Below are 111669 nucleotides of genomic sequence, written 5' to 3' on the forward strand. Positions count from 1 at the left end.
GGCCAGCTCCCGGCACACCGGCGCGCCCTCCTGCGAGATGTCCAGCCGGGAGGCCGCGGCCCCCGCCAGTCTCAACACCCCGGGCCCCAGGTAGTACTTGCCGCGATCCTGCTCCTGGGAGACCAGGCCCCTGGCCTCCAGCACCCCCAACAGCCGGAACGCCGTGGACTTGTGGACGCCCAGCTCCTCGGCGATCTCGGTCACTCCCGCGTCGGTGTGCCGGGCGAGAATCTCCAGCACGCTCACCGCGCGGTCGACCGACTGGACAGAGGCAGCCGCTCCTCTGGACTGCCTGCCCGACCCTGTGTCCTCCGTCTTTTCGCTCATCTGCTCAACGTCACCGCCTGGTGGCCTGGTTGGTGGTACACGGTTGCCGGCGCGCGTCCGCGCCGCCTCCTCCGTCACGTCCCGACGGAGGTCGTCGGCGGGTGCTTGACGTGAAGCCTTCCCGCTTGGATTCTGTTGCGCATCACGCTCCATCGTGCGCGATACGGAACTCGGATAGTAGCGAAGTGCATGCCAGCACCACCCCGGCCCTCCACGACCGGGGGCCGCAGACCCCGCTCGCGAGGTGAATCACAGTGATACCCGTCTGTCGCCTTGAGGACCTGCCCGCCGGTGAGTCCGTCCGCCTCGACCTCGAACCTCCCATCGCCGTCTTCAACGCCGACGGCGAGCTGTACGCCGTCGACGACACCTGCACCCACCAGGACGCGTCCCTCTCCCAAGGCTGGCTCGAGGGCTGTCTGGTCGAATGCCCGCTGCACGCGGCTTCATTCGACCTGCGCACCGGACGCCCCACCTGCCTCCCCGCCCGCAAGCCGGTGCGCACCCACCTTGTGAGCGTGCTCGACGGCACCGTGTGGGTACACGTCGAGACCGACCAGGCCGCACCGCGACCGCAGACCGCAACGGCCACCCAAGGGAGCGCCGCATGAGGACCATCACCGTGATCGGCGCATCCCTCGCCGGACTCCACACCGCGCTCGCGCTGCGCGCGGAAGGCTACGAAGGACGCCTGGTGATCGTAGGGGAGGAACACCACAGGCCCTACGACCGCCCTCCGCTCTCCAAGGAATTCCTGACCGGAGCCCTGACCGCGGAGAAACTCTCCCTCGCCGACGCGGAGGAGACCGCCGAACTCGACGCCGACTGGCTGCTGGGCACCCGCGCCGAGGGCCTCGACCCACCGGCCGGCAGCGTCACGCTGTCCGGCGGGCGCACCCTGGCCACCGACGGCGTGGTGATCGCCACGGGGGCTACCCCCCGCACGCTGCCGGGGGAGCCACTGGAGGGTGTCCACACCCTGCGCACTCTCGACGACGCCGCCGCACTCCGCGAGGACCTGAGCCGCGGGCAGGCGAGGGTGGTCGTCATCGGAGCCGGCTTCATCGGCGCCGAGGTCGCCTCCTCCTGCGCCACGCTCGGGCACAACGTCACCGTCGTCGAGGCGGCGGACGCGCCGCTGCTACCGCAACTTGGCGCACGCATGGCCGCGTTCTGCGCCGACCTGCACACCGACCACGGCGTCACCCTGCTGACCGGCACCGGCGTGCGCGCACTGCACGCCGGCGGCGTGCCGGGCAGTGGACAGGGCGGTCAGGTCGGTCAGGTCGGCCGGGTCGGCCGGGTCGGATGGGTCGAGCTGGCCGACGGCCGGTTCCTGCCCGCCGACGTCGTCCTCGTCGGAATCGGCGCACGCCCGGCCACCGACTGGCTGACAGGCTCGGGCCTCGCGCTGGACGACGGCGTCGTGTGCGACGCGGGCGGAGTCACCGCACTGCCCGGTGTGGTCGCCGTCGGCGACGTGGCCCGCACGGCAGGGCGGCGCGCCGAACACTGGACCAGCGCCATGGAGTCGGCAGCCGTCGCGGCCCGCAACCTGCTGGCCGGCGCGACGGTTGAGACCTACACAGCGCTGCCCTACTTCTGGTCCGACCAGTACGGCATCCGCCTCCAACTCGCGGGCCACCGCGGCCCGCACGACACCGTACGCCTCGTGGAGGGCGCCCCCGAGGACCGCAGCTTCCTCGCCGTCTACGAACGCGACGGCACCACCACCGCGGTCCTCGCCGCCAACCGCCCCCGCCCCTTCACCCGAGCCCGCCGCGAGCTCGCGCGCGAGGGAGGACTGGCCGCGGTGTGAGGACCTCCACGCCACGCCCCACGAGCCGGCCGGCTCGTGGGGCGTGCGCCCGGCTGCGCGGGTGACGCTCCGCTGCCGTGTGAAGCGAGCGCACACGGTGCCGCCGGATGTCTCGCGGAATGCGTCCTGCCGCCGTGCGGCGCCGCCCCGCCGCCCTGCGAGAGGGCAGAGCCGCGGCGCGCACGGTGCCGGCCGGCCGGGCCAGGCGGCACGCGGGCGGCCGGTCCCGGGCGACACCCCTCGCACGCTCCCGCGCCCGAGGCCGCGCGCCCGAGCGGTCCGTGACCGCGTGCTCACGCGGTCCCGTGTCCGAGCAGGCCCCGAGCCCGGGCGGACGCGCCGGCGCGGCCCCGCGTCCGAACGGGCCTGCGGGCGCGTCGGCTCCGCCTGGTGAGGCGTCGGTGCTGGTCTGGGCCGGTTGCGCGCCCTGCCGCACGCAGAGTCCCCGCGTCTCCGCGTCCCCGCGCCGGCGTGGCTTCGCGGCTGAGCGGCTGAATGCTCGCGCCTCGGCACGCTCCTGCATCGTGGCCATGTTGTCGGCCAGCTTCCGCAGCCGGGGCGGTCACGCGGTGCGCTCCCGCAGTCGGAAGGCGCTCCGCCAGCGCGTCCGCTTTCCCTCCTCTTCGCGCACGCGGGCGGTCTCGGCCGCCTGCCGTGCCTCGGCGGCGGCGTCGGCGAGTTCACCGAGGCGGCCCTCGGGACAGCCCACGTGCTCGTGCGGCTCCGCGCCCGGCGGCCCCGTGTGCGCGTTGCCTCATACCCGAGCGCCCCCGCGACCGGATGGTCTTGCGTCCGAGCGGGCCTGCGGGCGCGTCGGCTGCGCCTGGTGGGGCGTCGGTGCCGGGCTGGGCCGGTACGCGCCCGCATGGTGCCGCACGCGGTGCCCGTGCGTCCCCGCAGCCGCGCGCCGGCGTGGCTTCGCGGCCGGGCGGCTGATGCCCGCGTGCTCGTGCGGCTCCGCGCCCGGTGGCCCCGTGTGCGCGTTGCTCCGGGCCCGAGCTTCCCGTCGCGGCCGCATGGCCCCGCGTCCGTGCGGGGGCGCGGGGTTCCGTCCGCCGGGCGTCAGTTGCTGCTCTGCACCAGTTGGGCGCCCATATGACGCCGGCCGTGCCCGCGCGCCCGCGCGGCCGGCCCCGCGCCCAGCGGCCCCGTACCGCGGGCGGATGCATGCGCGAGGAGAAGCGTGGACACGCGCGCGGACACGCGCGAACGTGCGGGTGCGTGGGTCCGCCCGGCAGGGCGTCAGTTGCTCGTCTGGGCCGGTTGCTTCTCGCTCGGGCGGACGATGACGAAGCCCTCACCGTCCAGCCTCAGTTGTACGGCCTCTCCCGAGCCGCCGCGGATCATCGATCCGAAACTCTGCGAGCGGTGCAGCGAGGTGTGCAGCTGGGCGCTCCAGCCCACCACCGCGTCGGTGTCCACGAACACCGGCGCCTGCTGGGACACCGGAATCACGATCGGCGTGCCCTCGCAGATCACTCCGAGCCTGCCCTGGCCGGAGAAGACGCTGTTGAACAGGCCGCCGCCGGTCATCCCCGCGCCTTTGACGACGCCGATCTCGTAGTGCAGGCCGGCGTCGAAACACAGCACGTTGCGGCCGTTGACGGTCAGCGAGTCACCGGGAGCTATGTCGACGACGAAGCAGTTCTCCGCCTCGTGCGCGAACCACGCCTCACCCTGCCCGCTGATCGACATCAGCGCGAGCCCCTCGCCGGTCACCTGCCGCTTGAGGAAGTTGCCGACGCCCTGCCCCTTCTTCTCGAACTTGAGGTTCCCCCGGAAGGCCACCATCGAGCCCTGCCGCGCGTAGCACTCGCCGTTGACCGTGTACTTCACACACTTGTCGTTCTGCAGCTCCATCCCCGGTGCGGAGGGCGGCTGCGCCATGTTCTTCGAAGCGAAGAGATCACTCTGCATGGCTGTATGTTTCCCCGGAACGCGCCGCTGAGCCAGTCCCGCAGGGCGGGCTGCGTGCCGGCCCCCTTCTCCGCCTTCCGCGCGCCGCCACGGCCTGCAGCGGTCCCCACCCCGCGGCGGCCGGGTCACGACGGCACCGTCACCCGACCATCCCTGTCTCACCCCAGTTGAGACCTGGCCTCCTCACGCTCCCCGGTTTGCGGGCTGTCGTCGCCGCGAAGTCCCCAAAAGCAGTTCAATGAAAAAATGGAAGGTGAAGGTCGCGGGGCTCCAGCCCCACGGCACGGACGCGCACGTGCGGGCACACGTACGGGCGCGCGTACGGGAAGGGGACAAGAGTGAAGTTCGTACTCGAGGTCGACATGGCACACATGCACGGCAAGGACGAGGCCGTGGCCGAGTTGGGGCGCGTGCTGCGGTACTGGGGTGGAAATCTGCGCCACTACGCGCTGGAGCAGGGGGATGCCGCCGAAGTGTACGACTCGGACTACCGTGAGGTCGGCAGCTGGCGTGTGACCGCGGCCTGACGGCGCGGACGAGGCGAGAAGGTGGACGGATGACGACTGCGGGCGCTGACCCCTTGCGGATCGGACACGAGCTCGACGGCGCGGTCGTCACCGTCGACCCCGCTCTTCCCGAGCGGGTGCACGAGGGCGTCGAGCGGATCGTCGGACGTCCTGTGGGGACCGGCCGAGGGCCCCGGGTGCACATCGGTCCCCACTTCCCCGAGCTGGCCGAAGGGGAGCGGCTCTTGTGGGTGCACAGCTCCAACGCGGGCGTCGACGCGCTGCTGAAGGCGCGTACGCCGTGGCCGCGTGAGGTGCTGCTGACCCGCACCGTCGGACGCATGGGGGAGCGGATCGGGCAGTACGTCCTGGCGTGGGTGCTCGCCGAACTCCAGAACGTGCCCGGATTCCTGGAGCAGCACGCCCGCCGCACCTGGCACCGGCTGCCCACCGAACTGGCCGACGGGGCGCTCGCGGTCGTCCTCGGGGCCGGCCGCATCGGCACCGCCATCGGGACCGCATTGCAACAGTGCGGTGTCCACACGGTCGGGGTGGCGCGGAGCCCGCGCGAGATGCCCGGCTTCGACAGCGTCGTTCCGCTGGGCGTGCCCGAAGAGCCCGGGGGCGGCCCCGCGCAGGAACTGGCCGACGTGCTCGCGAAGGCCCGCTGGGTGGTCAACGCGCTGCCCCTCACGCCGCAGACCCGCGGTCTCGTCGGCGCCGGTCTCCTCGGGGCGTTGCGCGGTGCCACGTTCATCAACGTCGGCCGTGGGGAGACCGTCCTGACCGACGCGCTCGCCAGGGCCCTCGACGACGGAACGGTCGGGCACGCCGTCCTCGACGTCCTTCCGGAGGAGCCCGCGGCACCCGCCGACCCGGCCTGGGACCTCCCGCGCACCACCCTCACCTGCCACTCCGCGGGGCCGACGACCCACGAGGACGTCACCGCCGATTTCCGCGCCGCGTGGCAGGCCCTGCGCGCGGGTGAACTCCCCACGCTCACCGTACGGGTGTCGGCCGGGTACTGACCTTCGCCGGCCGGCACGCCGGGGCTCCCCCGAGCCCGGCGCCCCCCCCGCACTGACGAAAGTCAGGGAAACGGCCTGCCGATCGTCGATGCCCGGCACCCCCGCGGCCTTCCTACGCTCCCGCACATGCTCTTCAACTCGCCTCGCGGGACGGCGCTCGCCGTCCTCCTCTCCGTCAGTCTGCTCACCCCGGCCGCCGTGGCCTGCGCCCCCGCGGGAGCCTCTCAGCGGGCGGCCGGCTCCGACCTGTCCGCGCCCGGCTCCGGCGAACACCGGGACACCCGCCTGTCTCTTCCCCGCCCCACCGGACGGTACGGGATCGGCGGCGCGACGCTGCATCTGACCGACACCGCGCGCCGCGACCCCTGGGTGGACTCGGCGGGGGACCGCCAGGTCATGGTCTCCCTCCGCTACCCGGCGCGGCACGTGAGCGGTCACGGCGAGCGGATGCCGTACATGTCGGCCAAGGAGGCGGGGCTGCTCCTCGAAGGGCAGAAGCTGGACAAGCGCCTGAAGGCCGAGCAGCTCGCCTCCGCGCGCACCCACACGCGTGAGGGCGCACGTCCGGCCGCCGGCAGGCACCCGCTGATCCTGCTCTCACCCGGCTTCACCCTGCACCGCGCCACTCTCACCGTGCTGGCGGAGGAACTGGCCTCGCGCGGTTACGTGGTCGCGCTCGTCGACCACGCGTACGAGTCGTTCGGCTCGACGTTCCCGGACGGCGACACCACGCGCACCCTCACCTGTGTCGCCTGTGAGACGGTCGAGAAGGCGCCCGACGACGACGGGGAGAAGAAGATCCTGGCCCGGGCCGCCCGCACCAGGGCAGCCGACCTCTCCTTCGTCGTCGATGAACTGACTCGGAAGCCGGGCCGGGGCGAGACCGCCCACCACGACTTCAGCCGTCTCATCGACCCCCGCCGCATCGGGGCCGCCGGACATTCGCTGGGCGGCAACGCGGCGGCCGTGGCAGCCGGTACGGATCACCGCGTCCGCGCCGCGGCGAACCTCGACGGCAGCTTCTTCGCCCCCGTACCCCGTGCCGGAACGGGCCGCCCCGTCCTGATGCTCGGCACCCGTAAGGGTCACACCCCGCAGGCCGACGACCGCACCTGGCCGCGCCAGTGGACCCGCCTCCACGGCTGGAAGCGCTGGCTGACGGTCGCCGACGCCGGACACTTCTCCTTCAACGACCTCCCCGTCCTGGGCGGCCTGCTGGGCATGAGCGACCCGTCGGCCCCGCTGCCGGGCGAGCGCTGCCGCCAGATCACCACCGACTACGTCACCGCGTTCTTCGACCGCCATCTCCGCGGTCAGCACCGCCCCCTGCTGAACGCCCCGACAAAAACCAACCCGGAAGTCACCTTCCACACCCCGTGACCGACCACCGCGTCGCTACGTTCCCTCCGTCAGCCCCTGGATGCGGCGGGCGTGGTGGGCGTGGGTGGTGAGCATGTCGTGGGTTCGGGTGTGGGGGAGGGTGAGAGCGCCGTCCTCGACGAGGGGGTGGCCCTGGACGAGGGTGTGGCGGGGGCGGACGGGGCCGCAGCGGAGCCAGGCCTCGACGGGGTCGGTGTGGGCGCCGGCGAAGGCGAACTCGTCCAGGTCCCAGACCACGACGTCCGCGGGGGCGCCTGGCGCGAGGCTGCCCAGGCCGTCCTCGCGGCCCAGGCAGGCCGCCGCGTCGACGGTCGCGGCGCGCAGGATGTCGCGGGCGGTGGCCGCCCCGGCGCCGCCGCGCTCCCGTGCGCCGGTCAGCGCCGTGCGCGCCTCCAGCCAGAGCGAGGCGTGGTCGGTGGAGGCCGAACCGTCGCAGCCCAGGCCGACGGTGACGCCCGCGTCACGCAGAGCGGGCAGGCTCGCGGCCCCCGCGCCCAGCATCATCGTCGATCCCGGGCAGTGGGCGACGACGGTGCCCCAGCGTCCCAGCCGCTCCCTTTCCTGCGGCTCGGTGAAGATGAAGTGCGCGACCCAGGCACGGTCGCTGCCCCAGCCCACGTGCTCGAACTGCTCGACGGGGCGGCGGCCGAAGGTCTCGCGGCAGTACTCCTCCTCACCGAGGGACTCGGCCAGGTGCGTGTGCAGTCGTACGTCGAGCCGTTCGGCGAGGCGGGCCGTCTCCACCATCAGGCGTTCGGTCACGGCGGCCTGGGTGGAGGGGGCCAGTGCGATACGGAGCATCGAGCCCGGCGCCGGATCGTGGTAGGTGTGCACGAGGCGTTCGCTGTCGGCCAGGATCTCCTCGACGCTCTCGGTGAGCTGTTCGGGGGCCGGGCCGCCGTCCTTCTCGGACAGGTCGAGGGCGCCCCTGGCGGGGTGAAACCTGAGCCCCACGTCGCGGGCCGCGCGGATCTGGGCGTCGATGAGGCGGGGGCGCGGGTGCGCGTAGAGCATGTCGGTGGTGGTGGTGCAGCCGCCCAGCGCGAGCTCCGCCAGTCCGACCCAGGTGGAGACCTCGACGGCTTCCTCGTCCACGGCGGCCCAGAGGGGGTAGAGCGCCTTCAGCCAGTCGAACAGTTCGTAGCCGGTGGCGGGGGCGTAGGCGCGGGTGAGGTTCTGGAAGATGTGGTGGTGGGTGTTGATCAGCCCCGGCGTGACCAGTGCGCCGCGCGCGGACAGCGTGCGGGTCGCCGCGGGTTCCTCGCCGGCGCGTCCGGTGGCCGCCACCGTGCCGCCGCTGAGGGCGACCCAGCCGCCGGGGATCTCGTCCCCCGCCATGGTGACGACCGTTTCCGCGTCACGGATGAGTGTGTCGGTCCGGTGGTCCACGGACAGCTCCTCGTCGGTTGTGCGGGCATGCGTGCGGGGTGGTGCCGGGGGGAACTCGCGAACGGTCGGGCCTGACGGCGCCGAGTGAGACGGAAAGAGCCGGAAAGAGCTGGGAAAGAGCCAGAAGGAGGGGCGTCATGCACTGCTACGACTGCTTCAAGGAAGGCACCGAGAACACGGCCGTCGCCGTCTGTGTCGAATGCGGCGCGGGCGTGTGCACGCGCCACCTGCACGACGAGCCGGAGCCCGTCCGCCGCTCCAGCGCGACCGGCCGGGTCTGGTCGCCGCACGACGCGCGCCGCATGGTCTGCCTCGTCTGCCACGAGTCGCTGCGGCAGAACCCCCGCTGAGCTTCCCGTGCGGCGTGCGGCGCTGCGTTTCCGGGTGACTGACCGTCCGTCCGACCCCGCCCGTCTGATCGTTCGTTCGGCTGCCCTTCGGAGTCGTTCGTCCGCCCTTCGGGGATCAGCGCCGCACCGTCCGTGCCACCGCGGCCGCCCCCGCGGCGGCGGCCGCCGCCGTACCGAGTGCGGCGAGCAGACCGTGGTGGTGTGAGGCCCACAGCTGGTAGCTGCGCTTGGTCGCCTCGTCGTCGAACTCGCCGTGCGCACCGTAGTCGTGCTGCTGGTCGGCGGGCTTCCACAGGTTGTCGGGCTGGGAGGGGGCGCGGTCGTGGTCGGCCTGCTGCCCCTTGAACGCGGTCCTGGCGAGGTAGCGGTCGAGGAGACCGGGCGCGAACTTGTCGCCCAGCAGGGTGCCCACGGTGGAGCCGCCGACCCAGTACTCGCGGCGCCGCGGGTGGTCGGCCGCGTACAGGACGCCGCGCCCGGCGACCTCGGGCTGGTAGACGGGCGCGACCGGGCGGGGATTGTGCGGCAGGCGTGACTTGACCCAGGTGAACTGCGGGGTGTTGAGCCCGGGCAACTGCACCATCGTCACGCTGACGCCGCTCTTGGCGTGCAGCAGCTCGCAGCGCAGCGACTCGTGGAACCCCTGGATGGCGTGCTTGGCCGCGCAGTAGGCGGCCTGCAGCGGGATGCCGCGGTAGGCCAGCGCGGAGCCGACCTGGACGATGGTCCCCGCGTCGCGGGGCTCCATGTGGCGCAGGGCCGCCAGCGTCCCGTGGACGAAGCCGAGGTAGGTGACCTCCGTCGCCCGGCGGAACTCCTCGGCGCGCACTTCGTTGACGGGTGCGAAGACGGTGGAGAACGCCACGTTCACCCACACCGCGATCGGCCCGAGTTCCCGCTCGATCCGTTCGGCTGCGGCGTCGACGGCCGTGTGGTCGCTGACGTCGATGTCCAGCGGGAGCGCGGTGCCGCCCGCGTCGCGTACGTCGTCGGCGGCGCGCGTCAGGCCCTCCTCGCCGCGGGCGACGAGAGCGACACGGGCTCCGCGCGCTCCGAAGGCCCTGGCAGTCGCGCGGCCCACCCCGCCGCTGGCGCCGGTGACCACGACGACCTGACCGTCCGCTCCCGCCGGACTCGACTGCGCTCGGCTCATCGGCACACCCTCCTCGTCTCCGCGTGTCCACGCGTGTCGTCGTCGCGTACGGGCGGCCCCCTCGGTGCGGGGGCCGCCGCGTGCTGCCGTGTGCGGCGGCCCACCGGGTACCCGCGTACGCGGCCCCGCTCACACGTCTACGGGAGCTCTTCAGGGGCCGAGGAGGGAGAACAGGCCGCCGTCCGGGTCGCGTACGGTCGCGAAGCGGCCGTGGGAGGCGTGCTGGACGGGTGAGACCACCGTGCCGCCCGTCTTCTCGACCGCGGCCAGCGCGGCGTCGATGTCGGTGGCGCGGAAGTAGACGTCCCAGCGGGTGCGCCGCTGCGGGTCGGGTGCCGCCTCGACGCCGCCGCCGCGCAGCCCGGCGACGGTCTCGCCGTCCACCAGGATGTGCACCTCGTCCTGCTGTTCCTCGTAGCTGACGCCATGGCTGGGGTTCTTCGTCCAGTCGAGCACCTCGCCGTAGAAGAGCGCCGCGGCGAAGGCGTCGCTGGTGTGCAGTTGCAGCCAGGCCGGCGCGTGTCCCGCGCCCACCTCCCAGCCGCGCGGCAACTCGCCCTGCCACAGGCCGAACGCCGCGCCGTGCGGGTCGGCGGCCATCACGGCGCGGCCTTCTCCCACGCGCAGCGGGCCGACGGCGACGGTGGCGCCGCGTTCGCTGATGCGCTCGCATGCCCGGTCGGCGTCGTCGACGGAGAAGAAGACGGTCCAGCGGACGGGCAGCTGCCAGGAGACGGCGGCTTCGTTGAAGCCGGCCACCGGCGCCCCTTCCCTGGTGGCGGTGCGAAACCCCGGGCCGAGGGTGCTGTCGACGAAGGACCATCCCAGTACGGCGCTGTAGAACTCCTCGGTGGCCCGCCGGTCGCGGACGGTGAGGCTGACCCAGCATGGCACTCCGGGTACGGAATCCATCACGACACCTCTAGCCTCCTGGGCGTTCCTCTCTCGCGTCTCGTCGTGCGTTGCGGTCGCGTTTACCTGTCCGACTTCTTCCTTCCTTCCCGGGCCCCGGGCTGCCCCCAGCCGCGTCCTGCTGCGCGCTTCCTGTGCGCCGTGGTGCCCCTCGTCCGCGGAGGTGAAACAAGGACGGGAATGTACGTTTTTGTGAGTTTTACTCTTTCTGCTGTCGGGTACTGGGCGGGATGCGCCGAATCCGCGGCGACCCCGCCGCGGCCGGCCGGTCTTCACCCCTACGCGTCGAGCGCCGTCGCGCGCCCCCTGGAGGAAACCGTCATGATGGCCCACCCCGACACCCTGCGAGAGCTGCTCGACCGCTACGAGAAGCTCCGCGCCCGCCCCGGCCATCCTCAGGAACTGGACGACGTCTCGTACACGCTGTGCGTCTCGACGAACACCCGCGACATCCACGACGCGCTGCGCGCCGCGCGCGAGCACATCGCGGGCGCCGCTCAGGCGGCCTGAGCATCCGGCCGAACTCGTGCCGACCTCGCCCGCCTGGGGCGCCACGTGGCCACCACCGCGCCCGCCAGCAGCAGTTCGGCGATGTCGCCGCCGTAGTACATGAGTTCCGCGCCTCCCCGCACCTGTCCGACGGGTGCGGGGATGTCGATGAGGAAGCCTCCGTACATCAGCTGGGACAGTACGGCGTGTCCGGCGATCGCGAAGCCCAGCAGCACCAGCCGCGCGGGCACTCCGGGGCGGGCGGGCGCCGGGTCGGGGCCCGCGACCACCCAGGCGAACAGGCAGCCGGCCGCCAGGAAGTGGAGGTGCAGCAGCCAGTGGCCCCAGGGCTGCGCCGTGGCCGCCCCGTACAGCGGTGTGCAGTAGAGGACCGCGAGGGAGCCGGTGTTCAGCAGCAGGGCCGTGACCGGATGAGTGAGCAGGCGTACCGGGCGGCTGCGCAGCAGTGCGGTGAGGGTCCGCGCGCGTGCGCCGGGCAGGGTGCGCAGCAAGAGGGTGACCGGTGCTCCCAGTACCAGTGCCACAGGCGCGTACATCCCGATCAGCAGATGTTGCGCCATGTGACCGCGGAAGTCGCCGTGCGCCCACGGGGCCAGCGGCGGCAGCACGGCGGCTGCCGCCAGCCCGCACCCGGCCAGGAAGCTCGCGGACCGCCAGGCGCTCCACTCGTGCCGGGGGCCGCGGCGGTGCGCGCGGCGTACCAGCAGCAGGTAGCCGAGCGCGGGGACGAGGGCCGCCAGTGCGGGCAGCAGTACGCCGAGCGGCTCCCAGCCACCGGCACTGCCGCCACCGCCGTGTCCGTGGCCGGTGCCGGGGTGCGTGTGGGCGAGGGCCGCCGGGCCCACCGGGTGCGCGGGCGGCGGCGCCGTGCCGTCCGTCATGCGAGCCTGCCATCCGTGTCCAGGGAGCGTCCGCTGCGCTGGACCAGGTGGCCGACGACCAGCAGTACGGCGCCCAGCACCAGGAAGCCGATATCCCACCACAGCTGGTAGGGGCCGCCGTGCACGTGGTGGATGCCCAGGATCTGGTGGTCCAGCAGCCCCTCCACCAGGTTGAACAGGCCCCAGCCCGCCAGGATCCAGCCCCACAGCACCCGCGAGGTCCACACCCGGCGCCGCCCGTGGGTGACTCGCGCGTACAGGACGGCGAGACCGGTCAGCACCGCGAGCCAGCAGACGGTGTGGAAGACGCCGTCCCACACGGTGTTCATCTCCAGCCCCGAGACCGTCCGGGGCGAGTAGTACTTCACCCCGATGCGGTCGTCGTCGGTACTGGTCAGCATGTGGTGCCACTGGAGGATCTGGTGCAGCAGGATGCCGTCGACGAAACCGCCGAGGCCCACCCCCAGCACGATCCCCGGAAGCCGCAGGCTCACCGGCTCCCTTCCGTCCCGGATTCCGTCCGTCACGGCCATCGCTCGCCTCCGCCTCCGCCTTCCGTGGCACGTCGCGCCGCCCGCCACGCGTCGCCGTGGCACGCCGCGCGGCGTCACGGCGCCGCGCGACGTGACGCCGGTCGCCACGGGTTTCCCGCCTCCGGCGGGGCCAGTCACTCCCGTCGGCGGTTTCCACCGACCGGCCCAGCGTTTCTGCGGCGTGGGGCGTGGGAACAGCGGAGCGCGAGCGGTCGGCGGCGCGGCCGAGCGACGGTGACCGCTGTCGATGCGAGCGAGGTGAGCGCAGTGCCGGAACCCGGCAGCAAGAGCTACGACAAGCACCGTGCGCGGGGCCGGAAGGACCAGGAGAGGAGCGGCCACACCGACGCCCGGGAAGCGAACGAGGCGGCCAAGCGGGAGATGGAACGCGATCCGCGCTGGCGGCCCTCGGGCCCGCGTACGGAGCGCGGCCGCGGGCCCAAGAGCGAGCGCCCCGGGAACGAGTGAACCGACCGTAACGAGCCGGGACGGCCGGTGGCCCGGCCCCGTCCCGGACCGATCCCGGCCCGGCTCCGGCCCTATGCTGGCTCGGGCAGTGCGTGTCCCGTGGTGGCGTCGACGTGGGCGGGCACCTCGTCGTGCCGGTCGCCGACCGACGAGGTGCCCGTCGGCTCGAACAGCAGGATCGCGGCGCCCCCGGGCGCGCTGGGCTTGTGTTCGGTGCCCCGGGGCACGGTGAAGACGGCTCCGGTGGGCAGGGTGACCGTTCGCTCCCCGCCGTCCTCGCGCAGCGCGATGTGCAACTCCCCGTCCAGGACCAGGAAGAACTCGTCCGTGTCCTCGTGGACGTGCCAGACGTGCTCGCCCTTCACCTTGGCGACGCGGGCGTCGTAGTCGTTGACGCGGGTGACGATGCGGGGGCTCCACAGGGCGTCGAAGGAGGACAGCGCCTGGGCCAGTGTGATCGGTTCGTTGCTCATGGACAGCATCCTGAGCCGTGACGGTCGCACCCCACGAGTGCTAGAAAACGCATATGGCGCAAGAATCCTCGCAGGCTGCCGGGGCGGGGCTCCACCGAGTCGTCGTGCTCGTCGACGAGAACTCCAACCCGTTCGAGCTGGGCTGCGCGACGGAGGTCTTCGGGCTGCGCAGGCCGGAGATCGGCCGGGACCTGTACGCGTTCACGCTCTGTTCCCCCGAGCCGCGCACGGTGCTGCGGGACGGGTTCTTCACGCTCACCGGCGTCGCGGACCTGGCGGCGGCCGAGCGCGCGGACACGCTGATCGTGCCCAACCGCCCCGACATCGAGACCCCGCGGCGTCCGGCCGTGCTGGAGGCCATCCGCCGCGCCCACGCGCGGGGCGCCCGCCTCCTCGGCTTCTGCAGCGGTGCCTTCACGCTCGCCGAGGCGGGTGTCCTGGCCGGACGGCGGGCGACGGCCCACTGGCAGTGGGCCGACCGGTTCCGTGCCCGGTTCCCGGACGTCCGGCTCGAACCCGACGTGCTGTTCGTCGACGACGGCGACATCCTCACCGCGGCGGGCAGCGCCGCCGCGCTCGACCTGGGCCTGTACGTGGTGCACCGGGATCACGGCGCGGAGGTGGCCAACGCGGTCAGCAGGCGCCTGGTCTTCGCGGCGCACCGGGACGGCGGGCAGCGGCAGTTCGTGGAGCGGCCGCTGCCGCCCGTTCCCCAGGAGTCGCTGGCGCCGTTGCTGGCCTGGGCCGCGGAGCGGCTGGCCGAGCCGCTGACGGTCGCCGACCTCGCCACCAGGGCCGCGGTGAGCCAGGCCACGCTCCACCGCAGGTTCCGTGGGCAGTTGGGCACCACGCCGCTGGCCTGGCTGACCGGTGAACGCGTCACCCTGGCCTGCCGGCTGATCGAGCGCGGTGAGGAACGGCTCGACGTGGTCGCCCGCGACAGCGGCCTGGGCACGGCAGCCAACCTCCGCGCCAGGCTGCGCCGCGAGACGGGACTGAGCCCGACGGCGTACCGCCAGCGCTTCGGCCGGGTCGAGCTGCCGGAGTCCGCGTCCACAGCGCCACAGAGCCGGGCGGCGCCGTAGCGGCACGGACGTGGGCCGGGGGAACGCAAGAGGTGTGTGCGTCGAGAGTGGCCGGGAGATTCCCGCGGCTTTTCCGCGCCCGTCGCCGAGCGGGTCTGCGAGAGTGTCACTCGGACGGAACCGAGCTGCTCACCGCGCCGGAAGGACCTTCGTGGGCGAGAACAAGAAGCGCATGCTGGCGGGGGAGTGGTACCTCCCCGACGACGAGGAGCTGCAAGCGGCGAGCGAGCGGCGTGCCGAGCTGTGCGCCGCCTACAACGCCGCGGACACCGCGCCGGCCGCCGAGCGCCGCAGAATACTCGGCGAACTGGTCGGCGAGCTCGGTGAGGGCGTGACCATCCGGCCGCCGTTCCGCTGCGACTTCGGCACCCACCTGTCCATCGGTGCCCACACCTTCATCAACTTCGGCGCCGTCTTCCTGGACGCCGCGCCCATCACCATCGGGCGCAACGGGCAGATCGGCCCCAACGTGCAGCTGCTGACGCCCACCCACGAGCTGGACGCCGAGCGGCGCAGGGCAGGCTGGGAGAAGGCGGTGCCCCTCACCCTCGGCGACAACGTGTGGCTCGGCGGCGGGGTCATCGTCTGCCCCGGGGTCACGATCGGCTCGGACACCGTCGTCGGGGCCGGCTCCGTGGTCGTGGGAGACCTGCCGGCAGGCGTCCTGGCCGTCGGAAACCCGGCCCGGGTGGTGCGCGAGCTGTGAGGGCCGCCTTCCCGCGCTGAGGCCCCCGCCCCGTCCCCGGACCGGCCGCCCCGCTCAGGGGCGGCGCCAGGAGTCGTCGGGCAGGTGCGAGCCCGCCTGCGGGCCCATCCGCAGCATGCCGCCGTCCACCGCCCACGACGCGCCGGTCACGTACGCCGCCTCCTTCCCGGCCAGGAAGGCGACCACGCCGGCGACCTCGCGGGCGTCGCCGGGGCGCCTCAGCGGAATCCCGGGACGCTGTGCCCCTCGCACGTCCGCGTCCTCCTGGCCGGTCATGGGCGTGGCGATCTCGCCGGGCGCCACGGCGTTCACACGGATGCCGTGCTCGGCCAGCTCCAGCGCCATCACCTGCGTGAGCAGCCCCAGCCCACCCTTGGCGGCGCAGTACGGCGCCGCACCGACCCTGGGCTGGTGCTCGTGCACGCTGGTGACGTTCACGACGGCGCCGCCCTCGCCCTGGCCGATCATGCGGCGGGCGGCGCGCTGCGAGCACAGGAAAGGACCGAGCAGGTCCACCTCCAGCACCTCGCGCACCGAGCCGAAGTCCAGGTCGAGGAACGGAGTGGAGGTGCCGGTCCCGGCGTTGTTGACGAGCACGTCGATCCGGCCGAGCTCGTCCGCGAGCTGGTCCACGACCTCGGCCGCGTCCGGCAGGTTCGTCAGATCCAGGTGCCGCACCGCCGCACGGCGGCCCGTCCGGCGGACCTTCTGGGCCGTCTCCTGCGCGCCGTTCCTGTCGGTGTTCCAGGTGATGCCGACATCCAGCCCCTCCTGCGCCAGGCGCAGCGCGCTCGCCCGTCCGATGCCCGAGTCGGAGCCGGTGACGACCGCGACCCGGGCGCGATCGCCCTCCCCTGCGTGTGCCGCGGAATCTTCGGTGGTCACGTGCGCTCTCCTTCCCCAGCGGACCGCGGCCCGGCGGTGCGCGGCCCAGCGGTGCGCGGCGTGCCGGGCGCCACGCCGTCGGGTCACCCCCGCCGTGCTGACGTAAACGGCCGCACGGCCACGCGTGAGGGCCGCGGCCGGAGGACCCGCAGCCGATGTGCGACCCGTGCGAGCGGCGCGCATGCTGGAAAGCGACGCGCGTTGGACCGCTTGAGTGATGTGAGCGAGGTGAACGGCTATGCAGCACGACGAGTTCATCGGTCAGATGCAGGCACGGGCCCACCTGAACAGCAGAGGAGCGGCGGAAGCCGGAACGCGGGCCACCTTGGAGACGCTGGCCGAGCGCATCCCGGCGCCGATGGCGGAGAAGCTCGCCGCGCAGCTCCCCACCGAGCTGGGAGAGCACCTGCGGAGAGTGGAGTTCGCCCCCGACGAACCCGTCACCGGCGTGCGGATGGACCGCCACGAGTTCTTCGACCGCGTGGCGCGGCGTGCCAGGACCGACCCGCCCAAGGCCGTCCACGAAGCCCGCACGGTCGTCGAACTGCTGGAGGAGGCCACGCAGGGCGCGTTGACCGAACGCATCCGCCAGTCACTCGACGAGGAACTCGCCTCCGTCCTGTTCTCGGGCAGCACCGGCACGGCCGGAAGCTGAGCCGAGCCGTGCGGACGGCAGGCCAAGGCGTCGGCTCAGAAAGGCAGCGAGCAGCATGAGCACTGCGCACACCACCGTCGACGAGGTGCTGGCCGCACTCGGCGACGTGGATTTTCCGGCGGACAAGGACGAGCTGATGCGGGCGGCGGCGGACTCCGGCGCCTCGGGCGAGGTCCGCGTCGCACTGCGCGGTATCCCACCCGAGGAGTACGCCAACCGCGATGAGGTGGCGCGCTCCGTCCGCGTGGACCCCGACTCGGACCTCGACCTCAGCCCCGCACAACGCGCCGAGCAGGCCAGACAGGGCGGCAGACACGGGCAGTCGCAGCACCTGCGCGAGGCGCCCAAACCGCCGGTCGAGGACGAACTCGACCGCTGAACCAGGAGAGCCTGAGCAGGACCCGCACACCGTACGCGACACGGCAGCCCAGCCCGGCACCCACCAGGAACGCGAGGGAGGACCCTCATGGTGCGCAAGAAGGTCGAAGGCGACGAGGAACAGCGGCGCGCCGCGGCACACAAGGCCCACCGCGACGAGGAGCCGCCCAGCGCCCGCAGCGTGACGACGGGAGCGTCCAAGCAGCGCGCCCACCGCGCGGGTCCGTCCGCGCGGCAGGACGAGGAGACGCCGGCCCAGCGGCAGGGCAAGCAGGGCCACAGCGCGGAGGCCCCCAGCCCCGCGCCGCGCGGCGGGGCCGGCCCGGCGGAGCCGCGCAGCCCGTACCAGGGGCGGGGCAGGCCCGGCTACTCACAGGAGCACGAACGGGTCTTCCGCGCCCTGGTCACAGCCGAGCAGCGGCACGGTGGCGAGGCGGTCAGCCTGGAGGACGTCTCGCGGGAGGCGGAGCTGCCAAGGGACCGCACCCGCACGATGATGCACGACCTGGTGACCGTGCATCACCTCGCCACCGAACTCCAGAGCGCCGACACCCGGGACGTCGACGCGCGCTACGAGAGCAAGCCGGGACGCTGAGCGGGCGACCGCCCCGACCGCCCCGACCCGCCCCGACTGGATGGCGGTTCGGTCGGGGCCGCCCGTTCACTCCGCCCGGCCGCCGCCCTTCCGTGCGTCCACCGCCTCCGGCGCGTCCTTCGCCCCGCTGACCGGCGCGGGCAGCCGCCCCGTGCCGTCCCCTGAGGCGCTCGGGGCCTCGGCAGCGGGCCGGGTGTGGCGCTGGCCGCCGAGCGGACCCCGCGCCACCTGCTGCTCCGGTTCCCGTGCGCCGGGTGAGGCCGGCACGCCCGTGACGGCCGTCGCCGTCGTCGCCTGGGACCTGTGCCGCAGCACCCCCTCCAGCAGCCGTGGCGCCGTGAAGGATGCCCCGTGCACGAAACGCATCGCGGGTCCGAACGAGGGAGCCGTCAGCAGCCCGGCGAAGAAGAGCCCCGGGCACGAGGACTGGAAGCGCGCGTCCAGCCAGGGCGCGTCGCCCGTGCCGACCCGGCGCAGCCCCTCGCGCAGCGAGGAGTCGAGCATGCCGAGCCGGGACAGGTCGGGGGTGAACCCGGTGGCGGCCACCACGTGGTCGGTCTCCAGGGTGGAGGCCGTCCCGTCCGCCGCCGCCAGCCACAGCCGTACCCGTTCGCCCAGCACGCCGCCGACCCGGCGGACACCCGGCGCTGTACGGTCGGCAGCCGTGATCGTGTGGCCCAGGAGCGTCGGCACGGCCGTCTCGAAGCGCTCCCGCAGCCACCAGGCGCCCGCGGGGCCCAGTGCGTGGCGGGCGATGTGCAGCCGTGTGGAAGCGGGCAGCCGCCGCACCGCGGACGGCAGCCGGGACCACACCCAGCTGGGCCAGCCGGTGCCCAGCGCGCTGTGCGGGTCGCGCAGAGCCGTGAGCCGCCCGCGCGCCAGCGGCTGCGGAGGCGCGTTCCAGTCGATGCGGGGCGCCCGCGCGACGACCCGCACGCGTGCTCCCTGCTCCGCCAGCAGCGCCGACGTCTCCAAGGCGGCCTGCCCGGCGCCCACCACGGTCACGTCCTTGCCCGCGAAGCGGCTCAGGTCGCGGTGGTGGGTGCTGTGGGTGACCAGTTCGGTGGGGAGGCCGCCGAGCGCGGGTGGCCGCTGGGCGAACGGCAGCACGCCGACGGCCAGGACGACGGCGCGCGCCATCATCCGCTCACCGTCTGCCGTCTCCAGCAGGAACCCCTCGACGCGGGGGGAGACCCGTGTCACCGTCTGTTCGTCGGCGGGCGGCGCCGCGTTCCGGCCGAACCAGGTGCCGTACTCGGTGAAGGTGTCCAGCGGCAGCGGGTTTCCGTGCGCGACCTCGATACCGCGTTCGGCACAGTAGCCGGCGAGGGTGTGGGCGCCCGCGGGGTCGGACAGCGTGGAGGCGTCGGGCTCCGACTTGAGGAACATGCCGCGCGGCATGTGGTCCCGCCAGGACGCCATCGGTCTGCCCAGCAGCCGCAGGTTGAGCCCGGCGGCTGCGGCGTGCGAGGCGACGGACAGTCCGTAGGGGCCGGCGCCCACCACGACGAGGTCGTACATGGGTTTCCTTCTCTCTGTGCGGCGTTGCGGGGTCTGGAGCTGGAGGCTGAGTGCTGGGGGGCGGCGGGCTGCGCGGGCGCTGCCGGTGGATGGGGCGCGGCGAGCGGTCCGGCGGGAAGGCGGCGTCAGGAGTCGGCGGCCAGGAAGCCCGGGTCCGGTTCGGGCGGCGGCCGGTGCGGTGGAGCCGGCGCGGCGGGAGCGGCGGGGGCGGCCCGCGCGGCGCGGACCGGATGCGCGGCACAGGCCGCGGGCCGCGGCACCACCGCCCGGCTCGCGCGCAGCCCCCGCAGTCGCTGCTTCCCCCGGTGCCGGGGGCCGAGGCGCGGGCCAGCGAGGCGCAGCCCTTCGCGCAAGCAGCGTCCCAGCCAGCCCGCCGCCATGGCGGCGAAGGGCAGCGGGTCGTCGGCGGCGAACCAGGCGCGTTCCACGGGACCGCGCCCCCGCCGTGCGCGGCCCGTACGACCCAAGGCCGCATCCTGGGCCCGGCCCAGCAGCGTGGAGAGGACCGCGTAGTTCTCCACGACGTACGTGCGCCCGGTACCGGCGCGCGCCGCCGGCACCGGGCGGCCGGTCAGGTGCAGGTGCTGGGCGCGGACCACGTCCACGCCGTTCTCGTCGGTGAACAGGCGGAACTGGGCGCCGGGCCGCGGATTGAAGTCCACCAGGTGGTGGACGCCGGTGTGCGGGTCGAGCCGGAAGTCCAGGTCGAGGATGCCGCGGTAGTCCAACCGGGCCGCCAGCCGCGCCGCCGCCGCTTCGACGGCCGGGTTGGGCAGCCAGGTGCCGACCGCCGTCAGGCCGGTGTGCGGGGGCCAGGAGCGCTCCTTGCGTCCCGCGCCGCAGGCCAGGAGCCGCCCGCCCTCGGCCGCGTACCCGTGGAAGAACCAGTCGGCCCCCGGGCCGTCGGGCAGCCTGCGCTGCAGCAGCAGCGCGCTGCCGGCCTCGGCGCTCCGCGCGAACAGCCGCGCGGCCTCCCCGGGTGTGCGGACCAGCGCGGTGCTGCGCAGCCCTGGCGGCAGCAGCCAGGGGCGGCTCCACTTGGCCACCGCGGGCAGGCCCAGGGCCGCCGCCTCGCGGGCCGCCTCCGCCGCGCTGCCGGGCAGCACGGTGCGCGGGTGGGGAACGCCGGCACGGTCGCAGAGGGCGGCCAACTCCGCCTTGTCGGCCAGCTGGGCGGGCAGCCGGGGCGCGACGGGCGGCAGCAGATAGTGTCCGGCGAGCCGGGGCGCGAGGCGGGCGACGGCGATGGCCCCGTGGTCGTCGAGCGGGACGAGGACGGCGGGCCTGCCGATCGCACGGGCCGCTCCCAGCAGCGCCCGCTCCAGCTCGCCGTCCGGCGGCGTCCCCGCGGCGCCGGCGGCCGACCACCGCACCGGCGTGTGGAGCCGGTGCAGATAGCGGGTGGTGCCCACCGGGCCCGGGTCCGTACCGAGCAGCGCGTGCACCTCGACGCCGGCGCGCCCCAGCGATCTGGCGGCGCCCAGGGTGCCGTGGTGGTACGGGTTCGGGTCGAGTCTCAGCAGCAGCGCTGGCACGTCCGTGGCGAACGACGGCATGAGGGGCATGTCCTTCAGACGCGGGGCGGGTGGGCGGGGTGAGAATTCCGCTGACAGATCATCAGGAATGTCGACCGGTGGACGAGCGGACACGCGCCGGGGGCCACAGGCGGCCAGGAGGAGCCATGCGCAGCGATGGACGCGGGCGGGTCAGGGCGGTGCTGCGCGCAGGTGTCGCCGCCGCGGGGCTGCTGACCTCCTGCACGGTGCTGCTGGCCTCCTGCGCGGTGTTGCCGGTCGTCGAACGGGAGTCCGGACTCCGTCCGGGTGAACGTCCAGAGCGCGAGCCGGCGCCCTCGCCCTCCGCCCGGCCGTCCGGGTCTGCCGCCGCGTCCACGCCGTCGGGCCGCGCGCTCGGCGCGTTCCTCGGCTCCGGGCCCGAGGGCGTGCGCCGCATGGCGGAGATGGAGCAGTGGCTCGGCGGTACGAAGCTGCGGGTGGGCCACACCTACCTGCCGGGCCGGCTGTGGTCCGACATCGAGGGGCAGCCGGCGTTCCTCGCGCCCTGGGCGCGTTGGCGGCGTGCGGATCCCACCGGGCTGTTCGTGCTGAACGTCCCCATGCAGGCGCGCAACGAGGCGCGGCTGGACGACAACCGGGTGCGCGCCCTGCTGCGCGAGGGCGCGGCGGGCGGGTTCGACGCGCACTTCCGCACGCTGGCCCGGCACCTCGTGCGGGCCGGGCTCGCCGACACCGTCGTGGTGCTCGGGTGGGAGATGAACGGCACGACCTACACCCATCGCTGCGCGCCGGACCCGCGCGCCTGGAAGGCGTACTGGCGGCGCATCGTGACCACCATGCGGGCGGTGGACGGGCAGCGGTTCCGCTTCGACTTCGCGCCCAGCCGAGGCCGCGACGCGATCCCCTGGACCGCGTGCTACCCGGGCGACGACGTCGTCGACGTGCTCGGCATGGACGCCTACGACCAGCCGAAGGGCATGAGCTTCGACGAACAGGTGCGCGAGCCGTACGGGCTCCAGGCACACGTCGACTTCGCCGCCCGCCACGGCAAGCCCCTCTCCTACCCGGAGTGGGGGCTGTTCCGCAACGGCGACAACGCCGCGTACGTGCGCTCCATGCTCGCCTGGATGGACCGGCACAAGCCGCTCTACCAGACCATCAGCGACTACTGCCCGCACGGCGTGTGGCGGTGCCGCGCCAACCCGACGTCCGCCAAGACGTTCAGGATGGCGCTGTTCGCGCAGCCGGAACCGCCCCTGCCGCCCTGGCACAGCGGCTCGCCCACCGCCCCGCCCCCGGGCACCCGGCCTCCGGGCACCCGGCCTCCGGGGACCGAGCCGCCGCGCCAGACCGGGCAGTCGAGGCCCTCCCGCCCCGCCGCCACGGGCACGGCGCCCCCGGCACCGGCCCACCCGTGGTGGGAGCGGTGCTGGGCAGTAGGCCAGTACTGCGTCCGCTTCGACTGGCTGCGCGCCCTGGCGGGCTAGCCCGCACCGGAACGCAGCCCGCCACCGCGCCGCCGTCATGCCGTCACGTGCGCGGCCTGAGCGCGGCCGCGCGGTCGAGCAGCGTGCGGACCCGCGCCGCCGCGCCGCGCTCGTGCACCAGGCGGGCCGCTGCCTCGCGGGCCGCCGCCTTCGCCGCGAGCAGTTCCAGCGCGGGCGCCAGCTGCGGGCGGGCCAGCAGGTAGCGCCGGTTGGCGGCGGTCACCGGCTGCCAGCGCAGCTTGTACGGCTCGGTGCCGCGCAGCAGGCTCAGGGTGCCGCGCCCGGTGGCCGACGCGAAGTGGGCGTCGTGCCGCAGCAGCATGGTCGCGATGTCCACCCGCTGGTCGCGCAGCGCGGGATCCGCGCCGTACAGGTAGCCGCACACCAGGTCGGCGGAGACGAGGGCGACGTCGCACGCGGCCACCCGGCCACCGAGCCGGTACTCCGTCACCGCCGCGTCCCCACTGGCCACCAGCTGTTCCACGGCGCCCACCAGGTGGGCGCCGAAGCGGGGCCGCAGGTGTTCGGGGGTCACGCCGCGGCCCCGCCACTGGTGCTCGTGCAGCCGCAGCATGGTGCTCACCGACTCCGGAACCCGGTCCCCCGTCACGTCGTGGGCCTCGATGCCGAGTTCGTCGATGCGGCGCAGCTTGCGCCGGGTGCGCTTGGCGCTGGCGGGGGCGAGCCGCTGGAGCATCTCGTCCATGGGAACGCCGGGCAACTCCAGGCAGACCGAGTCGGTCAGCCGCCGTCGCACCCCGGGCCAGGCGGCGTACAGGCGTTCGGCGGCCCCTCCGGGACGCACTTCGCGCAGATCGACGACCGCGGTACGCGACGCCGCGTACAGCGCGCGGGCGAGCGCGTCGGCCGCACGGGGGCAGCTGTCGTCGAGCAGCACGTCCTGGTAGTCGGAGATCTGGCCGCCGAGCGTGACCAGCGCGGGCAGGGGCCGGTGGACGAGCATCAGCGGCGCGGCGGCCACCAGACGGCCGTTCTCCCGCACCAGGACGACCCGCAGCCTGCCCCGCCGGCCGTAGGCACGCCACCAGGAGGCCAGCCAGGCGTGGCTGAGGAACGGGGTGGCCGAGCGGTTGCGTGCCCGCAGCCCGTCCCACTCCTCGGCCAGCTCAGCGAACTCGTCCTCGGCCCGGCACAGGGTGGCGGTCAGCCGCACGGGCGGCCGCCCCGACGCCTCACCGCGCCCGCCCCGCCAGGGGGAGAGAACGGGCCCCGCCAACTTGCGGCGCGCGTAGGGGAACCTGCGGCGCGTGGGCGGAGAGGAGGGAGAATTCACCGCTCGGCCTCCGTTTTCTCCGCCGCGTGCGGGGTCGCCCGCGTCGTGTGCCTACCTTCGGCGTCGCCCGCGCCGGTGGCCCCCGGCGCCGCTTCCGGCGAGCCGGCGGTCCCCGGCGTCACGCGTGCGGTCTCGGACGCGGATGCCGTACGGGCGGTCTCGTGCCCGTCGCTCACCCTGGCGTCCTGGCCCTCCACCGCGTCGGCGCCCCGCGCGGGGGCGGGGACGAGCGCAGGTCCCTCGGCGTCGCGGCGCCGGGGCCGGGCCAGCAGTACCAGGCCACCGAGCAGCCCGCCCGCGCTCGCGCCCACGGCCACGGCCAGCGGCGCCCTGGGGGAGACGGGTTCGGCCGTGGCGGTGGCGTGGGAGACGACCGTCAGCCGCACGCCGGTCTTGCCCGCCGCCTTCTTCGCGGTGCGGGCCAGGGCGGCGGCGGTCGCGTCGGCGTAGTCGGCGGCGTCACCGGCCGAGGGCGCGCTGCCAGTGATCTCCACCATGGGCGCGTCGGGCGAGGTACCGGCCCGCACGTGCGAGCGCAGCTCGCCGCGCGGCAGCTCGAAGGCGGCCTCGGCCCTGGTGAGGACCACGGCGTCCGTGGCGATCTTGCCGTACGCCTGTGCGTAGCCGAGCGCTGATGTCGCCTCGGCGTGCTCGCCGGGGGAGACGAGCACGTAACTGGACGCCTCGTAGCGCGGTTCCGCCACCGCGGCGTACGTGGCGCCCGCCAGCGCGCCCAGCACGGCGCACACCGGCAGCGGCCACCAGCCGGGTACCCGGCGCGACGGGCGTGCGCCGTTGCGGTCGGCTACTCGCGGACGCGCCGGCAGGCCCGCACGCGGCGGCGCGGCGTCTCCTGCGGGCTGTCCCGGTGCGGTCGTGGACATGCGGTCACCTCGTTATCGGGGGGCGGGCTCGGGTGCGGGTGCGGACGCGGGGGCCGCCGCGGATGCCGTGCGGTGCGGGGACGAGGGGCGGCGTCGCCCGGCCTCGCCACCGGCGGCGGGGGCGGGCGGCAGGCCGAGCGCGGTCCGGTAGACGTCGGCCAGGCGTGCGGCGCAGCGGTCGATGCCGTACTCCCGGACGACATCGGGCACGGGGAGCCTGCGCGGGTCGGCCAGGTGCGCCGCCCGCGCCTCGCGCAGGGCGGCGGTCAGTTCACCCGGCGCGTGCGTGAACCTGCGGGCCCCCGGCGCCCGTTCGGGCGGCTGGTCCTGCACGGCCGGGCATGCCGCGTACCGCACGGGCAGCCCCGCTGCGAGACCTTCCAGGACGGCCAGTCCGAACGACTCCTCGTCGGAAGGGGAGACGAGCAGGTCCGCTGCCGCCAGCACGCCGGGCACGTCCGGGACGCCGTCCCGCCCGGTGCCGTTGCCCTGCCCTGTGCCGTCACGGGGCCCGGTGCCGTCGTGCGGGCCGCCGGCGCACTCTCCCAGCAGCCGCACACGGGCGGCCGCGCCCGCCGCCTCGGCGCGGGCCCGCAGCGCCGCCGCCTGCGGTCCGTCGCCCGCGAGCAGCAGCCGCGTCCCCGGTACCGCCGCCACCGCGTCCACCAGCGCGTCGAAGCGCTTCCCGTGGACCAGCCGGCCCACACCGGCGACCACGAAGGCGTCGGGCGCCAGGCCCAGCAGTCCCCGTACGCGGGTGCGCCGGGCCGCGTCGAAACGGAAGCGGTCGGCGTCGATGCCGCCCGGCACCGTGCACAGCCGTGCCGCGGGGACGCCCCAGCGCCGCAGCCGCGCGGCGACCGTGGCGGAGACGGCGACGGTCGTGGTGCCCAGCCGCTCGGTCGCCAGGTACAGGGCGCGGACGGCGGGGGTGAGCGGACGGCCCTCCAGCACGCCCTCGCCGAGCGAGTGTTCGGTCGCCACGACGGTGCGCACCCCGGCCAGGCGCGCCGCGATCCGCCCGTACACGCAGGCCCGGTACAGGTGGGTGTGCACCACGTCGTACCGCCCCGCCCGCACCAGCCTCACCAGTCGGGGCAGCGCGGCGAGGTCGCGGTTGCCGCCCATGCCCAGGTGCGTCACCCTGGTGCCGTCGGCGCGGATGCCCTCGGCGACGCTGCCGGGCTCCGTGAGCGTGACGACGTCGCAGTCGACCCCGTGCGCGGGCAACCTGCGCAGCAGCAGCCGCAGTTGTTCCTCGGCGCCGCCCACCCCGAGCCCCGTGATGAGGTGCAGCACTCTCATGGGCGGGCACCGCTCGCACTCGGCGCCCCGGCACCCTGTGCCGGCAGCGGACGGCGGCGCAGCGGGTGCAGCACCTTCTTCAGGTAGAGCCGCGCCGGGGTGTCACGGGACCCGATGTGGACGCGGGGCAGCGCGTGCACACTGGTCAACGGCCCCGGGTCGATGGCGCAGGCGTACGCGTATCCGGCGGCCCGCACGGCCTCGACGGCGCGCGTGTCGAGCGTGCCGTACGGGTAGCAGAAACCGTCGGGTGCCGTCCCGGTGAGCTCGGCCAGCAGGCTGCGGCTGTGCGCGGTCTCCCGCTCCAGGGTGGCGGCCTGCGCCATCGTCAGATCCGTGTGGACCAGCCCGTGCGAGCCGACCTCCATGCCCGCGGCGGCCACGGCCCGCACACCCTCCGCGTCCAGCAGCGGCTTGCGCGGGCCCTCCGCGTCCCAGGCGTTCTCCCCGCCGAGCCGCCCCGGCAGCACGAAGGCCGTCGCCGTGCACTCGTGGCGGCGCAGCAGCGGCAGCGCGTCGGTGAGGAAGTCGGCGTAACCGTCGTCGAAGGTCAGCCCCACCAGACCACTGCCCCGCCCGCAGGCGCGCGCCCGCAGCAGCCGTCCGACGCTCACCCCCCTCAGCCCCCGCTCGCGCAGCCAGCGCAACTGCCGCTCCAGGCGGGCGGGGGAGACGGTGACCTGGTACGGGTCCTCGTCGCAGTCGGAGACCGAGTGGTACATCAGCACCCAGGGCGCTCGTGGACCGGTGTCAGCGGACATGGGCGATCCTCCGTGTGACGGTGGCGAACAGGTACGGCAACTCCGGCGCTCCCACCAGCCGGCCGACCGCCGCGAAGGCGGCCAGCACGGTGGCGCCGCCGACGGCCGCGGCGGCGAGCGGCGCGGAGAACAGGCCGGCGGCGAGCCGGCCCGCGGCGGCGGCCGCGCCCGCGGCCACCAGCAGCCGCAGCAGCCCGGCCGCCACCCGGGGCACGTCGATGGCCACCACGCGGGCACCGAGGCCGCGCAGCAGCAGCGCGGCCGTGGTGGTGATGCCCAGCGCGTTCGCGGCGGCGATGCCGTACACGCCCCAGGGACCCGCCGCCGCCACGCCCGCCACCGCGGTGACCGCGAGCCCGGCGCCCATGGCGGCGGCCGGGAACCAGGGCGGGCGGCTGCCGGAGAAGAACGGGCGCACCAGCGCGCCCACCATGCTGTGGCCCAGCAGCCCGCAGGTGTAGACCCGCATCACCGCGGCGGTCGCGGCCGTGTCCCGCGCGTCGAAGGCACCCCGCTCGAAGAGCAGCCCGATCAGCTGCGGCGCGCAGGCGACCACGTACGCGGCACCCAGCAGCACCACGATCCCGGCCAGCGCGAGATCCCTCTCGACCCGCCGCCTGGCCACCTCCGCCTCACCGTCGGCCATCGCGCGGGCGACGACGGGGAACGTCACCGTGCACACCATCAGCGAGAGCACCATCGGCAACTGGGCGACCTTCTGCGCGTAGTTGAGGTGCGAGATGGCACCCGCCGGCAGCGAAGAGGCCATGAAGCGCTCGAAGAGGACCTGCGCCTGGCGGCTGACGGCGAACGTGACGACAGGCGCCACGACTCCGAGACCGACCCCCATGGCACCGCCGTCGGGCATGGCGACGGCGCGCTGCCGGAACGCGCGGCGGGCGCGGGCGCGCGCGCGGCGCGCGGGGAGCCGGGAGAGGAAGGCCGGGAGCTGCACGAGGACCATCAGCGCCCCGCCGACGGCGACTCCGAGCGCCGCCGCCCGCACGCCCCACAGAGCGTGCCCGGCGTACATCACGGCGATGATGCCCGCGTTGTACGTGACGTAGATCGCCGCGGGCGCCACGAAGTGCCGGTGGGCGCGCAGCGCGGCGCTGAAGTAGCCGGCCAGGCCGAAGGTGAGGACGGTCAGCGCGGTCAGCCGCAGACAGGCGGCGGCCGTACCGGCGTCGGGCAGCCCGGGTGCGAGCACCCGCACCACCTGGGGCGCTGCCAGCACCAGGAGCCCGGCCGCGCCGGCCAGCACCAGCGACAGGCGGGGCAGCGTCGCGGCCACCAGCGCACGCACGGGGTCATCGGTGCGCGCGCCGTCCGTCCCCGGGGCGTCCAGCAGCGCGCCGTCCGCCCGCGCTTCTCCCGCCGCCCGGCGGGAGAGCGCCAGGCTGAAGGCGGGCACCAGGACCAGCGCCATGGCGTCCTCGATCAGCAGGGTGGAGGCCAACTCCGGTACCGTCCACGCGACCAGGAACGCGTCGGTGTCGGCGTCAGCGCCGAACAGCCGGGCGATGGACTGGTCCCGCAGCAGCCCGAACAGCGATCCCGCGGCGGTGAGCACCGCCGTGACGGCGGCCGCCCGCGCCAGAAACCGCCCGAGCGCCGGGGCCTCGCCGGGCGGGCGCCCCCGCGACGTCGCCGGCGCGTCCCGCGAGCCCGCCGACGCGTGCTGTGTGTCGCCCCGCGAGTCCGCCGACGCGTGCCGTGTGTCGCCCCGCGAGCCCGCCGACGTCCTCCCGGTTCCCGCGGAAGGGGCGGGGGAGGCGGAGGGGGAGACAGCGGGAGGGGAAGTGGTGGGGTGGCGGGGGGCGGTGTCGGTCATCGAGTGGAGCCCCCGTCGACGACCTCTTCCGCGGCGGGAGAGAGCGCCCACCAGGCGGCCAGGCCCAGCACGAGGGCGGTCAGCACGGTGGAGGGGCCGCCGATGTCTCCGTAGAGGAAGTCGATGCCCTGCCAGGCGAGGAGACCGACGGCGACCATGCCGCAGTCGGCGGCCCCGGAGCCCGCACCACCGCGGCGGGCGGTGCGCAGCCGCCGCAGGCCGCACACCAGCAGCGCCGCCCAGGAGCCGACGAGGGCGACGATGCCCACGAGCCCCTGCTCGCTCAGGACGAGAAGGTACATGTTGTGCGGCGACAGCAGCGGCTCGCGCTGGAAGCGCACCCCGGCGCCCGCCGTGTCGCTGCCGGAGGAGAGCGCGAGGGAGGCGTGCGCGTCGCGGTGCGCGGGAAACCCCTTGGGGCCGACGCCCGTCGCGGGCGCCTCACGCCACATGCCGACCGCGGCGCTCCACAGGCTGTAGCGGTCGGTCACCGACTGGTCGGGGGAGGAGGAGACCTCGGTGATGCTGCGGGCGCGTTCGGTCAGCTGCTCCGAGCCCACCGACAGGCCGCCGACCAGCACCACCCCGGCGGCCGCCAGCGCGGCGAGGACGGGCACCGCCGTCCGCGCGCCCCGCAGGGCGAGCAGCAGCAGACACGCCGCGGCGGTCGCGATCCACGCGCCCCGGCTGTAGGAGAGGGCCAGCGGCGCCAGCAGCAGCACCGCGCAGCCCAGCGCGCACGGCCGCAGCCATCGGGGCGCGGCGGCGGGCGGGGCGAGGGCCAGCGCGAGTGTGGTCACCAGCCCGTAGGAGACGACCGTCGCCATGCCCATCACGTCGAGCGCGCCGAAGGTCCCCACGGCCCGAACGTTCTCGCCCCTGTAGGAGGCGCCGGTCCCGGTGGCGGACTGGAGGACACCGACCGTGCCCTGCGTGAGTGCCAGCAGCACCACCGCCGCGCACACCAGCCGCGCGTCGCGCGCGTCCCGCAGCGACAACAGCACCGCCCCCGGGACGAGGACGAACAACTGGAGGTAGCGCACGAACCCGGGCAGCCCGGCGGCGGGGTCGGCGGCGGCGATCGTCGCGACGGCGAACGCCGCGGCCGGAGCGCCGAGCACGAGCGCGGCTTGCCAGGTCAGCACCGGACCCGGGGCCGCGCGCCCGCCCCCTCGCACCAGCCTGAGCACGCACCAGACCACGAGCGCACCCGAGGCGGCGTCCGCGAGCGTGACACCGCCCTGTCCGTCCAGGCTCGTACGGTCGGCCGGGGCGCACAGGAGCAGGACCGTCCCCACGAGAGGCAGCACGGGGCCGTACCGCCCGAGCCGGGGAAACGGCGGGAGGGGAACCGTGCTGCCCGCCCCCGCGGGCAGCACCCTCACCGGCCCTCCAGGCGGAAGAACGAGGTGGCGGTGCGGCACATGATGCGTACGTCCTGCCACAGCGACCAGGTCTCGATGTAGTGGTTGTCGAACCGGGCGCGGTCCTCGATGGAGGTGTCCCCGCGCAGCCCGTGGACCTGCGCCAGCCCGGTGATGCCGACAGGCGTGCGGTGCCGCTGCGCGTAGCCGGGGTGGAGCTGGCTGAACTGCCGTACGAAGAAGGGGCGTTCGGGGCGGGGTCCGACGAGGCTCATGTCGCCGCGCACGACGTTCCACAGCTGCGGCAGTTCATCGAGCGAGGAGCGGCGCAGCAGCCTGCCGATCCGGCTGGTGCGCGTGTCACCGGCGACCGTCCACCGGGTCGCTGCCTCGTGCTGGTCCGAGGGCCGCACCGTACGGAACTTCAGCAGGGTGAAAGGCCGCCCGCCCTGGCCGATCCGCTCCTGCCGGAAGAGCACGCCGGGCCCGTCCAGCAGCCGTACGGCCAGCGCGCAGGCGGCCAGCACCGGGGCCGCCGCCACCAACGCGGGGACCACCAGCGCGAGGTCGAGCACCCGTTTGCGCAGACCGGTGCGCGGGCGCGGGCAGTCCAGCACCAGGCGCCGGCAGCTGAAGCCCCACAGGTGGGCGTCGGGGGTGGGGCCGCCGCCGGGAGAGGCGTGCGGGCCGTGCGCTCCCAGCGCGCAGCCGGGCCGTACCAGCCAGCCGGTCACCCCGTACCGTCCCAGCAGCCCGGCGAGCGCGGCGGTGTCCGCCTCCTCCCAGGGAGAGCGGACGAAGACGACGTCCTGGACCGCGCTGCGCGCGACCTGCCGCGCCACCTCCTCCAGGGTGGCGACGACCGGCAGCGGGCACGGATTTGTGCAGGCGTCCGCGCCGGACGGCGGGCCCGGCGCGTCCTCGGCCGCCGGCTCCACCAGCGCCACCGGGCGCAGCCCGTACTGTGACCGCTCCAGCAGGGCGGCTGTGACCGCACGTGCCGTCCCGCCGCGCCCCACGATCAGGGCGGCACGCGGACTGCGGCGGCCCCGCCGGCGGCGCAGCCCGTGCACCAGGGCGCGCGCCGCGCAGGCCAGTGCGGTGGTGAGGGCGACCCCGGCGAGCATGCCGGCCAGGCTGAGCGCGTCGGAGCCGCCGCACACCGCCAGCACGGTCACCCCCACGCACCAGGCCGCGGCCACCCGCGCGCCGAGCGCGGGCAGTTCGTCCAGCGCCTGCGGGTCGAGGCACGGGCGGTACAGGCCCGCCCGCGTGCACAGCGCCAGCACACTCGCGCCGGTGGAAGCCAGCAGGAGCGGCGCGGCCTGGCCGCCCGCGCAGACCAGCACGGCGGTGACGGTTCCCACCGCGTCGCAGGCGGCCAGTGGCACGGCCGCGGCGCGGCGCCGCCGGGCCGCGGAGCGGGGCGGTCCCACCGCGACGGGACCGCGCGCGGACGGCACCGCGAACACGTTGACGGACGGCGCGGAGGGCGCGGAGGGCGCCGCGGGCACGGGGGGCACGGGGGGCACGCGCCCTGGTGGCGCCGGGGGTGCGGGGTCTGACGGCTCCGCCGCCTCGTCCTCGGGGCCCGTGCCCGACACCGGGTGGGGTACGACGGGAGCGGTTCGGACCGGCGCGGACGCGGCCTCGTCCGGCTCGGCCGTTCCCCGCGGGGCCGGGGTGCCGTCCGGGAGGTCCACGCCCCGGCCGGGGAGGCCCGTGGCGTCCGTGCCGCTGTCCGTGGTGGCCCGCCGGGCCGGCGCGCTGCCCGCGCTGTCGGTGGTCATCGGACCTCCGAGAGGCCGGCGGGGACGCCGGGCGCACACCGCTCCCCGAGTACCTCCCGGTACAGCTCCAGCACGGCGGCGGCCGTCTCGCGCACGTCGAACTCGGCGTGTACGTGCTTGGCGGCGGCCTGCCCCAACTCCTCGCGCAGCCGCGCGTCGAGGCACAGCGCCGCGACGGTGTCGGCCAGCGCCGCCGCGTCACCCGGCGGTACGAGGCAGGTGGTCTCCTGACCCGGTGGCAGCAGCTCGCGCGAGCCGTCCACGTCGGTAACGACGACGGGACGCCCGCAGGCCATCGCCTCCAGCGGGGTGAGGGCCATGCCCTCCCACAGGGACGGCAGTACCACCAGGTCGGCGACCGCGTACCAGTCCTCCACCCGCTCCCGCGCGCCCGCGAACACGACGCCGCCCGGCGCCGAACGCCTCAGCCGTTCACGGTCGGGTCCGTCGCCGACGAGCACCAGCCGGGCCCCGGGGACCCGGGCGGCGATACGGGGCCAGGCCGCCAAGAGGTGGCGCTGTCCCTTCTGTTCGCACAGCCGGCCCACGCACATCACCAGCGGTGCCGCCCCGGCCCTCTCCCGCAGCGCGGCGGGTCCGGCGGGCTGGGGAAGCGCGCCGGGTGGCGGCGGGCCCGAGGGGGCGGCGGTGAACTTCTCGAAGTCGACCCCGTTGCGCACGACCGACCAGCGGGCGTCGAGACCGGCCTCGCGGCCGGTTTCCCGCTCGGCCGCGCTCACGCACAGCACCCGGTCAGCCCACCGCGTCGCGTACCGTTCCCAGGCGCGGGCCTGCCGCGCGGTACGGCCCCGCGCGGCCTCGAACGACCAGGCGTGCGGCTGGTGGATCGTGGGGACGCGGGCGCGCAGCGCCAGCCGTGCCGCGAGCCCCGCCTTCGCGCTGTGTGCGTGCACCAGGTCGGGGCGGAACCGGCGGACCAGCCGCCGTACGCCGTGCATCTCCAGGGCGAGGCGTGCGCCGGGTTCGCGGACCGCGGGCCAGTGCGCGGTCAGTGCGCCCGCGGCGGCCGCGTCCCGCTCCAGCGTGCCGCCACGGGGACAGGCGACCACGACACGCAGCCCCGCACGGACCTGTGCCCGTGCCAGAGCGGTGACGACGCGTGCCACGCCGCCCTCGACGGGCTGAGCGAGATGCAGGACGGTCATCCGCCCCCGTGGCTCGCTGCCGCGCCATTCAGTGCACTGTGCCAGCAGTTTCGGCATGGACGACTCCGCCTCCCGAGATGAAGCAGAGTGACCTTGACAAAATCCGACTGTCGAACCCGTGCGGCACGCCGGTCATGTCCCGCTTTTTCCTGACTGGTCCCACGCGTGGCGGTGCAGACGCCCGCACATCCTCCTGAGCGTGCGGGCCATGGGACCGCGCGCCTCCGTCCGGTTGGCTGGAGCCGTACCCGCACCTCGCTGTGCGGGGCACCGGAACGTCAACGAAAAGATCAGTGAAGAGAGGGGAAGGGCGTGCGGGCACTGCAAGGGGTCTCACTCCTGGGGGCCGTCCTGCTCACCGGGGTGAGCGCGGGCCTCTACTACGGATTCGCCGTCGCCGTCATGCCGGGGCTGCGGCGGGCCGCGGACCGGACGTTCGTGGAGGGCATGCAGCGGATCAACGCCGCCATCCTGAACGGCTGGTTCCTGCTGGTGTTCGTCGGGTCGCTGGTGCTGATCCTCGCCGCGGGAGCGCTGCGGCTGTGGGGCGGCGGCAGCACGGGCACGCTGCCGTGGATCGCGGCGGCGGCCGTGCTGTACCTCGCCGTCCTCGTGATCACCATGGGATTCAACGTCCCGCTCAACGACGCGCTCGACGCCGGCGGCCTGCCGGGGGACCCCGAGCGGCTGGCAGAGCTGCGCGAGCGGTTCGAGGGCGCGTGGATCCGCTGGAACGTCGTGCGGACCGTCTGCAACACGGCCGCCTTCGGCTGCCTGGCGTGGGCACTGATCCGGCACGGGAACGGAAGCTGAGCTCTCTCCCCGCAGGCGTCCCGCACGCCCCGCAGGCCTCCCCGGGTGGCGGCACGCCCCGGGCCACCGTGGCCCCGGGTGGCGGCACGCACCGGGCCACCGTGGCCCGGGGCGGCCGCGGGTGGCCCGCCCGCCCGGCTGCCCCTGTTCTCTCCGGCGGTGCTACTTCCCCTTGCGGCCGAACCACAGGGCGCGGCCCAGGACGTCCAGCGCCTCGTCGGCCCAGCCGAGGATCCGCAGGCCCGAGGTGACGTTGGCGGGCGGGCGGTTGATGAGCGTGTCCCGGCGCACCAGGCGCTGGAAGTCCACCCGCACCGGGTCGGTCCTGGGCTCGCCCCCGTAGGGGGTGCGGAACTCCACGCCCGCGGTGCGCATCACCCCGATCAGCTCCTGGGCGAGAATCCCGTAGGCCACGGTCGTGGGGTGCACGCCGTCCAGCGAGAAGAGCCCGCCGTCGCTGCGCCGCTCGCCGTCGCTGAGCAGGAACCGCGAGTTGGGCACCGGGTCGAGCGCGCGCAGCTCGCGGGGCAGCGGATACGGCGACCACCAGTCGGGCCGCGCCGCCTCGTCCTCGAAGTAGCGGCGGCACGCCAGCCGGTCCAGCAGGCCGGCCGTGTCGAGCAGGTACCAGTCGCGCCCCGCCCGGCGCGCCGCCCGCACGACCTCGGCCATCGCGTCGTTGTACTGGTCGATCGCCGCGTCCACGTCGTGTGCCTGCTCGCCCGTCAGATGCGGGTCGCGCCGCACGTCGAAGTCGCCGTCGGCGATCCAGGGCCGCGTGTAGTACGGGAAGTAGCGCGAGCCGGGCTCCGCCTTGCCGTGCACGCCCCGCGCGATCGGTGCGATCGTCACGTGCGGGACGGCGCACCAGATGACGTGCCGTGCGCGGACCTGTCCGATCTCGTCCGCGAGTTGCCGCAGCTCGGAGGCGAAGTGCTCGGGCCGCCAGACCGTGTACCTGCCCTTCTCGCGCAGGTCGTCGTAGCCGGGGCCGCTCCAGGCGACGTCGAGCTCGATGACCGAGGAGAGGGCGTTGTTGGCGCCGAGGAAGACGATGAGGGTCTCGATCCCGTGGTCGGGGTCGGGGTCTCGCCCGTCTCGCCCCTCCCGCGTGTCCTCGGCACAACCCGCGCGGTCCGCAGGCTCGCCCGTCTGCTCGCCCAGCAGCCGCGCGGCGCCCACCTGGGTGAGCGCTCCCGCGGCGGGTGGGCGGGTGGGCAGGGCACGCAGCGCGGCGCGCTCGCCCGGGTTGCCGACCATCTGCCGCACCAGGTCGTCGCGTGGGGCGCCGATCATCTTGCGGCACACGTCGGCCGACTTCTCCAGCGCGTCCCGCAGATCCCAGCCGAAGACCGCCAGGTTGTGGTTGACGGCCGTGGTGGTGGCCGGAGCGCAGCCGGCGCCGCGCTCCCAGTAGTCCTCCACCTTGTCCATGAACCGGCGCGCCCGGAAGAGCGCCGCCGGCGTGTCCCACCAGTCGAGATCCTTGCCGCAGTGCTCCTCCAGGTCGCGCAGCAGCATCTCCAGGTTGAGCGGGAGCCCGCCGCACCCCTCGTAGCTGGGGTGGCGGAACTGCGCTGACCAGCCCAGCTCGTGGGCGATGATCGCCGGGTAGGACAGGTCGGTGCGGAAGACGGCGCAGCTTTGGAACCCCTCGGTGAGGGAGTCGCCGAGGGCCACCAGCCGGTTGCGGGGCTCGCCGCGCCACGAGGTGGACACCGGGATGCCGAGGGTGGGGTCGGTGTAGGGCGCGCCCGGTGCGGCGCGCCCCGTTCCGGCGTGAGACGCGGCGCGCCGGGGTCCGGCGCCCGGTGCCGCGGGCTCGCGCGTCGGGGAGGGGATCGAGGGGGACGTGGGGGGAGGTGTGGTCGCGGGTCGCGGTGCGGAGGCAGGTGGTGGTGCCGTCATGTCACGCCCCGATCTGCCGGTGCCGGGCGCCGCCGCGGAGGTCCGCGCTGCCCGGTACGGCCGTGTTGGGTGAGTACGGTGTCCTTCCTGCGTCTTACCCACTGCGGTGCGTGATCCGTCCACGGGCCGGAAGAGGGACGGGCGGCGGCGGTGCTTTCACCCCTTCGGCGCCGTCCGCACGGCCCGGGAGGCCACCGCCGCGTTGATCTCGTCTTCGTCGAGCCCGGCCTCCCGCAGCACTTCCACGGTGTCGGCGCCCGGCGGGCGGGGCGCCGAGGGCCGCTGGGAAGGGGTGCGGGTGAGCGAGACGGGGGTGGCGATGCCGCGGTAGCCGCCGTGCTCGACGACCATGCCCCGGTGCCGCACCTGCGGGGAGGTGAGCGCCTCGGCCACGTCGTGCACGGGGGAGGCGGGCACGCCCTCGTGAAGGAGCTTCGCCGCCAGCTCGGCGCGGTGCCACCGGGCGAACCGCGGCGCCAGCAGGGCGCGTAGCGCTGTCACGTTCCGCACCCGGTCGGGGTTGGAGGCGAAGCGCGGGTCGCGGGCCAGTCCGCGCTCGCCCAGCAGCCGGGCGAGCGCGGCGAACTGCCGGTCGTTGCCGACGCCGACGAAGAGCGGCCCGTCGGCCGCCGCGAAGGAGTCGTACGGTGCGATCGTCGGATGAGCCGAACCGGTGCGCGGCCGCACCTGGCCGTCCGCGAGCCAGGTGGCCGAGTGCGGGTGCAGCAGGCCGACGGCGGTGTCCAGCAAGGCGCAGTCCACCAGCTGTCCGAGGCCCGAGCTGTTGCGCTCGTGCAGGGCGAGCAGTACCCCGGAGAACGCGAGGACGCCGGTGACCATGTCCACCACCGGCACGCCGACCCGCAGCGGGTCGCCGCCCGCTTCGCCGTTGACGCTCATCAGCCCGCCGTAGGCTTGCAGCACCGCGTCGTATCCGGGCAGTCCGCCCATCGGCCCGTGTGTGCCGAAGCCGGTGACCCGGCAGTGCACGAGCGCCGGGAAGCGGGCCCTCAGCCGCTCGTCCGGGTAGCCCCAGTTGGCCAGGGTGCCCGCCTTGAAGTTCTCCACCAGTACGTCGGTGGACCGCAGCAGCCGCCCGAGGAGGGCGCGCCCCTCCGCGCGCGAGAGGTCGAGGACGATGTTGCGCTTGGTGCGGTTGAGGTTGTGGTAATACGCGCTTGTGCGAGCCGCCCTCTCGGGCTCCTCGGCACCCTCTCCCGCCTCAGCTGCCTCATGGACGAAGGGCGGTCCCCAGCCGCGGGTCTCGTCGCCACCCGGCGGCTCGGCCTTGACGACCTCGGCACCGTGGTCGGCCAGCATCTGCGTGCACAGCGGACCCGCCAGCACCCGCGAGAGGTCCAGCACCCGCAGTCCGGCCAGCGCTCCCGGCCCGCCGGTTTCCCGTGCCGCTTCCCGGTCCCCGCCCAGCTGGAAGTCCACGACGCGGCTGCCCGCCCTTCGTCTGCCGGTGCCGGTGTCCTCGTGCCGGTTCCGCTTCCTGTTCCGCTTGTCGTTTCCTGTTCCGAGTGTGCGCACGTACGGCCCGCACGAGGGGCCGCCACGGATGCTAGGAGTGTGACGGGAGAGGCGCAACGGGGCGATCGGCGAAGTGGAGCACGGGGCCCTCTCCGGACGGCGCGACAGCCACCTCCCGCCTCGGCCCTCACTCGGTCAACTCGCTTCCCTGGGGCGGGAGTCTGCGAGATCATCACTCGCGGCAAGCAGCGCCGGACCACACCCGCGACGGCGGAGGTGGGCCTACACGGGGATTGGGTGAGCCGCATGACCGAGACGCAGGCAACGCCGGGCACCGACGAGCGCACCGAGGTCCGGCTGGCCGTCGCCGTACACGTCGAAGCCGAGCTCCTCCGCCTGGGGCTCCAGGCGATGCTCCCCGGCCTCGGATGTGTCGAGCGCGCCGAGGAGTTCGGCCATACCGACGCGCTCGACAGGGCGCTGGCCGAGCACAGGTTCCACGTGCTGATCCTCTCCAGCTCCAACTCGGGGCACACCACGGCGGGGCGGCTGCGCCACACCCAGCCGGGGCTGCGCACCCTCGTGGTGCTGGACCCCGCCGACGCCGAGTCGCACGGCGCGCTCGCCCGCCTCCCCGCCGACGGTTACCTGCTGCGCGAGGAGCTGACCGCCGCGGCGCTCGACCGCGCGCTGCGGCAGCTCGCCGCCGACGAGATGCCGATGCCGCTGCGCCTGGGGCGCCGCCTGCTGAGCCACGCGGGGGAGTCGGCACACCTGTTGCCGGCCCGCACCGTGCGGCTGACCGCCCGTGAGCACCAGGTGCTCGACCTGCTCGTCGCGGGTCTGAGCAACAAGCAGATCGCCCGCCGGCTGCGGATCTCGGAGCATGGCGTCAAGCGGCTGGTCAGCAGTGTCCTGCTGAAGCTCGGCGCCGCCAACCGCACCGCCGCGGTCGTCACCGCCATCAAACTCGGCCTCATCGACTGACACCGCCGGGGCCCGCGGACACGCCACCGGCCGATCCGGCTGGTGGGGTGCGACGGGTGCCGGGGGCTGCCCCAGCCTCCGGCCGGGAGGGTACCCCCACGGCCACAACGGCGGCCGCAGCCCGCGCACGGCGGCCACTGGCAGCCTCAACGGAGCACGAGCCGCGAGGAAGGCACCCTAGCCGAACGGCTACCCCCATCCGCACAGCTCGATGCGGGCGGTCATCCGGGGCTATCAGCGGCTGCGGGGCCGGGCCCACGATGAGCCCAGCCCCTGCCGAGAGGACCCGTCAGATGAGCTGGAGGCACCAGGACCCGGCGACCCTCGCCGACGCCGCGGTCAGCAGCGTCGCCCTCGTCGCCGACCCGTTCGCCCAGTCCGCCGCCCCCGGCTTCTGGGTATGGTCGCGCGAGGCGCACCAGGCGGTCACCGACGCGGTCCTCGCCCTGCCCGACGCCGACCTGCGCACGCTGGCCCGTACGGTCGGCAAGAACCCCGGTGACGTCACCGCGTGCCGGGGGCTGACCGTGTCGCTGGCCGACCGGTTCAGGCGCCACGCGGACGCGCCCGAGGTCGCGCGCCTGGCGGAACTGGTGTGGGAAGCGGAGTGCCGCTCGCGGCTGCGCATGCAGACCGGGAGCGAGCGGCCCGCCCGGCTCGCCACCCCCGGAGCGCGCGAGATCCTGCGCACCTCACGGCCACCGGCCGCCCCCCGCGGGCCGGTCGACGCGGCCGTGGTCATCCCGTTCAGGGAGCGCGGGGGCGACAGCGACCGAACCCGCAACCTGGCGGCCGTGCTGCACGCGCTCAACGACCAGAGCCACCCGCGCGAGCGCTACCGCGTCGTCGTCGTGGAGGCGGACAGCGAGCCCCGCTGGGAGAGCGTGTACGCGCCCTGGTGCGACACCTACCTCTTCGCCGAGAACCCCGGCCCCTTCAACTACGCCTGGACGCTGAACGCGGGCGTCGTGCACGGGGCCCGCCCCGCCGAGCTGGTCTGCGTGCTGGAGGCGGACATCCTCGTCGACCGCGGCTTCGTCGCGCGTGCCGTCGAACGGTTTTGTGCGCCCGGCACCCAGGCGCACTGGCCGTTCGTGGACATGCTGTACCTGGACGAGGCCTCCAGCCACCAAGCCGTCGACGAGCGGTGTGCGCAGGGGCGGCCCACCGTGGACAGGGACGCGCTGCGGGGCGTCTTCCTGCGCCGTACGCCGGGGGCCTGCGTGTGGCTGCGCGAGAGCCTCTTCACCAGGATCGGCGGCTACGACGAGCGGTTCACCGCCGGGTGGGGCGGCGCGGACAACGACTTCGCCTGGCGTGCCGACCTGCACGGCGGGCTCGACCGCCACTCCGACCGGATGGTGCACCTGCACCACGCGCGGGCCACCGACTGGTTCGACGCCGAGGGCGCGGGGGCCACGGCCTACGAGACGTTCCCCTGGTGCACCTGGCCACCCGACTCCCGTATCGGGGACCTGAGCGCGTTCCGCTCCGGATAGCCGCCCGCGCGCCGCAGCCCGCCCCCGCCGGTCGCGCGGCGTACGGGGCCCAGCCGGCTGCGCGGCGCACGAGGCTCAGCCGGCCGTATGCCGCACGAGGCCCCGGCCGGCCGTATGCCGCACAACGTCCCAGGAACTCCGGGCCCCGCGATCAGGGCCCCCACGAACAGGGGAAGACATCCATGGAACCAGTGGTCGGCATCGGCCCGGTCTCTCGCACGACCGTCGACGCGGCGCTCGCCGTCGCCCGGCGCACCCGCACGCCGCTCATGCTCATCCCCAGCCGCCGCCAGGTGGACGCGGCCGAGTTCGGCGGCGGCTACCTGGGCTGGACGACCGAGGAGTTCGCCGCGTACGTACGCGCCCGCGACCCGCAAGGGCTGACGACGCTGTGCCGGGACCACGGCGGCCCCTGGATGCACACGGCCGAGGCGCGGCTGGCCGACCCGGCCGAGGCGCTCGACTCCTGTGTGCGCTCGTTCACCGCCGACCTGGACGCCGGGTTCGGGCTGCTGCACATCGACACCTCCGAGGGGCGGCCCGGCACGGGCCCGGTCTCCGCGCGGACGGCCGCCGCCCGGCTGGTGGAGCTGTACGCGCGCTGCCACGCGGAGGCCACCGCGCGGGGCAGGGAAGTGGCGTACGAGATCGGCTTCGAGCCGCAGGACGTCTCCACCAACGACCCCGACGAGTTCAAGGCGGCGCTCCGCCTCGTCCTGGAGGGTGTGGAGGCGGCGGGTGCTCCCCTGCCCCGCTACGTCGTGGCGCAGACGGGCACCAAGGTCGCCGAACTGCGCAACGTGGGGCGCTTCCACGACCCGCAGGCGCGCTGCGAGACGCTGCGCCAGGTCTCCACGCTGGCCGCCATCTGCCACCAGGAGGGCGTGCGGCTCAAGGCGCACAACTGCGACTACCTCACCACCGAGGAGACCGCCTCGTTGCTGCGCGCGGGCGTGGACGCGTTCAACGTCGCGCCGGAGTACGGCGTCACGGAGACCCGCGCCCTGCTGCGCGTCCTGGAGGAGATGGAACTGGGCGCGGCGAAGGAGGACTTCCTGCGGCTCGCCCACGACAGCGGCAAGTGGCGCAAGTGGATGCTGGAGGCGACCGACGCCACCGACGTCGAGCGCGCCGTCATCGCGGGGCACTACGTCTTTTCCACCCCGGAAGGGCTGCGGATCCGTGACGAGGCCGCCCGGGCGCTCGCGCGCAGGGGCAGGCCGCCGCTGGAGACGGTGCTGCGCGAGGCGGTGAGCGAGCGCATCGAGGCGGCGCTGCACGCCGTGGCCGCGGTGCCGAAGGCCGCAGGGGCGGTGAAGGCACCGGAGGAGACCGGGGCCGCCGGCGCGGCGAGGGACGCGGGTGCTGCCGGGGCCGCCGGGGCGCGGCGGTGAGCGCCCCGGTGGCCGACGTGTTCGCGCCCGAGACGCTCAGGCAGGCCGTCGACCGGATCCTGCGGGTCCCCGACGCGCACCGCACCTTCGCCAAGGACGCCGCCTTCGCGCAGGAGTTCTGGGCCATCGGGCCCGACCTCCTCGACGCTCTCCTCGACCACGGACTCCCGCACCGCGGTGCGGGCGGTCAGCGGCGTTTCGAGCGCACCGACCTGCACAACATCAGCACCTACCTGCACCTGCCCTCGCCCTACTTCCGCGCGCTCAGGCACAAGGCGTCGGACATGGACGCCGCCGCGCGGAAGGGCGAGCCGCACCACTACGAGCTTCGGCTGGCCGCCGAGTGCGCGGGCCAGAGCCACCGGGGCGCCTGCGCGTTCACGCCGGTGCCGGGGCTGGAGCGGCACGGCGAGCCCGGCAGCCTGCGCGAGACCTCGCCGGGGATGTTCACCGTGGGAGCGCGACTGCCGTCCGACACCCACGTGTTCGACGCGGACCGCTCCGAGCTGCTCTCCCTCGTCGCCGACTGGGAGCTGTACGTGCTGCCCGACGGTGTCATCGAGGACGAGGGCTTCTCGCGCGCCACCCGCCTGGCCAACTGCCTCATCCCCACCCGGCTCCTGCTGCGGGAGGCCGAGCGGCGCGGTATCAGGGCCAGGCACGGGGCCGGGCTGCTGGTGGCGCCGCCGTTCACCACCCTGCACCACTGGGTGGAGTTCGACATCGACGGCGCGTGGGTGCCGGCCGACCCCGTACTGCTGACCGCCTTCGCCCGCTGGGGCATGACGGAACCCGCCGCCTGGCCGTACAACCGCTCGGTCGCGGGCGCCGTCTGGCACCTGCTCACCTGGCCGCCCGAGGTCTTCTTCCCCGTCGTCCACGACCACGGACGCCAGGCACCCCTGCACATCTCCGCACGCTAGCCAGCCCCGGGCCCCGGAAAACCTCCCCGGGGGCCGGCCCGGAAAACCGCCACGGAAGGACCGCCATGGGCAGCCCCGCGACCGACGCCGTCTTCACCGCCATCAGCGAGCCGGCGGACGACACCGACGCGCACCCCTCCCGCACGCCCCGCGAGGTGGCGCCGGGCGTACGGGTCATCGAGTTCGCCGACACCAAGAAGGTCGTCAAGCTGTGGGGCCAGGAGCGCTGGCTGCACGAGGAGGAGCCGGACGGCCCCTACGGGTTCAAGTTCATCCGGATCAGGGCGGGGCACCGCACCTCCCTCCAGTACCACGAGCACAAGAGGGAGAGCTACTTCATCCTGGAGGGCGAGGCGGTGATGCACTACCGGGCCACGCGTGACGGCGAGACGCTGCGGCTGCCCATGCCCGCCGGAACGCTCGCCCACGTCGACCCGGGCGCCGTGCACCGCGTGGAGGGCGTCACCGACATCGTGCTGGTGGAGGTGTCCACCTACGACGACGGGTCGGACAACGTGCGCCTGGAGGACGACTACGGGCGCGGTGACGGCCGGATCGCGGAAGAGCACTGAGCGTGGGCGGCTACACCGTTCCGGGCGAGGGGCACGCCTCCACGTACCGCCACGTTCCCAAGTACCGCTATTCCGCGCAGTTCGAGGGCGCGGAGAAGGAGTTGCTGGCGCGGATCGAAGAGCTGCTGCTGCGTGGCGGCTACGTGCTGGGGGAGGAGGTGGCCGAGTTCGAGCAGCGCCTTGCCGGCTACCTGGGTGCCGCGCACACCGTCGGCGTCAACTCCGGTACCGACGCGCTGATCCTCACCCTGGACGCGCTCGGTGTCGGACCCGGCGACGAGGTGGTCACCGTGGCCAACTCCTTCCACGCCACGGCCCAGGCCATCGCCAGGCGCGGCGCCACACCCGTGTACGTGGACTGCCGCGACGACGACTTCCTGATGGACCTGGACCGGCTGCCCGAGGCGCTGACCGAGCGCACCCGCGCCGTGATCCTCGTCCACATGTTCGGCAAGGCGGCCGACGTGCCGCGCGCCGCACGCCTGTGCCGCGACGCCGGGGTCGCGCTCGTCGAGGACTGCGCACAGGCCATCGGGGCGCGCAGCCACGGCGTCCGCGTCGGCACGGCCTCGGCGGCCGGCTGCTGGAGCTTCGCCCCCTCCAAGAACCTCGCCGCCGCCGGGGACGCCGGAGCCGTCAGCGTCCGCGACGACGAACTGGCCGAACGGCTGCGCCTGCTGCGCCACTTCGGGCAGCCGCACCAGAACGACCACCGCCTCCTGGGCTACAACTCGCGCCTCGACACCCTCCAGGCGCTCGTACTGCTGCACAAACTCGACCGACTGGACGCCTGGAACGCCCGCCGCACCGCCCTCGCCGCCACCTACCGCGAACGGCTCGCGCCCCTCCCGCTGCGCTTCCAGCAGCCGGGGGAGGAGGGGGAGCACGTCTACCACCTCTTCCAGGTGCGCACCGAGACCGAAGCGGCGCGCGACGGGCTGCTGGGCCACCTGACCGCCTCCGGTGTGGACGCCGTGGTCCGCTACCCCGTACCCCTGCCGCACCAGCCGGCGCTGGAGGGGCCCGCCGCCCGGCGCCACGACTGCCCGGTCGCCGAGGAACTGTCCCGGCAGACCCTGTGCCTGCCCATACGGCCCGACCTCGACGCCGCCGAGATCGCTCACGTATGCGACACGGCCGCCGGGTACTTCACCACGGGGGCGCCCTGATGGAGACCCGCGTGGGCACGGCCGCCGACGCCGCCGAGACCGAGGGCTACCTCGCACTGGCCCGGCAGGCCTTCGGCAAGACGCCCTACGACCCTCCCACCCTGCTCGCCCACGGCACCGGCATGGTCGCGGTGCGCGGGTCCCAGGTGCTCGGCGGCGGGCTCTTCCTGCCGTTCGCGCAGCACTTCGGCGGACGCCCCGTGCCCTCCGGCGGCGTGGCCTGGCTCGCGGTCGCCCCGTGGGAGCGCGGCGCCGGACTCGCCCGCCGCCTCACCGAAGAGGGCACCGACCGGCTCCGCCACGAACACGGAGCGCACCTCGCCGCCGCCTGGACCCCGGCGCCAGGACTCTACCGCCGCTGGGGCTGGGAGTCGGCCGCCGTCGCCTCGGAGTACGTGCTGCACCCGGCCGAACTCCCCCCTGACCCGGGCGGTTTCACGGTCTCCGTACCCGACGAGGCCGCCTGCGCCCGGCTGCGCGAGCGGCTCGCCGCCGGCTGGAACGGCCCCGTCCGCCGCCCCGCCTGGTGGCACGGCTGGAAGCGGCGCGTCACCGAGGGAGCGCTGACACTCGGCGTCATGCGCGAGGACGACCTCGCCGGATACGCGACCGTCACGGTGCAGCCGTGCGCCCCCTGGGGTGTCGCCGCCGTCGTGCACGACTTCTGGCACGACGGACTGGCCGCGCTGCCCGCCCTGCTCGGCGCGGTCGCCGCCCGCTCCCCCCAGGTGCGCGAGATCCGCTTCCGCCGCTCCGTCCTGCCGCGCCCCAGCCCCCTGCAGTGGGCGCTCGACCAGTACGCGGTACGCGAGGAGGGCCGCTACCCGTGGGTGCTGACGCTGCTCGACGTACGGCGCGCCCTCGAGGCCCGTGGCTGGGACCCGCACCCGCGCGGAGGCGTCGGTCTCGAGGTCGTCTCCCCCCAGGGCAAGAGCGCCCGCTACGCGCTGACGTTCGAGGAAGGGCTGCTGCACGCCCAGCGCGGCGGCCCCGCGGCAGGCCTCCCCTCGTCGCGCGCCGTGCGCCTGCCCGCGGGCACGCTGGCCGCCTGGTACGCGGGGGCCCTCACGCTGCGGCACGCCGCCCGGCTGGGCCTCGCGGAAGGGCACGCACGCGACCTCGCCCTGCTCGACGCGCTGGCCGCAGGACCCACGCCGTGGCTCCCGGACAGCTTCTGACACCGGCCGCGGCCGGCCGTCCACGCACCTCAGCTCCACCCCGGCAGCGACCCGAGGAGGGACCGACGCATGCGTCCGAGGGAGAAGACCGTATGACGCGCCGGACCCCGCCTCCGCCCGCTCAGGTCGCCCTCGGGCCGTGCGCCCCCGCGCGCCGGGCCGCGGGCGCCCCGCCCGCACGGGGCGAGGTTCGGTGATGCGGGCGCCCACCACGCTGCTGGTCATCGCCAAGGAGCCGCGTCCTGGGCGGGCCAAGACCCGGCTCGGCCCGGTCTTCACCCCGCACGGTGCGGCCACGCTGGCCTCGGCTGCGCTCACCGACACGCTGCGCGCCGTGCTGGCGGCCCCGGCCCGGCGCCGCGTCCTCGTCCTGGACGGCAGACCGGGGCCCTGGCTGCCGGGGCCCGAGGAGGGCGGCGGGCGGCTCGAGATCGTGCCGCAGAGCGAGGGCGGCCTCGACGAGCGGCTCGCCGCCGCCTTCGCCCTGTGCGACGGGCCCGCGCTGCTCGTCGGCATGGACACGCCGCAGCTGACCCCCGCGCTCCTGGCGCCCGCGACGCGACCGCACGCCTGGCGGGAGCACGACGCCTTCTTCGGGCCCGCGGCGGACGGCGGTTTCTGGGCGCTCGGACTGGCCGCCCCCGACCCCGCTCTGCTGCGCGGTGTCCCCATGTCCACCCCCACCACGGGACGTGCCCAGCGGGCCAGGCTGGTGGCGGCCGGGCTGCGCGTCCGCGACCTGCCAGAACTGCGGGACGTGGACGTGCCGGACGACGCCGCGGCGGTCGCCGCCGCGGCCCCCGGCACGTGCTTCGCCGCCGCCCACGACCGGCTGGTACGCCTGCTGGACCCCGACGCCTCGGGCGTGCGGACCGCGGGGCCCCACCGCCCCCGCCTCCCCGGCGGCCGGGGAAAGGCGCGGCCATGACAGGGCGGGCCGGGGCCTGGACGGAGGACCCCTACACCGAGGCCATCGGCAACGGCCGCGGGCCGCTCCACCTGCGGGCCCGCGACGGCTGGTCGCTCGCGCTGGACGTGGAGCGCTGGTGCGCGGCGGCCGACGCCGCCGACCTGAGCGTGCTCGACCGCTGCCGCGGCACCGTTCTCGACATCGGCTGCGGCCCGGGCCGCCTCGTCACCGCACTCCACGCGGACGGACACCCCTCGCTCGGCATCGACCTCAACCCGGCCGCCGTCGCCCGCACCCGCGCACGCGGCGGCAGCGCCCTGCGCCGCTCCGTCTTCGAACCCCTGCCCGCGCCCGGCACCTGGGACACGGCGCTCCTCATGGACGGCAACATCGGCATCGGCGGAGACCCGGCGCTGCTGCTGCGCCGGGTCGCCCGGCTGGTGCCGCCCGGCGGCCTGCTGCTCGCGGAGGTCGCCACCGAGGACGTCGACCAGCGGCTGCACGTCTGGATGGAGAGCGCGGGCGGCGCCGCCGGCACCCCCTTCCCCTGGGCCCGCGTGGGGGCGGCGGCCCTGCACCGCGTCGCGACGCTCTCCGGCTGGCTGGCCGAGGACAGCTGGTCCAAGGACGCCCACGAGTTCGTCGCGCTCCGCCGCGCCTGACCACCGGCCACCGCGCCCGCCACCAGCGGGCTCCCCTGGGCGCCCCGCATACCCGGGCGGTGCGCCGAGGCGGCCCCGTGCCATGATCCACCGGAGAGCGAGCGGCGCGCGTGCACGGCGTGCCGCACGCCCCGCGTCGTGAGCAGCCCGAAAGGACGTCCGTTGAAGGGGAACTGGCCCGGCGGCACCATGCGTGCCGCGCGCATCACCGGCCTGCGGCAGACCGACCTGGCCGAGGTTCCGGTGCCCGCGCCCGAACCCGGCACGGTGCTGGTCCGCACCCGGCAGGTGGGTATCTGCGGCACCGACCTGGAGATCCTGCACGGCACCTCGGCGTTCCTCCAGGACGGGCGGACGACGTTCCCGCACGTCTTCGGGCACGAGTGGTACGGCGAGGTGGCCGCCTACGCCGACGACCCGCCCGAGGGGGCACCCGCCGTCGGCTCTCCCGTGGTCGGCCGGACGATGGTGCCGTGTGAAAGGTGCGCCGCCTGCCACGCGGGGCGACCCCAAAGGTGCGCGGCCCTGCGGGAGACCGGTCTGTACGGCCTTCAGGGCGCCGCCGCCGACTATGTGCGCGTGCCCACCCACGCCCTCACGCCGCTGCCCAGCGGGCTGCCGGAGGGAACGGGGGCGCTGATCGAACCGGCCGTCTCCGTCGTGGAGGCGTACAGCCGCGCCCAGCTCGGCTTCGACGACCGGGTGGCCGTCATCGGGACCGGCACCATGGGCCTGCTGGCGGTGCAGTTCGCGCACCACTACGCCGCCGGCGTCGACGCGGTCGGCATCGACCCGGCCGGACTCGACCTCGCACTGGGCTGCGGCGCGGACGCCGCCCACCATGCCGACGAGGCACCCGAGGGGGCCTACTCACTGATCGTGGAGGCGTCAGGCGCCGCCTCGGCGTTCACGGCCGCGCTGCGCATGGCACGGCGCGGCGGCCGCGTGGCGCTGGTCGGGGTGGCCAGGGAGCCGGTCTCCTTCGTCCCCGGCGAACTCTCACTCCAGGGCGTCGACGTTCTCGGCATCCAGCACGGCATCAGCCACTACGACCGCACGGTCGCCCTCTTCGAGCGGGGCGTGCTGGAGGCCGGGCCGCTGGTGGCCGAGGCCGTCGCGGCCGAGTCGGCGGACGCGGTGCGGCACGCTTTCGCACTCCTGGAGCGCGGACGAAGCGGCCCGCCGAAGGTCCTGCTGGACTTCGGCGGGCCACTGGTCACCCGGTCCTGAGGGCCGGCCGTTCATACCCGGCGGCGGCGCGCCGAGTGGGACGCCCCACCGAGCAGCCGGGCGACGGCCCGGAAGGGGAGCGTGACGACGGTGGCGATGGCGCCACCGATCGAGCGCAGCACATCAGCGAGGGCGCGGAGCATCGTGTCCTCCTCGAACGACGGAGTCTGTGACGCCGCACGGGTGGCCGCTGACGCGCCGGGCAAACCGGCGTTTCACCACAGCGTGCCGTCACCCCGCGGTGCGGGCGCACCGCGCTCGAAGTCCAGCAGGTGGCGTTTGCGCTCGAGTCCGCCGCCGTACCCGGTCAGCTGCCCCGTCGAGCCGATGACGCGGTGGCAGGGGACGACGATGCTGATCGGGTTCCTCCCGTTGGCCAGCCCGACGGCCCGTGCCGCGCCCGGCCTGCCGATCCGCTCGGCGAGCTGCCCGTAGGAGAGGGTCTCGCCGTAGGGGATCTCTTCCAGGGCCGCCCACACGGTGCGCTGGAAGCCGGTGCCCTCCGGCGCGAGGGGAAGCGAGAACGCGGTGCGTTCCTGCGCGAAGTACTCACCGAGTTGCTCCGTCGCCGCGCCGAAGGCGCTCGCGTCGCTGTCGCCGAACGTCTCGGGAGCGGGACGGTGCCGGTGAGGATCCATGTAGATGCCGGACAGCGTCCCCTCGGTCGCGACCAGGGTCAGGGGGCCCAGGGGGCTGTCTATGACGGTGTGCGTGCGGTGCATGGCGCGTCCCTTCTCGTTCCCCTCCAGTCTTACGGGTCACGCCGGATGGGGACTGGCGGAAAAGCGACAAGGCCGTGCGCCGAGGCCGGGGGCTCAGGCCGTGCGTCGCGCGCTCAGCCCTCCCAGCGGGTCCTGGCGGCCTCGACGCGTGCCCGGTAGTCCGCGTACCCCTGTTCGTACAGCGCCCTGACCTCCTCGTCGGGCTCCACGAGGCGGTATCCCGCGTGCCAGCGCTCCTCGTCCACGGGATCACCCAGCGCGGCGCGCGCGACGACGGCCGCGCCCCGCGCGCCCACCTCCGCCTCCAGGGGAACCCGGACCGGCCGGCCCAGGATTCCGGCGAACGTGCGCATCCAGCCCGCCGACCTGGTGCCGCCGCCGCAGGCCGCCGGCGTCCGCGAGAGCCCCGCGGTCTCCAGGCAGTGACGTGCCGCGTAGCCGACCGCCTCGCACATGGCGCGGATCAGGTCGGCGCGGTCGTGCGCGAGGGACATGCCCTCGAAGGAGGCGCGGGCGCCGGGGGAGACGAACGGGGCGCGTTCCCCCGCCTCGGACAGGAACGGCAGCGCCGTCACCCCGCGCGCACCCGCGGGGCTGCGCTCCAGCAGCGCCTCCAGCTCCTGCGTGGAAGCGCCGACGACACCGAGCGCCCAGTCGATTCCCGCCGTACCCACCATGGCGGGCAGCGCCCGCAGCCAGCGGTCGGTGCGCGGGGTGCACAGCCACATCCCGGCCGGCTCGCCGTCCCACTCGGCGCCGTCCCGCCCGGCACGGTCGGTGAGGACCTGGCAGGCCAGCGTGGTGCCGACCGTCAGCAGCCCGTCTCCCGGCTCCCGCACGCCGCTCCCGAGGGCGCAGGCCGGCAGGTCGTAGGGGCCGGAGGTGACCGGCAGTCCCTCGGGCAGCCCCAGCAGGGCCGCGCCGTGCTCGTCGAGTTCCAGCACGGCGTGCGGGGCGGCGGGCTCGGGCAGCAGGTGGGCCAGCTCTTCGATACCGCAGGCGGCCAGCGCGGCGGGGGAGTAGCGGCGGGTGACGGGGTCGAGGAAGGGCAGGGTGGCGTCGGAGGCGTCCACGCTGACCGTGCCGGTCAACCGCTGCGCTATCGCGTCCACGCAGTACCCGGCGACCGCCGCACGCTCCAGCGTGCCGGGCTCGTGCTCGGCCAGCCAGGCCAGCAGCGGTCCGTGACAGCCGGGAAAGGTGCCCGAACCGGTGTCGCGGAAGATCTCCCCGACCGTTCCGTCCCGCCGCCAGCGGTCGACGAGCGGGGCGGCGCGGCCGTCCATCCACGAGATCATGCGCCGTACCGCGCGCCCCTCGGCGTCACGCAGCCACAGCCCGTCGCCCTGACCGGTCAGGGCGAGCGCCGCGGGCGGGCCGGGCAGCGCGGCAGCGGCCTGCGCGACCACCTCGGCGACGCCGGCCAGCACCTCTTCCAGATCCTGCTCGACGACGCCCCCGGGCCCGCGCAGCAGCGTGGAGCGCCGCGCTGCGGTGTGCAGGGAGCGGCCGTCGCGGTCGAAGGCGACGGCCTTGGTGACGGAGGTGCCGATGTCGACACCGATGATCGTCCCTGCCGTTGCCCCGGCGGTCTCAGTCATGGCCGTACGCCCTCCAGACGGCGGTCGCGCAGTGGTCCCGCTTCTCCACAAGAAGATTGTTATATTTATAGCGCTCCGCGTGAAGAAACCCAATGGCCGCACCGCTCCGACGCCCTGGAGGACGCATGACCGCCCGGCTCCTGCTCGTGAGGCACGGCCAGACCGTCTGGCACGCCGAGAACCGCTACGCCGGCATCTCGGACGTCGCGTTGACCGACACAGGGCTGCGGCAGGCCGAGGAGCTGGCCGGGTGGGCGCACCAGCGGTCGCTCGGCGCGCCGGTCCACGCGGTCGTCAGCTCACCGCTGGAGCGGGCGCGGCGCACGGCCGCCCCCGCCGCACGTGCGCTCGGGGTCACCCCGGCCGTCCACGAGGGCCTGCGGGAGGCCGACTTCGGCTGGGGAGAGGGCCGCACCCTCGCCGAGATGAGAGCCGAGGACGCCGGCCTCGTCGAGGCGTTCCAGCAGGACGCGGAGACCGGCGCCTTCCCCGGCTCCGAACCGCCCACCGCCGTCGCCGCCCGGGTGTGCGAGGCGCTGCGTGCGGTGGCGGCGGCGCACGACGGGCACACCGCGTTGGTCGTCGCGCACAACACCGCCTTCCGGATCGCGCTGTGCGCCATGCTCGGCATCCCCCTGGGCCGCTACCGGCTGGTGCTGCCCCGGCTGGAGAACGCGGCCGTCACCGAGATCGAGGTGACCGGGGCCCGCACAGCGCTGCGCGCGCTGAACGTGCCGACCGCACCCGGCGCCGGGGCCGCCCCGCACGCGTCCCCCGCGACGCCCGCGGCCGCGGACTGAGCGGGCGCGTGGCCATGCCGCACTCCGCGACGCCGCCCACCGGCACCGCCCGCTCGCGCGAACGGCGCAGGGAGCGCATCACCGAATTCGTCCTGGCACACGGCACGGTCACCGTCACCTGGCTCGCCGAGGCCGTGGGTGTCAGCGTGATGACCATCCACCGCGATCTGGACGCGCTGGCCGTGCGCGGCGTGCTGCGCCGCTTCCGCGGCGGCGTCTCCGCGCAGCCCACCAGCGTCTTCGAGAGCAACCTCGACTACCGCCTGGGCGTCCACGTCCCGCAGAAGGAGGCCGTCGCCCGCACCGCCGCCGCACTGGTCGAGCCGGGTATGTCGGTGATGCTGGACGACTCCACCACCGTGCTGGCGCTCGGCCCGCTGCTGCGGGACAAGGCGCCGCTGACCGTGCTGACCAACGCCCGCCGGATCGTCGACGTCTTCGCCGGGTGCGAGGGGATACGGCTCCTCGCGCTGGGCGGCGCCTACTCGCCCACCCACGACTCCTTCCTCGGCGTCCCCTGCGTGGAGGCCATCGAGGCGACGGCCGTCGACCTCGTGCTGGTCAGCACCTCGGCCATGGACGCGCACACGACCTTCCACCAGGAGCAGGACGTCGTCCTCGTCAAGCGCGCCATGCTCGCCTCCGGTACCCGCAAGGCGCTGCTGATGGACCACTCCAAGGTGGCCCGCACCGGGCTGCACCGGCTGTGTCCTGTCGCCGACTTCGACCACGTCGTGGTGGACGACGGGGTCCCCGGAGGACTCGTGGCCGACCTGCGGGAGCACACCGAGGTGCGGGTCGCGCCGGTGGGGGAGTGACCCCGGGCCCCGTTCTTCACACAACACATGTGAATTTCACGCACGGAAAGGGAAGCCCGTCATGCACAGCACCACCCCGGCCGCCGGAGCACGCCCCGGCGCCGCCCCGGCGCCGTCGCCCGTCGTCGCCGGGATCGACGTCGCCACGGCCGCCGTCCGCGTCCTGTGCGTCGACGCCCACGGCACCGTACGGGCCGAAGGCAGGGCCGAACTGCCCCGGCCCGTCCGCGGCGGCGAAGGACGCAGCGAGCAGGACGCCACCCGCTGGTGGCCGGCGACGGCCCTGGCACTGCGCCGGGCCACCGCGATGCTGCCCGCACGCGGCGCCGAGGTGAGAGCCGTCGCGGTCTGCGCCACCTCCGGCACCCTCGTCCTCACCGGCACCGACGGCACACCGCTGGCACCCGCCTCCATGTACGACGACCGCAGGGCGGCCGGCCTCAACGCCCGCGCGCAGGAAGCCGGCGCCGCCAGATGGCGAGCCCTCGGACTGACCGTTGGACCCACGGCCGCGCTGGGCCGCGTCGCCTGGTACGCGCGCCACGCGCCCTGCGACCCGCGCGCCGCGCGCATCGCCCACACCCCCGACCTGCTCGGCCGCGCACTGACCGGCGCACCCGTCGCCACCGACTGGAGCCACGCGCTCAAGACCGGGTACGACCCCCGCGCCGGTGAGTGGCCCGCCGACGTCCTGGACGCGCTGGCCATACCCGCGCACTGGCTCCCGCCCGTCCAGCCGCCCGGCACCCCGGCAGGTACCGTCTGCGCCCGGGCCGCAGCCGAGACGGGGCTGCCCCAGGGGTGCGAGGTGCGGCTCGGCATGACCGACGGCTGCGCGGGACAGCTCGCCACCGGCGCCGTGTCGCCGGGACAGTTCGTGGGCGTCCTCGGCACCACGTACGTCCTCAAGGGCGTCACCCGCGACCTGGTCACCGACCCCTCGGGCGCCCTCTACAGCCACCGGCACCCGGACGGCTGGTGGCTGCCGGGCGGCGCCTCCAGCACCGGCGGCGAAGCCCTCGCCCACCGCGCCCCCGAGCAGCTGGCCGCGCTCGACGCCGCGGCCGAGCGCTCCCCCGCCACCTGCGTGAGCTATCCCCTGCGCCGGGCGGGCGAACGCTTCCCCTTCGTCAGCGGCGCCGCGCACGGCTTCACCCTCGGCACCCCGGCCGACGACGCCGACCTGCACCGCGCCGACCTGGAGGGCGTCGCCTTCCTCGAACGGCTCGCCCTGGAGCGGATCCGCGCGCTCGGCGTCTGCGTCTCCGCCCCGCTCCACACCGCGGGTGGCGGCAGCCGCAGCCGCCTGTGGACGCGCATCCGGGCCACCACGCTCGGCATCCCGCTGCGGGTCGCGCCGCACGCGGAGACCGCCCTCGGCGCAGCGCTGCTGGCCGCCACGGGCACGCTGCACCCCTCGCTGGAGGAGGCGGCCCGCCACATGACCGCAGCCGGGCACACCGTCGACCCGGTGCCCGAGGAGCAGCCTGCCCTGGACGAGAGCTACGCCCGCTTCGTCACCGAACTGACCCGCCGGGGCTGGCTGCCCGCGGCTCCTCCCGGGTGAGACCCGCGGCTGTTCCTCCGCGGGACCGCGGCCCGGGATGGCGACACGCGTCCGGCGTAGCGCGCCAGGGGGAGCGCCGCCCGGCTCAGCGCAGCGGTTTCGCCATGAGGTGTTCCCGCGCGCCCGAGGGCACCGGGTCCCCGGTCCGGCCGGCCCGGACGAAGCCGTGGCGCTCGTAGAGGGCGAGCGCGTGGACGTTCCCCGGGAGCACCGCGAGTGACAGCGCGCGAACCCCCGACCGCTGTGCCCATCCCGTCACGAGGGAGAGCAAGCGGTCGCCCAGCCCCTGGCCGCGCACGGTCGAACAGACCCACAGCGACCGCACCTGGGCGACCTCCGCGCCCTGCGGTACGCCCCGCACCAGCCCCACGGGCCGCTCGTCCTGAGCCCCCACGGCGACGACGTTGAACGTGCCGGTCATCTCCAGCCGTGCCATCCACTCCTCCTCCCCGCCCCGGTACCAGTCCGCGAGCCCCCTCTTGTAGGCGTCGGGAGCGTCGGTGAGGGCCGCGAGCCGGGCCGCGCGCCACAGCGTCCGGTCAGGTGCGGTGCGGATGCGGGGTCTGGTCATGGTGGGGAGTCTGCCCCGTGGGCTGGTGGGGCAGGCCGTCGCGGTGTCCAGGCGGGAACCAGAGGGCGACGGCGAGGGCCGTCAGGGCGATGAGGGCGGCCAGCGTCCACATGGCGGTGTGCATGCCGTCGGTGAAGGCGTGCACGACCGCCTCCAGCCGGCCGGGGTCCGAGGTGCGGGTGCGGGCCTCGGCGACGGTGCTCGGCGCTTCGGGGCCCCGCAGCGGTGCGGGGAGCCGCGCGGTGAAGACCGCGGTCACCAGGGTGCCGCTGACGGCGATGCCGAGGGCGCTGCCCAGTTCACGGGCCAGGCTCTGGAGCCCGGATCCCGTGCCGGCGCGTTCGGGAGGGAGCGCGGACATCATGGCGTGCGAGAGCAGCGGGGTGGCGATGCCGCAGCCGAGCGCCGTGAGGGTGGCGCCCAGCCCGTAGACGGCGTACGGAGTGTCCGCGGACACGGTGGTGACCACGCACAGCCCCGAGGCCAGGACGAGCATGCCCCCCGCGGCCGTGGCCCGCCGCCCGGCCCACCTCTCCAGCAGGAGCCCGCAGCGCGGACCCGCCAGCAGCCCCGCGGCCATGGGCAGGAGCCGGACGCCGGCGCCCAGCGGGCTGTACCCCTTCGCGTACTGGAGGTACTGGCCGTTGACGTACATCAGCCCGAACATGCCGAGGAACAGCGCGGCCATCCCCAGCGCTCCGGCGCGCACGGCGGGCCGTAGGAAGAGCCGGGGGTCCAAAAGCGGGTGCCCGGAGCGCAGTTCGTGCCGCACCCACCAGGACAGCAGCAGGGCCGAGGCCGCCGCGGCGAGCAGGACGGGACGGCTCGTCCAGCCGGACTGCGGACCCGCGACGATGCCGTACAGCAGGGCGAGGAAGCCGGCCGTCAGCAGCGCGGTGCTGCCGGGCGCCAGCGGCCGGGGATGGCGGCCTGTGACGGGCGCCGCGACGGCCGCCAGCGCCAGCGCGAGCAGCGCGAGCGGCAGCAGGCACCAGAACAGGCTGCGCCAGGTGCCGTACTGGATCGCGGCTCCGCCGCCGAGGTTGCCGAGGACGGCGGCGAGCCCGGTCATGGAGGCCCAGACGGCGACGGCGCGCTGGCGCCGGGCCTCGGGGACGCCGTCCACGAGCAGGGCCAGCGTCGTCGGCAGTACGGCGGCGGCGCCCGCTCCGCTGAGGGCGCGCCCGGCGATGAGCACCCCGACGTGCGGTGCCAGCGCGCACAGCAGGGAGCCGAGCGTGAAGACGCCCATGCCGCTCAGCAGCGTGCCCTTGCGCCCGGCGCGGTCGGCCAGCGCCCCGGCGGGGATCAGCAGGCAGGCGAAGACGACGACGTAACCGTCGACGACCCACACCACCTGCGCGGCGGACGGCCGCAGGGCGCTCGCCGAGAGCGCGGGGATGGCGAGGTTGATGGCGGAGACCATGCCGACGACGAGCGTCACGCACAGGCACATCGCGGCCGTCAGCAGCCGTGGCGCCCCCCTCCGCGTCGTGGGGGCGCTCACCGCGTCCGCTCCCGGCCCGGCCCGCGGCCCGGGGGAGCGGCCACCTGGGCGTGCAGGACGAGCCGGTCGCCGCGCAGGTGGATGAACTCCAGGTCGGCGGGGCGCCCGTCGGCGAGGCTGGTCAGCCGTTCGACGGTCAGCACCGCGCCGCCGCTCTCGGGCATCCGCAGGACGGCACGGGTCGCGGCGTCGGCCGTCACCGCCTGGACGCGGACCTCGGCGCCGCCCAGCGGCGTGCCCGCCACGGACTCGATGAGGTCGAAGACGTCCCGGTGCTCCAGTGCCTCCCTCTCCAGCGCCAGCAGCGGCTTCCCGATCCACGGCAGCAGGTACGTCGAGTCGAGCGAGAGCGGCACCCCGTCCAGGCTGCGCAGCCGCTCCAGATGGACGGCCTCCTCCCCGTCGCCCAGCTCCAGGCGCCGGGCCACGGCGCGGGGCGGCCGCACAAGCCGGGCCTCCCGCACCTGGTTGACGACGCTGCCGTGGTGGTGGAGGACCTCGGCGAGGCCCGCCAGCTCGCCGAGCGGGTGTGCGTAGGCACGGCCCACGACGACGGTGCCCACACCCCGCCGGCGCTCCACCAGCCCCTCGTCGCGCAGCAGTGCGAGCGCCTCGCGCACCGTGTTGCGGCTGACCGAGAACTCCGCGACGAGCGCGCGCTCGTCCGGCAGCACCCCGCCGCCGAAACCGCCGCCGAAGCCGCCGTCGAGCACCTGGCGGCGCAGCACGTTCGCCACGCGCCGCGCACGGTCGGCCCGAGAGGAGCCGGCCTCGTCCGCTTCCGTGTCCATGGGCACGACGCTAGGTCAGCGGTGTTGCGGCAGCGTTACGCCACCCCGTCTGACCTGGGCCGACGCTCTGAGCAGCGGTTTCGTGGCGGAGTCGGCGCACTCCGCCACCCGCGCCCGCGGCATGGGGCCCGCGCGGCTCAGAACGGGTGCCAGCGCACGGTGGGGTCCGCCTCGCGCAGCGAGGCCACCCGCCGCCGGAACTCCGCGAGCGCCGCCGGGTTGCCCGGCGCGTGCTGGGAGACCCAGGCGCAGCTGGCCGTCTCCCGCGCCCCGCGCAGGACGGCGCACCCCTCCCACTCGCGTACGTCCCAGCCGTAGGTCGTGCAGAACGCCTCGTACTCCGCCTCGGGCAGGCCGTAGCGGTCGTGGCTGAGCGCCATCACCACCAGGTCGTGTTCGCGCAGGTCGCCGGCGAAGGTCTCCAGGTCGACCAGGAGGGGGCCCTCGGCGGTGACGTGCACGTTGCGGGGCAGCGCGTCGCCGTGCACCGGGCCGGGCGGCAGGTGCGGGACGAGCCCGGGGAGCGAGGCGATGATGTCGTCCCTGCGGGCGCGCAGAAACGCCGCGTCCTCCCTGGGCACCGCGTCCCCGGCCAGGCGCAGCCACCGCTCGATCCCGCCCAGCAGCTCGCGCGGTGGCAGGGCGAAGGGCGGCTCGGGCAGCGCGTGGACGAGCCGCAGCAAACCGGCCAGATCCGCGGCACCGGCGGGGCGTACGGCGGCGGGCAGCCGCTGCCAGCAGGTGACGGGGTGGTCCCCGACGAGCCGCGCCTCGGGCTCCACCGCGCGGACCGCCGGAACCCCCTCTTCCTCCAGCCAGGTCGCCACCCGCAACTCGTGCTCCGCGCGGGCCAGCAGTTCGGGGGTGCGGCCGATCCGTACGACGGTCTCGTCCAGCGCGAAGACGGCGTTCTCGCCGAGCGACAGCAGCCGCGCGCTGCCGCCGGGGCCGCCGGTCGCCGCCGCCAGCACCTGACGGGCCAGGTCCTCGGTGAATGTCGCGCTGCTCGCCATCGCCTGTGCTCTCCTAGCTGTCGGTCGGTTCGTCCTCAGGCTGCCAGGTGCCCACGCCTGCGCAGGTGCCGCCCCGGCTCGAATGCGGCGTATCTCTCATCTCCGGGGCGCAACCGTGGTTCTGCCCAAGTGGTCTGCATCATTGACAAGCACGGGCAAAAACGGGCAGTTGGGAGCAGGAGTTGCACAGCAAGCGGGGCAGCAGGCCGTCGGTCGTGGCGATGGCCGCCGCGGCGGGAACGGTGGCGGTGGGTCTGCTGACGGCGTTCGTCCAGGCGAGCACCCAGGACTCGGGGGCCGGCGCGCACCCGGGGTGGGACCGGAGTCTGCGGGCCACACGGGTGCCCCAGCAGGCCGCCGCCCCGCACGGCAAGCCGAAGGCCAAGCCGCACAGCGGCGCCCGGGCGCCGCGGAAGGTGAGCCGCGGGATAAGCCATCACACCGAGAAGGGCGGCCGTACGGTGGCGCTCACCCTGGACGACGGCCCGCACCCGGAGTGGACCCCCAAGACGCTGGATCTCCTGCGCGAGTACCACGTCAAGGCGACGTTCTGTCTGATAGGCCCGAACGCCGAGCGCTATCCGAAGCTCGTGCAGCGGATCGTGGCCGAGGGGCACCGGCTGTGCGACCACTCGGTCGACCACGACACGGGGATGGACCACGAGCCGGTCGCCTACCAGGAGCGGCAGATACTCGACGCCAAGAAGATGATCGACAAGGCGTCGGGCGGTGCGCCGGTGTACTACTACCGGGCGCCGGGCGGTGCGTTCACGCCCGACAGCCGGCGGATAGCGGCGGGGCACGGCATGCGTCCGCTGGGCTGGATCGTCGATCCCGGCGACTGGCAGCGCCCTGGCGCCGACGTGATACTCCGGCACGCCGAGGAGCAGACCGGCGACGGCGCGGTGATCCTCTTCCACGACGGCGGCGGTGACCGCTCGGAGTCGTACGAGGCGCTGCGGCAGTTCCTGCCCTGGCTGAAGGAACAGGGCTACGGCTTCGGGTTCCCGAAGGCCTGAGCCCCGAAGGCCTGAGTCCCGAAGGCCTGAGCCCCGAAGAGCTGAGCACCGAAGACCTGAGCCCCGAAAAGCTGAGCGCCCGGAGGCTTGACCGGGACAGGTCAGCCGCTAAAGTCTAGACCAATCCCCGATGTGTGCTCTCCGTCTCACCGAAGGAGCTGAGATGCACAAGAAGCCGTCCATCCAACGGAAGTTAGCGGCACTGGCAGGTGTCGGGCTCGCGCCCGTGCTGGTGCTCGGGCTCACCGCGACCCCGGCCGGCGCGCACGGCTGGGTCACCAACCCGGCGAGCCGCCAGGACCAGTGCGCCCGCGGCGTCGTCCAGTGCGGCCAGATCAAGTGGGAACCGCAGAGCGTCGAGGGCCCCAAGGGGCTCAAGGACTGTGCGGGCGGCAACTCCCGCTTCGCCGATCTGCGCGACGACAGCAAGGGCTGGCACGTCACCGACGTGGGCAGCTCGACCACCTTCACGTGGAACGTGCCCGTCAAGCACGCCACCAGCACCTGGCAGTACTTCATCGGCAACACGAAGCTCGCCGAGTTCAACGACGGTGGAGCCATACCCCCCGACCAGGTCTCGCACCACGTCGACTTCCAGGGCTTCACCGGCAAGCAGAAGGTGCTGGCCGTGTGGAACATCGCCGACACGGCCAACGCCTTCTACGCCTGCGTCGACGTCAACATCGGCGGCTGACGCCCGCCATCCGGCCCCGCGCCGGAAGCACCCCCCACGTCCGTCCGCTGCTCAACCCTCAGTGCGACGGGCATCCCTCGGCCACCCCCTCCCCGGGGTGGCCGAGGCCGTTGTGCGCGTACCGGCCCTGGCGGCGCCCGAGGAAGGCGCCGTGTGGAATTCGCGGTTTGCGACTCGCCCTCGCGCGGAAGTTATGCGTGAGCAACGGATTTCGCGGCCACAGTGGTCGCACGCGTCACGGGCAACTCTCTTTTCCCGTGGGCCAGTCGAGGCCCGCGATGGCGACACGCCGAATCCGGCTGTGCCGCGGGACGGCTTCGCGGAAGTTTTTCGGCCCGACTGCCTTGATTCCAGGGCGAGTTCACGAGAGGCGCCGAATCCTATTATGGGCAGCCTTATCGGGAAACCGTTTGCTCTAATCCCGGATTGCGGCACGCTTCATTGCAAGAACGGCCCGCCGTGGCGAGCCGGGAAACCCCAACGTCCCACTCCTGCAAGGAGGTCCCGTTGCCCCTTGCCCTCCTGGCTTTGGCCATTGCGACATTCGGTGCCGGTACGGCCGAGTTCGTGATGATAGGTCTACTGCCCGAGGCCGCATCCGACATGGGAGTCAGCATCTCCGATGCGGGCGGCTACGTCTCTTTCTACTCACTCGGTGTCGTCATCGGCGCACCCCTGCTCACCGTCGCCGGTATGCGGGTCGGCCGTAAGACGATATTGCTCGCGATGACGTGTCTGTTCATTTTCGGAAACATCGCGTCAGCTCTGGCACCGAACCATGAACTCCTGTTGGCAGCACGGCTGACCGCCGGATTGCCGCACGGCGTGTTCTTCGGAATCGGTGCGGTCGTCGCCGCGGGACTCGTGCGGCCCGAAAGACGGGGCCGCGCGCTGTCGGTGGTGCTCGTCGGCGTGCCGATGGCCAACATCGTCGGCTCTCCGCTGGGCACCCTGCTGGGCCAGACGGTCGGCTGGCGGTGGACGTTCATCGTCGTCGCGGGGATCGGCGTGTTCGGCCTCATCTCCCTCGCGGCCCTGATCCCCGCGCAGCAGGAGCCCACCCGGGGCAGCGTGCGCGGTGAACTCGGCCTCTTCAGGAGACCGCAGGTCTGGCTCGCCTACGCCGTGGTGGTGTTCGGCTTCGCCGGCACCTCGTCCTTCTACACCTACATCCAGCCACTGGTGACCGAGGTCAGCGGCTACACCCCCACCGCGGCGACGGCGCTGCTCGCGCTGGCCGGGGCGGGGATGACCGTGGGGACGCTCCTGGGCGGCCGCCTCACCGACTGGCCGGTGCGGACCATCTGCGGCGCGCTGCTGACGCTGTCGCTGTCACTCGCGATGATCATGGTCACGGCGCAGAACACCGTACTGGTGGCCGTGAACGTGTTCCTCACCGGTATCGCGGGCATGGCCGCCATCCCCAGCGTGCAGGCACGCATCCTCGACCACGGAAGAGACGCACCCGAACTGGGTTCGGCCAGCGTCCAGTCGGCGTTCAACATCGCCAACTCGCTGGGGGCCTCCCTCGGCGGCATGGTGATCGCCGCGGGCTTCGGCCTGACCTCGCCCAGCTGGCTGGGCGCGCTGCTGGCGCTGACCGGTGCCTGTTTCGGACTGCTGTCCGGCTGGCTCGACCGCAGCACCCGCTCGTGGGAGGTCCCGGCCTCCGCACCCTCCTTCAAGAGCGTCAAGTCGGAAGCGTTATGCAACCGAGCAGGTGCAGAACCCCGTGGCGCGGGACGGTTCGTCCGTTCCGCGCCACGGCGCTGTCCGCAGCCACGGCGGCCGGCCCGTGCCGGAGCTCACGGGTTCGACGGTTTCCACGGCCGTCACGGCGAGGCGGGCGCGGGGCCCTCCGCGTGGGTCCACCGCAGCACCGCGCCCATACCGCCGACCGGCAGGTCGTCCTCCTCCGACGCCACCAGCACCTCCGCGTCCGTCGCCGCCGCGCTCCGCAGCAGCGCGTCGTCGGCGCGGGCCGGCACCGGCTCGGTGGCGCCCAGGTACTGCAACTCGGAGCGGCGCACCGCGACCTGGTCGCAGCTGTCACCGACCCACACCTCCCGCTCCCGGTCGAAGCCGCCGGGCCGCACCACCAAGGTGCCCACCCGGTGCTCCCGCGCCGCCTCGACGAGCGAGGGAACGCCCTCGGCGACGGCGGCCTCCGCGGAGCCCGCTGGGCCAGGGGACCCCGGTGTGTGGGCAGCGCGCAGCCGGGAGAGGGCGTCGTCGGTGTGCCGCTGGACGAACTCCTGGCGGGCCCGTTCGGTCTCCCGGTCGAGCAACTCGGTCGCGGAACCCGCCGCACGGCCGCCGTGCGAGGTCTCCACCGCGATGCCCCGCAGGTGCTCGGGCAGCTTCTCGTGGACGGCGCGCCGCTCTCGGGGGTCACCGCTGAGTACCAGCACGTCGGCACCCGACTCCTGGAAGCGGGAGGCGATGGCGTCGGCGATCACGCCCGCGTTGCTCTCCCAGGTGTTCTCCACCTTCAGCTGGAAGTGCCTCTCCGACGGCTCACCCGTGGAGGTGCGGTGCACCGGCCAGTCCTCGCCGCGCGCCTGCCCGGCCTCCCGGGTGCCCCGCGCGTCGGCCAGTTCGAAGTCGGCGCCCGTGCGGTCGATCCGCGCCGTCAGGCACAGCGGGTTCTCGCCGGTCAGCTCCGGCAGCGGTGCCAGGTGGGGCAGTGCGGACCAGCACACCTGGGTGCGGTCGGGCGCCCGTGTCAGCGGCAGGTCCAGCACGACCTCGCCGTCCGCCGCGAACACCACGCTGCCCTGCGGCTGGGTGCGGGGCGACAGCGTCTCCAGGTACTCCGTGACGGCGTCCACGGTGGCCGCCCCGGCCCCCTGCCGCGCCAGCTCGTCGCCCGCCGCGCGGGCCGTCAGGCGGCGCTCGTCCCCGGCGGTCTCGGTGGCCCGTGCCGTGCCCACGTAGGCGGTGGCCCACGGTCCCTTCCGCTCGAGGAGGGGGGCGAGGGAATCGAGGCGCATGGTTCCTCCCTGCGTCGTCGAGGGGGCGATGTGCACATGTGTGTCAGGGGCGTGGCCGCCCCGAGGCGCCGGTGCCTGTATCGGCCCTGGCACGCCCGTCCGCGGCCACCGGCACGTCCGGTCGCCCCGCACGCCCGGTGGTCCCGCGCGTCCCGGGCGTCCCGTGGGCTCCACGGCCACCCGCGGTTCCTGCGGGTACCCCTCGCCTCGGGTCCCGACACGATCCCCCGCACCCCGGCACGATCCGCGTCTCGCACCCCGGCACGATCCGCGTCTCGCACCCCGGCACGACCCCGCGCCGGCCGTGCCGGCGAGCGGGGGCCGCCCCACCGCTGTGCGCCGGGGCGGGTACATGCCAATATCCGGGGATGGCGTCACTGAGCGAACTCCTGCCCACCGAGGCGATCCGGCTGGACGCGCCCGCAGCCGACTGGCGCGCCGCCCTCCGCACGGCCGGTGACCTGCTGGTCGCGACGGGCAGCGGTACCGACGCCTACACCGACGAGATGATCGGCAACGTCGAGGAGCACGGGCCCTACATCGTCCTCGCCCCCGGCTTCGCCTTCGCGCACGCCCGGCCTTCCCCCGCGGTTCGCCGCACCGGCATGGCGTGGGTGCGGCTGGCCGAGCCCGTGCGCTTCGGGCACGAGTCCAACGACCCCGTCACCCTCGTCGTCGCGCTCGCCGCCGAGGACTCAGGGGCGCACACGGCGGCCATGGCGGCCCTCGCCCGGCTGCTGGGCGACCCGGCCACCGAAGCCGCGCTGCGGTCGGCGCCAGGACCCGAGGCGCTGCGCCGGGTACTGGAAGGCGAGGAGCCGGACGAGCACGGCGCCCGCGAGGCGCCTTCCGCCCGGCCGCACGCCCAGCCGGTGCACAAGATCCTCACCGTGTGCGGCAACGGGCTCGGCACCAGCCTCTTCCTCAAGAACACCCTGGAGCGGGTCGTGGAGCGCTGGGGCTGGACGCGGCACCTCACCGTCGAGGCCACCGACACGATCTCCGCCAAGGGCAAGGCGTCGGAGGCGGTGGCCGTCCTCACCTCGCGGGAGATCGCCCAGGCCCTCGGGGACATCGGCGTCCCCGTGCGGGTCGTGGCGGACTTCACCAGCGGCAAGCAGGTCGACGCGGCGCTCCGCGACATCTACGACGTCTGAGTGCCGAGGGCGGGCGCCCAGGCCGGCGCCCGCCCCGGCACTCCCCACCGCACCACCCACGGCACGAGGCGGAAGGCTCCATGGACTGGCTGGTCACGATCGCGACGTTCCTCGTCAACGAGGTGCTGAGCGTCCCCGCGTTCCTCATCGGTCTCATCACCGCGGCCGGACTCCTCGCACTGCGGAAGCCCGCGGGGCAGGTCGCCGGCGGTGCGATCAAGGCGACGCTGGGCTTCCTGCTCATCAACGCGGGCGCCGGACTCGTCGTCAGCTCGCTCGCCCCGCTGGGCGAGATGATCCAGGGCGCCACCGGAGCGCACGGGGTGATCCCCACCAACGAGGCCATCGTCGGTATCGCGCAGGAGCGGTTCGGCGCCCGTGTCGCCTGGCTGATGATCGTCGGCTTCGGGCTCGGGCTGCTGCTGGCCCGCTTCACCCCGCTGCGCTACGTCTTCCTGACGGGCCACCACATGCTGTTCATGGCGACCCTGCTGACCATGGTGCTGGCGACCGCCGGGCTGAAGGCGTGGGCCGTCGTCGTGGTCGGCGGCGTGCTGCTGGGGATCCTCCTGGTGTCGGTACCCGCCTTCGCCCACCCGTGGACCAAGCGCATCACCGGCAACAGCAGCGTCGCCCTCGGCCACTTCGGCACGGCCGGCTACGTGACGGCGGGCGCCGTCGGGCAGCTCGTCGGCAGGCGCAGCCGCAGCACCGAGGACATGAAGCTGCCCGAGGGGCTGCGCTTCCTGCGTGACTCGATGGTCGCCACGGCGCTGTCCATGCTGCTCATCTACGTGACGATGGCGGTGGTGTACGTCGTCGAGGCGGGGCGGCACACCGCCTTCCAGGCGTTCGCCACCGGTGGCGGCGCGCCCGCCGAAGACCTCGGCGACTACCTGATGCGGGCCGTCATGCAGGGCCTGCAGTTCGGCATCTCCGTCGCGGTCATCCTCTTCGGCGTCCGCACGATCCTCGGCGAACTCGTCCCCGCCTTCCAGGGCATCGCGCAGAAGGTGGTGCCGGGCGCCGTCCCCGCGCTGGACGCGCCGATCGTCTTCCCTTACGCGCCCAACGCAGTGCTCGTCGGATTCCTGGCCAGCTTCACCGGCGGACTGTGCACCCTGGCGCTGCTGGCCTGGCTGCTGGGACCGGCCTTCGGGCTGGCCCTCGTGCTGCCGGGGCTGGTGCCGCACTTCTTCACCGGCGGCGCCGCCGGTGTCTTCGGCAACGCGACCGGTGGCCGGCGGGGCGCGGTACTGGGCGCGTTCTGCAACGGGGTACTGATCACGCTGCTGCCCGCCGTCCTGCTGAAGGTGCTGGGCGCCTTCGGGGACGAGAACACGACGTTCGGAGACGCCGACTTCGGCTGGTTCGGCTCCCTCGTCGGCTTCGCCGCCAAGGCGGGCGGTGCGGGCGGCATCGCCCTGATGCTCGTCGTCGGCGGCGCCGTGCTGGCGGGGGCCGTCGTGGTACAGAAGCGCGTCGTCGACGCCGGCTGGGACCCGGGCGCGCACCGGGACGCGCCACCGCCCGAAGCGGCCGTCCCGGATGCTGCTCCCTCCGGTGCGTCCGGCGGCGCCGCCCTGGGCGCGGTGGAGTCCGGCGCGGGAATCGGCGTTCCGGCGCAGGGCTCGGGCACGACCGCCGGGCCCGGCGAGGCGGGACCGCGCCGCTATTCCCGAGTCCCGCCACCCGTCGGCGCCCCGGCCCCACCCCCGCCGCCCGAGGAGTGAACGGGCCCCGCACCGGGGCGAACCGCGCTCCCGCAGCCGGCCGCCTTCCGCCCCGTTGTCAGTCCCCGCTGATAGAACTCGGCACAAGGACACCATCCAGGGAGGGACCGACATGAGCGCACGGAGCGTCACTTCGGCCGACGGCACCACTCTCGTCCACGAACGGTTCGGGGACGGGCCGCCGGTCGTGCTGGTCGGCGGGGCGATGAGCGCGCGCGGGGCGGGCGAACCGCTGGCCCGGCAGTTGGCCGTGCTCGGCATGTCCGGCGTGGTCTACGACCGCAGAGGCAGAGGCGACAGCGGGGACACCCCGCCCTACGCGCCCGAGCGGGAGGCGGAGGACCTGGCGGCGGTCGTCGGCGCGCTCGTCGCGGAGGAGGGCGGGGGAGCGGTGCACGTGTTCGGGATGTCGTCCGGCGGCATCGTCGCGCTGAACGCCGCGGCCCGTGCGGACCGGGCGTTCGAGCGGCTGGTCCTGTTCGAGCCGCCGTTCACGGGAGCCGCGGGGCAGCCGCAGGCCGCCTCGCACGCCGCGCGTCTGGCCGAGCTCGTCAGCGAGGGCCGCCGCGGGGAGGCGGTCGCCTACTTCATGGCTCAGATCGTGGGTCTGCCGCCGCAGGCCGTCGAGGGCGCGCGGCAGTCGCCCGCGTGGGGCGAGATGCAAGAGCTCGCCCACACGCTCGTCTACGACACGACGCTGCTGGGAGACGCGGACCTGCCGGCCGAGGCGCTGGCCGCGGCGGACCTGCCCGCGCTGGTGCTCAGCAGCGACGCGAGCACGCCCGTACTGAGGGAAGCGGCCCGCCTCACGGCCCAAGCGCTGCCGCACGGCGGCCATCGCGCGCTGGCCGGCGCGTTCCACCACGTGCCACCGGAGCAACTCGCTCCGGTCATGCGGGACTTCCTGCTCGCCTGACGCGCACGCCGTGGGGCGCGCCCGGCGGACGCGGAACCGCAGGCCCCGGGTGGCGCCCCTTCGTCCTACACTTTCCGATCATGTCAATCGACGCCGGGAACCCCGCCCCCTCGCAGCCCCCGCTCTTCGACACCATGGCGACCATGCGCGCCATGCGGCGGCTCAAGCCCGACCCCGTGCCGGACGCCTTGCTGGAGCAGCTCATACAGGCAGCCGTCTGGGGCCCCAGCGGGGGCAACATGCAGCGCTACGAGTACGTCCTGGTCACCGACCGCGCCGTCATGCAACGGCTGGCCCCCCTGTGGAAGCGCTGCGTGGACGCCTACCTGGCCACCACGGGCAAGCACGGCCCCGAGGGCATGGACGAGGCCGCGTACGGGCGGATGGTCGCCGCCATCGAGTACCAGCGCGACCACTTCGCCCAGACCCCGGCGCTCGTCATCCCCTGCTACCGCATGCCCGCCCAGGCGCCGGACGAGGATGGGCTGCGCCGCTCCGCCGAGGCGCTCGGCGAGAGCGCCAGCGCACAACTCGCCCGCATCCAGGAGCGCTTCGCGGCGCTCGCGGAGGGCTCGTGCGTCTACCCCGGGGTGCAGAACCTGCTGCTGGCGGCGCGCGGGCTGGGTCTCGCCGCCAACATCACCATCTGGCACCTGATGCTGGAGGCGGAGTGGAAGCAGGCGCTGTCCATCCCCGAGGACATGCACACCTTCGCCGCGATCCCCGTGGGCTGGCCCCGGGGCACCTTCGGACCGGTGCGCCGGCGCCCCGTCGCCGAGGTGCTCCACCGCGACGGCTGGTGAGCGGTGGCGGGGTCCCACGGTGAGTGACGCACCGGCGGTGCCGCAGGCCGCGCTGACGTGGGCGGCCCGCGCCGTGGGCCCGCGGGCCCGGGTACGCCACGTGCGGCGGTTGCCCGGCGGCACCCACGCGGCGACGCACCTGCTGCGCATCGCGCCGCCGAAGACCGAGGTGGTGCTGCGCCGCTTCCCGCCCCGGGACCCCGCCCCCGCCCGGGAGGCGGCGGTGCTGCGCGCCCTCGACGGGCTCGACGCCCGTGCGCCACGACTGCTGGCCGTCGACCCCGCGGGGCGGCACTGTGGTGCACCGGCCGTGCTGACCTCGCGGGTCCCGGGCGGTGCCGACATCAGGCCCGCTGACCCCGAGGCCGCCGCGCGCCGTCTGGGCGCCGCGCTCGCCCTCGTCCACGCGGTGCCCCGCGCCAGGCTGTCCGGGCTCCGCGACTGCATGGCGGCGGCCCGTTTCTCCGCACAGCGCGCGGGGGAGCGTACGGACGAGGGACCTGCCGCACCGGTGGTCGCCGCGCACGAGGAACGGCTGGCCCGCCAGCCCCGCGTGCTGACGCACTTCGACTACTGGTCGGGCAACGTCCTGTGGGAGGGAAGCGCACTGTCGGGGGTGGTCGACTGGTCCGGTGCCGGGTCGGCACCGCGCGGCCTCGACGTGAGCTGGTGCCGGCTCGATCTCGTCCTGCTGCACGGGCCCGTCCTGGGCCACGCCGTGGCGGACGCGTTCCATGCGGCCTACGAGAGCGCCGCGCGCACCGAGGTGTCCGACCTGGTGCTGTGGGACCTGTTCGCGCTCCGGAACGCGTACCGTTCCGTCACCACCTGGCTGCCCAACTACCACGGTCTGGGCCGCACCGACCTGACCGGGGAGGATCTGCGGGCGCGTCACACGGCGTGGACGGCGGCCCGGCTGCATGCCTGGCGGAAGGGGCGGAGCTGAGCGGCGCGGCCGGTCGTGACGTGCGGGTATCACCGGGCGTATCACCGGGCCTCCGCGTCGGTACTCGGTATGGACAGCACCCTGGTGATGGGATGCCGTCAACGCGGGGAGACCCGCAGCCCGATTCTGAGGAGGAACCGGTATGAGCAGCCCTGCCACCGGCGAAGGCGCCGGGAACACCGAGTACGGCCGCAAGGCGTTCAAACGGTCCAAGAGCCACTTCGCCGACCGCATCACCGCCGACGGCCGCGACGGCTGGCCCGTGGAGCCGGGCCGCTACCGGCTGGTCGTCAGCCGCGCCTGCCCGTGGGCCAGCCGCGCCCTGGTCTCACGGCGGCTGCTGGGACTGGAGGACGCGCTCTCGCTCGGCGTCACCGACCCCATCCAGGACGACCGCAGCTGGCGCTTCACCCTCGACGCCGACGACCGCGACCCGGTGCTGGGCATCCGCTTCCTGCACGAGGCGTACGACAAGCGGGAGACGGACTATCCGGGCGGGGTGAGCGTCCCGGCCATCGTGGACGTTCCCAGCGGCAAGCTGGTCACCAACGATTTCCAGCAGATCACCCTGGACCTGGCCACCGAGTGGCGGGACCTGCACAGGCCGGGCGCGCCCGACCTGTACCCCGAGGCGTTGCGCGACGAGATCGACGAGGTGGCCGAGGGGATCTACCGCGACGTCAACAACGGGGTCTACCGTGCGGGGTTCGCCACCTCGCAGGAGGAGTACGAGGCCGCCTACAGGGACGTCTTCCGCCGTCTCGACCAGGTGTCCGAGCGGCTGCGTGACCAGCGCTACCTGGTGGGCGACACCCTCACCGAGGCGGACATCCGGCTCTTCACCACGCTGGTGCGGTTCGACGCCGTCTACCACGGCCACTTCAAGTGCAACCGCAACAAACTGGAGCAGGACCCGGTCCTGTGGGGCTACGTGCGCGACCTGTACCAGACACCCGGCTTCGGCGACACGGTCGACTTCGACCACATCAAGCGCCATTACTACGTCGTCCACACGGGCGTCAACCCGACCTCCATCGTGCCCGTGGGCCCCGACCTGTCGGGCTGGCTGACCCCGCACCACCGCGAACAGCTCGGCGGGCGCCCCTTCGGCGACGGCACCCCGCCCGGCCCCGTGCCCACCGGAGAGGAGATCCCGGCCGACCACCGGCCCTGAGCGGCCGGCCGCGCGCTGCCCCAGCCCGGCCACACGCTGCCCCTGCCCGGCCACCGCTCTGGCCGGCCGGGCACCCTCACCGCCCCAGCGGGAAGTCGAGCCAGGGCAGCCAGCGGCCCTCCTCGTGGACGACCAGGTCGACGGAGTCCACCCGCGCCGTCACCGGAAGACGCGCGCGCAGGTGGGCTTCGGCGCGCGTGTGCACGTCCTCGCCGCCGCTGTTGGCCACCGTCAGGTGCGGTGCGAGCTCGCCGAAGAGTCCGCCGTACGGAGGGTGGGAGGGCCACCGCCGGGCCACCTCGGCGGTCAGGGCGCGCAGGGGCGCGGCGGGTTCGGGCACCAGGTACAGGACGCCGGGGAAGCGGCCGCAGTCCGCGAAGGTGAGCGTGAAAGCGGACTGCGCCGCGAACAGGTCGCGCAGCGCCGCGCGTTCGGCTGCTGTGATCAGGTCGCGGGGCAGGAAGGGGAAGAGCACGGTCACGTGGGCGACGCCCCCGTGCCGTGCCGCCGTGTCGTAGCGTGCCCGCCAGCCGCGCACCACCGCGTCCACCTCGGGTACGGCCACGCTCAGCGCCGTCGTACCCGAGGCGACCGGCCAGCCCTCCTCCGCGCCGCCGTCCGCGGGCCCGGCCGCCGAGCGCGTCGCCGGGGCGTCCCGCCCGATCTGAGTACCGTCCACGGACGGCACGCTAGCGGGCGCCCCGCACCGGCCGGGCGGGCGGGTGTCCGGCGCCCGGAACGCGCCCGCACAACGCCGCGGTTGACGCGCTCGTGGCCTGCCGGAAGAGTCGCGGGCGTGGAGAGCGAAGAGCTGACGGATGCTGAGCGGCGGATCGAAGAGGCGTTCCCCCGCGGGGGGACGGTGGATCTGACCGGCGCCGACGACCGGAACGTACGCGCCCGCATGCTGCGCTCACTGCTGCTGCGGGCGCCGTCGGAGGACGGCGAGATACCCGCGTTGCGGCTGCGGGGTGCACGGGTCACCGGAGCGCTCGACCTGCACTCGGCGGTGGTCTCGTGCCCCGTCTCGCTGACGGACTGCTTCTTCGACGAGCCCGTCATCTTCTACGGCGCCGAGTGCCGGGGGCTGTCCCTGCGCGGCTGCCGGATGCCGGAACTGTGGGCGACCACGGTGCGGGTGGGCGGGGCGCTGCGGCTGAGCGACTGCCGGGTGGCCCGGCAGGTGCGGCTGGGCGGAGCGCGCGTCGAGGGCGCGCTGTTCCCGGAGCGCGCCGTGCTGGGAGCCGAGCCGGACGCCGAGGGGCGCGGCCCCGCGCAGGCGAGGGCGCTGGGGCTCGACCACGCCACCATCGGCGAGGACCTGCGCGCCACCCACCTGACCTGCTATGGGCAGGCACGTCTGGACGGCCTGTCCGTCACGGGCCACATCGGCTTCGACGACGCGCGCTTCCTGCACCCGGCGGGCACCGCGCTCCAGGCGGAGACCGTCACGGTCGGCACCGACCTGCACGCCATGCGGGTCCACGTCGTGGGCCGGGTCAACCTGCGCGGCTCCACCGTCCCGGGCCAGCTCAACCTCGCCTACGCCCGGCTGTCCAACCCCGGCGGCGTCGCGCTGCGAGCCAGCAGCTGCACGGCGGGGGAGCTGTGGCTGCGCGAGGCCCGGCGCATCGAGGGCACCGTCAACCTGCGCCGAACCAGATGCGACCTGCTGCACGTCAGCCCCGAGGTCTGGCCGGCCTCCGTCCGTCTGGACGGCCTCACCTACACCACCCTGGCCCCCACCCTCCCCGCCGCGCGGCGCCTGGAGACGCTCACCCGGGACGGGGACGGGTACGTGCCCTTCGCGTACGAACAGCTGACCGCGGCCTACCGGCACATCGGCGACGACGCGGCGGCGCGCTCGGTGCAATTGGCCAAGCAGCGCAGACACCGCACGACCCTGCCGCTGTACGCGCGGCTGTGGGGCCATCTCCAGGACGCGACGGTCGGCTACGGCTTCCGGCCCATGCGGGCCGCCGGATGGCTGGCCGGGCTGCTCCTGGTGGGGACGCTCGCCTACGGGCTGCACCCGCCGCGCCCCCTCAAGGCGGACGAGGCCCCCGGGTTCAACGCCCTGGCCTACGCCCTCGATCTGCTGCTGCCGATCGTCGACTTCGGGCAGGAGAAGGCGTACGCACCGCAGGGCGGCTACCAGTGGCTGGCGTATCTGCTGATCGTCGCGGGCTGGGTGCTGGCCACCACCTTCGTGGCGGGCGTCAACCGCACGGTGAGCAGGAACTGAGCGCGCACGGCACGCTCAGGAGGCACGCCAGACCGTGGTGGCGTTGCAGAACTCGCGGATGCCGTGGCCCGCGAGTTCGCGCCCGTATCCGGAGCGCTTGACGCCGCCGAAGGGGAGCGCGGGGTGGGAGGCGGTCATGCCGTTGAAGTAGATGCCGCCCGCCTCGACGTCCCGCACGAAGCGCTCGGTCTCGGCCTCGTCCCGCGTCCAGACGTTCGAACTGAGACCGAACGAGGTGTCGTTGGCGACCTCGATCGCCTCGTCGATGTCGCGCACGCGGTAGAGCGTGGCGACCGGGCCGAACGTCTCCTCGCGGTGGATGCGCATCCGGTCGGTGATGCCGGTCAGCACGGTCGGCTCGTAGTAGAAGCCGCGCTCCAGCCCCTCCGGGCGACGGCCCCCGCACAGGGCCTGCGCGCCCTGCGCGAGCGCGTCGGTGACCAGTTCTTCCAGGTCCTCGCGGCCCTGCGCGCTGGAGAGCGGGCCGACGTCCGTGCCGGGTTCCATGGGGTCGCCGACCGTGAGGTCGCGCATCCCCGCGGTGAACCGTTTTGCGAACGCGTCGTAGACGTCCGTGTGGACGATGAAACGCTTGGCCGCGATGCACGACTGACCGGCGTTTTGCACCCGCGCGGTCACCGCCGTGCGGGCCGCGGCGTCGATGTCGGCCGAGGGCATCACCACGTAGGGGTCGCTGCCGCCCAGTTCCAGTACGGTCTTCTTGATCTCGTCCCCGGCGATCGAGGCCACCGAGCGGCCCGCTCCCTCGCTCCCGGTCAGGGTCGCGGCGGCCACCCTGCGGTCCCGCAGCACCGACTCGATCGCGCTGGAGGGCACCAGCAGCGTCTGGAAGCACCCGGGCGCGAAACCCGCCCGGTGGAAGAGGTCGCCCAGGTAGAGCGCGGTCTGCGGCACGTTCGAGGCGTGCTTGAGCAGCCCGACGTTGCCCGCCATGAGCGCGGGCGCGGCGAACCTGATGACCTGCCACAGCGGGAAGTTCCACGGCATGACGGCGAGCACGGGGCCCAGCGGCCGGTAGCAGACCTTGGCCCGTACGGCGCCCGCGTCCTGGACGTCGTCCGCTGCCGGGTACTCGTTGGCCAGCAGCGCCTCGGCGTGCGCGGCGTACCAGCGCATCGCCTTCACGCACTTGGCGGCCTCCGCCTCGGCGGCGGTCAGCGGCTTGCCCATCTCGGTGGTGATGACGCGTGCGACGCCGCTCGCCTCCCGCTCCAGCAGGTCCGCCGCCGCGTTCAGCAGCCGGGCACGCTCCTCGAACGTGGTGGTGCGGTAGGTGCGGAAGGCCGCGTCGGCCTCCGCGAGGCGCCGTTCGATCTCCTCGTCGGACAGCGGGTCGAACGTCTTGAGGGTTTCGCCGTCAGCGGGGTTCACCGTGGCGATCGGCATGGGTGCGGCCTCTCAGCGGTCCGGGCCGGCGCTCGGCCGGCCCTGGTTGCTTCCGGTGTGGTCAGCGGTTCTTCCCGGGGTCAGCCCTCGGTGGCGGGCGGCACGTCGTCGGGGTCGTAGTCGTCCACCCCGGCCTCGACGCGCTCCTCCTCGGTGCGCCGGGCCAGCTCGTCGTCGTCGGGCTTGTCCGGCATGCCGCCGTGGATCCGGCGCTCCTCGGGCCCGCGGATCTGGTCCGGCTCGTTGCCCGCCTGGTCGGGTTGGCGCTTGGACATCTCCAGCTCCTCACCTCGAATAGGTGCCGTTCGTGCCTTTTGCTCTCGTTCCTCCCGTCCAGGGAACACCCATCCGCCGCGCCACACCAAGCGGAGCGGCCGTCCGCGGGGGCTCTGCCCGAGGGGCTGCCGCTCCTCAGGTGTTGGACGAGGAGGTGCTGATCTCGCTCAGCGTCGAGTCCGTGTCGTGTTCGACCGCCAGGTCACCCAGCGCCACCACGCCCACGGCCTCGCCGTTCTCGACGACCGGCAGCCGCCGCAGCGCGTGCTCGCGCATCAGTCCGACCGCCCTGCCGACCTCGTCGTCCGGCCCGACGGTGACCAGCTGCGGGCTGCACGCCTCCCGGACCGTCGTCCGGTCGGGATCGAGTCCCTCGGCCAGCACGCGGATCGCCAGATCGCGGTCGGTGACCAGCCCGCGCAACTCGTCGCGCTCGGTCACCAGTACCGCGCCGATGTCCTCGTCCCGCATACGCTGCGCGACCTCACCGACGCCGGTGAGCGTGCCCACGGCGACCGGCGCCGCGGTCATGACGTCGTGCACCTGCTGAACCATGGTCCGCCTCCTTGCTCGCGGGTGGCGGCGGGGAGCGCCGCCGCGGAACCGGCGGGTACCCGGCGTCGCCCCGCTCACGCCGTCCGGCGAGGAGAGCGCCCCTGCCGACGTCGCACCGCGGGTCAGGCGCGTTCCGCGCCGGCCAGGCGCCGGGTACCAGGACCTCTCGTTTGGATCTTGCTGGGCTCGCGGGCCCCGGCACGCACTCTCGCGGCTGGGGGCGCCCCCGGCCGGAGGTTGGGGGAGTCAGTCGCCGCTTCCCCCAGGGCTCGGCTTCGCTCGCCCCGGGAGGTGCCCCCACGCAGGGACTCCATCCTCCGCCTTGCGAGAGCACGCACCGGAACCCGCTCCCTGATCCAGCCAGATCCAAACGAAAGGCCCTAGGGTCACGACCATGACGCAGGAGGCTCCTTATCAGCGACGTGGCGGCAGCGGGGACGGCACGCAGCCGTGGCCGCTGCGCGACTACGCGTTCCTCGGCGACGGCGAGCGCGGCGCTCTCGTCAGCCCGCGTGGCGAGCTCGTATGGATGTGCGCGCCCTGCTGGGACAGCGACGCGGTCTTCTCCCGGCTCATCGGCGGAGCGGGGCAGTACGCCCTGCTCCCCGACGACGACTGGCAGGTGTCGGGCGGCTTCTACGAGAGCGGCACCCTCATCCGCGTCAGCCGCTGGGTGACCGCGGACGCCGTGCTCCTGACCAGAGACGCCCTGGCGCTGCCCGCGACGCCCGAGCGGCTCGTGGTCCTGCGCCGGATCAGCGTCGAGCGCGGGCCGTCCTCGGGGGTCGGTGTGCGGATGTGCCTCGATCCCCGCCCGGACTTCGGGAAGGCCGCGATGGGTGCCTGGAGGCGGGCGGAGGAGGAGCCGGGCCCCGCGGGGGACCCGGCTGCCGTGTGGGAGGCCTTCGGCGGCGGGCTGCGCATGCGCTGGTCCGGCGCCCCGGAGGCCAGGCCAGGGGCGGACGGGGCGCTGTACGGCGGGTTCGTTCTGCGGGAGGGCGAGCGGCGCGATCTCGTCCTGGAGATCGCCACCGAGCGGGCGTCCGGTGGCGGCAGCCTGGAGCCCCACGGGCTGTGGAAGGAGACCGAGCGCCGCTGGCGGCAGTCCGTGCCCGACTGCTCGGACCTGCTGGCCCCGCGGGACGCACGGCAGGCGTACGCGGTGCTGACGGGCCTGACCAGCGGGGCCGGCGGCATGGTGGCGGCCGCCACCACGTCACTGCCGGAGCACGCGGGCGAGGGCCGCAACTACGACTACCGGTACGCCTGGCTGCGTGACCAGAGCTACGCGGGGATCGCGGTGGCCGCCCACGGGCCGCACCCGCTGCTGGACAGCGCGGTCGACTTCGTCACCGCCCGTGTCCTGGCGGACGGCGACTCGCTGCGGCCCGCCTACACCGTCACGGGCGAGCGCGTCCCCGACGAGCGCAGCCTGGGGCTGAGCGGCTATCCGGGCGGCAGCGACCGGGTCGGCAACAAGGCGGGCAGCCAGTTCCAGCTCGACACCTTCGGCGAGGTCCTCCAGCTGTACGCCGCCGCCGCGCGCCACGGCCATCTGGACAACCCCGACGTGCGCCGTGCGGTCGACGTCGCCGTCGCGGCCGTCGAGCGCAACTGGCAGCACCCCGAGGCGGGGCTGTGGGAGCTGGAGAAGCGCTGGTGGACGCACTCCCGGCTCAGCGTGGTGGCCGGTCTGCGGGCTCTTTCGGCGCAGCTGCCCGAGCGGGAGGCGGGGCGCCACCAGCGGCTCGCCGCCACAGTGCTGGAGGGGACCCGCGCCCGCTGTCTGCGCAGCGACGGGGTGTGGGCCCGTGCCGCCGACGACCCGAACATGGACGCCGGTGTCCTGCTGCCGCTGGCGCGCGGCTGCCTGCCCGAGGAGGACCCGACGACGGCCCGCACCGTGGCCGCCGTGCAGGCGGAGCTCGCCGAGGACGGCTACGTCTACCGCTTCCGGCACGACCACCGCCCGCTCGCCGCCGCGGAGGGCGCCTTCCTGCTGTGCGGCTTCATGATGTCCCTGGCCGTCGACCACCTCGGTGACCGTCCCGCCGCCTACCGCTGGTTTGAACGCAACAGGGGCGCGTACGGGCCGCCGACCCTGTACGCGGAGGAGTTCGACGTCGAGCAGCGCCAGCTGCGCGGCAACCTGCCGCAGGGGTTCGTGCACGCTCTGCTGCTGGAGAACGCGGTGCGGCTGGCCGAGGAGTGACCGCGCCGCGGGAGCGCGCCCCGCCGGGAAAACGGGCATGCGACCCTCGCCGTGGAAAGTGGTTTTCGCCACCCGAGAGCGGAGCGCGTGCTACCGGCACGTACCCTCGTGAGCCGCACGGCCTTTCGGGACCGGGTCGGGCGTGGCGAGTGACGAGGAGAGATGCCCGTGGATGCCAGCAGCCGTATCGAAGCGGTGTACGCAGACGTTCTGCGCCGGAACCCCGGTGAGTCCGAGTTCCACCAGGCCGTGCACGAAGTGCTGCACAGCCTTGAGCCGGTGCTGCGCAAGCGGCCCGAGTACGCCGAGGCGAAGCTGGTGGAGCGGCTGGTCGAGCCCGAGCGGCAGGTGCTCTTCCGGGTGCCGTGGACCGACGACGCGGGAGAGGTCCACGTCAACCGCGGCTTCCGGGTCCAGTTCAGCAGCGCGCTGGGCCCCTACAAGGGCGGACTGCGGTTCGTGCCGGACCTGGGGCTGGGAACCGTGAAGTTCCTCGCCTTCGAGCAGATCTTCAAGAACGCGCTGACCGGTCTCGGGATCGGGGCGGGCAAGGGCGGCGCCGACTTCGACCCGAAGGGCCGCAGCGACGCGGAGGTCATGCGCTTCTGCCAGTCGTTCATGACGGAGCTGTACCGCCACCTGGGTGACCACACCGACGTGCCCGCGGGCGACATCAACGTCGGCGGCCGGGAGATCGGCTACCTGTTCGGCCAGTACAAGCGGCTGACCAACCGCTTCGAGGCGGGCGTCCTCACCGGCAAGGGCACCGGCTGGGGCGGCTCGCACGCCCGTACGGAGGCGACCGGCTACGGCACCGTGCACTTCGTCCGCGAGATGCTCGCCAGCCGCGGCGAGGACCTGGCGGGCCGCCGCGTCGTCCTCTCCGGCTCCGGCAACGTGTCGCTGTTCGCCATAGAGAAGGCCCAGGAGCTCGGAGCGCAGGTCATCGCCTGCTCCGACTCCTCCGGCTACCTGGTGGACGAGGCCGGACTCGACCTCGACCTGCTCAAGGAGATCAAGCTGGAGCGCCGCGGCCGCCTCGACACCTACGCCGAGGCCCGCACGGGCGCCCGCTTCAGCACCCAGGGCTCGGTCTACGACGTGGCCTGCGACATCGCCCTGCCGTGCGCGACGCAGAACGAGCTGACCGAGCAGCACGCGGTCGTCCTGGTCAAGAACGGCGTCAAGGCCGTCGCCGAGGGCGCGAACATGCCCTGCACCCCCTACGCGGTCGAGGTGCTGCGTGAGGCGGGCGTCCTCTACGGGCCCGGCAAGGCAGCCAACGCGGGCGGGGTGGCGACCTCGGCCCTGGAGATGCAGCAGAACGCCGCCCGTGACTCCTGGCCCTTCGAGCAGGCCGAGGGACGGCTGGCCGCCGTGATGCGCGACATCCACACCCAGTGCGTCGCCGCTGCCGAGGAGTTCGGTACGCCCGACGACTACGTACTGGGCGCCAACGCCGCCGGGTTCCTCCGCGTCGCCGACGCGATGCGCGACCAGGGCGTGGTCTGAGCGGCCCGAGCCCACGAGGCCACGGCCGCGCTCACGGCCCGGCCCTTGCGATGGGCTGCGGCCGCGGACCCGGCTGGCCCCCTCCGGGCGGCCCGTCTCAGGGGACGCGGTGGCGGGCGATGTGGTGTGCGGGGAAGCCGGCCGGGTCGCGGGCGCGCTCGGCCAGCATCCGTTCGGCGAAGGTGACGCCCTCGTCCAGCACTGCGTCGAGCGGGTCCAGGAACGCCAGGGCCTCGGGGCGCTCCGCCCCTGTGGCGACCCGGGCCCGCAGGCCCTCCCGGCTCAACCGCAGCAGCTCGGCGGCGACCTCGCGCACCGGGCGCCCCGCGAGCCGCGCGCCCAGACCCCGGCGGGCGATGTCCTCCAAGGCGGTTCGGTGCTCCCCGGGGCTGATGCCGCGCAGCATCTCCGTGGCGGCGGCCCGTGCGGGCGGGTGGTAGCCGAGCCCGGTGAAGAAGGCGGGCGCGGCGAACAGCGCCCGGTAGGGCGGGCCGTCCACGGCGCGCAGCTCCAGCGTCTCGCGTACCCGCACGTCGGAGAAGATCTGGGAGAGGTGGGAGCGCCAGTCGGCGAGACTGGGCCGTCCGCCGTCCGGAAAGCCGGTCGTCAGCAGGGTGCCGAAGTCGGCGGCGGGCGCGGCGCACCGGCCGCCGTCGGGTGCCGCCCGGTGGATCATGGGGAGGGTCAGCGCCCAGTCGATGACCTTCTCGACGTCCACGTCCTGCCGCAGCATCGCCGGGATGACGCCGGTACGGGCCGGATCCGTGCGGCGGAGGCTGTCCATGCGCCGGGACAGCAGCCCGCACGGCCGTCCGCCCTCCAGAGGCGCGTTGAGGAACAGCGCGGCGGCCGGTGTGGAGACGGCGGCCAGCGTGCGCAGCTTGTCGGCCAGGTCGCCGGGCGAGGTGAAGTCGAGGGAGACCTGCGTGGACAGCGCCAGGGACATCACCCACGGCCCGCCGGACCCCGCCGGGCCGAGGCTCTCGAAGTGGCGCCGCATCACGGGTGTGCGCGAGTGGGGCACCCAGGCGACCTGGTCCGGCGCCGTGAACGGGTACTGCCCTCCCGGCACCAGCGCGAAGCCGAGCCGCCGGGCCGCGGCGGCCACCTCGCGTAGGGCCGCGTCCGTCACCCGGGCCAGCTCCGCCACGCAGGTGCGGGGCGGCGAGGAGTACTCGACCGCGCCGCCGTGCTCCAGCGTGACCGTGCCGCCCCCGGCCAGCCGGACCCCGGTCAGCACCGTGCGGTCGGACATGGGCGCGGCTCCAGGCCACTCGGCGGCCAGCAGCTCCAGGAGGGCGCGGAGCCCGCGCGGGCCCTCGTAGGGGACGGCGGCGCCGGTGGCCGGGTCCACCGCGGCCGTCTCCACCTCGACGCCCACCAGCTCACGCGGCCCGCTCGCATCCGCTCCCGCGCCGGAGGCACGCGTCTCGCAGGCACCCGTCTCGGACGCACCCCTCTCGGAGACGCCCGGGTGGGAGTCACCCGTGCCGGAGACACCCGCGTCTGCGGCGTCCGCACCTGCGGCACCAGCGAAAACGCTGCGGAGTGCGGCCCGGGTGAGCGGCGGGGGAGGGGAAGAGGGAGCCATGGCATACCTCGGCGGGGCGGGCGGCGGACGTCGCGGCGGACGCCGGAGAACGCCACCATCCTCGCGCCCGCCGTCGCCCTCACGCCGCACACGCCGCCACCCGGGTGAGCCCTTCGGGTGAGGGCCGCCCGCTCACGGCGGCCCGGCGCTCCTCACCACAGCCAGGCGCTCGACGTCATCCCGCCGAGCGCCGCACCGGCCACCGTCTGCGCCACCGTGTGGTACGTCAGCGCTATCCGCGACCAGCACACGGCCGCCACCAGCGCGTAGGCCGCCAGCCACCAGGGCGAGTGCACCACCGCCAGCATCGCCACCACACCGGAGGCCACGGCCGCGTCCACGCTGATCTTCCACCCCGCGTTCACCGTCATCAGGCACACGGTCATCGCCCACATGGCCACCATGGCGACCAACAGGTCGGCGGGGGCCCGCCCCAGCAGCATCACCAGCGCGCCCAGCCCCACGGAGCCGAGAATCACCAGGAAGATCGGGAGCCGCTGCCCGCGGTCCACCACGTGCCGGTCGCCCCAGGTGCCGCGCCGCCGCTCCCAGTCGATGTACGAGGCCGGGACGACGCCCGCGCACAGGGCCGCGAACAGCCCCCACGGCGCGCCCGTCCAGTCACCCGCGGCGGCGACCCCGAGACCGGTCAGTCCTGCCAGGAGTGTGTTGCGGGGTTGCAGGACGTCGGTGACCAGGCGTGCGGTTCTCACAGCGGTCATGGGGGCGTGGCTCCTCGCGGCGTGCGGCGGACCCGCCGCCGGACGTGCCGCGGGCGCTACCAGCGTAGTGCGGTGAAGTCGACGGGCCGCGGGCTCATCCCCCGCACGCGGCCGGCCAACTGTTTCATCCGCCGGGCCATTTCGGACGCCGGCAGCTGTGTGCGGCCGCCGTGCCCCGGCAGCAGCCACTCGAAGCGCAGCGCGTCCACCGTCCTGGCGAGCGAGGTGGCCAGTTCCTCGATCGAGTACCAGGTCACGCTCTGCGCCACCTCGATGTCCTGGAGCGTCCGCGCCCAGTAGAAGCTGTCCCCGCTGAAACAGTAACGCTCGTCGGCGACGTACAGGACGCTGCCGCGGGTGTGTCCCGGCAGCGGGAAGACGCGGACCCCCTCCGCGACGTCCACCGGATCGGTGCCGCGCAGCACCTGGTCCGCGTCGGGGGCGGCGTCCAGGTCGCCCTCGTGTATCCACAGCCGCGCCCCGAGCCGGTCGGCCCAGTCGCGGCCGTGCGCCGCGTGGTCCCTGTGGGTGAGCAGTACGTCGGTGAACCGGCCCAGTTCCTCGTAGCGTTCGGCCAGCCGTTCGCTGAAGCGGGGCGTGTCCACCATCATCCACGTGCCGGAAGGGCGCCGCAGCAGATACGCGTTGGCGCCCGCGGTGTGCGTGGAGTTGTGGCCGCACAGCAGGACGTCGGGTTCCAGCGCGAGCGGGAAGGGATCGGGCGCCGCCGGATCGAGGCGTCCGCCGGCGGGGCGGATCGAGCGCGTGTGGCAGGCGAGCGCGGCGGCCAGCATCTGCCGCGCCTCGCCGTCGTCGCGCGGCTGGCGCACGACCTCGGAGCGGCCCTCGCCCTGGGCGATGAGGTCCGGGGCGAGCTGGCGTGCCACGTCGCAGTCGGTGCACCTGTCGTCCACGTACCAACCGGTCTGCCCGGTGGGCGCTGTGGTCTCCATGGGACTCCCTCCTGGGCGCACGTGTGGGCACCGTGCGTACACACCCGTACGTCCTTGTGTGCCCCCAGCACACCTCAGGCCCGGCCGGGAGTGGAAGACCGCTACGCCGCGGGGTAGGCCATGAAGAGCAGGGCCGCCAGCACGCCGCCCAGCAGTGGTCCGGCCACGGGGACCCACGCGTAGCCCCAGTCGGCCCTGCCCTTCCCCTTGATCGGGAGGACGAACGCGTAGGCGATCCGGGGCCCCAGGTCGCGCGCCGGGTTGATGGCGTATCCGGTCGGCCCGCCCAGCGAGGTGCCGATCACCAGGACGACGAAGGCGACCGCCGCGTAACCGAGTGCCGAGTTGCCGAAGTTGGGCAGCACACCCTGGTCGGCGTCCCCGGGCTTGAACGCGGGCGAGAACAGGACGAAGGCCACCAGCACGAACGTGCCGAGCGCCTCGGTGACCAGGTTCCAGACGGGGTTGCGGATCGTCGGCGCCGTCGAGAAGACGCCCAGCGTGCCGGCCGGGTCGTCGTGGTCGTCGAACTGGAGCTTGTAGGTCGCCCAGCACAGGACCGCGCCGATGATGCCCCCGAGCATCTGCGCCAGGAAGTACATGGGCACGTCCGACCACGGGGTCTTGTCCGCGACGGCGAAGGCCAGGGTGATCGCCGGGTTCAGGTGCGCGCCACTGGGCGCCGCCAGGCTCGCGCCGGTGAAGACCGCGAAACCCCACCCGACGTTGACGAACAGCACGCCCCCGTCATTGCCGTTGGTCCTGCGCAGGACGTTGTTGGCGACGACTCCGGTGCCCAGCATCACCAGGACCGCGGTACCGAGTAGTTCCCACAGGAATATGTCCCCCGCGCTCATCCGCTACCTCCACAACGTCGCGGCTCACACGCCGTTCACTCGACGACGATGGGCGCGCACCCTACTGGCTCGGCGACGGACCGCGACAGGCTGAGGGCGTGCGAATCCCGAGTTGTGCTCCAGCCGTTGCGGGTCAGGTGGTGTCCGGCCGGGCCGGGGTGCCGGGGATTTCCAGTACGGCGAACACGGCGCCCTGCGGGTCGCGGAGCACGGCCACGTCGCGGCCCTGGCCGTTCGCCCCCTCGTACAGCACGGCGGCGCCCTCCCGCCGCGCGACATCGACGGTGCGCGGGGCGTCGCGCGCCCCGAAGTAGGGCATCCAGAACGGCTCGGCGCCGGGTCGCCCTGCGGCCAGCACGGTGCGCCCCGCCACCGCCTCGCCGGGCGCACCGGGTGCGCCGTCCGGGCCGCTCCTGGCGGGGTTCCCGCTCGCGCTGTCCGTGCGCCCGGCGCTCTCGTCCGGCAGCCGGAAGGCGGCGTAGTGTTCCTCGCCCGCGGCATCGTGGGCGGTGACGTGCACCCCCAGTACGGCCTCGTAGAACCGGTCGGCCCTGCCGGTGTCGCGCACCGCCAGCTCCGCCCAGCACAGCGCGGACGGCTCCCCGAACAGGCCTGCACCCAGGTGTGCGCGGGCCTGCCAGAAGCCGACGTGCGCCCCCTCCGGGTCCACGGCGGCGACGGTGCGGCCGAGCACCCCGAAGTCCTCGGGCCCGTGGCGCACCTCGCCGCCGGCCGCCGCCACGCGGTCCGCGAGGGCGTCGGCGCTCCGGGTGGCGAACGAGACGATCCAGTTCGCCTCCGCGCCACCGTCGCCCTCCTCCCCGGAATCGGACGACTTCCCGCCACCGGACGCCTCTGCGGTGCCGGACGGTTCGCCGGTGTCCGAGCGTGCGATACCGGCCACCATGTGCCGCTGCCAGGTGGCGTATCCGTAGTGGTCGTAGGCCGGCCCCGTGTGCAGGTAGGACCAGCCCAGCACCGCCGCGTAGAAGTGTTCGGCGGCCACCGGATCGGACGTCCGCAGATCGGCCCAGCACAGAGCTCCCGCCGGATAGGACACGGGTTCGGGCACCGGCTGTCTCCTCCCTCGTCCGCGGGGGCGCGGGCGGAAAAGCGGAACGCGCCCCCGCCGTACGTCATTGTCGAACTGTACGCATTGACGCGCGAGTTGGTCGCGGCGGAGGATGCGAGATCATCGGGGAAGGGGCTGTACGGTGCACAGGACGAACCCGCGGGGGCCCGCCCGCGAGCCCGGAGACCGGCAGGCCGACGAGCGCGGTCCCGCTTCGCAGGCAGGTGCGCGACCGCACGATCCGGACGCCGTCGCGGTGGTGGGCATGGCGCTGCGGGTCCCGGGCAGCGAAGGGCCCGACGCCTTCTGGGCGCACCTGGCGGGCGGCGTCGAGTCGGTCACCCGCTTCGACGCCGAGGAGCTGCGCGCCGCCGGAATCCCGGACTCCGCCCTGGCCGACCCCCACTACGTAAGGGCGAAACCGGTCCTCGAGGACGTGGCCGGATTCGACGCCCGCTTCTTCGGTCTGACACCCCGCGAGGCGCAGGTCCGCGACCCCCAGCACCGGCTCTTCCTGGAGTCCGCCTACACCGCGCTGGAGCACGCGGGATACGACCCCTTCCACGTTCCCGGCGTGGTCGGTGTCTACGGCGGCGGCGCGCCCAACCTCTACCGCGAGTGGAACGTGGCCGCGCACCCGGAGGCGTCCGCGTTCCTCGGCGAGGTCGGCGTGATGGTCGCCAACGCCGCCGACTACCTCACCACCGCCGTCTCCCACCACCTCGGCCTGACCGGGCCGAGCGTCAACGTGGCGACCGCCTGTTCCACCTCGCTGGTCGCCGTGCACACCGCCTGCCGGGCGCTGCGCGCCGGCGAGTGCGACGCGGCCGTCGCCGGCGGCGTCCAGGTCGAGCTGCCCCGGATCACCGGCTACCACGCGGCCGAGGGCGGCATGTTCTCCCTCACCGGCCGGGTGCGCCCCTTCGACGCCGACGCCGACGGCACCATCTTCGGCACCGGCGTCGGCACCGTCGTCCTCAAGCGGTACGCCGACGCGGTGCGCGACGGCGACCACGTACACGCCGTCATCCGCGCGTCCGCCATCAACAACGACGGCAACCTCAAGGCCGGTTTCACCGCGCCCAGCGTCGAGGGGCAGGCCCGGCTCATCAGGCGGGTGATGCGCGAGAGCGGGATCGACCCGGCGCGCGTCGGCTACGTCGAGGCCCACGGCACCGGCACCCGCGTCGGCGACCCCATCGAGGTCAACGCGCTCACGCGTGCCTACCGCGACCTGGGCCACACCGGCGTCGCCGACATCCCGCTCGGCTCCGTGAAGGGCAACGTCGGCCACCTCGGGCCCGCCGCGGGCGTCGTGGGGCTCATCAAGGCCGTCCTCGCCCTCGGGTGCGGCCGCATCCCGCCGAGCATCAACTACCGCAGGCCGCACCCGGCCATCGACTTCGAGAGCGGCCCCTTCCGCGTCAACACCGCCCTGTCCGACTGGCCGGCGCACCACGACGTGCGGCTCGCCGCGGTCAGCTCCTTCGGCGTCGGCGGTACCAACGCGCACGTCGTCGTCGAACAGCCGCCCCCGCCACCGGAGTCCCGCCGCCCCTCCTCCGGGCGTCCCGCGCTGCTGACCGTCTCCGCCCGTACCCCCGCCGCGCTCGCCGCCGCCACCGGCCGCCTCGCCGACGCGCTGGAAGCCGACCCGGGACAAGACCTCCACGACGTCGCGGCCACGCTCTCCCACGGCCGTCCACACCTGCGGCACCGGGCCGCCGTCGTCCCCGGCGAGGACGGGGCCGCCAAAGCCCTGCGCGCCGCCCCCGCCGACACCGCTCCCGCACCCGCAGACGGCGCGCCCGTGGCCCTGCTCTTCCCCGGCCAGGGCTCGCAGCACCTGGGCATGGGGCAGCGGCTCTACGAGCAGGAAAGCGTCTTCCGCGAGGCCGTCGACGAGTGCGCACGGCTGGCGCGGCCGCTGCTGGACGCCGACCTCACCGAGGTGATGTTCGCCGCCGACGAGCCGGGCGCGGCCGCCCGCCTGACCCGCACCGCCCTGGCGCAGCCCGCACTGTTCACCGTCGAGTACGCCATGGCGCGGCTGCTGGCCTCCTGGGGGCTGCGCACGGGTGCGATGGCGGGGCACAGCGTCGGCGAGTACGTCGCGGCCTGCCTCGCAGGGGTCTTCTCACCCGCCGACGCGCTGCGGCTGGTGGTGCGGCGCGGTGCGCTGGTGCAGGAACTGCCCGGCGGCAGCATGCTGGCGGTGCCGCTGGCCGCCGAGGACCTCCCCCGGGTCGAGGGCGCCGACATCGCCGCGTACAACGGCGCCCGCCTCACCGTCGTCTCGGGGCCCGACGCCGCGGTGGACGCCGTGCAGGCGGCCCTCGCCGAGCGCGGCGTGGCCGGACAGCGGCTGCACACCTCGCACGCCTTCCACTCGGCGATGATGGAGCCCGCCTGCGAACCCTTCGCCGCCGAGGTGGCGAAGGTGCAACTCCACCGCCCTACGCTGCCGTTCCTCTCCAACGTCACCGGCACCTGGATCACCGACGAGCAGGCGCTCGACCCCGCCTACTGGACGCGGCACCTGCGCGCCCCCGTCCGCTTCGCGTCCGCCGTCGCGCTGCTGCTCGACGACGACGAACTCGTCTTCGCCGAGGCGGGACCCGGCCAGGTGCTCACCGGTCTGACCCGCGCACAGGCCCTCGCCGCCGGGCAGCGGAACCGCACCGTGGTACCGACCATGCCCTCCCCGCAGGGCACCGAGGAAGGACCGCGCCGCCTGGCCCGCGCGGTGGGAACACTGTGGGCCGCCGGCGCGGAGATCGACTGGGACGCCTACCGGGGCGGCGAGTGGCACCGCGTCCCGCTGCCCACCTACCCCTTCCAGCGCACCGAGCACTGGCTCGACCCCGGCGGGAAACCGGCCACCCCCGCAGCCGCCGACGCGCAGCCACCCGAGCCGGACGAGGGGCGCCGCCCGATCGAACGCGCCCTCTTCCGGCCCGCATGGCGGGAGGAGAGCGACCCCGCACCCGCCACCGCCTCCCTGGCCCGCACCTGGCTGGTCTTCCGCAGAGGCGAGGGCCTCGACGAGACGGTCTCGGCGCTGCGCCGCGCGGGCGGCCAGGTCGTCACGGTCGAACCGGGCGAGTCGTTCGGGCGGCTGACCGGCAGCCGCTACCTGGTGCGCCCCGGAGCGCGCGAGGACTACGACGCACTGGCGGACGCCCTGGCCGCCGACGGCCTGACGCCACAACGCGTCCTGCACGGCTGGCTGTTCGGGCCACCCGACGAGACCTGTCGGACCGACGGCGTCGGCGGTTGGTTGGACCTCGGCTTCTTCAGCGTGCTCTTCCTCGCTCAGGCGTACGCCGAGCGCACCACCGCGCTCGCGCCCGGCATGCGCTGGGACGTGGCCGGCTCCCGGCTGCGCGCCGTCACCGGCGCCGAACCTGTCGAGCCCGCCCGCGCCGCGGTGACCGGCGTCTGCGACGTCCTGGCCAAGGAGCTGCCCGACATCGCCGTCCGCTGTCTCGACCTGGCCGAACAGCGCCACACCGCCGGCCTGTTGGAGGAGCTGGCAAGACCGGGCGGCACCGCGCCCGCCTTCGCCGCCTGCGGCGACCGCTGGATCGCCCTGCGCGGCCGCCGCCGCTGGCTGCTCTCCTACACGTCCGTGCCCGAACCGCGCGTCCACGGAGCCGCGGGCCCCCTGCGGGAACGCGGCACCTACCTGATCACCGGCGGGCTCGGCGGTATCGGACTGACCGTCGCCGAAGGACTCGCCAAGGCGGTACGCGCCCGCCTCGTCCTCACCTCCCGCTCCGCCTTCCCGCCCCGCGAGGAGTGGGACGAGATCGCCGCCGCCTCCTCCGCGACCGCTGCCTCCTCCGACGGCGACGGCGAGCGCGGCGCCGGAACCGCCCCCGGAGTGCGGGAGACGGTGCGGCTGCTGCGGCGCGTCGAGGGATACGGCGCCGAGGTACTGGTGTGCCGCGCCGACGTGACGGACGAGCCGGCGATGCGCGCCGTCGTGGAACAGGCCCAGGACGCGTTCGGCACCCTCGACGGCGTCTTCCACACCGCGGGCGTCCCCGGCGGCGGCCTGCTCGCCCTCAAGAGCCGCGCCGAGGCCGAACGCGTCATGGCCGCGAAGGTGCGGGGCACTCTCGTGCTGGACCGGCTGCTGGGGGAGCGGGTGGAGCTGATGGTGCTCTTCTCCTCCATCACCTCGGTCGCCGGAAACCTCGGACAGACGGACTACGCCGCGGCCAACGCCTTCATGGACGCCTACGCGCACGCCCGCGCGGCCGAAGGCCCCGGCTTCACCGTCTCCGTCAACTGGGACGCCTGGGCAGAGATCGGCATGGCGGCCAAGGCGGACGCCCTGGCCCCGGCCGCCTTCCGCGCACTACAGGCCGGCGACACCACGGTCGAAGCGGGGGCGCTGGCCGCCGCGGGCGGCCCCGTGCCTGCGCCCGGGGCCGCGGCCGGGGCCTCGGCCTCGGCTGAGCCGGTGCCCGTGCCGGGCACCGTGCCGGCCCCCGGGCCCACGTCGGCCCCGGGGGCCGGGTCGGCGTCGGCGTCGGCGGCCGCTCTCGCGTCCGCGTCGGTTCCGGCGGCCGAGTCCGGGCCGGTGCCTGAGCCTCGGCCGGGGGCTGCGCACGGCACCGTGCCACTCCCCGGAGCCACGTCGGTTCCGGGGTCCGGGCCTACGCCGGTCCCGGGGGCCGGGTCGGCGTCGGCGTCCAAAGTCGCTCCCGGAGTCGCGCCGGTTCCGGCGGCCGAGCTCCGGCCGGGGGCCGCGCCCGGCACCGTGCCAGTCCCCGGGGCCGCGCCAGACCTCGGGCCCTTCTCGGCCGCCGGGCCCGGGCCCACACCAGACCTCGGGCCCACGTCGGCCGCAGGGTCTGGGGGTCAGGCCGGTTCAGGTCCCCAGGCCGGGGATCCCCACGGTCCGGGTTCCGGGCGCGAGTCCGGAACCCACCCGCTGCTCGGCCGGCGGGTCGTCACCGGTTCAGGCGGCGACGCCCGTATCGCCTACCGGACCGTGGTGGACGGGGAGAGCCACTGGGTCTCCCGGGAGCACCGGGTTGCGGGCACACCTGTGTGGCCCGCGACGGCGTACCTGGAGATGGCGCGGGCCGCGGGGGCTGAGGCACTGGCGGGCGACCCGGTGGCGCCGGTGCCGCTCGTGCTGAGCGACGTCACCTTCCTCTCCGTCCTCACGCTCACCGGACCGACCACCCTGCGCACGGCCCTCGACCCGGAACGGGACGGCTACCGCTTCACCATCGCCAGCCGCCGCGACGGCGAGGAAGAGTGGACGGAGCACGCCACAGGGCACGTCCGCGGTGCGCCCAAGAGCCCGGCGCACGTGCACGACCTGGAGGTGCTGCGCGAGTGCTTCCCCGTCGTCAAGCCCGACACCGAGCCGTATGAACCCGAGCCGGGGCTCATCGACTTCGGGCCGCGCTGGACCAACATCGCCGAACTGCGGCGCGACGGCTCCTCGGCCCTCGCACGGATCGAGATGCCCGAGCCGTACCTCGCGGAACTGGCCGACTATCCGCTGCACCCCGCGCTGTTCGACGCCGCGACCTCCAACGCGGTCTACCTGCCGGAGCTCGGGCCCACGGGGGAGAGCTATCTGCCGTTCACTCTCAGCGGCGTCACGCTGCGCGGCCCGCTTCCGCCGGTCGTGCACGTGTACACACGGCGGCGCGGCGCTCACCGCACGATGGTCACCTTCGACCTCACCCTCACGGACACGGAAGGCCGCGAGGTGGTGGACGTGACCGGCTACACGGTCCGGATCTGGGACCCGGGCGCGTTCCGCGACAGCCTGGCGACGCGCGTGAGTACCGCGCCGGTACCCGAGCGGACCGCTGCCGCCGTGCCGGCCGCCGAGGCACCGTCCGTGCAGGCGCTCACCGGCCCACAGGCGGGTCCGTCCGCCGGCCCGCCCGCCGGGTCGGGCATCGGGGGCGCGTTCGCCATCCGCCCCGAAGAGGGCCTCCGGGCGCTGTGGCACATCCTCGGCGACCGGCTCGGACCGCAGATCGTCGTCGTCCCCGAAGGCATCGGGCAGCGGCTGCGCGCCGTCGAGGCACTCACCCAGAACGTGATCGCGCAGGCCGGACAGGCGCCTGAGCACGCCGGCGAGGCGGCTGCCCCGACCGCCGGGACGGCCGGGGGAGCCGCACGGTCCGAAGCGGACGGCGCACCGGCGAGCACCCACGCACGGCTGGCGAAGCTGTGGTCCGACGCGCTGGGCATCGACGACATCGGCATGGACGACGACTTCTTCGCGCTCGGCGGCAACTCGCTCGTCGGCGTCCAGCTCGCCGCCCGGGTGCGCCGGGAGTTCGACACCGAACTGCCGATCGCCACCCTCATCGAGAACCCGACCGTACGCGCCATCGCAGGGATCATCACCGCATGAGCCAGACCACCCCGGCGCCGGGCACCGATCCGTGGCTGCCCTTCCCGCCGCCCGCCGCCGCCCCGGCAGCGGAACCCGGACACGGCCGCCGGGCACGGGCCCGACTGCTGTGCTTTCCGTGCGCCGGTCAGGGAGCGTCCGCCTACCGTCCGTGGCAGCGGCTGCTCGCCGCGGACGTCGAGGTGGTGCCCGTGCAGCTGCCCGGCAGGGAGGGCAGGGCCACGGAACCGGCCCACACCACCATGGAAGGGCTGATGGCCGAGCTGCTGCCGGTGCTGGAGGAGCTGACGGCGGAGGCGGAGGCGGGCTACGCGCTGTTCGGGCACAGCCTGGGAGCGCTGGTCGCCTACGAGGCCGCCCGCAGGCTGGAGGCCGCGGGACGGGTGCCGCTCGGACTGACCGTCGCCGCGCAGCGCCCGCCGCACCTGCCGCTCGATCGCGAGCCGGTGCACGACCTGCCCCGCGCGGCGTTCATGACCACACTGGGCCTGTACGGGCAGGTGCCCGTCGAACTCTTCGACGACCCGGCCGCCGTCGCGCTGGCGGCCGCCGCACTGCGCGCCGACTTCACCCTCGTGGAGACGTACGCACCGGCGGACGAGCCCCGGCTGCGCTGCCCGGTCACGGCACTGGCCGGACTCGCGGACACCTCGCTGCCGCCCCGCGCCATGCGCGCCTGGCAGGAACTCACCGCAGGACCCTTCACGTTCCGCCCCGTGCCGGGCGACCACTTCTTCGTGGGCGAACGCACCGACGAGCTGGTCGGCGTCCTGCGCGCGGCACTCGGCTAACAGGCGACCACGAGCAGGTCCGTCACGTAGGTCTCAACGACCTGCTCGTCGCGCAGCTCCCGGCGCAGGCGGACGCGCTCGGCTTCGGCGAAGCGCTGCGAGGAGTCCTCGCCGCGTACCAGGAAGGCCGAGTGGGTGAGGAGGTTGCCCACATGCGCGTCGAGGGAGACCGTACGGCTCCACCGCACCTGGCGTCTGGAGACCGGCAGTCCCTGGAGTCCGGCGAGCCGGGAGGCCTCCACCTCGTCGGGGCGCGCCGAGGGCGGCTCGGTCCCGGTGTGCTGAGCGACGCGTTCCGCCTGCGCGGCGATCCACGGCACGTCGAGAGCGCTGGTGTTCCACCACAGCGCCAGCGCGCCGCCCGGGCGCAGAACACGCCGCGCCTCGGGGACGGCGGACTCGGGGCGCGTCCAGTGCCAGGACTGCGCGTATGTGAGCAGGTCGCGGGAACCGGCGGCCAGTGGCAGCGCGTTGCCGTTCCCCCGCACGAGCGGCACGTGTGGCAGGGCCGCGCGGCATCGCGCGGCCATGCCGGCGCCGGGCTCGACGGCGACGACCTCGGCCCCGCGCTCATGCAGCAGCGCGGTGGCGATGCCCGTGCCCGCGCCCACGTCCGCCACCGACGCGCCGGCGAGGGACAGCCCTGAGAGTTCCTCGACGGCGTCGAAGAGCGCGGGCGGATAGGAGGGCCGGTGCGCGGCGTACCGGTCGGCCGCCGCGTCGAAGGACAGGGCACGCGAGGTGTCGGTCATGGCCCCATCGTCGCCGCTCGTCCGCTTCCCCCGCGAGGGAGCCCTCCTACGGCCTCCTAGGAACTTCTGCCGCCCGCATCGCGACCGAACGCTCGGCTTCTGTGAGGCGAGGTCAGTCTTCCGGGAGGGAGGGCCGGGTGGGTGTGCCGGGTGCGAGGGCCGCCGAGAGCAGCCTGGCCTCGTGCGCGGGTACCGCCGCGACGGCCTCGCCCGGCGAGAGCCAGTGCGCCGTGGCCGGGGGCGGTTCCCCTGTCGCTCGGGCCGCGAACAGGTGCGCCACCAGGGCGCGGCCGCCCGAGGGACAGCGCGCGCTGTCGACGGCCAGCAGCCGGCCGACCGTGTGCCCGCACTCTCCCGCGTGCCGCGCCAACGCCCGGGCCGCGCCCTCTTCGGGCGTCTCGGCGGCCGCCACCACCGTGCCGGGCAGCCGGTACGGGGACCCGGGCCCCCGGCCGCCCTCCGACCCCGCCCACGCTTCCTCCGCTTCGTCCGCTTCCTGGGGTCCCGTGCCGGTGCCGGTGCCGTTTCCCGTGCTCGTGACCACCAGGATCCGGCCGCTCCGGTCCGTCACCAGAGCCGCCGCCGCGACGACGGGCCCCGGCAGCAGTGCCCTGCGGTCCCGTTCGTCCAGGGGCGCCGGATGCCCGTCCACCAGGTGGGCCGTCGCGGCTCCGCGCTCGGCGGCCAGCGCGGCAGCCGTACGCCTCCGCAGCCGTTCGGGGAGCCGGGCCAGCGCCTCCCGCTCGGGGAGGAACGCGGCGGCGCGCAGTTCGTCCCGCTGGAGCCGCAGGTCCTCGGCGGCCACCGGATGCGGCAGGTGAACGGCGTACACGCAGGCGGTCAGGGCCCTGCCGTACGCGGTGGCCGGAACGTTGTCGACGGCCAGCAGGCGGCCGACGCGGAGCCCGGCCGGGCACAGCTCCTCGCGCACTTCCCTGACCAGGCCGTCCACCAAGCCTTCGTCGTCCACCATGCCGCCGGGCAGGTCCCAGCCCGCCTTGTAGACGGGGTCGACGATCAGCAGCCGTCCCCGTTCGTCCCGGATGACCGCGTCGACCGCGGCGGCGGGGGAGGGGTGTGCGGCGAGGTAGGCGGCCAGCTCCGCGTCCGGGCCGGGCGCCGGGTCCGCAGCGGGCACCGCCGCCGGACGCGCCGCCTCGGCTCCGCGGGGTTCCGGGACGGCGCGGTCTTCCCGAGGCGCCGGAGCGGCGGGTGTGCGGGGCGTCGATGTCATACGGGGCCTCCTCGTGTCCGGTGCCGACGGCGCGCGGTGACCCGCGCGCCTCCCCCTCCGGTTCAACTCGGCCGCCGCCCGCGCGGGTACGCCCGCCCACGTGGCGGAACGCGGCCGATCTCCCCCCTCGGGTGACGGTTCCTCGTGCGTGAGCGAGCCGTGCGGTGTCACCGGCTCGCGCGCTCCAGGCTGCCGGTCTGACATATCGGGCATACCGTCGAGGGCGGCGGAGCCGGTCGAACGACCGGACAGTGACCGACAGTGACCGGACAACGAGGGGATGCGACGGTGAGTGAGCAGCTGAGCGAACACGTGGGCGAGGAGACGCCGTGCGACCGGGCCGCGCGTCTTCCGCACATCCACGTACGTCCTGGCAGTCCCGTGAACGGGCGGGATCAGGACTCGTCCCCGCTCGGCGCGGCCGCGCCCCGCACCGCGCACCCCGTCGTGCAGATCTTCACCGACGCCGCCCGTGCCGTGCCGGGCTACCCGCTCGCGCCGATCGTGACGGACGAGTTCTGCGTCCTCGTCGGACCCGGCAGCGCCTCGACCATGATCGCGGTCTATCTCGAGGACGTCGCCACCCTGTGGGTGGACCAGTACATGTGGAGCGCGTACGAGTGGTCGGACCGTGACACCGGCGAACTGGGCTTCCTGACGGAAGCGGTGGCGGCCGTGCAGCGCGGGGACGGTGCCGTGCACTTCAGGGAGGACGACGGGCGGCTCGTCCACCTCGGTGGCCGGATCGGCAGTCACGTCATCGGCCCTGGCGGCGTGCGTCCGCCCCCGCTCAGCTATCCGCTGATCCCCTGGGCCAGCCAGCTCGGCCCGGTCCACTGACGTCGGCCCCTGTCCGGCGGACCGGTGCCGAACGGAGGGCGGCGTGCGGTGTCGTCCGCTCGGCGGGGGGAACGCGGCAGGTGCGAGAAGGCCACGGCCGGGGCGGCGGTGGCCGGGAAGGACCGGGCGTGAGTGGCGACGACGACGGCTTGAGGACATACCGGCGCAAGCGGCGGTTCGACCGCACCGAGGAACCCGAGGGCGAGCGTGCACGCGGTGGCGAGGAGCCCCGCTACGTGGTGCAGATCCACGACGCGACGAGCCTGCACTTCGACTTCCGGCTGGAGTGGGACGGCGTGCTCAAATCCTGGTCGGTGCCCAAGGGCCCGTCCATGAACCCGCACGACAAGCGGCTGGCCATGCCCACCGAGGACCACCCGCTGGACTACCGCACCTTCGAGGGCGTCATCCCGCGCGGCGAGTACGGTGCGGGCCCCGTCATCGTCTGGGACGAGGGCACCTACGAGCCCCTGTCCCGCGACTTCGGCAAGGCGTTGGCCAAGGGCCACATTTCGTTCCGGATGCATGGCGGCAAGCTGCGCGGCGACTGGGCGCTCTCCCGCTTCCGCAGCGGCGACGACGGAGAGCGCGAGGCGTGGCTCCTGGTCAAGAAAAGCGACAGCCACGCCTCCTCACGCGGCACGCCCGACCCCTGGCGGGTCCGCTCCGCGCTGAGCGACCGCACCCTCAAGCAGGTGCGCGAGGAGCCGGCCGAGCGGTGGACCCGCGAGGGCGGCAGGCGGTGAGCGGCCTGCTCGACACGCTGCCGCAGGAGCAGCGCACGCTGCTCAGGAAGGCGCCGTCGGGCGGCCGGCTGGCGGAGCAGCCCATGCGCGCCGAGCTCAGCGACCGGCGCGACTTCTCCGCCGGCGGCTGGATCTTCGAACGCAAGCTCGACGGCGTACGGGCGCTCGCCGTCAGGGAAGACGGCGGCGAGCGGCTGCTGTCCCGCAGCGGGCGGCGCGTGAACGCCACCTACCCCGAGATCGCGGAGGCCCTGGCGGCCCAGAGCCGGGCCGACTTCACCGTCGACGGCGAGATCGTCGCCTTCGCAGGCGGCCGTACCGACTTCTCCCGGCTCCAGCAGCGCATGCAGCTGAGTACCGAGCGGCAGGCCAGGGCCAGCGGCGTCGCCGTCACCTACTACGTCTTCGACCTGCTGCGTCTCGACGGCATGGACCTCACCAGGCTCCCGCTGCGCACCCGCAAGTCGCTGCTGCGGGCCGCGCTGGACTTCCGGGCACCGCTGCGCTTCACGCCGCACCGCAACGAGGGCGGGCAGCAGCTGCTGGACGAGGCCTGCGCCAAGGGCTGGGAGGGGCTGATCGCCAAGCGCGCGGACGGCCGCTACCAGCCCCGCAGGTCCCCCGACTGGCTCAAGCTCAAGTGCGCGGGCGGCCAAGAGCTGGTCATCGGCGGTTTCACCGAGCCGGCCGGGAGCCGGGTGGGCTTCGGGGCGCTGCTGGTCGGCTACTACGCGGACGGCGCGCTGCGCTACGCGGGCAAGGTCGGCACCGGCTATGACCGGCGGACGCTGCTGACCCTGCGGCGCGGCCTCGACCAGCTCCAGGCGCCTCGGTCCCCGTTCGCCGACCCGGTCCGCGAGCGCGGCGCGCACTGGGTCGAGCCCCGCCTGGTGGCGCAGATCGGCTTCACGGAGTGGACCCGCGACGGCATGCTGCGCCACCCCCGTTTCCTGGGTCTGCGTGACGACAAGAGGCCCGAGGACGTCGTCCGCGAGACGCCGCGCGAACGGGGCGGACCCCGGACCTGATCACCCCGCGCCGGCCCCGGCGGCGGACGACGGGTTCCGTTCGGGCCTGCGCGGGCACTACGGGAGCCATGGATCACGATGCCGTACCGGTGCTGGAGGCACTGGCCCGCTACCGGGACGCGGGGGAGCTGCCGTTCAGTCCGCCGGGACACAAGCAGGCGCGGGGCGCCGACCCGCGCGTCCGCGAGGTGCTGGGCGACGCCGTCTTCCACGGCGACGTCCTGGCCTCCGGAGGGCTGGACGACCGGCGTACCCGCGCCGCGGTCCTGGTGAAGGCCGAGCAGCTGATGGCGGACGCGGTGCACGCCGAGCACACCTTCTTCTCCACCTGCGGCAGCTCGCTGTCGGTGAAGTCGGCGATGCTCACTGTCGCGGGGCCGCACGAGAAGCTGCTGGTCGGCAGGGACGCCCACAAGTCCGTCGTCTCCGGGCTCGTGCTCTCGGGCATCCGCCCGGTGTGGGTGGAGCCGCAGTGGGACGAGGAGCGGCTGCTGGCGCACGCGCCGCCCGCCGAGGCGTTCGAGGCGGCCTTCGCCGAGCACCCGGACGCCCGCGGCGCCCTGGTCACCAGCCCCACCCCGTACGGCACCTGCGCAGGGCTGCGCGCCATCGCCGACGTCTGCCACAGCAGGGGCCGCCCGCTCCTCGTCGACGAGGCGTGGGGCGCCCATCTGCCCTTCCACGACGACCTGCCGACCTGGGCCATGGACGCGGGCGCCGACGTGTGCGTGACCAGCATCCACAAGATGGGCAGCGGCCTGGAGCAGGGTTCCGTCTTCCATCTGCAAGGCCCGTACATCGACCCGTTGACGCTGGCCCAGCGCGCCGACCTGCTGGGCACCACGAGCCCCAACGTGCTGATCTACGCGGGGCTGGACGGCTGGCGCCGCCAGATGGTGCAGCACGGCGACCGGCTGCTGGGCCACGCGCTGGACCTCGCCGCCGACGTCAGGCAGCGCCTGGAGGCCATCGACGGGCTCCACGTCAACGACAGGGCCGACTTCGTCGGACAGGGGCTGGCCGCCGACCTGGACCCGCTGCCGGTCGTCATCGACCTCGCACAGCTGCCGTTCACCGGCTACCAGGCCGCCGACTGGCTGCGCGCGCACCGGTACCTCGACGTGCACGTCAGCGATCACCGCCGCATCAACACGCAACTGACCCATGCCGACGACCGGCACACCACGGGGGCGCTGCTCGACGCCGTCGGCGAGCTGGTCGCCCGGGCCGACGAGTTCCCCGCCACGCCGACCGTGTGCCTGCGCAGCCCCGCCGACCTGCGGATGGAGCAGACGTGCCTGCCGCGTGACGCCTACTTCGGCGCGCACGAGGACGTGCCGGTCCAGGAGGCCGAGGGCCGGATCGCCGCCGAGATGATCACCCCGTATCCGCCAGGTATCCCCACCGTGCTGCCGGGGGAGCGGCTGACCCGGACCGTTCTGGACTACCTGCGCACCGGCGTGGAGGCCGGGATGAACCTGCCCGACGCGGCGGCGCCCGACCTGAACACCGTCCGCGTGGTCGCCGAGGACCCCCCGCCCGCCCCCCGCCTGCCGTGACAGGCATCCGCCCACCCCAAGGAGCCGCCATGCCCCGCGCCGCGCTCTTCGACGTCGACGGCACCCTCACCGACACCACCTACCTGCACGTCCACGCCTGGTGGGAGGCGCTGCGCCAGGCGGGGCACAAGGTGCCCACCGCCACGCTGCACCGTGCCATCGGACTGGGCGGCGGTGACCTGCTCGCACACGTGCTGGGCGAGGGGCGGGACAGCGGCCGGGACGAGGTGATCAGCGCCGCCCACAAGACCCTCTTCGCGACCTGCCACGAGCGGCTCGGCGCCTTGGAGGGCGCCCGGGAACTGCTGCACGCCCTGCACGACCGCGGCTGGCAGCTCGTGCTCGTCACCTCGGCGGTCGGCGGGGAGCTGGCCGCGATGCGCCGGGCCCTGGAGGTGGACGAGCTCATCGCCCACATCGCCAGCGCCGCCGACGTCGAGCGGGGCAAACCGGCCCCAGACCCGGTCGAACACGCCAGGGACCTGGTCGGCGCCGCCCGTGAGCAGACCGTGTTCATCGGCGACTCCGTGTGGGACATGCGGGCCGCCTCCCGCGCCGGGGTCACCGCGCTCGGCGTCCTGTCGGGCGGCATCCCCCGCGCCGACCTGGAGGAGTCGGGCGCCCAGGAGATCTACGAGGGCCCCGCCGACCTGCTCACCCGGCTGGATGAGAGCGCCTACGCCCGACTGGAGCGCGAGACGTGAGGGATGTGCCCCGGCCTCCGGCCCGACCTGCGGAATCGTCCCGCGTAGCCGCCGGTGGTGGTGGGTACCCGGAGCATCCGAACGAGAGGAGGTCACCATGACCGGAGACGGCAGGGACATCCCCGCGGAGGAGGGCGTCACCACCGAGGACGCCGCCGATATGAGCGCGGGGCCCGCCGAGGGCCGGCTTCCGGGCGACCGCGCCGATCGCGGGCAGTGGAACCCGCCCGTGGAGTCCGACCCGCCGCCCCGCGGGCCGGGCCAGGACACCGGCGGCTTCGACACCTCGTTCCTGACGCCCCAGGCGGAGGCCGACGAGGAGTACGCCGAGCCGGGTGACCCGGGCGCGGACCCCGAGCAGCAGGGCATTCCCGACCTGCAGGACGGCACCCCCGAACAGCAGCGGGCCAGCGACCCGCAGCAGGAGGCCGTGCCCGGTGACGAGCCCACGGCCGTCACCCTCGCCGCCCCCACCCCCGCCGAGATGCGCGAGGGCGAGTCCCTGGACGAGCGGCTCGCCGAGGAGCAGCCCGAGGTCTCCGAGCGGGAGGCCGTGTCCGGGCCGCCCGACGAAGCCTCGGGAGACCTGCGCAACGACCCCGAGGCGACCCCGCCACGCCGCCAGGACGTCTACGGACGCCAGACCGGCGACGGCGGCCTGGCCGCCGAGGAGGACGCCATGCGGACCAGGGACGAGGACGAGGTCTGACGCACCGGGGGCCCGGACCGGGCGGGACAGCGGCGAAGGGCGGGACGACCGGTCCCGCCCTTCGACGTGTCCCGGAGCACCGACTGCTCAGCCCGCGCTCACCGGATGCACACGGAAACGCAGCGCGAAGTGGTCGAGAGTGGCGGGCACCGGCGCCGCGGGCCGCAGTTCCGGGTGGGAGGCGAGGGTGTAGCCGTGCCCTTCCAGCAGCGCGGCCAGCAGGGTGCTGACGGTGAACAGCACCAGGTTCTCGCCGGGGCAGCCGGCCGGACCCGAACTGAACGGGACGAGTGCCGGGTTGGCGCGGGCCTGCCGCCCGGTCTCCTCGGTCCACTGGCGGGGCGCGAAGCTGTCGGCGTACGCGCCGGCGGGGTCGGCGCGGTGCAGGTAGGGCGTGTAGAGCGCGAAGACCGTGCCGGCCGGCAACGTGCCGCCCTCCCACGAGGTCTCGGCGGTGCTCTCCCGCAGAATCAGCGGCGTGGTCGGCCACAGCCGTACCGACTCCAGCGCGCAGCCGCGCAGGTAGGGCAGCTCCCGCGGCGCGGCGGGTGTGCCGCCGAGCGCCTCGGCGCGCGCCTGCTCGCCCTCCCGCGGGTGGGTGGCCAGCAGCGCCAGTGCCCGCGCCGCCGCCATGCCCGCCGCGTCGTAGGCGAACAGCCAGTGCGGGATCTGGCCCGCCCGGTCGGTGCCCGTCGCGGCCGGGGTGCCGGCGACCCGCTCGGCGAGGCTGCCGGGCTCCGCGCGGGCGGCGTAGGAGCGCACTCGGGCGAGGAAGGCGCTGCGCAGCCGCTTGCGGCGCGGTCCTGCCAGCGACCAGTTGGCGGCCGAGCGCAGTGCGCCCAACTGCGCCGTGAGTGTCGTGTCGTCCCGTGCGGCGTCGCCCAGCACGATCCGGCGCACCGTGCGCCACCACGCGGCGTCGAAGTCCTCCCAGCGCAGTTGGCCCGACCGTTCGCCCTGGGCCAGCAGCACTGCCGCCTCCTCGCGGATGACGCCGGTCAGCGGCCCCGCCAGGTCGTGCAGCGGCTCCGGCGTCTCCAGCACCTGCTCGACGAACTCCCGCCGCTCGGCGCGCTCCCGCCCCGCTGAGATGAGCACGCCGTGCGGCTGGAACTGCGCCAGGGAGCTGCGTTTCTCCACCGTCGCCGGGCTGAACGGGTCCGGAGTGCCGGCGAGGACGCGTTCCGCGTCGCCGGGGTCCAGCACCATCGCGTACGCACGGCCGCGCACCGTCAGCGGCAGCGGTCCGGAGCCGTGCAGGGCCCGCAGCGCGCGCATCCGCTCCACGCCCCGCCGGTCCCAGCCGGTCCGCTCCAGCAGCGACATGGCGCGCGGCCTGCGCACGATCACTCCGCCCGCCACCACGGGCAGCAGCACGTCGCCCACCACCCCGGCCGCCTGACGGGCACTCAGCGGCGGCAATTCCGTGCCGGGCGCGTCCCGGGGACCCGGCGTGGTGGTGAGGGCGTCGGTCAGTCGCATCTGTCACTCCGCTCGTCGGCGCGCCGGAAGCTCCGGCGGCTTACGGGTGCGTCGTCCTCGCGTGGGCACTGTTCAAAGCGTCGCGGTACCCGCAGGTCACGAGGGGAAACGACGCGCGGGGGCCGCTGCGTGCGGCGTGCGGATCCGCTCCTTTCCCCACCGCTCCCTACCGCGCGCGCTCCGTTTCATGCCGGGCGAGCGGTGGTACCCACTGACCCGTCCGGTCCGCGTGTGCTTCGTTGGGCGAGGGGAGGCGGCCTGATGACGCGTCGGCTGACGGCGGCCCTGGAGGTGGCCGCCTGGTGGGTGGCGCTGGCCGGGCTGTGGCTGGTCCTCATCCAGACGGTCGACGCCCTGGAGTGTGGTGTCGGCGCGGGTGCGGCCCTCCTCGCCGCCTACGGCGGACGGGCAGCCCGCAGGGCGGCGGTGCGGCGGTGAACGGCTGGCTCGCCGCGGCCTGCGCACTGCTCCTCGTCGGTTTCCTGCCCGCCCTGCTGGGCATCTGCACGGGCCCCGTCCGCAGGCGCGTCCTGGCGCAGAACCTCGCCACCGTGCTCGCCGCCCTCGTCATGCTGCTCCTCTCGCAGGGCTACGCACGTCCCTCCTACACGGACATGGCGCTCGTGCTGGCCGTGCTCGGTCCCGTCGGCACACTGGTCTACGAGCGGCTGCTGGGAGAGGAGCTGCGGGCCAGCAGGCCGCGCCCCCTGGTCACCCGGACGATGACCGTGCTCGGCGTGGCGCCCGTGCCCGTGGTGGTGCTGCCGGTGTGCGTGGCGGCCACCCCCGGAAGGACCACGCTGAAACTCCTGTTCATCGGGTGCCTCCTGGTGGCGGGCAGCGCCCTGTGCACCCGGGCGTTGACGACCCCGCCGGGAGGGGGTGGCTCCGATGGGCGGTGACCTGCCCGTCGTGGTGGCACTGCTGCTGGTCGCCGTCGCGGGCACGGCCGCGGTCCTGGCCCGTGACCCGGTGCGTCAGGCCGCCGTCCTGGCGGGGCTCGGGCTGGCGCTCGCCCTGCTGTTCGCCGTGCTGCAGGCCCCCGACGTGGCACTGTCCCAGCTGGCCGTGGGCACCGCGCTCACCCCGCTGATGGTGCTGCTGTCCGTACGCAAGGTGCGGCGCAAAGCGCGCAGCGAACGGCGGGAGGAGCACGAGTGAGCCCGCGCGTACGGATGGCGGTCCTGGCCGCCGGCCTTCTCGGGCTGGCCGCGCTGCTGGGTGCCGCCTTCCTCCAACTGCCCCGGTTCGGCGGCTCCTTCCACCCCTACGGGCGGCACGCCGTCGAGGCCGCGCTCACACGGCACACCTCCAACACCGTCGCCTCCGTCAACTTCGACCAGCGGGCCTTCGACACCCTGGGGGAGCAGGCCATCCTCTTCGGGGCGACCCTCGGCACCGTCGTCATCCTGCGCACGGCCCGCGACGAGCACCGCGTCGAGCCCCAGCCGGCGCTCGTGCCCGCACCGGTGCGCCGTTACGCGCTCGCGGTGCTGCCGCTCACCCTGCTGACGGGGCTGTACGTCGTCGCACACGGGCAGGTCAGCCCCGGTGGCGGGTTCCAGGGCGGCGTGGTGGCCGCGACCGCGCTGCACCTGCTCTACATCGCCATCGACTACCGGGCGCTGCGACGGGTCCGCTCGGTCGCGCTGTTCACCCTCGCCGACGCGGCAGGGGAGGCCGGCTACCTGCTGGTCGGACTGGGCGCACTGCTGTCCGGGGCCGCCTTCTTGCGCAACGTCCTTCCGTACGGCACCACCGGCACGCTCGCCTCAGGGGGCACCGTGCCCCTCCTCAACGCCGCCGTCGGCGTCGAGGTCGCCGCCGCTGTCGTGGTGCTGCTGGCGCAGTTCCTCGACCAGGCCATCGTGATCGAGTCCGCGGACGGCTCGCAGGACGAGGGGCGCGCGCCGCGGGGCGGGGCCAGCGGCCAGACGAACGGGGGACGCACGCCGCAGGGCCGCAAGAGCGCGCCAGGGAGCGAAGGGAGCCGGCCGTGAGCGTCCTGCCGTACCTGGTGGCCGGGTGGCTGTTCCTGGTCGGCTGCTACGGGCTGGCCACCAGCAGGAACCTCATCCACGCCGTGGGGTCGCTCGCCGTCTGCCAGGCCTCCACCTATGTGCTGCTGCTGGCGGTCGGCTACCGGCGCGGCGGTACCGCGCCCGTCTTCTCCGACATCCGGCCGGGCTCGCGCCCCGTCGTCGACCCGGTGGTGCAGGCCCTCACCCTCACCGACGTCGTCGTCGGCGCGACCCTCACGGCGCTGCTGCTGGCGCTGGTCGTGCAGGTCTCCAAGCGCCACGGCACGGTCGACCCCGACGAGTTGCGGGAGCTGCGCGGATGACGGCGGCCCAGGCACTGCCCGTGCTGGTCGCGGGCCCGCTGCTCGGCGCGGCCGTCCTGGTGGCGACGGGACGGTGGCTGCCCCGCTACGTCGCCGACGTCTTCGCCGCCGTCGTCGCCGGCGCCGCCGCCGCACTCGCCGTGGGCGTGCTGGTGGCCACCGCCGACGGCGCCACGCCCGTGGAGTGGGTGGGCGGCCGGCGGCCACGGGACGGCGCCGGGGTGGGCATCGTGCTGGTCGGAGACGGCATCGGGCTCGGTCTCGCCGCGCTGGTCTCCGTGCTGGTGGTCACCGTGCTGCTCTACTCCTGGCGGTTCTTCGACGACCCGCCTCCCCACCAGACCGGCGCCTTTCCCGCGCTGATCCTGGCGTTCCAGGCGGCGATGTGCGGCTTCACCCTGACCGGGGACCTGTTCAACGCCTTCGTCTTCTTCGAACTGATGGGCGTCGTCGCCTACGCGCTGACCGGTTACCGCGTCGAAGAGGCCCGCGCGGTCCAGGGCGCACTCACCTTCGGATTCCTCAACTCCCTGGGCGGCTACGCCACCCTGCTGGGCGTCGGACTGCTGTACGCGCACACGGGACAGCTCGGGCTCGCCCAGATCGGGCAGCACCTGGACGCCGGCGGCGAGGGATCGGGGACGCTGGTGAAAGCGGCGTTCGTCCTGGTGGCGACGGGCTTCCTCGTCAAGGCGGCCGCCGTGCCCTTCCACTTCTGGCTGCCGGACGCGCACACCGTGGCACCCACCCCGGTGTGCATGCTGCTGTCGGGCGTGATGGTGCAGTTGGGCGTCTACGGTGTGGCACGGCTGTACTGGACGGTCTTCGCGGGCAGCGGCGCGCTGCCCGAGGAGGCCGTGCACCGTGCGCTGCTGGCGCTGGGCGTGCTGACCGCCGTCACGGGCGCCCTGCTGTGCTGGCTGCAACGGCACGTCAAGCGGCTGCTGGCCTTCTCCACCATCGCGCACACCGGGCTCTTCCTCGTCGCGCTGGCCGTCCTGACGCCCGAGGCCGTCTCGGGCACCGCGCTGTACGTCCTCGGACACGCCGGGGTCAAGGCCGCGCTGTTCGCGTGCGCGGGGATCCTGGTGGACAGGTTCGGGAGCGTCGACGAACGGGAACTGCACGGCCGGGGCACCCGGTTGCGCCCTGTGGGCGTCCTGTTCACCGTCGGCGGGCTGGCTCTGGCCGGGCTCCCGCCGTTCGGCACCGGGCTGGGCAAGGCGCTCTCGGAGGAGGCGGCGGGCGGGTGGCTGACCGTGCTCTTCGTGGCCGTCTCCGCCGCCACCGGAGGGGCGGTGCTGCGCGTCGCGGGCGGCGTCTTCTTCGGGCTCGGCTCCCCGCCCGCCGACGAGGACAGCCCGCACGCCACGGGACGTCACCGAAAGGACGGCGCGGAACAGCACGAGGACGCGGAGACCACCGGCGCCGACGAGCCCGCGGAGACCAGGCAGAGGGTGACCAGGGCGCCCGACACCATGTTCGCCGCCGCGGCCGCGCTGCTCGCCGCGGGGCTGGCGGTCGGCTGCGTGCCGCCGCTGTGGTCCGCCGTCAGCCGGGCCGCCGACAGCTTCACCGACCACAGCGGCTACGCCATGACGGTCCTGCACGCCACCGAGCAGCAGTTGCCGCACTCCCCGGTGCCGCACTGGTCACCGGCGGGCATCGCGCTGGGCCTTGCGTCGGCCGCGCTCGCCGCGGCCGGGGCCTGGGCGGCCCTGCGGACGGTGCCCAGCGGCGTGCGGCCTGGCTGGTCGCTGCCGCTGCGGCGGCTGCACTCAGGGCATGTCGGCGACTACGTCGCCTGTGCGGTCGCGGGGCTGACCCTGCTGGCCGCGCTGGTGTGGTGAGCCGTACCGGCACGGGCGCACGGCGGACACTCCACCGGGTGGTGAGGGCTCCGCGCGTGCGCCCCCTTTGCGCGCCCCCATAACACACTGCGTACGCACGGTTTCGATGTGTGGCCAAAACTCCTCGTCTCTCCCCTGCGATGAGCTTGTATGTATGGAGCTGCGCCTGTCATGCGGCTATCAGGCACTTAGGGGGGACTCAGAGTGATCCGGGTACTGCTGGTACACGATGTACGCATCCTCAGATGCGGGCTGGCGGCTCTGGTCGGATCGGAACCCGACATGGAGACCGAAGCCGTGTCGGGGAAGGAGGCGACACGCTCCGCGCGCGCACTGAGGGCCGACGTGTGCGTCGCGGACGCCGACGTGACAGGACGCCTGCCGCTCCACGAACTGGCCGGCCCCGCCCGCGCGCCGCACGACCCCCCGGGCTCCGGGCGGGAGGTGCCGCGCCGCCTGCTGGTACTCGTCAGCCAGCACTGCCCCGGAGCGCTGCGCCGGGCACTGGACGCGGGAGCGCGCGGCTTCGTGTGCAAGGACGCACTGCCCGAACAGCTGGTGACGGGCATCCGGCGGGTCGCCGCGGGCGAGCGCTTCGTCGACAACGCGCTGGCCGGCACGGTGCTGCGCGCCTCCGAAGTGCCGCTCAGCGCACGCGAACTGACCGTCCTCTCGGCGGCGGCCGAGGGGGCCGGCATCACCGAGATAGCGCGCCGACTGGGACTCTCGGCCGGCACCGTGCGCAACTACATGTCCGCCATCACCCGCAAGACGGGCGCCCGCAACCGCGTGGACGCCATCCGTATCTCCCAGGGCGCCGGCTGGCTCTGACCCGCGCCGGTATGCTCCCTCCCCGGCCGCCGTGCACGTCGTCCAAGAGCCGGCTGCCCCGCCCTACCCCGTGCGTCCCTCACCCGCGGTCTGCCGTTCGGCGGCGGGCGGGTGCGGGGCCCAGCCGGCGGTCAGGTCGCGGTAGAGCGGAGAGCCGGCCAGCAGTTCGCGGTGCGTGCCGCAGCGGGTGCGGGGGCCGTCCAGCACCAGCACCCGGTCGGCCCGCAGGGCCGAACTGATCCGGTGCGCGATCACCACCAGCGTGCCGCCCCGCTGGGCGAAGGCCGACTCGGCGCGCTCCTCGGCGGCCGGGTCCAACTGGCTGCCCGCCTCGTCGAGAACGGCCAGCGGAGCAGGGGAGAGGTAGGCGCGTGCCAGCGCCACCTGCTGCCGCTCCCCGGCGGAGAGCGCCGCCGCCTCCACCTGCCCCGCCAGGCCGCCGAGCCGCCGAACGAGCGCCTGGGCGCCCACCGCCTCCACGGCGGACGAGAGCGCCGCGTCCGGCAGCGGCGGACAGTGCCCCGGCAGCAGGCAAGAGAGGTTCTCCCGCACGCTCCCGGTGAAGACGTAGGACTCCTGCGGGATCAACACGCGCTGCTCCACGGGCGGCACGCCGTCCGGGGACCCCGTCCCCGTCCCCGTCGCCGTCCTGCCGGACAGCCGCACCTCCCCGTGCGAGGGCCGCAACAGCCCGGCGACCAGCAGCGCGAGGGTCGACTTCCCCGCACCGCTGGGGCCGACGACGGCCAGGTGACCGCCCGCCGGTACCTCCAGATCGAGCCCGCACAGCACCGGCCGCGCCGCCGGACCGTACGCGAAGGAGACGTCGCGCAGCGCCAGCGCGGGCGGCGCTCCGCCGAAGCCACGCGGGGCCGGCACCCGCGAGAAGCCCGGTGCCACCGGCTCCGGTGCCGGAGGGGCCGGCACCACGGGCTCCGGCGCGGCAGGGTCCGGTGCCCCCTGGCGCAGGCGGCCGATCACCACGGTGAGCCGGGCCCCGGCGCCACCCAGCCCGTGCACCAGGCCTTGCAGCGCGGGCAGCAGAGCCTGGGTCAGGTAAGTGAGCGCGCCCGCCAGCTCCCCGGCGCTCACCCCGTGGCGCAGCAGCCAGGGGGCCAGCGCCAGCAGCAGCACGAGGGGCAGCCGTCCGCCCAGCCCCAGCGCCACCGCCCGGGCGATTCCCCAGTACGCGAGCGCGTCGGCGGCGCGCCGCTCCGCGTCGACGCGTCGGCGCAGCGCCCCTCGCACCGTCTGCCGCGCGCCGCAGGCGGCCACGTCCCGCAGCGCACGCACCGCGGTTCCCGCCTCGGTGGCCAGTTCCTCGTCGGCCACCAGGAAGTCCCGCTGCCGCCGGGCCAGTGGGCGCAGTGTCACCGCGAAAACGATCAGACCCGCGGCCAGCGGTGGCAGGACGACCAGCAGCAGTGGGGGCGCCAGTGCCGCCAGGCCCGCGAGCGTCCCGGCGAGGCTGACGGCGAAGGAACGGGAGACCATGACCACGCCCGCGAAGCTGTCCCGGGCGATCTCTACCTGGTGCGTGAGCCGGGAGACGGAAGAGGTACCGGCGTCGCCGCTGCCGCGCCCCGGTGCGACCGTGGCCGTGACCGCCTCGCACAGGCCGCGTTCCACCACACGGCGCACCAGCGTGTCGCGCAGCGGCTCGGCCAGCGCGGCCACCTGGCGGTAGACCCGCGCCGTGCCCAGGGCTCCCACCAGCAGCCCGAGCCCCGCGGCGGCCAGCCACCACAGCCCGGTGGCCGGGCGTCCCGCGAGGAAACCCGCGTCCAGCGCGCGGGCCAGCGCGAAGCCCAGCGCGAAGGTGTGGGCCGCCTCCAGCACCGACCAGCCTGCCAGCGCCCACAGCGCCGCCGGACGGCGCCGCAGGAAGCGCAGCCCCGCACGCACCAGCCCCGGTCGCGGCGGCCCCGGTCGCGGCGGTGCCGCTCGCCGCGCTGTCCCTCGCACCCGTGCGGGGCCCCGGCGGTGCCTTCCGCGGCGCGCGGGCAGCGGCGGCGCGGGCCGTTCCCGCGGGTCACTCATCGGCCCCGCTCCCGAACAGTGCCCGGTAGGCGGGCGTCTTCCACAAGTGCTCGTGGGGGGCGACCGCACGGATCCGGCCACCCTCCAGCCACGCGGTCAGGTCCGCTCGGGCGGCCGTCGAGGCCCGGTGCGCGACGACCAGCCGGGTGCGCGCCCCCTCGCCCGTGCGCGTCAGCGCCCGCGTCACCTTCAGTTCCGTCACGGTGTCCAGGCTGGAGGTGGCGTCGTCCAGGATCAGCACACGGGCGTCCTGGGCGAACGCGCGTGCCAGGCCGACGCGTTGTACCTCACCGCCGGACAGTGGCGCCGCTTCCGGCGGAGTGTCGTAGCCGTGGGGGAGGGTACGGACGAAGTCGTCGGCGCAGGCCATGGCCGCCGCGTGGGTCACCCGCGCCCCCGGTGGCCCGTGTCCGGCGGGGACGCCCGCCGCGATGGCCTCGCCCACCGTCGCGCCGAAGAGCACGGGACGCTCGAACGCGAAAGCGACGGCGCGCCGCAGTTGCGCGGACGTCAGGTCGGCCAGGTCGACGCCGTCCAGCAGCACCCGCCCGGCGTCCGGCTCGGCGAGCCGCCCCGCGACCGCCGCCAGCAGCGACTTGCCCGAACCCGAGCGGCCGACCACGGCCACGGTGGCTCCGGCGGGCACCACCAGGTCCACGTCCCGCAGCACCGGCTCGTCCCCGTACGAGGCGTGCACACCGCGCAACTCGAGCCGACCCCCGCGGGACCTGGCGGTGGCCTCAGGCAGCACGAGGTGCCCCTCGCGCAGCGCGGGCACGGCCAGCACCTGGGCCAGCCGCAGGGCGGCCGTGCGGCTGCGTACCAGCGCGTTGAGCTGTCCGACCAGCGTGCCCACACCCGCCGCGAGCGCCGCGTACCGTGTGGCGGCGACCAGCCCGCCCACGCTCAGCTCCCCCTCGCCCACCAGCAGACCGCCGACCGCCACCACGGCGATCTGGAGGAGCGGCACCAGCACCGCCGCCTGCGCGGTGGCCCGCCCCTGGACGCGCCACGTGCGGTGCCCGTGCTCGGACAGTTCGGCCAACGGCTCCAGCACGCGGGCGCGTTCCCGACGCTCGATGCCCGCCGCCGCGATGGTGCGGGCCCCCGACAGCGCCTCGAGAAGCCGTCCCGCGATCCGCGCCTGTGCTTCCTGGTAGCGGCTGACACACGCCGTGGACGTCCGGGAGAACGCCCGCAGCAGCAGCACGAGCAGCGGCGTTCCCGCCGCGAAGACGGCGGCGAGCCGCAGGTCGAGCAGGGCCAGCGCGACGAGACCGCCCACCGGCGTGACCAGCGCCGCCAGCGCGGAGGCGGCACCGGCGGGTCCCGTGCCCGCGTGCGCGGCGTTGCCCGTGCAGCGGGTCACCAGGTCCCCTGGGGAGAAGCGGCCGGACCGCAGTGGGGAGACGGCCAGCAGGTGCCCGGCGATCCTGGAGCGCAGCCGCGCGGTCGTACGGGAGTTGAGCGTGCCGGTCAGGACCGTCTCGGCGGCGTCCAGGACGACCAGCGCGCAGGTGAGCGCGGCGCACACCGCGAGCCAGCCGTCCACGCCCGTGCCGCTCGCCGCCGTGCCGTCCACGCCGGCGCTCCCCGATCCTGTGCTCCCCGCGCCCTGGCCCGTGCCGGCTCCGTCCCCGGCACTGGTCAGCAGCAGGTCGAGGGTGTGTCCGAGCGCGGCGGGCAGCGCCAGTGAGGCGCCTGCCGCCGCCGTCGCGGACAGGAAGAGGGCCACCGTGCGCCACCGGTGACGGCGCCCCTCGGCGAACAGCAGCCGGTCGGCCTCGGCGTGCGGGCCGCCGGGGCGCCCGGCGGCCGCGGGGCGGGGCGGTGCGGTCCGCGGCCCGGAGACAGGGGAGTGCTCCTGGGCGGGGACAGAGCCCCGCCCAGGAGCACCGGGTGTGTGTGTCACCCGGTCACAGGCACAGGAGCGTGCTGTGGGAGCTGTGCTTGTCGCACAGGAGGAGGCTCGCGCTGCTGTCGTCGCCGCCGCCGGTCCGCTCCTCGGGCTCCAGCGTCTGCAGGTCGAGAAGTGCCATCGTGGTGTTCCTTCCCCTTCGGGTGATCGGTGTGTGTTACAGGGACGGTGGTGCTTCGGTACGGCCTTTGTCCCCAAGGCCGGTCTGTGGGCCGCCGCCGGGCGCGTGGGCGCCGTCGGACAGCGGGCTGGGGGCGCCCGTCACGGGCGGGAGGAACGGCAGGCTCGGCGGCGTCCGGCCGCAGCGGACGGCCGCGGCGGCGCCGACCGCGAGCAGACAGCCCGCCGTGCCGGTCGCCAGGTCCATCGACAGCCGCATCATCTGGTCGCCGGGGAAGGCGAGTCCGCCCCCGTACGCCATGCCGTACCAGCCGAGCCCGGCGAGCTGGGCCGCACGGTCGCCCTCGGTGACGTGGGGGGTCGCGGTCCTGCTCAGGTGCAGCAGCATGCCCGCGCGCCCCTGGAAGAGCCCCGGCTGTGCGTAGTACCGCATCCGGGCGGCGGGCAGGATGCCCGCGCGGGCCCGTGCGAACGCCGTGTGGCCTGGGCGGTGTGCGAGGAAGTCGTCGAGGACCATGGCGATGCCCACGCTGCCCGCGCCCAGGTACGGCATGGTGCGGCGTCCCTCGTCCACCTGCCAGGTCCCCGCGCTGTCCTGCACGCAGCGCGCCAGATCCCGGGCGAGCGCACGTTCCGCCAGGTCGAGCAGCGCGGGCTCGCCGTGCCGTTCGTACAGCCGCAGGAAGAGCAGCGCCGCTCCGGTCGCCCCGTGCAGCAGCCCGGCCCTGTCGGCTCCTGGCCGGCCGTCGTCCGGCTCCTCCAGCCGCTGGGCGAGCAGCCGCGCGGCCTCGGCGGCGCAGCTGTGCAACCCCTCCTCGCCGGTCTGCTCGGCGAGCCGGCCGAAAGCGAGGCCCAGCCCGGCGAGACCGCCGAACAGGGAACCGCTCAGCCGCTGCCACTTCTCATCCAGCACCCGCTCTGTCAACTCCAGGGCGCGCTTGGTGTGCCCGGCGCGTGCCAGGACGAGCGCCACCCCCGGCAGCCCGTCGTAGAGACCCAGCGGGGTGCCGCGCGGCGGGGGATCGGTGTGCCGCAGCAGCCACTCCTCGCCCTCGTACCAGCGGCCGGCTTCCGTCTCGGCGAGCGCGTGGAGCACCCCGGCCGCGCCGTACGCGAGACCCAGGCCGCCGCCGTCGCCGAACTGGGCGATGTCGCCGGGGAAGAGGCGGTCGTCACGCCCGGGCGTCGCGGAGGCGAGCACGGCCTCGGCCATCGCCTCCCGCGCGGCGGGCCAGTCGCCGGGCCCCCCGGGCGCGCCGACGGCGGGCACGAGAGCCGCCACGGAGGTGAGGGAACGGGAGGCGGCCGGGGCACCGCTGTCCGCGCGGCTGTCTCCCTCCGCGCGGGCTCCTCCCTCCGTGCGGGCTTTCCCCTCCGCGCGGGCTCCTCCCTCCGTGCGGGCTTTCCCCTCCGCGCGGGTGTCGTCTTTCGCGCCGCGGGTGCCGCCCTCCGCGCGGGCGTCGCTTGCCGGGTGTGAGCCCACCGCCACGTGCGCGTCGGGTCCCTCGATGGTGGCGACCGCCTCGGCCAGGAAGTCCTCGGGGATGCCGGGGAACTGCTCGGCGGCGATCCGCGCCAGGTGCCGGGCCTTGCCCCGGTCGATGGCCAGCAGCGTCGTCATCGGCAGGAACAGGGCGAGCGCGAGACAGGCCAGCGCGTAGCGGTCGATGTCGTAGCGGCTGCGGTCGGCGGGCGCGATGAAGCCGGGATGGGCGACGATCTGCCGTGGATCGTCCTCGGCGCGCGCCGCCGCCTCGAAGTCCAGCAGCGTCACCGTCTGCTCGTCGGGCGCCAGCATGATGTTGAACATGTGCAGGTCGTTGAAGACGATGCCCCGCGCGTGCACCGCCTCGACGGCCTCGGTGACCAGCCGGTGGACGCGCAGCGCCCACGCGGTGTGGCGGGACACCGCCTCGGGATCCGGGTCGGCGCTCAACAGCGGGTGCCGCTTGGCGAAGAAGGAGTTGAGGGGCTGACCCGGCACCTCCTCCATGACCAGGAACCGGTGCCCGTCCACCTCCAGCCAGTCCTTGAGAGCCGGCACCACCGGCAGCCCGGCGAGCTGGTCGAGTGCCGCCTTCTCGCGCTCGAGACGCGCGACCGCGTCGGCGCCGTCGGCGGCGAGCCCGGCGTGCGGCCTGGCCTCCTTGAGGACGACCCGGCTGCCGTCACGGGTGTCAGAGCCGCCGTAGACGCCGCCGCCGTTGGAGAAGTGCAGCGCCTTGTCGATGCGGTACGGCAGTTCCGCGACGGTCGCCGAGTCGCGGGCCGCCAGTTCGGGACGGAGAAAGGCGGGCAACTCCACCCCGTCCGGCACCCGGAAGGCGGGGTCCTTGCGGTCGGGTATCAGGTTGCCGTGCGCGTCCTCCACCGCGGGGACGAGCCGGCCGTGGGGGTCGACGCAGAACCGGGGGGCGAATCCGCCGTAGCGCACGTACAACGGGCCCTGACGCCAGCGCAGGTCGGTGAGAATGTAGGGGCCAGGTCTGGAGTGCAGCTTCTCACCCAATTCCCGCACCACCATTTCGAGCTGGCTTTCGTCGGCGGGATAAATGGTGGCGAATTTCCCGCTGGTGCCGCGCCCGGCATATTTCGCGTTGCGCAGGTAGAGAAGTGTGCGATGCGGAACATATTTGAAGGGAATGTTCCGCAAAACGCAGTAGTCCCAGACGGCCTCGCCGATCTCGTTCGCGTTCCACAGGGTGGCCGACGCGTGGATCTTCCAGCCCTGGAGTGGGAACGTGCCGGTCAGCGGCCGCAACTCCAGCCAGTCACCGGACCGGGTGCTGCGCCAGCCCGCGGGGACGGGGCGGTGCGAGACGGCGAACGCTCCCGGGTCCTTTGCGGTTTCCCCCTCGCGGGACGCGGACGCGGAATCCGACAAGCGTTCTGGTGTGTCATAGAAATGCCGGTTCGCGAGACAGAATATCTCGTACCGCTTGTCCATCGTTCCCCTCCCCTGCGAAGCACGGACCAAGCGTGCAGCACGGGGAGGGGAAAGGGGTAGTCAGTTCTGTCATGAATACGCAGTGAGGAACGCACGGGTAACCCGGGCACGGCCCCCCACGGAAGTCCCCACGCACGTCCCCGCGGAAGTCGTCAGGTTCCGACGCCTGGCCCGGCGGCACCGAGCCCCAGGTCGCCGCCCGGTGCGGCCGCGAAGTGCCGGGCGACCTCCGCCTCGCCGACCTCGTCCAGCGTGCCGGGCGACCAGCGCGGCCTGCGGTCCTTGTCGATGATCTGGGCCCGCACCCCCTCGGTCAGGTCGGGTGAGGACAGCGCCGCCACGGAGGTGCGGTACTCCTGGTCGAGCACCTCCTCCAGCGAGGACAGCCCACGGGCGCGGCGCAGCGCGGCGAGCGTGACCTTCAACGAGGTGGGCGACTTCCCCTCTATCGCCACGGCCGCCTCCTTGGCGGCCGTCGAGCCGCTGCTGCGCAGGCGGTGCAGGATCTCGGCCACGTCGTCCGCGCCGTAGCAGTCATCGATCCACGTCCGGTGCCGCGCCAGAGTCCCCTCGGGCGCGGGCTCGGCGAACTCCTCCAGCGCCTGGGCGGGCGCGGCCTCCGCGAGCGCAGCGGCGAAGGAGTCCAGCCGGCCGGCGGGCACGAAGTGGTCGGCGAGCCCGCACAGCAGCGCGTCGCCCGCACCCACCGCGCCGGCCGTCAGTGCCAGGTGCGTGCCCAGCTCGCCCGGCGCCCGCGACAGCAACCAGGTTCCGCCCACGTCCGGTACGAACCCGATGGTCGTCTCCGGCATGGCGACCTTCGCCCGCTCCGTGACGACCCGCACCCCGCCGTGCGCCGACAGGCCCACACCGCCGCCCATGACCACACCGTCCATGAGAGCGACATACGGTTTGGGGTAGCGGGCGATACGCGCGTTGAGCCGGTACTCCTCGGCCCAGAACCGCGCCGAGTCGGCGCCGCCGCCGCGGCGTACGTCGTCGTGGATCGCCCGGATGTCCGCGCCCGCGCACAGGCCGCGCTCACCCGCTCCGCCGAGGACGACGGCCGCCACCCCCGGGTCGTGCTCCCAGGCGTCGAGTGCCTCGGCGATGCGCCGGATCATCTCCACATTGAGGGAGTTGAGCGCGTGCGGCCGGTTGAGCAGCAGGCGCCCGACGCGGCCGTCTTCGCGGACGAGGACGGGCGGTTCGGTCTCGGACATGGACACGGGGCTCCTTCGCACGCGACGACGGTGGACGCTCTCGCGGGCCACCGTACGTGGCACGCCGCGGCACCACCGTCGCCCCCTCGCCACGGGGTGTGCGGCGCGGCGCACCGTGCTCCCCGGAGGGGCGCGCCCGGCCCCGCCTAGGTCGGCGCCGGGGCGCTACCGCGGCGGCTCCTGGTCCGAACCTGCCCGGATGCGCACACGAGTCACCGGCAAAGAGGCGCTTTACACCTCGGAAACGGCGAAGCGCACGGCCGCCGGAAACCGAACGGAGATCTCACCACGGCCTCCGGGCGCCGCTTGCGCGCGCTGCGGCCGGCCCGG

At 74.5% G+C, this 111669-nt stretch carries 101 protein-coding genes and 1 pseudogene (1 of these 102 cut by a window edge); 55 read left to right on the forward strand and 47 right to left on the reverse strand.

The features are described 5' to 3' along the window. On the reverse strand, positions 1-327 hold the start of the coding sequence (locus MMF93_RS33445) for an IclR family transcriptional regulator (protein WP_274709519.1). The gene continues 477 nt to the left of window position 1, outside the view; only the first 327 of its 804 coding nucleotides appear in the window; its start codon is at positions 325-327; the stop codon falls past the left edge of the window. 254 nt (positions 328-581) lie between these two features. Between MMF93_RS33445 and MMF93_RS29595 the strand changes: the two genes are divergently transcribed. Together MMF93_RS29595 and MMF93_RS29600 are read left to right on the forward strand one after the other, a co-directional pair. Beyond that, entirely contained in the window at positions 582-938 is a 357-nt protein-coding gene (locus tag MMF93_RS29595) for a bifunctional 3-phenylpropionate/cinnamic acid dioxygenase ferredoxin subunit (RefSeq protein WP_242756215.1), read from the forward strand. Further along, positions 935-2146, forward strand: a complete 1212-nt coding sequence (locus MMF93_RS29600; RefSeq protein WP_242756217.1) for an NAD(P)/FAD-dependent oxidoreductase — start codon at positions 935-937, stop codon at positions 2144-2146. Before MMF93_RS29595 ends, MMF93_RS29600 begins: the two co-directional genes overlap by 4 nt. Positions 2147-2708: 562 nt before the next feature. Here the strand turns inward: MMF93_RS29600 and MMF93_RS29605 are convergent. Continuing rightward, positions 2709-2855 carry a hypothetical protein gene (locus tag MMF93_RS29605; protein ID WP_242756219.1) on the reverse strand — a complete coding sequence of 49 codons (147 nt, stop codon included), beginning with the start codon at positions 2853-2855 and terminating at the stop codon, positions 2709-2711. Between the two features lie 533 nt (positions 2856-3388). Continuing rightward, positions 3389-4063, reverse strand: coding sequence for an AIM24 family protein (locus tag MMF93_RS29610; protein ID WP_114014720.1), 675 nt, complete (start codon positions 4061-4063; stop codon positions 3389-3391). A gap of 338 nt (positions 4064-4401) precedes the next feature. Between MMF93_RS29610 and MMF93_RS29615 the strand changes: the two genes are divergently transcribed. From MMF93_RS29615 to MMF93_RS29625, 3 genes are all read left to right on the forward strand, one after another. Next, on the forward strand, positions 4402-4590 hold the full coding sequence (locus MMF93_RS29615; protein WP_114022533.1) for a hypothetical protein: 189 nt from the start codon (positions 4402-4404) through the stop codon (positions 4588-4590). A 29-nt stretch (positions 4591-4619) separates the two neighbouring features. Then, complete coding sequence (locus tag MMF93_RS29620) at positions 4620-5597, forward strand: NAD(P)-dependent oxidoreductase (RefSeq protein ID WP_242756221.1); 978 nt, start codon at positions 4620-4622, stop codon at positions 5595-5597. 126 nt (positions 5598-5723) lie between these two features. Further along, positions 5724-6977 carry an alpha/beta hydrolase family protein gene (locus MMF93_RS29625; RefSeq protein ID WP_242756223.1) on the forward strand — a complete coding sequence of 418 codons (1254 nt, stop codon included), beginning with the start codon at positions 5724-5726 and terminating at the stop codon, positions 6975-6977. A gap of 15 nt (positions 6978-6992) precedes the next feature. On the opposite strand, the gene MMF93_RS29630 is transcribed toward MMF93_RS29625, so the two are convergent. Further along, the gene (locus tag MMF93_RS29630) at positions 6993-8366 is read right to left on the reverse strand and encodes an amidohydrolase family protein (RefSeq protein WP_242756225.1); all 1374 of its coding nucleotides are present in this window, start codon (positions 8364-8366) and stop codon (positions 6993-6995) included. Between the two features lie 137 nt (positions 8367-8503). Between MMF93_RS29630 and MMF93_RS29635 the strand changes: the two genes are divergently transcribed. Further along, entirely contained in the window at positions 8504-8716 is a 213-nt protein-coding gene (locus tag MMF93_RS29635; protein ID WP_242756227.1) for a DUF2180 family protein, read from the forward strand. A gap of 115 nt (positions 8717-8831) precedes the next feature. Here MMF93_RS29635 and MMF93_RS29640 read toward each other — a convergent pair whose 3' ends face one another. Together MMF93_RS29640 and MMF93_RS29645 are read right to left on the reverse strand one after the other, a co-directional pair. Beyond that, the gene (locus MMF93_RS29640; RefSeq protein ID WP_242756229.1) at positions 8832-9869 is read right to left on the reverse strand and encodes an SDR family oxidoreductase; all 1038 of its coding nucleotides are present in this window, start codon (positions 9867-9869) and stop codon (positions 8832-8834) included. Between the two features lie 150 nt (positions 9870-10019). Beyond that, the gene (locus MMF93_RS29645) at positions 10020-10781 is read right to left on the reverse strand and encodes a VOC family protein (protein WP_242756231.1); all 762 of its coding nucleotides are present in this window, start codon (positions 10779-10781) and stop codon (positions 10020-10022) included. Between the two features lie 321 nt (positions 10782-11102). Here MMF93_RS29645 and MMF93_RS29650 point away from each other — a divergent pair, with 321 nt between their 5' ends. After that, complete coding sequence (locus MMF93_RS29650; protein WP_114022528.1) at positions 11103-11291, forward strand: DUF5133 domain-containing protein; 189 nt, start codon at positions 11103-11105, stop codon at positions 11289-11291. On the opposite strand, the gene MMF93_RS29655 is transcribed toward MMF93_RS29650, so the two are convergent. Together MMF93_RS29655 and MMF93_RS29660 are read right to left on the reverse strand one after the other, a co-directional pair. Beyond that, positions 11279-12172, reverse strand: coding sequence for a cytochrome c oxidase assembly protein (locus tag MMF93_RS29655; RefSeq protein WP_242756233.1), 894 nt, complete (start codon positions 12170-12172; stop codon positions 11279-11281). The two genes, MMF93_RS29650 and MMF93_RS29655, sit on opposite strands and share 13 nt — an antisense overlap. Beyond that, positions 12169-12705, reverse strand: a complete 537-nt coding sequence (locus MMF93_RS29660; protein ID WP_242756235.1) for a DUF2243 domain-containing protein — start codon at positions 12703-12705, stop codon at positions 12169-12171. Before MMF93_RS29660 ends, MMF93_RS29655 begins: the two co-directional genes overlap by 4 nt. Positions 12706-12972: 267 nt before the next feature. On the opposite strand from MMF93_RS29660, the gene MMF93_RS29665 reads away from it, so the two are divergent. After that, a complete protein-coding gene (locus tag MMF93_RS29665) occupies positions 12973-13173 on the forward strand; it encodes a hypothetical protein (protein WP_242756237.1) in 201 nt (66 codons plus the stop codon). 71 nt (positions 13174-13244) lie between these two features. Here MMF93_RS29665 and MMF93_RS29670 read toward each other — a convergent pair whose 3' ends face one another. Then, a complete protein-coding gene (locus tag MMF93_RS29670; RefSeq protein WP_242756238.1) occupies positions 13245-13646 on the reverse strand; it encodes a cupin domain-containing protein in 402 nt (133 codons plus the stop codon). 53 nt (positions 13647-13699) lie between these two features. On the opposite strand from MMF93_RS29670, the gene MMF93_RS29675 reads away from it, so the two are divergent. Both MMF93_RS29675 and MMF93_RS29680 read left to right on the forward strand, forming a co-directional pair. Then, a complete protein-coding gene (locus tag MMF93_RS29675) occupies positions 13700-14731 on the forward strand; it encodes a helix-turn-helix domain-containing protein (RefSeq protein WP_242756240.1) in 1032 nt (343 codons plus the stop codon). A gap of 151 nt (positions 14732-14882) precedes the next feature. Next, positions 14883-15437 carry a sugar O-acetyltransferase gene (locus MMF93_RS29680; RefSeq protein ID WP_242756242.1) on the forward strand — a complete coding sequence of 185 codons (555 nt, stop codon included), beginning with the start codon at positions 14883-14885 and terminating at the stop codon, positions 15435-15437. A 54-nt stretch (positions 15438-15491) separates the two neighbouring features. On the opposite strand, the gene MMF93_RS29685 is transcribed toward MMF93_RS29680, so the two are convergent. Continuing rightward, on the reverse strand, positions 15492-16322 hold the full coding sequence (locus tag MMF93_RS29685; protein WP_242756244.1) for an SDR family oxidoreductase: 831 nt from the start codon (positions 16320-16322) through the stop codon (positions 15492-15494). A 238-nt stretch (positions 16323-16560) separates the two neighbouring features. On the opposite strand from MMF93_RS29685, the gene MMF93_RS29690 reads away from it, so the two are divergent. From MMF93_RS29690 to MMF93_RS29700, 3 genes are all read left to right on the forward strand, one after another. Further along, a complete protein-coding gene (locus tag MMF93_RS29690) occupies positions 16561-16977 on the forward strand; it encodes a DUF2267 domain-containing protein (RefSeq protein WP_114022522.1) in 417 nt (138 codons plus the stop codon). 55 nt (positions 16978-17032) lie between these two features. Continuing rightward, positions 17033-17356: a DUF2795 domain-containing protein gene (locus MMF93_RS29695; protein ID WP_242756246.1), complete on the forward strand. Its 324-nt coding sequence runs from the start codon at positions 17033-17035 to the stop codon at positions 17354-17356. An 87-nt stretch (positions 17357-17443) separates the two neighbouring features. Next, the gene (locus MMF93_RS29700; protein WP_242756248.1) at positions 17444-17950 is read left to right on the forward strand and encodes a hypothetical protein; all 507 of its coding nucleotides are present in this window, start codon (positions 17444-17446) and stop codon (positions 17948-17950) included. Positions 17951-18016: 66 nt separating this feature from the next. On the opposite strand, the gene MMF93_RS29705 is transcribed toward MMF93_RS29700, so the two are convergent. Further along, positions 18017-19471, reverse strand: a complete 1455-nt coding sequence (locus tag MMF93_RS29705; protein WP_242756250.1) for an NAD(P)-binding domain-containing protein — start codon at positions 19469-19471, stop codon at positions 18017-18019. 125 nt (positions 19472-19596) lie between these two features. After that, positions 19597-21027 carry a carboxylate--amine ligase gene (locus MMF93_RS29710; protein ID WP_242756252.1) on the reverse strand — a complete coding sequence of 477 codons (1431 nt, stop codon included), beginning with the start codon at positions 21025-21027 and terminating at the stop codon, positions 19597-19599. Positions 21028-21152: 125 nt separating this feature from the next. Between MMF93_RS29710 and MMF93_RS29715 the strand changes: the two genes are divergently transcribed. After that, the gene (locus MMF93_RS29715) at positions 21153-22475 is read left to right on the forward strand and encodes a glycoside hydrolase family 26 protein (protein ID WP_242756253.1); all 1323 of its coding nucleotides are present in this window, start codon (positions 21153-21155) and stop codon (positions 22473-22475) included. Between the two features lie 43 nt (positions 22476-22518). On the opposite strand, the gene MMF93_RS29720 is transcribed toward MMF93_RS29715, so the two are convergent. The 8 genes from MMF93_RS29720 to MMF93_RS29755 are packed head-to-tail and all read right to left on the reverse strand — an operon-like array spanning position 22519 to position 32930. After that, on the reverse strand, positions 22519-23769 hold the full coding sequence (locus tag MMF93_RS29720; protein ID WP_242756254.1) for a GNAT family N-acetyltransferase: 1251 nt from the start codon (positions 23767-23769) through the stop codon (positions 22519-22521). Then, positions 23766-24653, reverse strand: a complete 888-nt coding sequence (locus tag MMF93_RS29725) for a YveK family protein (RefSeq protein ID WP_242756255.1) — start codon at positions 24651-24653, stop codon at positions 23766-23768. The genes MMF93_RS29720 and MMF93_RS29725 overlap by 4 nt, the downstream gene beginning before the upstream one ends. Positions 24654-24665: 12 nt before the next feature. Further along, positions 24666-25958 carry a glycosyltransferase gene (locus MMF93_RS29730; protein WP_242756256.1) on the reverse strand — a complete coding sequence of 431 codons (1293 nt, stop codon included), beginning with the start codon at positions 25956-25958 and terminating at the stop codon, positions 24666-24668. After that, complete coding sequence (locus MMF93_RS29735; RefSeq protein ID WP_242756257.1) at positions 25955-26719, reverse strand: polysaccharide deacetylase family protein; 765 nt, start codon at positions 26717-26719, stop codon at positions 25955-25957. The genes MMF93_RS29730 and MMF93_RS29735 overlap by 4 nt, the downstream gene beginning before the upstream one ends. Next, complete coding sequence (locus MMF93_RS29740) at positions 26709-28553, reverse strand: lipid II flippase MurJ (RefSeq protein ID WP_242756258.1); 1845 nt, start codon at positions 28551-28553, stop codon at positions 26709-26711. The genes MMF93_RS29735 and MMF93_RS29740 overlap by 11 nt, the downstream gene beginning before the upstream one ends. Beyond that, positions 28550-29938, reverse strand: coding sequence for an O-antigen ligase family protein (locus MMF93_RS29745; protein ID WP_423835551.1), 1389 nt, complete (start codon positions 29936-29938; stop codon positions 28550-28552). Before MMF93_RS29745 ends, MMF93_RS29740 begins: the two co-directional genes overlap by 4 nt. Further along, a complete protein-coding gene (locus tag MMF93_RS29750) occupies positions 29935-31707 on the reverse strand; it encodes an exopolysaccharide biosynthesis polyprenyl glycosylphosphotransferase (protein ID WP_242756259.1) in 1773 nt (590 codons plus the stop codon). The genes MMF93_RS29745 and MMF93_RS29750 overlap by 4 nt, the downstream gene beginning before the upstream one ends. After that, positions 31704-32930: a glycosyltransferase family 4 protein gene (locus MMF93_RS29755; protein WP_242756260.1), complete on the reverse strand. Its 1227-nt coding sequence runs from the start codon at positions 32928-32930 to the stop codon at positions 31704-31706. The genes MMF93_RS29750 and MMF93_RS29755 overlap by 4 nt, the downstream gene beginning before the upstream one ends. Before the next feature lie 255 nt (positions 32931-33185). Here MMF93_RS29755 and MMF93_RS29760 point away from each other — a divergent pair, with 255 nt between their 5' ends. Further along, the gene (locus MMF93_RS29760) at positions 33186-33686 is read left to right on the forward strand and encodes an anthrone oxygenase family protein (RefSeq protein ID WP_242756261.1); all 501 of its coding nucleotides are present in this window, start codon (positions 33186-33188) and stop codon (positions 33684-33686) included. A 162-nt stretch (positions 33687-33848) separates the two neighbouring features. Here MMF93_RS29760 and MMF93_RS29765 read toward each other — a convergent pair whose 3' ends face one another. Together MMF93_RS29765 and MMF93_RS29770 are read right to left on the reverse strand one after the other, a co-directional pair. After that, complete coding sequence (locus MMF93_RS29765) at positions 33849-35405, reverse strand: hypothetical protein (RefSeq protein ID WP_242756262.1); 1557 nt, start codon at positions 35403-35405, stop codon at positions 33849-33851. Positions 35406-35750: 345 nt separating this feature from the next. Further along, positions 35751-37130 (reverse strand): CaiB/BaiF CoA transferase family protein, encoded by a 1380-nt coding sequence (locus tag MMF93_RS29770; RefSeq protein ID WP_242756263.1) that lies wholly within the window; start codon positions 37128-37130, stop codon positions 35751-35753. A 246-nt stretch (positions 37131-37376) separates the two neighbouring features. Between MMF93_RS29770 and MMF93_RS29775 the strand changes: the two genes are divergently transcribed. The 10 genes from MMF93_RS29775 to MMF93_RS29820 all read left to right on the forward strand — a co-directional run bounded on the left by MMF93_RS29775 (position 37377) and on the right by MMF93_RS29820 (position 47594). After that, complete coding sequence (locus MMF93_RS29775) at positions 37377-38057, forward strand: helix-turn-helix transcriptional regulator (RefSeq protein WP_242756264.1); 681 nt, start codon at positions 37377-37379, stop codon at positions 38055-38057. A gap of 293 nt (positions 38058-38350) precedes the next feature. Beyond that, positions 38351-39556 (forward strand): galactosyltransferase-related protein, encoded by a 1206-nt coding sequence (locus MMF93_RS29780; protein WP_242756265.1) that lies wholly within the window; start codon positions 38351-38353, stop codon positions 39554-39556. A 182-nt stretch (positions 39557-39738) separates the two neighbouring features. Beyond that, positions 39739-40950, forward strand: coding sequence for a class II D-tagatose-bisphosphate aldolase non-catalytic subunit (locus MMF93_RS29785; RefSeq protein ID WP_242756266.1), 1212 nt, complete (start codon positions 39739-39741; stop codon positions 40948-40950). After that, positions 40947-41873, forward strand: coding sequence for a hypothetical protein (locus MMF93_RS29790; protein WP_242756267.1), 927 nt, complete (start codon positions 40947-40949; stop codon positions 41871-41873). The genes MMF93_RS29785 and MMF93_RS29790 overlap by 4 nt, the downstream gene beginning before the upstream one ends. Positions 41874-41938: 65 nt before the next feature. After that, a complete protein-coding gene (locus tag MMF93_RS29795) occupies positions 41939-42445 on the forward strand; it encodes a cupin domain-containing protein (protein WP_114022503.1) in 507 nt (168 codons plus the stop codon). Positions 42446-42447: 2 nt separating this feature from the next. Continuing rightward, entirely contained in the window at positions 42448-43614 is a 1167-nt protein-coding gene (locus MMF93_RS29800) for a DegT/DnrJ/EryC1/StrS family aminotransferase (RefSeq protein WP_242756268.1), read from the forward strand. Next, positions 43614-44792, forward strand: coding sequence for a GNAT family N-acetyltransferase (locus MMF93_RS29805; RefSeq protein WP_242756269.1), 1179 nt, complete (start codon positions 43614-43616; stop codon positions 44790-44792). The genes MMF93_RS29800 and MMF93_RS29805 overlap by 1 nt, the downstream gene beginning before the upstream one ends. Before the next feature lie 196 nt (positions 44793-44988). Next, entirely contained in the window at positions 44989-45720 is a 732-nt protein-coding gene (locus MMF93_RS29810) for a TIGR04282 family arsenosugar biosynthesis glycosyltransferase (RefSeq protein WP_242756270.1), read from the forward strand. Further along, on the forward strand, positions 45717-46364 hold the full coding sequence (locus tag MMF93_RS29815) for a methyltransferase domain-containing protein (RefSeq protein ID WP_242756271.1): 648 nt from the start codon (positions 45717-45719) through the stop codon (positions 46362-46364). The genes MMF93_RS29810 and MMF93_RS29815 overlap by 4 nt, the downstream gene beginning before the upstream one ends. A gap of 162 nt (positions 46365-46526) precedes the next feature. Next, positions 46527-47594: a zinc-dependent alcohol dehydrogenase gene (locus MMF93_RS29820; protein ID WP_242756272.1), complete on the forward strand. Its 1068-nt coding sequence runs from the start codon at positions 46527-46529 to the stop codon at positions 47592-47594. Positions 47595-47605: 11 nt separating this feature from the next. On the opposite strand, the gene MMF93_RS33450 is transcribed toward MMF93_RS29820, so the two are convergent. The 3 genes from MMF93_RS33450 to MMF93_RS29830 all read right to left on the reverse strand — a co-directional run bounded on the left by MMF93_RS33450 (position 47606) and on the right by MMF93_RS29830 (position 49917). Then, a complete protein-coding gene (locus MMF93_RS33450) occupies positions 47606-47737 on the reverse strand; it encodes an LPFR motif small protein (protein ID WP_274709520.1) in 132 nt (43 codons plus the stop codon). A gap of 72 nt (positions 47738-47809) precedes the next feature. After that, complete coding sequence (locus MMF93_RS29825; RefSeq protein ID WP_242756273.1) at positions 47810-48316, reverse strand: methylated-DNA--[protein]-cysteine S-methyltransferase; 507 nt, start codon at positions 48314-48316, stop codon at positions 47810-47812. A 113-nt stretch (positions 48317-48429) separates the two neighbouring features. Further along, on the reverse strand, positions 48430-49917 hold the full coding sequence (locus MMF93_RS29830) for an FGGY-family carbohydrate kinase (protein ID WP_242756274.1): 1488 nt from the start codon (positions 49915-49917) through the stop codon (positions 48430-48432). A gap of 125 nt (positions 49918-50042) precedes the next feature. Here MMF93_RS29830 and MMF93_RS29835 point away from each other — a divergent pair, with 125 nt between their 5' ends. From MMF93_RS29835 to MMF93_RS29845, 3 genes are all read left to right on the forward strand, one after another. Continuing rightward, the gene (locus MMF93_RS29835) at positions 50043-50717 is read left to right on the forward strand and encodes a histidine phosphatase family protein (protein ID WP_242756275.1); all 675 of its coding nucleotides are present in this window, start codon (positions 50043-50045) and stop codon (positions 50715-50717) included. A gap of 14 nt (positions 50718-50731) precedes the next feature. Continuing rightward, positions 50732-51535: a DeoR/GlpR family DNA-binding transcription regulator gene (locus tag MMF93_RS29840; RefSeq protein ID WP_242757851.1), complete on the forward strand. Its 804-nt coding sequence runs from the start codon at positions 50732-50734 to the stop codon at positions 51533-51535. A gap of 61 nt (positions 51536-51596) precedes the next feature. Next, entirely contained in the window at positions 51597-53102 is a 1506-nt protein-coding gene (locus MMF93_RS29845) for an FGGY-family carbohydrate kinase (RefSeq protein WP_242756276.1), read from the forward strand. Positions 53103-53187: 85 nt separating this feature from the next. On the opposite strand, the gene MMF93_RS29850 is transcribed toward MMF93_RS29845, so the two are convergent. From MMF93_RS29850 to MMF93_RS29865, 4 genes are all read right to left on the reverse strand, one after another. Beyond that, a complete protein-coding gene (locus tag MMF93_RS29850) occupies positions 53188-53673 on the reverse strand; it encodes a GNAT family N-acetyltransferase (RefSeq protein WP_242756277.1) in 486 nt (161 codons plus the stop codon). Beyond that, a complete protein-coding gene (locus MMF93_RS29855) occupies positions 53642-55180 on the reverse strand; it encodes an MFS transporter (protein WP_242756278.1) in 1539 nt (512 codons plus the stop codon). Before MMF93_RS29855 ends, MMF93_RS29850 begins: the two co-directional genes overlap by 32 nt. Continuing rightward, the gene (locus tag MMF93_RS29860) at positions 55177-55971 is read right to left on the reverse strand and encodes a GntR family transcriptional regulator (protein WP_242756279.1); all 795 of its coding nucleotides are present in this window, start codon (positions 55969-55971) and stop codon (positions 55177-55179) included. Before MMF93_RS29860 ends, MMF93_RS29855 begins: the two co-directional genes overlap by 4 nt. 137 nt (positions 55972-56108) lie before the next feature. After that, complete coding sequence (locus MMF93_RS29865; protein WP_242756280.1) at positions 56109-56984, reverse strand: phosphotransferase enzyme family protein; 876 nt, start codon at positions 56982-56984, stop codon at positions 56109-56111. A gap of 182 nt (positions 56985-57166) precedes the next feature. Between MMF93_RS29865 and MMF93_RS29870 the strand changes: the two genes are divergently transcribed. From MMF93_RS29870 to MMF93_RS29880, 3 genes and pseudogenes are all read left to right on the forward strand, one after another. Continuing rightward, positions 57167-58003 carry a polysaccharide deacetylase family protein gene (locus MMF93_RS29870; protein WP_242756281.1) on the forward strand — a complete coding sequence of 279 codons (837 nt, stop codon included), beginning with the start codon at positions 57167-57169 and terminating at the stop codon, positions 58001-58003. A gap of 163 nt (positions 58004-58166) precedes the next feature. Beyond that, positions 58167-58697, forward strand: coding sequence for a lytic polysaccharide monooxygenase auxiliary activity family 9 protein (locus MMF93_RS29875; RefSeq protein ID WP_242756282.1), 531 nt, complete (start codon positions 58167-58169; stop codon positions 58695-58697). A 570-nt stretch (positions 58698-59267) separates the two neighbouring features. Further along, positions 59268-60170 (forward strand): annotated as a pseudogene (locus MMF93_RS29880) (MFS transporter); the annotation flags it as partial. A 359-nt stretch (positions 60171-60529) separates the two neighbouring features. Here the strand turns inward: MMF93_RS29880 and MMF93_RS29885 are convergent. After that, positions 60530-61690, reverse strand: coding sequence for a baeRF2 domain-containing protein (locus MMF93_RS29885; protein WP_242756283.1), 1161 nt, complete (start codon positions 61688-61690; stop codon positions 60530-60532). A gap of 368 nt (positions 61691-62058) precedes the next feature. On the opposite strand from MMF93_RS29885, the gene MMF93_RS29890 reads away from it, so the two are divergent. From MMF93_RS29890 to MMF93_RS29915, 6 genes are all read left to right on the forward strand, one after another. Then, positions 62059-62847: a PTS sugar transporter subunit IIAB gene (locus MMF93_RS29890; protein WP_242756284.1), complete on the forward strand. Its 789-nt coding sequence runs from the start codon at positions 62059-62061 to the stop codon at positions 62845-62847. A gap of 80 nt (positions 62848-62927) precedes the next feature. Next, positions 62928-64580, forward strand: coding sequence for a PTS ascorbate transporter subunit IIC (locus tag MMF93_RS29895; RefSeq protein WP_242756285.1), 1653 nt, complete (start codon positions 62928-62930; stop codon positions 64578-64580). A gap of 112 nt (positions 64581-64692) precedes the next feature. Continuing rightward, a complete protein-coding gene (locus tag MMF93_RS29900; protein ID WP_242756286.1) occupies positions 64693-65496 on the forward strand; it encodes an alpha/beta fold hydrolase in 804 nt (267 codons plus the stop codon). Positions 65497-65576: 80 nt separating this feature from the next. Next, on the forward strand, positions 65577-66299 hold the full coding sequence (locus MMF93_RS29905; protein ID WP_242756287.1) for a nitroreductase family protein: 723 nt from the start codon (positions 65577-65579) through the stop codon (positions 66297-66299). Between the two features lie 19 nt (positions 66300-66318). Then, positions 66319-67245 (forward strand): phosphotransferase family protein, encoded by a 927-nt coding sequence (locus MMF93_RS29910; RefSeq protein WP_242756288.1) that lies wholly within the window; start codon positions 66319-66321, stop codon positions 67243-67245. Positions 67246-67387: 142 nt separating this feature from the next. Beyond that, the gene (locus MMF93_RS29915; RefSeq protein ID WP_242756289.1) at positions 67388-68419 is read left to right on the forward strand and encodes a glutathione S-transferase family protein; all 1032 of its coding nucleotides are present in this window, start codon (positions 67388-67390) and stop codon (positions 68417-68419) included. Positions 68420-68495: 76 nt separating this feature from the next. Here MMF93_RS29915 and MMF93_RS29920 read toward each other — a convergent pair whose 3' ends face one another. Further along, on the reverse strand, positions 68496-69098 hold the full coding sequence (locus MMF93_RS29920) for a 2'-5' RNA ligase family protein (protein ID WP_242756290.1): 603 nt from the start codon (positions 69096-69098) through the stop codon (positions 68496-68498). A 117-nt stretch (positions 69099-69215) separates the two neighbouring features. Between MMF93_RS29920 and MMF93_RS29925 the strand changes: the two genes are divergently transcribed. Next, positions 69216-70664, forward strand: coding sequence for a membrane-associated oxidoreductase (locus tag MMF93_RS29925; RefSeq protein WP_242756291.1), 1449 nt, complete (start codon positions 69216-69218; stop codon positions 70662-70664). Positions 70665-70679: 15 nt separating this feature from the next. On the opposite strand, the gene MMF93_RS29930 is transcribed toward MMF93_RS29925, so the two are convergent. From MMF93_RS29930 to MMF93_RS29940, 3 genes are all read right to left on the reverse strand, one after another. Further along, positions 70680-72071, reverse strand: a complete 1392-nt coding sequence (locus tag MMF93_RS29930; RefSeq protein WP_242756292.1) for an NADP-dependent succinic semialdehyde dehydrogenase — start codon at positions 72069-72071, stop codon at positions 70680-70682. Between the two features lie 80 nt (positions 72072-72151). After that, positions 72152-72346, reverse strand: a complete 195-nt coding sequence (locus tag MMF93_RS29935) for a hypothetical protein (protein WP_114022481.1) — start codon at positions 72344-72346, stop codon at positions 72152-72154. Positions 72347-72482: 136 nt separating this feature from the next. Continuing rightward, positions 72483-72902, reverse strand: a complete 420-nt coding sequence (locus MMF93_RS29940; protein WP_242756293.1) for a CBS domain-containing protein — start codon at positions 72900-72902, stop codon at positions 72483-72485. 394 nt (positions 72903-73296) lie between these two features. On the opposite strand from MMF93_RS29940, the gene MMF93_RS29945 reads away from it, so the two are divergent. Next, positions 73297-75114 carry a glycoside hydrolase family 15 protein gene (locus tag MMF93_RS29945; protein WP_242756294.1) on the forward strand — a complete coding sequence of 606 codons (1818 nt, stop codon included), beginning with the start codon at positions 73297-73299 and terminating at the stop codon, positions 75112-75114. 162 nt (positions 75115-75276) lie between these two features. After that, positions 75277-76626 carry an NADP-specific glutamate dehydrogenase gene (gene gdhA / locus MMF93_RS29950; protein WP_242756295.1) on the forward strand — a complete coding sequence of 450 codons (1350 nt, stop codon included), beginning with the start codon at positions 75277-75279 and terminating at the stop codon, positions 76624-76626. A gap of 97 nt (positions 76627-76723) precedes the next feature. On the opposite strand, the gene MMF93_RS29955 is transcribed toward gdhA, so the two are convergent. The 5 genes from MMF93_RS29955 to MMF93_RS29975 all read right to left on the reverse strand — a co-directional run bounded on the left by MMF93_RS29955 (position 76724) and on the right by MMF93_RS29975 (position 81821). After that, positions 76724-78217 (reverse strand): glutamate-cysteine ligase family protein, encoded by a 1494-nt coding sequence (locus MMF93_RS29955; protein ID WP_242756296.1) that lies wholly within the window; start codon positions 78215-78217, stop codon positions 76724-76726. Between the two features lie 152 nt (positions 78218-78369). Further along, the gene (locus MMF93_RS29960; protein ID WP_242756297.1) at positions 78370-78939 is read right to left on the reverse strand and encodes a hypothetical protein; all 570 of its coding nucleotides are present in this window, start codon (positions 78937-78939) and stop codon (positions 78370-78372) included. 56 nt (positions 78940-78995) lie between these two features. Beyond that, positions 78996-79892, reverse strand: a complete 897-nt coding sequence (locus tag MMF93_RS29965) for an MBL fold metallo-hydrolase (RefSeq protein ID WP_242756298.1) — start codon at positions 79890-79892, stop codon at positions 78996-78998. Between the two features lie 101 nt (positions 79893-79993). Beyond that, positions 79994-80749 (reverse strand): MIP/aquaporin family protein, encoded by a 756-nt coding sequence (locus MMF93_RS29970; RefSeq protein ID WP_242756299.1) that lies wholly within the window; start codon positions 80747-80749, stop codon positions 79994-79996. Positions 80750-80882: 133 nt separating this feature from the next. Continuing rightward, positions 80883-81821, reverse strand: a complete 939-nt coding sequence (locus MMF93_RS29975) for a VOC family protein (protein ID WP_242756300.1) — start codon at positions 81819-81821, stop codon at positions 80883-80885. A gap of 142 nt (positions 81822-81963) precedes the next feature. Between MMF93_RS29975 and MMF93_RS29980 the strand changes: the two genes are divergently transcribed. Both MMF93_RS29980 and MMF93_RS29985 read left to right on the forward strand, forming a co-directional pair. Then, a complete protein-coding gene (locus tag MMF93_RS29980) occupies positions 81964-88221 on the forward strand; it encodes a type I polyketide synthase (RefSeq protein WP_242756301.1) in 6258 nt (2085 codons plus the stop codon). Continuing rightward, entirely contained in the window at positions 88218-89012 is a 795-nt protein-coding gene (locus MMF93_RS29985; protein WP_242756302.1) for a thioesterase II family protein, read from the forward strand. Before MMF93_RS29980 ends, MMF93_RS29985 begins: the two co-directional genes overlap by 4 nt. Here the strand turns inward: MMF93_RS29985 and MMF93_RS29990 are convergent. Then, positions 89009-89764: a class I SAM-dependent methyltransferase gene (locus MMF93_RS29990; RefSeq protein ID WP_242756303.1), complete on the reverse strand. Its 756-nt coding sequence runs from the start codon at positions 89762-89764 to the stop codon at positions 89009-89011. The genes MMF93_RS29985 and MMF93_RS29990 overlap by 4 nt on opposite strands. Before the next feature lie 112 nt (positions 89765-89876). Then, entirely contained in the window at positions 89877-90998 is a 1122-nt protein-coding gene (locus MMF93_RS29995) for an NUDIX domain-containing protein (RefSeq protein ID WP_242756304.1), read from the reverse strand. Positions 90999-91286: 288 nt separating this feature from the next. Here MMF93_RS29995 and MMF93_RS30000 point away from each other — a divergent pair, with 288 nt between their 5' ends. The 6 genes from MMF93_RS30000 (at position 91287) to MMF93_RS30025 (ending at position 96584) form a co-directional block, all read left to right on the forward strand. Further along, positions 91287-91838, forward strand: a complete 552-nt coding sequence (locus MMF93_RS30000; protein WP_242756305.1) for a hypothetical protein — start codon at positions 91287-91289, stop codon at positions 91836-91838. Positions 91839-91966: 128 nt separating this feature from the next. Further along, positions 91967-92584, forward strand: coding sequence for a DNA polymerase ligase N-terminal domain-containing protein (locus MMF93_RS30005; protein ID WP_242756306.1), 618 nt, complete (start codon positions 91967-91969; stop codon positions 92582-92584). Further along, positions 92581-93612 (forward strand): non-homologous end-joining DNA ligase, encoded by a 1032-nt coding sequence (gene ligD / locus MMF93_RS30010; RefSeq protein ID WP_242757852.1) that lies wholly within the window; start codon positions 92581-92583, stop codon positions 93610-93612. Before MMF93_RS30005 ends, ligD begins: the two co-directional genes overlap by 4 nt. A gap of 68 nt (positions 93613-93680) precedes the next feature. Then, on the forward strand, positions 93681-95171 hold the full coding sequence (locus tag MMF93_RS30015) for an aminotransferase class I/II-fold pyridoxal phosphate-dependent enzyme (RefSeq protein ID WP_242756307.1): 1491 nt from the start codon (positions 93681-93683) through the stop codon (positions 95169-95171). 29 nt (positions 95172-95200) lie between these two features. After that, positions 95201-95875 carry an HAD family hydrolase gene (locus tag MMF93_RS30020; protein ID WP_242756308.1) on the forward strand — a complete coding sequence of 225 codons (675 nt, stop codon included), beginning with the start codon at positions 95201-95203 and terminating at the stop codon, positions 95873-95875. A 97-nt stretch (positions 95876-95972) separates the two neighbouring features. Further along, complete coding sequence (locus tag MMF93_RS30025) at positions 95973-96584, forward strand: hypothetical protein (RefSeq protein ID WP_242756309.1); 612 nt, start codon at positions 95973-95975, stop codon at positions 96582-96584. 87 nt (positions 96585-96671) lie between these two features. On the opposite strand, the gene MMF93_RS30030 is transcribed toward MMF93_RS30025, so the two are convergent. Then, positions 96672-98066 carry a cytochrome P450 gene (locus MMF93_RS30030; protein WP_242756310.1) on the reverse strand — a complete coding sequence of 465 codons (1395 nt, stop codon included), beginning with the start codon at positions 98064-98066 and terminating at the stop codon, positions 96672-96674. A gap of 261 nt (positions 98067-98327) precedes the next feature. Here MMF93_RS30030 and MMF93_RS30035 point away from each other — a divergent pair, with 261 nt between their 5' ends. The 7 genes from MMF93_RS30035 to MMF93_RS30065 all read left to right on the forward strand — a co-directional run bounded on the left by MMF93_RS30035 (position 98328) and on the right by MMF93_RS30065 (position 103091). Further along, a complete protein-coding gene (locus tag MMF93_RS30035; protein WP_242756311.1) occupies positions 98328-98504 on the forward strand; it encodes a hypothetical protein in 177 nt (58 codons plus the stop codon). Beyond that, a complete protein-coding gene (locus MMF93_RS30040) occupies positions 98501-98968 on the forward strand; it encodes a monovalent cation/H+ antiporter complex subunit F (protein WP_242756312.1) in 468 nt (155 codons plus the stop codon). The genes MMF93_RS30035 and MMF93_RS30040 overlap by 4 nt, the downstream gene beginning before the upstream one ends. Further along, the gene (locus MMF93_RS30045) at positions 98958-99227 is read left to right on the forward strand and encodes a DUF4040 domain-containing protein (RefSeq protein WP_114022466.1); all 270 of its coding nucleotides are present in this window, start codon (positions 98958-98960) and stop codon (positions 99225-99227) included. The genes MMF93_RS30040 and MMF93_RS30045 overlap by 11 nt, the downstream gene beginning before the upstream one ends. Beyond that, positions 99224-100066 (forward strand): MnhB domain-containing protein, encoded by an 843-nt coding sequence (locus MMF93_RS30050; protein WP_242756313.1) that lies wholly within the window; start codon positions 99224-99226, stop codon positions 100064-100066. Before MMF93_RS30045 ends, MMF93_RS30050 begins: the two co-directional genes overlap by 4 nt. Further along, positions 100063-100410 carry a sodium:proton antiporter gene (locus MMF93_RS30055; RefSeq protein WP_242756314.1) on the forward strand — a complete coding sequence of 116 codons (348 nt, stop codon included), beginning with the start codon at positions 100063-100065 and terminating at the stop codon, positions 100408-100410. The genes MMF93_RS30050 and MMF93_RS30055 overlap by 4 nt, the downstream gene beginning before the upstream one ends. Beyond that, complete coding sequence (locus MMF93_RS30060; RefSeq protein WP_242756315.1) at positions 100407-102260, forward strand: complex I subunit 5 family protein; 1854 nt, start codon at positions 100407-100409, stop codon at positions 102258-102260. Before MMF93_RS30055 ends, MMF93_RS30060 begins: the two co-directional genes overlap by 4 nt. Positions 102261-102464: 204 nt before the next feature. Further along, positions 102465-103091 carry a response regulator transcription factor gene (locus tag MMF93_RS30065; protein ID WP_242756316.1) on the forward strand — a complete coding sequence of 209 codons (627 nt, stop codon included), beginning with the start codon at positions 102465-102467 and terminating at the stop codon, positions 103089-103091. Positions 103092-103154: 63 nt separating this feature from the next. Here MMF93_RS30065 and MMF93_RS30070 read toward each other — a convergent pair whose 3' ends face one another. The 5 genes from MMF93_RS30070 to MMF93_RS30090 all read right to left on the reverse strand — a co-directional run bounded on the left by MMF93_RS30070 (position 103155) and on the right by MMF93_RS30090 (position 111339). Next, positions 103155-105131 carry an ATP-binding cassette domain-containing protein gene (locus tag MMF93_RS30070; RefSeq protein WP_423835552.1) on the reverse strand — a complete coding sequence of 659 codons (1977 nt, stop codon included), beginning with the start codon at positions 105129-105131 and terminating at the stop codon, positions 103155-103157. Further along, a complete protein-coding gene (locus tag MMF93_RS30075) occupies positions 105124-107043 on the reverse strand; it encodes an ABC transporter ATP-binding protein (RefSeq protein WP_242756318.1) in 1920 nt (639 codons plus the stop codon). Before MMF93_RS30075 ends, MMF93_RS30070 begins: the two co-directional genes overlap by 8 nt. A 4-nt stretch (positions 107044-107047) precedes the next feature. Beyond that, on the reverse strand, positions 107048-107170 hold the full coding sequence (locus tag MMF93_RS30080; RefSeq protein WP_114014651.1) for a SapB/AmfS family lanthipeptide: 123 nt from the start codon (positions 107168-107170) through the stop codon (positions 107048-107050). Between the two features lie 36 nt (positions 107171-107206). Continuing rightward, entirely contained in the window at positions 107207-110116 is a 2910-nt protein-coding gene (lanKC, locus tag MMF93_RS30085) for a class III lanthionine synthetase LanKC (RefSeq protein ID WP_242756319.1), read from the reverse strand. A 152-nt stretch (positions 110117-110268) separates the two neighbouring features. Then, positions 110269-111339: an enoyl-CoA hydratase/isomerase family protein gene (locus MMF93_RS30090; RefSeq protein ID WP_242756320.1), complete on the reverse strand. Its 1071-nt coding sequence runs from the start codon at positions 111337-111339 to the stop codon at positions 110269-110271. Positions 111340-111669: the final 330 nt, after the last annotated feature.

This window comes from Streptomyces tubbatahanensis, assembly GCF_022699385.1.
Lineage (GTDB): Bacteria > Actinomycetota > Actinomycetes > Streptomycetales > Streptomycetaceae > Streptomyces > Streptomyces diacarni.

Bases quoted from the DNA above. Each gene is read 5' to 3' on its own strand.
- MMF93_RS29600 (WP_242756217.1), top strand. From the start codon at position 935: ATGAGGACCATCACCGTGATCGGCGCATCCCTCGCCGGACTCCACACC.
- MMF93_RS29610 (WP_114014720.1), bottom strand. From the start codon at position 4,063: ATGCAGAGTGATCTCTTCGCTTCGAAGAACATGGCGCAGCCGCCCTCC.
- MMF93_RS29620 (WP_242756221.1), top strand. From the start codon at position 4,620: ATGACGACTGCGGGCGCTGACCCCTTGCGGATCGGACACGAGCTCGAC.
- MMF93_RS29625 (WP_242756223.1), top strand. From the start codon at position 5,724: ATGCTCTTCAACTCGCCTCGCGGGACGGCGCTCGCCGTCCTCCTCTCC.
- MMF93_RS29635 (WP_242756227.1), top strand. From the start codon at position 8,504: ATGCACTGCTACGACTGCTTCAAGGAAGGCACCGAGAACACGGCCGTC.
- MMF93_RS29640 (WP_242756229.1), bottom strand. From the start codon at position 9,869: ATGAGCCGAGCGCAGTCGAGTCCGGCGGGAGCGGACGGTCAGGTCGTC.
- MMF93_RS29645 (WP_242756231.1), bottom strand. From the start codon at position 10,781: ATGGATTCCGTACCCGGAGTGCCATGCTGGGTCAGCCTCACCGTCCGC.
- MMF93_RS29650 (WP_114022528.1), top strand. From the start codon at position 11,103: ATGATGGCCCACCCCGACACCCTGCGAGAGCTGCTCGACCGCTACGAG.
- MMF93_RS29655 (WP_242756233.1), bottom strand. From the start codon at position 12,172: ATGACGGACGGCACGGCGCCGCCGCCCGCGCACCCGGTGGGCCCGGCG.
- MMF93_RS29660 (WP_242756235.1), bottom strand. From the start codon at position 12,705: ATGGCCGTGACGGACGGAATCCGGGACGGAAGGGAGCCGGTGAGCCTG.
- MMF93_RS29670 (WP_242756238.1), bottom strand. From the start codon at position 13,646: ATGAGCAACGAACCGATCACACTGGCCCAGGCGCTGTCCTCCTTCGAC.
- MMF93_RS29675 (WP_242756240.1), top strand. From the start codon at position 13,700: ATGGCGCAAGAATCCTCGCAGGCTGCCGGGGCGGGGCTCCACCGAGTC.
- MMF93_RS29690 (WP_114022522.1), top strand. From the start codon at position 16,561: ATGCAGCACGACGAGTTCATCGGTCAGATGCAGGCACGGGCCCACCTG.
- MMF93_RS29695 (WP_242756246.1), top strand. From the start codon at position 17,033: ATGAGCACTGCGCACACCACCGTCGACGAGGTGCTGGCCGCACTCGGC.
- MMF93_RS29700 (WP_242756248.1), top strand. From the start codon at position 17,444: ATGGTGCGCAAGAAGGTCGAAGGCGACGAGGAACAGCGGCGCGCCGCG.
- MMF93_RS29705 (WP_242756250.1), bottom strand. From the start codon at position 19,471: ATGTACGACCTCGTCGTGGTGGGCGCCGGCCCCTACGGACTGTCCGTC.
- MMF93_RS29710 (WP_242756252.1), bottom strand. From the start codon at position 21,027: ATGCCGTCGTTCGCCACGGACGTGCCAGCGCTGCTGCTGAGACTCGAC.
- MMF93_RS29715 (WP_242756253.1), top strand. From the start codon at position 21,153: ATGCGCAGCGATGGACGCGGGCGGGTCAGGGCGGTGCTGCGCGCAGGT.
- MMF93_RS29725 (WP_242756255.1), bottom strand. From the start codon at position 24,653: ATGTCCACGACCGCACCGGGACAGCCCGCAGGAGACGCCGCGCCGCCG.
- MMF93_RS29730 (WP_242756256.1), bottom strand. From the start codon at position 25,958: ATGAGAGTGCTGCACCTCATCACGGGGCTCGGGGTGGGCGGCGCCGAG.
- MMF93_RS29735 (WP_242756257.1), bottom strand. From the start codon at position 26,719: ATGTCCGCTGACACCGGTCCACGAGCGCCCTGGGTGCTGATGTACCAC.
- MMF93_RS29740 (WP_242756258.1), bottom strand. From the start codon at position 28,553: ATGACCGACACCGCCCCCCGCCACCCCACCACTTCCCCTCCCGCTGTC.
- MMF93_RS29750 (WP_242756259.1), bottom strand. From the start codon at position 31,707: ATGACCACCGACAGCGCGGGCAGCGCGCCGGCCCGGCGGGCCACCACG.
- MMF93_RS29755 (WP_242756260.1), bottom strand. From the start codon at position 32,930: ATGCCGAAACTGCTGGCACAGTGCACTGAATGGCGCGGCAGCGAGCCA.
- MMF93_RS29775 (WP_242756264.1), top strand. From the start codon at position 37,377: ATGACCGAGACGCAGGCAACGCCGGGCACCGACGAGCGCACCGAGGTC.
- MMF93_RS29780 (WP_242756265.1), top strand. From the start codon at position 38,351: ATGAGCTGGAGGCACCAGGACCCGGCGACCCTCGCCGACGCCGCGGTC.
- MMF93_RS29785 (WP_242756266.1), top strand. From the start codon at position 39,739: ATGGAACCAGTGGTCGGCATCGGCCCGGTCTCTCGCACGACCGTCGAC.
- MMF93_RS29795 (WP_114022503.1), top strand. From the start codon at position 41,939: ATGGGCAGCCCCGCGACCGACGCCGTCTTCACCGCCATCAGCGAGCCG.
- MMF93_RS29805 (WP_242756269.1), top strand. From the start codon at position 43,614: ATGGAGACCCGCGTGGGCACGGCCGCCGACGCCGCCGAGACCGAGGGC.
- MMF93_RS29810 (WP_242756270.1), top strand. From the start codon at position 44,989: ATGCGGGCGCCCACCACGCTGCTGGTCATCGCCAAGGAGCCGCGTCCT.
- MMF93_RS29815 (WP_242756271.1), top strand. From the start codon at position 45,717: ATGACAGGGCGGGCCGGGGCCTGGACGGAGGACCCCTACACCGAGGCC.
- MMF93_RS33450 (WP_274709520.1), bottom strand. From the start codon at position 47,737: ATGCTCCGCGCCCTCGCTGATGTGCTGCGCTCGATCGGTGGCGCCATC.
- MMF93_RS29825 (WP_242756273.1), bottom strand. From the start codon at position 48,316: ATGCACCGCACGCACACCGTCATAGACAGCCCCCTGGGCCCCCTGACC.
- MMF93_RS29830 (WP_242756274.1), bottom strand. From the start codon at position 49,917: ATGACTGAGACCGCCGGGGCAACGGCAGGGACGATCATCGGTGTCGAC.
- MMF93_RS29835 (WP_242756275.1), top strand. From the start codon at position 50,043: ATGACCGCCCGGCTCCTGCTCGTGAGGCACGGCCAGACCGTCTGGCAC.
- MMF93_RS29840 (WP_242757851.1), top strand. From the start codon at position 50,732: ATGCCGCACTCCGCGACGCCGCCCACCGGCACCGCCCGCTCGCGCGAA.
- MMF93_RS29845 (WP_242756276.1), top strand. From the start codon at position 51,597: ATGCACAGCACCACCCCGGCCGCCGGAGCACGCCCCGGCGCCGCCCCG.
- MMF93_RS29850 (WP_242756277.1), bottom strand. From the start codon at position 53,673: ATGACCAGACCCCGCATCCGCACCGCACCTGACCGGACGCTGTGGCGC.
- MMF93_RS29860 (WP_242756279.1), bottom strand. From the start codon at position 55,971: ATGGACACGGAAGCGGACGAGGCCGGCTCCTCTCGGGCCGACCGTGCG.
- MMF93_RS29865 (WP_242756280.1), bottom strand. From the start codon at position 56,984: ATGGCGAGCAGCGCGACATTCACCGAGGACCTGGCCCGTCAGGTGCTG.
- MMF93_RS29875 (WP_242756282.1), top strand. From the start codon at position 58,167: ATGCACAAGAAGCCGTCCATCCAACGGAAGTTAGCGGCACTGGCAGGT.
- MMF93_RS29885 (WP_242756283.1), bottom strand. From the start codon at position 61,690: ATGCGCCTCGATTCCCTCGCCCCCCTCCTCGAGCGGAAGGGACCGTGG.
- MMF93_RS29890 (WP_242756284.1), top strand. From the start codon at position 62,059: ATGGCGTCACTGAGCGAACTCCTGCCCACCGAGGCGATCCGGCTGGAC.
- MMF93_RS29895 (WP_242756285.1), top strand. From the start codon at position 62,928: ATGGACTGGCTGGTCACGATCGCGACGTTCCTCGTCAACGAGGTGCTG.
- MMF93_RS29900 (WP_242756286.1), top strand. From the start codon at position 64,693: ATGAGCGCACGGAGCGTCACTTCGGCCGACGGCACCACTCTCGTCCAC.
- MMF93_RS29905 (WP_242756287.1), top strand. From the start codon at position 65,577: ATGTCAATCGACGCCGGGAACCCCGCCCCCTCGCAGCCCCCGCTCTTC.
- MMF93_RS29915 (WP_242756289.1), top strand. From the start codon at position 67,388: ATGAGCAGCCCTGCCACCGGCGAAGGCGCCGGGAACACCGAGTACGGC.
- MMF93_RS29930 (WP_242756292.1), bottom strand. From the start codon at position 72,071: ATGCCGATCGCCACGGTGAACCCCGCTGACGGCGAAACCCTCAAGACG.
- MMF93_RS29935 (WP_114022481.1), bottom strand. From the start codon at position 72,346: ATGTCCAAGCGCCAACCCGACCAGGCGGGCAACGAGCCGGACCAGATC.
- MMF93_RS29940 (WP_242756293.1), bottom strand. From the start codon at position 72,902: ATGGTTCAGCAGGTGCACGACGTCATGACCGCGGCGCCGGTCGCCGTG.
- MMF93_RS29945 (WP_242756294.1), top strand. From the start codon at position 73,297: ATGACGCAGGAGGCTCCTTATCAGCGACGTGGCGGCAGCGGGGACGGC.
- gdhA (WP_242756295.1), top strand. From the start codon at position 75,277: ATGCCCGTGGATGCCAGCAGCCGTATCGAAGCGGTGTACGCAGACGTT.
- MMF93_RS29955 (WP_242756296.1), bottom strand. From the start codon at position 78,217: ATGGCTCCCTCTTCCCCTCCCCCGCCGCTCACCCGGGCCGCACTCCGC.
- MMF93_RS29960 (WP_242756297.1), bottom strand. From the start codon at position 78,939: ATGACCGCTGTGAGAACCGCACGCCTGGTCACCGACGTCCTGCAACCC.
- MMF93_RS29965 (WP_242756298.1), bottom strand. From the start codon at position 79,892: ATGGAGACCACAGCGCCCACCGGGCAGACCGGTTGGTACGTGGACGAC.
- MMF93_RS29970 (WP_242756299.1), bottom strand. From the start codon at position 80,749: ATGAGCGCGGGGGACATATTCCTGTGGGAACTACTCGGTACCGCGGTC.
- MMF93_RS29985 (WP_242756302.1), top strand. From the start codon at position 88,218: ATGAGCCAGACCACCCCGGCGCCGGGCACCGATCCGTGGCTGCCCTTC.
- MMF93_RS29990 (WP_242756303.1), bottom strand. From the start codon at position 89,764: ATGACCGACACCTCGCGTGCCCTGTCCTTCGACGCGGCGGCCGACCGG.
- MMF93_RS29995 (WP_242756304.1), bottom strand. From the start codon at position 90,998: ATGACATCGACGCCCCGCACACCCGCCGCTCCGGCGCCTCGGGAAGAC.
- MMF93_RS30015 (WP_242756307.1), top strand. From the start codon at position 93,681: ATGGATCACGATGCCGTACCGGTGCTGGAGGCACTGGCCCGCTACCGG.
- MMF93_RS30020 (WP_242756308.1), top strand. From the start codon at position 95,201: ATGCCCCGCGCCGCGCTCTTCGACGTCGACGGCACCCTCACCGACACC.
- MMF93_RS30025 (WP_242756309.1), top strand. From the start codon at position 95,973: ATGACCGGAGACGGCAGGGACATCCCCGCGGAGGAGGGCGTCACCACC.
- MMF93_RS30030 (WP_242756310.1), bottom strand. From the start codon at position 98,066: ATGCGACTGACCGACGCCCTCACCACCACGCCGGGTCCCCGGGACGCG.
- MMF93_RS30035 (WP_242756311.1), top strand. From the start codon at position 98,328: ATGACGCGTCGGCTGACGGCGGCCCTGGAGGTGGCCGCCTGGTGGGTG.
- MMF93_RS30045 (WP_114022466.1), top strand. From the start codon at position 98,958: ATGGGCGGTGACCTGCCCGTCGTGGTGGCACTGCTGCTGGTCGCCGTC.
- MMF93_RS30060 (WP_242756315.1), top strand. From the start codon at position 100,407: ATGACGGCGGCCCAGGCACTGCCCGTGCTGGTCGCGGGCCCGCTGCTC.
- MMF93_RS30070 (WP_423835552.1), bottom strand. From the start codon at position 105,131: ATGAGTGACCCGCGGGAACGGCCCGCGCCGCCGCTGCCCGCGCGCCGC.
- MMF93_RS30080 (WP_114014651.1), bottom strand. From the start codon at position 107,170: ATGGCACTTCTCGACCTGCAGACGCTGGAGCCCGAGGAGCGGACCGGC.
- lanKC (WP_242756319.1), bottom strand. From the start codon at position 110,116: ATGGACAAGCGGTACGAGATATTCTGTCTCGCGAACCGGCATTTCTAT.
- MMF93_RS30090 (WP_242756320.1), bottom strand. From the start codon at position 111,339: ATGTCCGAGACCGAACCGCCCGTCCTCGTCCGCGAAGACGGCCGCGTC.